103 protein-coding genes and 1 tRNA gene (2 of these 104 only partly in view) are annotated in these 115,343 nt (G+C 66.8%); 59 read left to right on the top strand and 45 right to left on the bottom strand.

From position 1 onward, the window contains the following. Nucleotides 1–975, bottom strand: the 5' portion of a protein-coding gene (locus tag ACRCUN_RS02510; protein WP_462140068.1) for an ABC transporter substrate-binding protein. 666 nt of this gene lie to the left of the window's left edge; only the first 975 of its 1,641 coding nucleotides appear in the window; the start codon lies at nt 973–975; its stop codon lies beyond the left edge, outside the window. A 407-nt stretch (nt 976–1,382) separates the two neighbouring features. On the opposite strand from ACRCUN_RS02510, the gene ACRCUN_RS02505 reads away from it, so the two are divergent. After that, nucleotides 1,383–2,246 carry a glycoside hydrolase family 16 protein gene (locus ACRCUN_RS02505; RefSeq protein WP_462140121.1) on the top strand — a complete coding sequence of 288 codons (864 nt, stop codon included), beginning with the start codon at nt 1,383–1,385 and terminating at the stop codon, nt 2,244–2,246. Between the two features lie 92 nt (nt 2,247–2,338). Then, nucleotides 2,339–3,535, top strand: coding sequence for a hypothetical protein (locus tag ACRCUN_RS02500; RefSeq protein ID WP_462140067.1), 1,197 nt, complete (start codon nt 2,339–2,341; stop codon nt 3,533–3,535). A gap of 141 nt (nt 3,536–3,676) precedes the next feature. On the opposite strand, the gene ACRCUN_RS02495 is transcribed toward ACRCUN_RS02500, so the two are convergent. The 4 genes from ACRCUN_RS02495 to ACRCUN_RS02480 are packed head-to-tail and all read right to left on the bottom strand — an operon-like array spanning nt 3,677 to nt 8,055. After that, on the bottom strand, nt 3,677–4,699 hold the full coding sequence (locus tag ACRCUN_RS02495; RefSeq protein WP_462140066.1) for a zinc-binding dehydrogenase: 1,023 nt from the start codon (nt 4,697–4,699) through the stop codon (nt 3,677–3,679). Beyond that, on the bottom strand, nt 4,675–6,273 hold the full coding sequence (phnE, locus tag ACRCUN_RS02490) for a phosphonate ABC transporter, permease protein PhnE (protein WP_462140065.1): 1,599 nt from the start codon (nt 6,271–6,273) through the stop codon (nt 4,675–4,677). Before phnE ends, ACRCUN_RS02495 begins: the two co-directional genes overlap by 25 nt. After that, on the bottom strand, nt 6,270–7,082 hold the full coding sequence (gene phnC, locus ACRCUN_RS02485; RefSeq protein ID WP_462140064.1) for a phosphonate ABC transporter ATP-binding protein: 813 nt from the start codon (nt 7,080–7,082) through the stop codon (nt 6,270–6,272). The genes phnE and phnC overlap by 4 nt, the downstream gene beginning before the upstream one ends. Nucleotide 7,083: 1 nt before the next feature. Further along, the gene (locus ACRCUN_RS02480; protein WP_462140063.1) at nt 7,084–8,055 is read right to left on the bottom strand and encodes a phosphate/phosphite/phosphonate ABC transporter substrate-binding protein; all 972 of its coding nucleotides are present in this window, start codon (nt 8,053–8,055) and stop codon (nt 7,084–7,086) included. 156 nt (nt 8,056–8,211) lie between these two features. Here ACRCUN_RS02480 and ACRCUN_RS02475 point away from each other — a divergent pair, with 156 nt between their 5' ends. From ACRCUN_RS02475 to ACRCUN_RS02460, 4 genes are all read left to right on the top strand, one after another. Next, nucleotides 8,212–8,928 carry a GntR family transcriptional regulator gene (locus ACRCUN_RS02475; protein ID WP_462140062.1) on the top strand — a complete coding sequence of 239 codons (717 nt, stop codon included), beginning with the start codon at nt 8,212–8,214 and terminating at the stop codon, nt 8,926–8,928. Between the two features lie 138 nt (nt 8,929–9,066). After that, a complete protein-coding gene (locus ACRCUN_RS02470; RefSeq protein WP_462140061.1) occupies nt 9,067–9,729 on the top strand; it encodes a VldE C-terminal domain-containing protein in 663 nt (220 codons plus the stop codon). Between the two features lie 46 nt (nt 9,730–9,775). After that, the gene (locus tag ACRCUN_RS02465; RefSeq protein ID WP_462140060.1) at nt 9,776–10,657 is read left to right on the top strand and encodes a hypothetical protein; all 882 of its coding nucleotides are present in this window, start codon (nt 9,776–9,778) and stop codon (nt 10,655–10,657) included. Nucleotides 10,658–10,673: 16 nt separating this feature from the next. Continuing rightward, nucleotides 10,674–12,533 carry an ABC transporter ATP-binding protein gene (locus tag ACRCUN_RS02460; RefSeq protein ID WP_462140059.1) on the top strand — a complete coding sequence of 620 codons (1,860 nt, stop codon included), beginning with the start codon at nt 10,674–10,676 and terminating at the stop codon, nt 12,531–12,533. On the opposite strand, the gene ACRCUN_RS02455 is transcribed toward ACRCUN_RS02460, so the two are convergent. Then, nucleotides 12,530–13,138 (bottom strand): maleylpyruvate isomerase family mycothiol-dependent enzyme, encoded by a 609-nt coding sequence (locus tag ACRCUN_RS02455; protein WP_462140058.1) that lies wholly within the window; start codon nt 13,136–13,138, stop codon nt 12,530–12,532. The genes ACRCUN_RS02460 and ACRCUN_RS02455 overlap by 4 nt on opposite strands. Nucleotides 13,139–13,201: 63 nt before the next feature. Here ACRCUN_RS02455 and ACRCUN_RS02450 point away from each other — a divergent pair, with 63 nt between their 5' ends. From ACRCUN_RS02450 to ACRCUN_RS02440, 3 genes are all read left to right on the top strand, one after another. Further along, complete coding sequence (locus ACRCUN_RS02450) at nt 13,202–13,636, top strand: MarR family winged helix-turn-helix transcriptional regulator (RefSeq protein WP_462140057.1); 435 nt, start codon at nt 13,202–13,204, stop codon at nt 13,634–13,636. 90 nt (nt 13,637–13,726) lie between these two features. Beyond that, a complete protein-coding gene (locus ACRCUN_RS02445; RefSeq protein WP_462140056.1) occupies nt 13,727–15,256 on the top strand; it encodes a hypothetical protein in 1,530 nt (509 codons plus the stop codon). Nucleotides 15,257–15,266: 10 nt separating this feature from the next. Continuing rightward, on the top strand, nt 15,267–16,550 hold the full coding sequence (locus ACRCUN_RS02440; protein WP_462140055.1) for a hypothetical protein: 1,284 nt from the start codon (nt 15,267–15,269) through the stop codon (nt 16,548–16,550). A gap of 84 nt (nt 16,551–16,634) precedes the next feature. Here the strand turns inward: ACRCUN_RS02440 and ACRCUN_RS02435 are convergent, their stop codons facing one another. Then, nucleotides 16,635–18,155 (bottom strand): hypothetical protein, encoded by a 1,521-nt coding sequence (locus tag ACRCUN_RS02435; protein WP_462140054.1) that lies wholly within the window; start codon nt 18,153–18,155, stop codon nt 16,635–16,637. A gap of 420 nt (nt 18,156–18,575) precedes the next feature. On the opposite strand from ACRCUN_RS02435, the gene ACRCUN_RS02430 reads away from it, so the two are divergent. Then, nucleotides 18,576–19,124, top strand: a complete 549-nt coding sequence (locus ACRCUN_RS02430) for a hypothetical protein (RefSeq protein WP_462140053.1) — start codon at nt 18,576–18,578, stop codon at nt 19,122–19,124. A 26-nt stretch (nt 19,125–19,150) separates the two neighbouring features. Here ACRCUN_RS02430 and ACRCUN_RS02425 read toward each other — a convergent pair whose 3' ends face one another. Then, a complete protein-coding gene (locus ACRCUN_RS02425; RefSeq protein WP_462140052.1) occupies nt 19,151–19,447 on the bottom strand; it encodes a hypothetical protein in 297 nt (98 codons plus the stop codon). Nucleotides 19,448–19,468: 21 nt separating this feature from the next. Next, nucleotides 19,469–19,542 (bottom strand) — tRNA-Gly (locus tag ACRCUN_RS02420). 373 nt (nt 19,543–19,915) lie between these two features. On the opposite strand from ACRCUN_RS02420, the gene ACRCUN_RS02415 reads away from it, so the two are divergent. The 9 genes from ACRCUN_RS02415 (at nt 19,916) to rfbA (ending at nt 30,248) form a co-directional block, all read left to right on the top strand. Continuing rightward, complete coding sequence (locus ACRCUN_RS02415; RefSeq protein WP_462140051.1) at nt 19,916–21,478, top strand: DUF7159 family protein; 1,563 nt, start codon at nt 19,916–19,918, stop codon at nt 21,476–21,478. A gap of 31 nt (nt 21,479–21,509) precedes the next feature. After that, on the top strand, nt 21,510–22,079 hold the full coding sequence (gene dcd / locus ACRCUN_RS02410; protein WP_462140050.1) for a dCTP deaminase: 570 nt from the start codon (nt 21,510–21,512) through the stop codon (nt 22,077–22,079). 172 nt (nt 22,080–22,251) lie between these two features. After that, complete coding sequence (locus ACRCUN_RS02405) at nt 22,252–23,568, top strand: ammonium transporter (RefSeq protein ID WP_462140049.1); 1,317 nt, start codon at nt 22,252–22,254, stop codon at nt 23,566–23,568. Between the two features lie 219 nt (nt 23,569–23,787). Then, complete coding sequence (locus tag ACRCUN_RS02400; RefSeq protein WP_462140048.1) at nt 23,788–25,449, top strand: DUF7159 family protein; 1,662 nt, start codon at nt 23,788–23,790, stop codon at nt 25,447–25,449. An 80-nt stretch (nt 25,450–25,529) separates the two neighbouring features. Then, a complete protein-coding gene (locus tag ACRCUN_RS02395; RefSeq protein ID WP_462140047.1) occupies nt 25,530–26,861 on the top strand; it encodes a UDP-glucose dehydrogenase family protein in 1,332 nt (443 codons plus the stop codon). Between the two features lie 66 nt (nt 26,862–26,927). Then, a complete protein-coding gene (locus ACRCUN_RS02390) occupies nt 26,928–28,244 on the top strand; it encodes a cytochrome P450 (protein ID WP_462140046.1) in 1,317 nt (438 codons plus the stop codon). A 1-nt stretch (nt 28,245) separates the two neighbouring features. Next, complete coding sequence (locus ACRCUN_RS02385) at nt 28,246–28,998, top strand: maleylpyruvate isomerase family mycothiol-dependent enzyme (RefSeq protein ID WP_462140045.1); 753 nt, start codon at nt 28,246–28,248, stop codon at nt 28,996–28,998. An 18-nt stretch (nt 28,999–29,016) separates the two neighbouring features. After that, a complete protein-coding gene (locus ACRCUN_RS02380; RefSeq protein WP_462140044.1) occupies nt 29,017–29,385 on the top strand; it encodes a nuclear transport factor 2 family protein in 369 nt (122 codons plus the stop codon). Beyond that, entirely contained in the window at nt 29,385–30,248 is an 864-nt protein-coding gene (rfbA, locus tag ACRCUN_RS02375; protein ID WP_462140043.1) for a glucose-1-phosphate thymidylyltransferase RfbA, read from the top strand. The genes ACRCUN_RS02380 and rfbA overlap by 1 nt, the downstream gene beginning before the upstream one ends. Nucleotide 30,249: 1 nt before the next feature. On the opposite strand, the gene ACRCUN_RS02370 is transcribed toward rfbA, so the two are convergent. From ACRCUN_RS02370 to ACRCUN_RS02350, 5 genes are all read right to left on the bottom strand, one after another. Then, complete coding sequence (locus tag ACRCUN_RS02370) at nt 30,250–32,352, bottom strand: xanthine dehydrogenase family protein molybdopterin-binding subunit (RefSeq protein ID WP_462140042.1); 2,103 nt, start codon at nt 32,350–32,352, stop codon at nt 30,250–30,252. Next, nucleotides 32,349–33,341, bottom strand: coding sequence for an FAD binding domain-containing protein (locus ACRCUN_RS02365; protein ID WP_462140041.1), 993 nt, complete (start codon nt 33,339–33,341; stop codon nt 32,349–32,351). Before ACRCUN_RS02365 ends, ACRCUN_RS02370 begins: the two co-directional genes overlap by 4 nt. Further along, nucleotides 33,338–33,865 (bottom strand): 2Fe-2S iron-sulfur cluster-binding protein, encoded by a 528-nt coding sequence (locus tag ACRCUN_RS02360; protein ID WP_462140040.1) that lies wholly within the window; start codon nt 33,863–33,865, stop codon nt 33,338–33,340. The genes ACRCUN_RS02365 and ACRCUN_RS02360 overlap by 4 nt, the downstream gene beginning before the upstream one ends. 42 nt (nt 33,866–33,907) lie before the next feature. Further along, nucleotides 33,908–35,137 (bottom strand): YibE/F family protein, encoded by a 1,230-nt coding sequence (locus ACRCUN_RS02355; RefSeq protein ID WP_462140039.1) that lies wholly within the window; start codon nt 35,135–35,137, stop codon nt 33,908–33,910. A gap of 113 nt (nt 35,138–35,250) precedes the next feature. Further along, nucleotides 35,251–36,540: a pyridoxal phosphate-dependent aminotransferase gene (locus ACRCUN_RS02350; RefSeq protein WP_462140038.1), complete on the bottom strand. Its 1,290-nt coding sequence runs from the start codon at nt 36,538–36,540 to the stop codon at nt 35,251–35,253. 237 nt (nt 36,541–36,777) lie between these two features. On the opposite strand from ACRCUN_RS02350, the gene ACRCUN_RS02345 reads away from it, so the two are divergent. Further along, nucleotides 36,778–37,014: a hypothetical protein gene (locus tag ACRCUN_RS02345; protein WP_462140037.1), complete on the top strand. Its 237-nt coding sequence runs from the start codon at nt 36,778–36,780 to the stop codon at nt 37,012–37,014. 77 nt (nt 37,015–37,091) lie between these two features. Here ACRCUN_RS02345 and ACRCUN_RS02340 read toward each other — a convergent pair whose 3' ends face one another. The 3 genes from ACRCUN_RS02340 to ACRCUN_RS02330 all read right to left on the bottom strand — a co-directional run bounded on the left by ACRCUN_RS02340 (nt 37,092) and on the right by ACRCUN_RS02330 (nt 44,752). Beyond that, entirely contained in the window at nt 37,092–40,259 is a 3,168-nt protein-coding gene (locus ACRCUN_RS02340; protein WP_462140036.1) for a heterodisulfide reductase-related iron-sulfur binding cluster, read from the bottom strand. 203 nt (nt 40,260–40,462) lie between these two features. Further along, on the bottom strand, nt 40,463–42,952 hold the full coding sequence (iniR, locus tag ACRCUN_RS02335; RefSeq protein WP_462140035.1) for an isoniazid response ATPase/transcriptional regulator IniR: 2,490 nt from the start codon (nt 42,950–42,952) through the stop codon (nt 40,463–40,465). 6 nt (nt 42,953–42,958) lie between these two features. After that, a complete protein-coding gene (locus ACRCUN_RS02330; protein WP_462140034.1) occupies nt 42,959–44,752 on the bottom strand; it encodes an Hsp70 family protein in 1,794 nt (597 codons plus the stop codon). A gap of 218 nt (nt 44,753–44,970) precedes the next feature. Between ACRCUN_RS02330 and ACRCUN_RS02325 the strand changes: the two genes are divergently transcribed. The 5 genes from ACRCUN_RS02325 to ACRCUN_RS02305 all read left to right on the top strand — a co-directional run bounded on the left by ACRCUN_RS02325 (nt 44,971) and on the right by ACRCUN_RS02305 (nt 52,181). Continuing rightward, nucleotides 44,971–45,498: an Rv0340 family IniB-related protein gene (locus ACRCUN_RS02325; RefSeq protein ID WP_462140033.1), complete on the top strand. Its 528-nt coding sequence runs from the start codon at nt 44,971–44,973 to the stop codon at nt 45,496–45,498. A gap of 261 nt (nt 45,499–45,759) precedes the next feature. Next, a complete protein-coding gene (locus ACRCUN_RS02320; RefSeq protein WP_462140032.1) occupies nt 45,760–46,854 on the top strand; it encodes an IniB N-terminal domain-containing protein in 1,095 nt (364 codons plus the stop codon). Between the two features lie 101 nt (nt 46,855–46,955). Further along, nucleotides 46,956–48,800, top strand: coding sequence for an isoniazid-induced dynamin-like GTPase IniA (iniA, locus tag ACRCUN_RS02315; protein WP_462140031.1), 1,845 nt, complete (start codon nt 46,956–46,958; stop codon nt 48,798–48,800). A 30-nt stretch (nt 48,801–48,830) separates the two neighbouring features. Then, nucleotides 48,831–50,321, top strand: a complete 1,491-nt coding sequence (locus ACRCUN_RS02310) for a dynamin family protein (RefSeq protein WP_462140030.1) — start codon at nt 48,831–48,833, stop codon at nt 50,319–50,321. Between the two features lie 42 nt (nt 50,322–50,363). Beyond that, entirely contained in the window at nt 50,364–52,181 is a 1,818-nt protein-coding gene (locus ACRCUN_RS02305; protein WP_462140029.1) for an Hsp70 family protein, read from the top strand. Nucleotides 52,182–52,242: 61 nt separating this feature from the next. Here ACRCUN_RS02305 and ACRCUN_RS02300 read toward each other — a convergent pair whose 3' ends face one another. Next, nucleotides 52,243–52,698, bottom strand: a complete 456-nt coding sequence (locus ACRCUN_RS02300) for a hypothetical protein (protein WP_462140028.1) — start codon at nt 52,696–52,698, stop codon at nt 52,243–52,245. A 44-nt stretch (nt 52,699–52,742) separates the two neighbouring features. On the opposite strand from ACRCUN_RS02300, the gene ACRCUN_RS02295 reads away from it, so the two are divergent. Continuing rightward, nucleotides 52,743–53,135: a hypothetical protein gene (locus ACRCUN_RS02295; RefSeq protein WP_462140027.1), complete on the top strand. Its 393-nt coding sequence runs from the start codon at nt 52,743–52,745 to the stop codon at nt 53,133–53,135. Between the two features lie 90 nt (nt 53,136–53,225). Here the strand turns inward: ACRCUN_RS02295 and ACRCUN_RS02290 are convergent, their stop codons facing one another. From ACRCUN_RS02290 to ACRCUN_RS02275, 4 genes are read right to left on the bottom strand one after another with little or no spacing between them, the layout of a single operon-like run. Then, on the bottom strand, nt 53,226–54,155 hold the full coding sequence (locus ACRCUN_RS02290; protein WP_462140026.1) for an LLM class F420-dependent oxidoreductase: 930 nt from the start codon (nt 54,153–54,155) through the stop codon (nt 53,226–53,228). A gap of 17 nt (nt 54,156–54,172) precedes the next feature. Next, entirely contained in the window at nt 54,173–54,796 is a 624-nt protein-coding gene (locus ACRCUN_RS02285) for a TIGR03085 family metal-binding protein (protein ID WP_462140025.1), read from the bottom strand. An 11-nt stretch (nt 54,797–54,807) separates the two neighbouring features. Beyond that, the gene (locus ACRCUN_RS02280; RefSeq protein ID WP_462140024.1) at nt 54,808–55,353 is read right to left on the bottom strand and encodes a hypothetical protein; all 546 of its coding nucleotides are present in this window, start codon (nt 55,351–55,353) and stop codon (nt 54,808–54,810) included. A gap of 36 nt (nt 55,354–55,389) precedes the next feature. Next, nucleotides 55,390–55,638, bottom strand: coding sequence for a hypothetical protein (locus ACRCUN_RS02275; protein WP_462140023.1), 249 nt, complete (start codon nt 55,636–55,638; stop codon nt 55,390–55,392). Between the two features lie 52 nt (nt 55,639–55,690). Here ACRCUN_RS02275 and ACRCUN_RS02270 point away from each other — a divergent pair, with 52 nt between their 5' ends. The 4 genes from ACRCUN_RS02270 to ACRCUN_RS02255 all read left to right on the top strand — a co-directional run bounded on the left by ACRCUN_RS02270 (nt 55,691) and on the right by ACRCUN_RS02255 (nt 61,000). Further along, nucleotides 55,691–57,244, top strand: a complete 1,554-nt coding sequence (locus ACRCUN_RS02270) for an MFS transporter (RefSeq protein WP_462140022.1) — start codon at nt 55,691–55,693, stop codon at nt 57,242–57,244. Then, a complete protein-coding gene (locus ACRCUN_RS02265; RefSeq protein WP_462140021.1) occupies nt 57,241–58,476 on the top strand; it encodes a threonine/serine exporter family protein in 1,236 nt (411 codons plus the stop codon). The genes ACRCUN_RS02270 and ACRCUN_RS02265 overlap by 4 nt, the downstream gene beginning before the upstream one ends. 158 nt (nt 58,477–58,634) lie before the next feature. Continuing rightward, complete coding sequence (locus tag ACRCUN_RS02260) at nt 58,635–59,996, top strand: hemolysin family protein (RefSeq protein WP_462140020.1); 1,362 nt, start codon at nt 58,635–58,637, stop codon at nt 59,994–59,996. Beyond that, the gene (locus tag ACRCUN_RS02255) at nt 59,993–61,000 is read left to right on the top strand and encodes a CNNM domain-containing protein (protein ID WP_462140019.1); all 1,008 of its coding nucleotides are present in this window, start codon (nt 59,993–59,995) and stop codon (nt 60,998–61,000) included. The genes ACRCUN_RS02260 and ACRCUN_RS02255 overlap by 4 nt, the downstream gene beginning before the upstream one ends. Here ACRCUN_RS02255 and ACRCUN_RS02250 read toward each other — a convergent pair. Then, a complete protein-coding gene (locus ACRCUN_RS02250; RefSeq protein WP_462140018.1) occupies nt 60,997–63,444 on the bottom strand; it encodes a RyR domain-containing protein in 2,448 nt (815 codons plus the stop codon). The two genes, ACRCUN_RS02255 and ACRCUN_RS02250, sit on opposite strands and share 4 nt — an antisense overlap. Before the next feature lie 140 nt (nt 63,445–63,584). On the opposite strand from ACRCUN_RS02250, the gene ACRCUN_RS02245 reads away from it, so the two are divergent. From ACRCUN_RS02245 to ACRCUN_RS02220, 6 genes are all read left to right on the top strand, one after another. Next, entirely contained in the window at nt 63,585–67,745 is a 4,161-nt protein-coding gene (locus ACRCUN_RS02245) for an nSTAND1 domain-containing NTPase (RefSeq protein WP_462140017.1), read from the top strand. 126 nt (nt 67,746–67,871) lie between these two features. After that, nucleotides 67,872–69,206, top strand: coding sequence for an MFS transporter (locus ACRCUN_RS02240; protein WP_462140016.1), 1,335 nt, complete (start codon nt 67,872–67,874; stop codon nt 69,204–69,206). Nucleotides 69,207–69,550: 344 nt separating this feature from the next. Continuing rightward, entirely contained in the window at nt 69,551–71,413 is a 1,863-nt protein-coding gene (dnaK, locus tag ACRCUN_RS02235) for a molecular chaperone DnaK (RefSeq protein ID WP_462140015.1), read from the top strand. Then, entirely contained in the window at nt 71,410–72,027 is a 618-nt protein-coding gene (gene grpE, locus ACRCUN_RS02230) for a nucleotide exchange factor GrpE (RefSeq protein ID WP_462140014.1), read from the top strand. The genes dnaK and grpE overlap by 4 nt, the downstream gene beginning before the upstream one ends. A gap of 40 nt (nt 72,028–72,067) precedes the next feature. Continuing rightward, nucleotides 72,068–73,243: a molecular chaperone DnaJ gene (gene dnaJ / locus ACRCUN_RS02225; RefSeq protein ID WP_462140013.1), complete on the top strand. Its 1,176-nt coding sequence runs from the start codon at nt 72,068–72,070 to the stop codon at nt 73,241–73,243. Further along, nucleotides 73,225–73,629, top strand: a complete 405-nt coding sequence (locus ACRCUN_RS02220) for a heat shock protein transcriptional repressor HspR (RefSeq protein WP_462140012.1) — start codon at nt 73,225–73,227, stop codon at nt 73,627–73,629. Before dnaJ ends, ACRCUN_RS02220 begins: the two co-directional genes overlap by 19 nt. 11 nt (nt 73,630–73,640) lie before the next feature. Here ACRCUN_RS02220 and ACRCUN_RS02215 read toward each other — a convergent pair whose 3' ends face one another. From ACRCUN_RS02215 to ACRCUN_RS02205, 3 genes are read right to left on the bottom strand one after another with little or no spacing between them, the layout of a single operon-like run. Further along, a complete protein-coding gene (locus ACRCUN_RS02215; RefSeq protein ID WP_462140011.1) occupies nt 73,641–74,543 on the bottom strand; it encodes an aldose 1-epimerase in 903 nt (300 codons plus the stop codon). A gap of 28 nt (nt 74,544–74,571) precedes the next feature. Next, complete coding sequence (locus tag ACRCUN_RS02210) at nt 74,572–75,738, bottom strand: FAD-binding oxidoreductase (RefSeq protein WP_462140010.1); 1,167 nt, start codon at nt 75,736–75,738, stop codon at nt 74,572–74,574. A gap of 11 nt (nt 75,739–75,749) precedes the next feature. Beyond that, complete coding sequence (locus tag ACRCUN_RS02205; RefSeq protein WP_462140009.1) at nt 75,750–76,754, bottom strand: ABC transporter permease; 1,005 nt, start codon at nt 76,752–76,754, stop codon at nt 75,750–75,752. A gap of 98 nt (nt 76,755–76,852) precedes the next feature. Between ACRCUN_RS02205 and ACRCUN_RS02200 the strand changes: the two genes are divergently transcribed. Beyond that, nucleotides 76,853–77,482 carry a TetR/AcrR family transcriptional regulator gene (locus ACRCUN_RS02200; protein WP_462140008.1) on the top strand — a complete coding sequence of 210 codons (630 nt, stop codon included), beginning with the start codon at nt 76,853–76,855 and terminating at the stop codon, nt 77,480–77,482. A 97-nt stretch (nt 77,483–77,579) separates the two neighbouring features. Here the strand turns inward: ACRCUN_RS02200 and ACRCUN_RS02195 are convergent, their stop codons facing one another. The 3 genes from ACRCUN_RS02195 to ACRCUN_RS02185 form a co-directional block, all read right to left on the bottom strand. Next, entirely contained in the window at nt 77,580–78,248 is a 669-nt protein-coding gene (locus ACRCUN_RS02195; RefSeq protein ID WP_462140007.1) for a GAP family protein, read from the bottom strand. A 67-nt stretch (nt 78,249–78,315) separates the two neighbouring features. Next, nucleotides 78,316–78,939 (bottom strand): CYTH domain-containing protein, encoded by a 624-nt coding sequence (locus tag ACRCUN_RS02190; RefSeq protein WP_462140006.1) that lies wholly within the window; start codon nt 78,937–78,939, stop codon nt 78,316–78,318. Between the two features lie 70 nt (nt 78,940–79,009). After that, a complete protein-coding gene (locus ACRCUN_RS02185) occupies nt 79,010–80,194 on the bottom strand; it encodes a macrolide family glycosyltransferase (protein ID WP_462140005.1) in 1,185 nt (394 codons plus the stop codon). A gap of 10 nt (nt 80,195–80,204) precedes the next feature. Here ACRCUN_RS02185 and ACRCUN_RS02180 point away from each other — a divergent pair, with 10 nt between their 5' ends. Further along, a complete protein-coding gene (locus ACRCUN_RS02180; protein WP_462140004.1) occupies nt 80,205–81,140 on the top strand; it encodes a DUF2510 domain-containing protein in 936 nt (311 codons plus the stop codon). Here the strand turns inward: ACRCUN_RS02180 and ACRCUN_RS02175 are convergent. From ACRCUN_RS02175 to ACRCUN_RS02165, 3 genes are read right to left on the bottom strand one after another with little or no spacing between them, the layout of a single operon-like run. Then, entirely contained in the window at nt 81,137–81,709 is a 573-nt protein-coding gene (locus ACRCUN_RS02175; RefSeq protein ID WP_462140003.1) for a hypothetical protein, read from the bottom strand. The genes ACRCUN_RS02180 and ACRCUN_RS02175 overlap by 4 nt on opposite strands. Continuing rightward, nucleotides 81,706–82,041, bottom strand: coding sequence for a type VII secretion target (locus ACRCUN_RS02170; RefSeq protein WP_462140002.1), 336 nt, complete (start codon nt 82,039–82,041; stop codon nt 81,706–81,708). The genes ACRCUN_RS02175 and ACRCUN_RS02170 overlap by 4 nt, the downstream gene beginning before the upstream one ends. Before the next feature lie 11 nt (nt 82,042–82,052). After that, nucleotides 82,053–82,835, bottom strand: coding sequence for an EspA/EspE family type VII secretion system effector (locus tag ACRCUN_RS02165; protein ID WP_462140001.1), 783 nt, complete (start codon nt 82,833–82,835; stop codon nt 82,053–82,055). Between the two features lie 260 nt (nt 82,836–83,095). Between ACRCUN_RS02165 and clpB the strand changes: the two genes are divergently transcribed. The 6 genes from clpB to ACRCUN_RS02135 all read left to right on the top strand — a co-directional run bounded on the left by clpB (nt 83,096) and on the right by ACRCUN_RS02135 (nt 89,250). Then, on the top strand, nt 83,096–85,642 hold the full coding sequence (gene clpB, locus ACRCUN_RS02160; protein ID WP_462140000.1) for an ATP-dependent chaperone ClpB: 2,547 nt from the start codon (nt 83,096–83,098) through the stop codon (nt 85,640–85,642). A 264-nt stretch (nt 85,643–85,906) separates the two neighbouring features. After that, a complete protein-coding gene (locus ACRCUN_RS02155; protein WP_462139999.1) occupies nt 85,907–86,545 on the top strand; it encodes an HD domain-containing protein in 639 nt (212 codons plus the stop codon). A gap of 440 nt (nt 86,546–86,985) precedes the next feature. Further along, nucleotides 86,986–87,684, top strand: a complete 699-nt coding sequence (locus ACRCUN_RS02150; protein ID WP_462139998.1) for an alpha/beta hydrolase — start codon at nt 86,986–86,988, stop codon at nt 87,682–87,684. A gap of 27 nt (nt 87,685–87,711) precedes the next feature. After that, nucleotides 87,712–87,873 (top strand): hypothetical protein, encoded by a 162-nt coding sequence (locus ACRCUN_RS02145; RefSeq protein ID WP_462139997.1) that lies wholly within the window; start codon nt 87,712–87,714, stop codon nt 87,871–87,873. Between the two features lie 22 nt (nt 87,874–87,895). After that, a complete protein-coding gene (locus ACRCUN_RS02140) occupies nt 87,896–88,825 on the top strand; it encodes an NADP-dependent oxidoreductase (RefSeq protein WP_462139996.1) in 930 nt (309 codons plus the stop codon). Next, the gene (locus ACRCUN_RS02135; protein ID WP_462139995.1) at nt 88,822–89,250 is read left to right on the top strand and encodes a cupin domain-containing protein; all 429 of its coding nucleotides are present in this window, start codon (nt 88,822–88,824) and stop codon (nt 89,248–89,250) included. Before ACRCUN_RS02140 ends, ACRCUN_RS02135 begins: the two co-directional genes overlap by 4 nt. A 3-nt stretch (nt 89,251–89,253) precedes the next feature. On the opposite strand, the gene ACRCUN_RS02130 is transcribed toward ACRCUN_RS02135, so the two are convergent. Continuing rightward, the gene (locus ACRCUN_RS02130) at nt 89,254–90,249 is read right to left on the bottom strand and encodes a GlxA family transcriptional regulator (RefSeq protein WP_462139994.1); all 996 of its coding nucleotides are present in this window, start codon (nt 90,247–90,249) and stop codon (nt 89,254–89,256) included. A gap of 129 nt (nt 90,250–90,378) precedes the next feature. Here ACRCUN_RS02130 and ACRCUN_RS02125 point away from each other — a divergent pair, with 129 nt between their 5' ends. Then, entirely contained in the window at nt 90,379–91,308 is a 930-nt protein-coding gene (locus ACRCUN_RS02125; RefSeq protein ID WP_462139993.1) for a TIGR03620 family F420-dependent LLM class oxidoreductase, read from the top strand. A gap of 51 nt (nt 91,309–91,359) precedes the next feature. Here ACRCUN_RS02125 and ACRCUN_RS02120 read toward each other — a convergent pair whose 3' ends face one another. Both ACRCUN_RS02120 and ACRCUN_RS02115 read right to left on the bottom strand, forming a co-directional pair. After that, entirely contained in the window at nt 91,360–92,439 is a 1,080-nt protein-coding gene (locus ACRCUN_RS02120) for an NAD(P)H-dependent amine dehydrogenase family protein (protein WP_462139992.1), read from the bottom strand. Beyond that, the gene (locus ACRCUN_RS02115) at nt 92,436–93,467 is read right to left on the bottom strand and encodes a Rieske 2Fe-2S domain-containing protein (protein ID WP_462139991.1); all 1,032 of its coding nucleotides are present in this window, start codon (nt 93,465–93,467) and stop codon (nt 92,436–92,438) included. The genes ACRCUN_RS02120 and ACRCUN_RS02115 overlap by 4 nt, the downstream gene beginning before the upstream one ends. Nucleotides 93,468–93,536: 69 nt before the next feature. On the opposite strand from ACRCUN_RS02115, the gene ACRCUN_RS02110 reads away from it, so the two are divergent. The 8 genes from ACRCUN_RS02110 to ACRCUN_RS02075 are packed head-to-tail and all read left to right on the top strand — an operon-like array spanning nt 93,537 to nt 100,642. Continuing rightward, the gene (locus ACRCUN_RS02110; RefSeq protein WP_462139990.1) at nt 93,537–94,187 is read left to right on the top strand and encodes a TetR/AcrR family transcriptional regulator; all 651 of its coding nucleotides are present in this window, start codon (nt 93,537–93,539) and stop codon (nt 94,185–94,187) included. Nucleotides 94,188–94,235: 48 nt separating this feature from the next. Then, nucleotides 94,236–95,099: a trehalose monomycolate transport factor TtfA gene (gene ttfA, locus ACRCUN_RS02105; RefSeq protein WP_462139989.1), complete on the top strand. Its 864-nt coding sequence runs from the start codon at nt 94,236–94,238 to the stop codon at nt 95,097–95,099. 35 nt (nt 95,100–95,134) lie between these two features. Further along, on the top strand, nt 95,135–95,911 hold the full coding sequence (locus tag ACRCUN_RS02100; protein WP_462139988.1) for an SDR family NAD(P)-dependent oxidoreductase: 777 nt from the start codon (nt 95,135–95,137) through the stop codon (nt 95,909–95,911). Nucleotides 95,912–95,929: 18 nt separating this feature from the next. Beyond that, entirely contained in the window at nt 95,930–96,832 is a 903-nt protein-coding gene (locus ACRCUN_RS02095; protein ID WP_462139987.1) for a hypothetical protein, read from the top strand. Continuing rightward, on the top strand, nt 96,825–97,469 hold the full coding sequence (locus ACRCUN_RS02090; RefSeq protein ID WP_462139986.1) for a TrmH family RNA methyltransferase: 645 nt from the start codon (nt 96,825–96,827) through the stop codon (nt 97,467–97,469). Before ACRCUN_RS02095 ends, ACRCUN_RS02090 begins: the two co-directional genes overlap by 8 nt. 15 nt (nt 97,470–97,484) lie before the next feature. Then, on the top strand, nt 97,485–98,582 hold the full coding sequence (locus ACRCUN_RS02085; RefSeq protein ID WP_462139985.1) for a glycoside hydrolase family 76 protein: 1,098 nt from the start codon (nt 97,485–97,487) through the stop codon (nt 98,580–98,582). 9 nt (nt 98,583–98,591) lie between these two features. Then, a complete protein-coding gene (locus tag ACRCUN_RS02080; protein ID WP_462139984.1) occupies nt 98,592–99,743 on the top strand; it encodes an XdhC family protein in 1,152 nt (383 codons plus the stop codon). Then, nucleotides 99,740–100,642, top strand: a complete 903-nt coding sequence (locus ACRCUN_RS02075) for an LLM class F420-dependent oxidoreductase (protein ID WP_462139983.1) — start codon at nt 99,740–99,742, stop codon at nt 100,640–100,642. The genes ACRCUN_RS02080 and ACRCUN_RS02075 overlap by 4 nt, the downstream gene beginning before the upstream one ends. Here the strand turns inward: ACRCUN_RS02075 and ACRCUN_RS02070 are convergent. After that, nucleotides 100,639–101,352: a DedA family protein gene (locus ACRCUN_RS02070; protein WP_462139982.1), complete on the bottom strand. Its 714-nt coding sequence runs from the start codon at nt 101,350–101,352 to the stop codon at nt 100,639–100,641. The two genes, ACRCUN_RS02075 and ACRCUN_RS02070, sit on opposite strands and share 4 nt — an antisense overlap. A 71-nt stretch (nt 101,353–101,423) precedes the next feature. Here ACRCUN_RS02070 and fbaA point away from each other — a divergent pair, with 71 nt between their 5' ends. Further along, nucleotides 101,424–102,461: a class II fructose-bisphosphate aldolase gene (gene fbaA, locus ACRCUN_RS02065; protein WP_085145451.1), complete on the top strand. Its 1,038-nt coding sequence runs from the start codon at nt 101,424–101,426 to the stop codon at nt 102,459–102,461. A 565-nt stretch (nt 102,462–103,026) separates the two neighbouring features. On the opposite strand, the gene ACRCUN_RS02060 is transcribed toward fbaA, so the two are convergent. Both ACRCUN_RS02060 and ACRCUN_RS02055 read right to left on the bottom strand, forming a co-directional pair. Next, a complete protein-coding gene (locus tag ACRCUN_RS02060; RefSeq protein ID WP_462139981.1) occupies nt 103,027–103,599 on the bottom strand; it encodes a CHAP domain-containing protein in 573 nt (190 codons plus the stop codon). Nucleotides 103,600–103,608: 9 nt separating this feature from the next. Then, nucleotides 103,609–104,436 carry an Rv0361 family membrane protein gene (locus ACRCUN_RS02055; RefSeq protein ID WP_462139980.1) on the bottom strand — a complete coding sequence of 276 codons (828 nt, stop codon included), beginning with the start codon at nt 104,434–104,436 and terminating at the stop codon, nt 103,609–103,611. Between the two features lie 79 nt (nt 104,437–104,515). Here ACRCUN_RS02055 and ACRCUN_RS02050 point away from each other — a divergent pair, with 79 nt between their 5' ends. Continuing rightward, a complete protein-coding gene (locus ACRCUN_RS02050) occupies nt 104,516–104,932 on the top strand; it encodes a DUF3151 domain-containing protein (protein ID WP_462139979.1) in 417 nt (138 codons plus the stop codon). Between the two features lie 2 nt (nt 104,933–104,934). Here ACRCUN_RS02050 and ACRCUN_RS02045 read toward each other — a convergent pair whose 3' ends face one another. After that, complete coding sequence (locus tag ACRCUN_RS02045) at nt 104,935–105,831, bottom strand: cation diffusion facilitator family transporter (protein WP_462139978.1); 897 nt, start codon at nt 105,829–105,831, stop codon at nt 104,935–104,937. Nucleotides 105,832–105,921: 90 nt separating this feature from the next. Here ACRCUN_RS02045 and ACRCUN_RS02040 point away from each other — a divergent pair, with 90 nt between their 5' ends. Then, entirely contained in the window at nt 105,922–106,425 is a 504-nt protein-coding gene (locus ACRCUN_RS02040) for a hypothetical protein (RefSeq protein WP_462139977.1), read from the top strand. On the opposite strand, the gene ACRCUN_RS02035 is transcribed toward ACRCUN_RS02040, so the two are convergent. After that, nucleotides 106,422–107,201: a site-2 protease family protein gene (locus ACRCUN_RS02035; protein WP_462139976.1), complete on the bottom strand. Its 780-nt coding sequence runs from the start codon at nt 107,199–107,201 to the stop codon at nt 106,422–106,424. The genes ACRCUN_RS02040 and ACRCUN_RS02035 overlap by 4 nt on opposite strands. Before the next feature lie 29 nt (nt 107,202–107,230). Then, entirely contained in the window at nt 107,231–107,815 is a 585-nt protein-coding gene (locus tag ACRCUN_RS02030; protein WP_462140120.1) for a hypothetical protein, read from the bottom strand. Between the two features lie 79 nt (nt 107,816–107,894). Between ACRCUN_RS02030 and ACRCUN_RS02025 the strand changes: the two genes are divergently transcribed. Genes ACRCUN_RS02025 through ACRCUN_RS02015 form a run of 3 tightly spaced genes read left to right on the top strand, consistent with a single transcriptional unit; the run spans nt 107,895 to nt 110,522 of the window. Beyond that, entirely contained in the window at nt 107,895–109,190 is a 1,296-nt protein-coding gene (locus tag ACRCUN_RS02025) for an adenylosuccinate synthase (protein ID WP_067853351.1), read from the top strand. After that, nucleotides 109,187–109,813: a PaaI family thioesterase gene (locus ACRCUN_RS02020; RefSeq protein WP_462139975.1), complete on the top strand. Its 627-nt coding sequence runs from the start codon at nt 109,187–109,189 to the stop codon at nt 109,811–109,813. Before ACRCUN_RS02025 ends, ACRCUN_RS02020 begins: the two co-directional genes overlap by 4 nt. A gap of 19 nt (nt 109,814–109,832) precedes the next feature. Beyond that, nucleotides 109,833–110,522 (top strand): hypothetical protein, encoded by a 690-nt coding sequence (locus tag ACRCUN_RS02015; RefSeq protein ID WP_462139974.1) that lies wholly within the window; start codon nt 109,833–109,835, stop codon nt 110,520–110,522. Here ACRCUN_RS02015 and ACRCUN_RS02010 read toward each other — a convergent pair. The 4 genes in view from ACRCUN_RS02010 to ACRCUN_RS01995 are tightly spaced (at most 44 nt apart) and all read right to left on the bottom strand, a layout consistent with a single transcriptional unit that may run on beyond the window. After that, a complete protein-coding gene (locus ACRCUN_RS02010; RefSeq protein ID WP_462139973.1) occupies nt 110,499–110,690 on the bottom strand; it encodes a ferredoxin in 192 nt (63 codons plus the stop codon). The two genes, ACRCUN_RS02015 and ACRCUN_RS02010, sit on opposite strands and share 24 nt — an antisense overlap. Nucleotides 110,691–110,695: 5 nt before the next feature. Then, nucleotides 110,696–111,901: a cytochrome P450 gene (locus tag ACRCUN_RS02005; protein ID WP_462139972.1), complete on the bottom strand. Its 1,206-nt coding sequence runs from the start codon at nt 111,899–111,901 to the stop codon at nt 110,696–110,698. Nucleotides 111,902–111,945: 44 nt separating this feature from the next. After that, nucleotides 111,946–113,952 carry an MMPL family transporter gene (locus ACRCUN_RS02000; RefSeq protein WP_462139971.1) on the bottom strand — a complete coding sequence of 669 codons (2,007 nt, stop codon included), beginning with the start codon at nt 113,950–113,952 and terminating at the stop codon, nt 111,946–111,948. Next, nucleotides 113,945–115,343: the 3' portion of a Na+/H+ antiporter gene (locus ACRCUN_RS01995; protein ID WP_462139970.1), read on the bottom strand. 194 nt of this gene lie beyond the right edge of the window; 1,399 of the gene's 1,593 nt are visible here — the last part of the coding sequence; the start codon falls outside the window, past its right edge — the gene reads right to left on this strand; its stop codon occupies nt 113,945–113,947. Before ACRCUN_RS01995 ends, ACRCUN_RS02000 begins: the two co-directional genes overlap by 8 nt.

The raw sequence follows: 115,343 nt of genomic DNA, 5'->3' as shown, positions 1-115,343 counted from the left end.
GTTGATGGCCTGGCGCACCCGCAGGTCGTTGAACGGAGCCTGCTGGGTGTTCATCCAGAAGTAGTACGTGTTGATCGAATCCTCGAGCCGGAAGCGGTCGCTGTAACGCGCCTTCACCTCGGGCAGCCGGTCGGCGTCGGGCGGATCGACCATGAAGTCGATGGTGTTCTGCTGTACGCCGGTGACCTGGGCGCTGTTGCTCTTGTTCTGGGTGACGATGATCTTGTCGACGTGCGCATCGGCCACCTCGTCGGCGCCGGCATCTTTGACGGTCTGGAACTGGGGATTGCGTTCCATCGTGAGGGTGTGCGGCGCATCGACTTTGGTGATGGTGAAGGGTCCGCTGCTCGGCGGCGGGTTGTTGGTCGCGTCCTTGTCGAGCGGGGTGCTCGGCGGCACCGGCGCGGCGAACGGCAATCCGAGAATGTGGTCGAATGTGCCGTTCGGCTCCGTCAACGTGATGGTGATGTCGCCGGTCGCATCGTCGGTCTTGATGCCGCTGATCGTGTCGGCCTTGCCCTCGGCGTAGTCGTCGGCGCCCGCGATGACGCCGTAGAACACCGAGCCGCCGGAGTCGGCCTTGAACAGGCGCTGGATGGCATAGGTGAAATCCGATGCTTTGATGGGGGTTCCGTCCGAGTACTTCATGTTGGGCCGCAACGTGAGCTTGTAGGTCTTGCCATCGGGGGAGACCTCGGGCAGCGACTTGGCCAGCCCGGGCACCACCTGAGTGCCCTCCTCACCCTTGGCGTGCTTGTAGGTCAGCAGCGGGGTGTAGGTGTTGTAGAGCACCTCCCACCCCTCGAGCGTGTACGACAGCTGCGGGTCGATGTAATCGGGGAACGACGTCATGCTGACGTTGATCTCACCGCCCTCTTTCGCGGTGGAGCTCTCGCCTCCACCGCACGCGGCTACCCCGAACACCGCAAGCGCGGCGACGCTGGCAATGGTCAAAACTCTGCGCGGCGACTTCATCTATTCCCCTTGATTTCCAACCCGGACGATTGCCCGCTACAGCTGTACGCCATTTGTTGGGCCGTTGAGCATCTTTCGGGAAAATTCACGGTCTGCAACTCAAACGGCCGAAGTTTCTACTGTGTAACGCGAACCTGTGTGTCAAGACGTGCAGTTTTCAGGTGGCAGTCGACAGCATGCTGGGACTATGACGAGTTTGTGACGTCGGACCGTGCCGACGCGGGCGCCGACGTCACTCCACGACGCTTCGGCGGAACTCGCCGCGGGTGCGCCGCCGCCGCCATCATGTGTTCGTAGCTGCGCTTATGCGTTCCGAACGGCAGGGTGCGCGACGACGGCGCAACCGATCACCGCACCGAAATACGCCGTATCCGTTGCCGCCCATCTATTGTGTGGCTGTGCCTGAGATGGATCGTCGCCGCGTGATGTTCATGATGGGTCTGGGGGTGGCGGCCGCAGCACTGCCCGCCGGAACTGCCGGCGCGGAGCCGAACATCGGGGACAACCCGCCGCCCGGACCGGGGCCGGCTGCTGCCGATCCGGCACCCACATTCCTCTTCCAGGACGAGTTCGACGGCCCGGCCGGCTCACCTCCGGATCCGGCATGGTGGCACCTCGTGCCGGCGCGCGAGACCATCAAGAACCCGGTGGAGTGGGACAAGCCGTTCAACATGGGTCGGTATGTGACCGACCAGGAGCACGCGTTCCAGGACGGCAAAGGCAACCTGGTCATCCGTGCGACCCGCGGGCCAGGCACCACGATCCAGGAAAAGTACGCCAGTGCCAAGGTTGTCGGACTGTGGCGGGGCGGCATCGGCACCACCTGGGAGGCTCGCGTCAAGCTCAACTGCCTGACCGACGGAGCCTGGCCGGCGTTCTGGGTTCTCAACGACGATCCCGTCCGCGGTGGCGAGGTCGACCTGGTGGAGTGGTACGGCAACCGCGACTGGCCATCGGGCACCACGGTGCACGCCCGGCTGGACGGCACGTCGTTCGCCACCAACCCACATCCGATCGACAGTGACTGGCACACCTGGCGCATGTCGTGGACGCCGACGGGCATGTACTTCTGGAAGGACTATGCCCCGGGCATGGAGCCGTTCTTCGAGGTTCCCGCGAATTCGTTGCAGGACTGGCCGTTCAACGATCCTGGCTACACGATGGTGCCGGTGTTCAACATCGCGGTCGGCGGATCGGGTGGCCGCGAACCGGCGGGCGGTAACTATCCGGCTGAAATGCTGGTCGACTGGATCAGGGTGTTCCAGGGCTGATCGTCGCGGGGACGTAGCCCCCATTTACAGCAACTTCTCAGCTAACGTTTGCGTTGTCAATCGTCCAAGGCAGCGCAGGAGTTTTAAACGTTATGGCGGACAAGGGTTTTCGGCGATCGCTCACGGCAGGGGTGGCGCTGGCGGGTGCTGGTGTCATTTCCTTGGGGTCGGTCGCGGCGCTGCCCGACACCAACGTTGAAATCGCCGCGGTCGCACCGCGGGTCGTATCGGCCGAGGTTCAGCACGTCAACTTCGCCGAGTACGCCCAGATTCTGGCGGCGGGCGCCACGGCGGCTCTCGAGCAGAGTGGCGATGCGCTGTTCCGCAAGGTGCCCGAGTTGTGGCAGACCGTTCAGGGCACCTGGCCCGATGCCGACCTGACGCACTGGAATTACGCGCTGGTGGCTGACATGGTGTTCGCGCCCATCGCGCCGCTCGTGATCGGCCCGTTCAACGACGCAGTCGCAGAGGTGCTGGCGCGTCAGTTCCCGGCGCTGGAAACCGAGATCAGGCAGCTGCCCGAGCTCGTCGAGTACACGGCCGTGCGTTTGGTCGGCCCGCTGCTCAGTGCGATCGGCGGAGCCGGCATGGCCCACTCCGAGATCTTCTATTCCATGACCACCGGCGAGCTTCAGCCGTTCTTCGAAGCCGTTGTCCGAGCGCCCTTCCATGTGGTCGACGGGCTGCTCAACGGCGGGTACGGCGATTTGGGCCCGCTGCTGCCCGGCCGAGAAGGCGACTACATTCCCGCACCCGGCATCCTCACGCCGTGGGGTGAGGAGCCGGCGCCGCGTGACATCAAAACACCCGAGGACCTCGAGACCGCTGAAGTAAGCGCCGCGGTCGAAGAAGTCGAAGAAGTGGTCGAGGCGGACGCGACCGAAGACGCGACCGTCAGCCCGCTGCAGGCCGTCGTGGACAAGCTCACGAAGCCGGTGGTCGAGGAAGTCACCGTTTCGACAGAGGCCGAGCCGGAGACTCCTGCCGTGACTCAGGCCGAGGCCGAGAGTGAAACCGTAACCGACACTACGGAGACTTCGGACACTTCGGCAGAATCCGAGGTCACGAAGCCGTCGCGCAAGGGTGTGGCGAAGTCCGACGATCGAAGCGGTATCCGGCAGAGCGTCAAGGACTTCCGGTCCAATGTGCGCGACAGCGTCAAGAAGCTCACCGGCAACGCGAAGTCGACGACGCGCCCCGACACGGACGATAAGAAGTCGTCGCCTTCATCGGCTGCCGGCTCCAGCGACAGCAGCAGTGACAGCAGCGGCAGCGACAGCAGCGAATAAACCTGGTTCGCGGTCGTCAGCACGCCAGGTGAGGTTTTGCCTTTTTCGTTGTGGCGCACTGTGACGAACGTGCAGGCTTTTGTGCCCGAAAGCCGAGAACGCCACAACAAGTTGCACGTTCGTCACAGGAACCGAGAAGGATCAGGGCCGAGGAGCCACTGCCGTCCGTAACTTCCCGGCCGGTGGTGCGCAGAACGCCGATGCGATCTCCTCGAGCGGCACGGGTGCGCCCACCAGGGAGTGCCACGGATAGTGGTCCCTGGTCCGTTCGAGTAACTCGACGGCGCGGTGCAGGTGGCGGGGCTCGTAGTTGTGTACACCGGTGATCGTGAGCCATTGCCGGACAACCGCTTCGGGGTCGACGTCCAACGGCGCGCCGGGCATCACCGAGCCGGCGAGCACGAGCACGCCGCCGGTGTCGAGCCGGCCGAGTGCCTGCGCGACCGCATCGGTGGACCCGGTGTAGTCGATCGCCACATCGACCGGCCCGCCGTCAGCCGCACGGCCACCGAATTCCGTTGCCAGTTCCAGGCGTCCGGGATCGATGTCGACGACCTGCACGTCGGCGCCGGCCTCGGCACATGCCGCCACCGCGGTGAGGCCGAGCATGCCGGCCCCGCCGATCAGTACGCGTCGGCCCACGACATCGCCTGCCGCCTCGAGCGTCGCCATCACGGTCGCCGTCGCGCAGGCCGCAGGGGCCGCCACCATATCGGGAAGGGTCTCGGGCACCACGGCGATCGTCGTGCCCTTTGGCAGCACCACGTGCTCGGAGTACGAGCCCGACAGTGGCCAGTCACCGTCGAACGGCTCATGCCCGACCTTGCGCACCGATGTGCATTTCGCGGTCAAACCCGAACGGCAGCGCGCACATTCACCACACGTGACCGTCACCGACCAGATCACTCGTTGTCCCACCTGGACCGGCGCACGCGGACCGGCGGCGACGACATCACCGACCGCCTCATGGCCGAGGATCGACGGGCACGCGGCGGCGCGGCGGCCGGTGACGGTGTGCAGATCGCTACCACACACCGTGGCCAGCCGGACGCGCACCAGGACATCTCCGTCGCCGAGTTCGGGGATCTCGACTTTCTGCAGTTCGACCTCAGAACCGCCGGTCCAGACCGCGGCCAGCGTCACACGAGGCGTGAGCGTATCCACCCGGACAACCTTTCGATGGCATAGACGATGACGAAGATGACGATCACGATGGCGCCGGCCACGTCGAAGTTCAGCGTGCGGATCGACTCGAACAGCAGGTAGCCGATACCGCCCGCCCCGACGATGCCGAGGATGGTCGACGTACGTACGTTGACGTCGAACAGATACAGGCTCGATCCCACCATCGCAGGCATCGACTGCGGAATCACCGCCGCGAACAACGTCTTCCACCAACCGCCGCCGACGGATCTGACGGCTTCCATGGGGCCCGGATCGATCTCTTCCACCGCGTCGGCGACCAACTTCGCCAGGAAGCCCACCGATCCGATGGCCAGCGCACAGGTACCGGCGATCGGCCCGAGACCCAGCGCCGCGACGAACACCACGGCCAGGATGAGCTCGGGAACCGCCCGCACCAACAGGATCCAGCCTCGGGCGAACCAGTACGCAACCGCGTTCGGTGTGACATTGCGGGCCGCGAGGATGCCGACGGGAATCGACAACACCACGCCGATCGCCGTCGAGACCACGCCGATGGCGACCGTTTGTGCTGCGGCGACGAACAATTCGCTGCCGAGTGCATCGAAGTTCGGTGGGATCATCCGGGTGAACACCTCGATCGAGGGAACTACCCAGGTGAACAGCGATACCGGATTGATCTTCAACACGACGAAGGCCGAAAGAACCGTGCCGACCAGCAGGCCTGAAAAGATGAACCGGGTGGCGCGATCACGTGCCGGGTTCGTCTGCTCGGGGGTGAGCAGCACCCTGCGAATGAGGATCGCGAGTAATTCCATGGCGACGATGATCGCCAGGATCACACACACGATGCCGAGCGCACGAGGATAGATCAAGCCGCGCAATGCATCCTGAAGCGCGAAGCCGATGCCTCCGGCGCCGACGAATCCGAGCACGACCGACATACGCAGGTTGATGTCGATGCGGTAGATGAACGTCCCGATCCACGACGGCATCGCCTGCGGGACGACGGCGTTGAGCATCTCGCGGAAGTATCCGACGCCGGTGCTGCGCACAGCCTCGCGGGGTCCAGGATCGGTCTGCTCGATGGCGTCGGCGAAGAGTTTGCCGAGCATGCCGATGGAATGCAGGGCGAGCGCGAGAATGCCTGGCAGGACGCCAATTCCGAGCGCACGCACGAACAGCACCGCGAAGAGCAGGTCCGGCATGGCCCGGCAGAACGTGATGATGGCCCGGGCCACCGCGTACACGGCCGGATGGGGTGTGGTGTTGCGGGCCGCCATGAATGCCAGCGGCACCGATGCGATGGCGGCGAGAACCGTGCCGAGCACGGCCATCAACAGTGTCTCGACGGCCAGTCCGGCGATCCGGCCGGGGTCGTCCAGCCGCGGCGGGATCATGCGCTCGAGTAGCGCGACGACCTCGTCGAAGCCGTCGATCAGTGCGGTCGGCGCGAATTCGATCGACCACGCCGACAGGATCGTGGCGAGGACCGCGGCGATCGCGACAAGCTGCAGCAGGCCGGGTAAGGGCGGCTTGCGATTTGGCGCCGACGGCTCGGAGGCCGCGGGCCGCTCGGCGACTTCGGTTGTCATGACGGCCGGGTGGTCGGGGTGACCGAGGGGTCGACCCGCTGGTAGATCGCCATGACGTCGTCGCGGGTCATGCCGACGGCGGGCCGGTCGAGAACCTTCTGCCCGTTGCGCAGGCCGACGAGGCGGTGCGCCCAGCCGAGCGCGAGGTCGACCTGGTGCAGTGTGCACACCACGGTCAATTTCTCCTCGATGCACACCCGGAACAGCAGATCCATGACCACGCCGGCGTTTTCGGGATCGAGCGAGGCGACGGGTTCGTCGGCCAGTAGGAGTGCGGGCCGTTGCATCAGCGTGCGGGCGATGGCCACACGCTGCTGCTGGCCGCCCGACAGGGTGTCGGCGCGACGCTCCGCGAAATCGGCCAACCCGACGCGGTCGAGGTGCGCCAACGCCGCGGCGCGCATGTTCTTGGGGTAGGTGAGGGCGCCATAGCGTGGGAAGCGCAATTGTCCGAGCCCGCCGATGAGAACGTTCTCCAGACAGCTGAGCCGGCCGACCAGGTTGAAGTGCTGGAATACGAAGCCGACCCGTCGGCGCAGCGCGCGCAGCTGAGCACTCGAGGCCTGATCGACCCTGACGCTGCCGACGTCGACGGCGCCGGACGTGACCGGGTGCAGCCCGTTGAGGCAGCGCAGCAGCGTGGATTTGCCCGACCCGGACAGTCCGAGCAGGACGAGCAGCTCGCTGCGGCGCACGTCGAGTGACACGTCGTCCAGCGCGAGGGTGTCACCGAATTTCTTGGTGACGTTGCGGGCGACGACGACGAGGTCGTCGCCCGCAACGGGATGGTCGGTTCCGACAGCGGTCACGTCAGCCCTTGCACTTCTCGGAGCCGGTCACATCGCAGACGTGGCGCACGCCGTCGTAATCGGAATCTTGCGCCGGCACAACGCCCCACGCACGCTCGTCGGTGATCCGGCACGCGTCGCCCTCGCAAAAGCCTTCTGCCTCAAAGTTCCTCACGTTGGCCTTATCGGCGAACAGCTTCTTGAGCTTGTCGATGGCCTCGGTGCCCAGCGAGTCGTTGGCGGCGAATACCGAGCCCGCGATCATCTCCGACTTCCACACCGTCTTGAGCTGGCCGGGCTTGAGGTCGCCCTTCTCGATCATGGTCTTGTCGACCATGGTGTCGAACGCGAACCCGGCGTCGCAGTCGCCGTTGGCGATCGCGAGGGCCGACGAGTCGTGGCCACCGGCGTAGATCGGCGTCACCGCCGCGGAGATGTCGGCCTCCGAACCGGACTTGATGACGCCTTCCTCGATCAGCCCGGCCGACGGGTACAAAAAGCCCGACGTCGAACCCGGGTCGACGAAGCACACCTTCTTGCCGGCGAAGTCCTTGAGGCCGTTGATGTTTGCCTCTTCGGATCGGGCCAGGCCGTAGGACTGGTAGCCCGGCTTTTCGCCCTCGTCCTTGATGACGGCGCCGATCGGGGTGATCTTGGCACCGTTGATGCCGGCCACCACGTAGGCGAAGGGGCCGAAGAACGCGAGGTCGACGTTGTCGGCGATCATGCCCTCGACCACGCCGGCGTAGTCCGACGCCTGGACGAATTCGACCTTCGACCCGGTTTCCTTCTCCAGCAGCTTGATGAGCGGTTCATAGCTGGCCTTCATGTCGGCGGAGTTCTCGGCAGGTACGGCCGCCAGGGTGATGGTCTCGGGGAAGCCCTGCTCGGTGGTGGCCTCGGAGCTTTCCGAGCCCGAACAACCGGACATGACCAGGGCGATGCTGGCAGCTGCTGCGGCGGCCGCGATCGGGCGGCGGGTGCGAATCTTCATGGGCGCGGAAACCTTTCGAGGGGGCGGGGTTGATCCGCCACACACCCTGTGCGTTGGTCTATACCAACAGGTTCAGTGAAGGCGAACGAAAGGTTAACAACGCGAGACTTCTTGGTCTATACCATGGTCTATACCAGGAATTGGTACGGTGGTCTCGTGACTGCGAGCGCAGAACATCGAGTTCTCAAGCATCAGGTGGTTCGCGCGCAGCTGGATCGGATGCTCGACGGCATGGAGGTCGGCGACCCTTTTCCGGCGGAACGCGAGATTGCCGAACAGTTCGATGTCGCTCGTGAGACCGTCCGGCAGGCGTTGCGCGAACTGCTGCTCGACGGCCGTGTCGAGCGGCGGGGCCGGTCGACGGTCGTCGCCAAGCCCAAGGTTCAGCTTCCACTTGCCATGGGCTCCTACACCGAGGCCGCCAAGGACAAGGGCTTGGGCGCCGGGCGCATTCTGGTCGGCTGGACCGATCTGATCGCCGACGAGACGCTTGCGGGCCAACTCGCTATCGATCCGGGTGCACCGATCATTCAGTTGGAGCGCGTGCTGACCACCGACGGTGTGCGCGTCGGGTTGGAGACGACGAAGCTGCCTGCCGTCCGCTATCCCCGGCTGCGTGAGACGTTCGACTACAAGGCGTCGCTGTACGCAGAGATCCGGAGCCGCGGGATCACGTTCGAGCGGACGGTCGACACCATCGACACCGCGCTGCCCGACGCTCGAGAGTCGGCCCTACTGACGGTCGACAGCCGCACGCCCATGTTTCTGCTCAACCGGGTGTCCTACGACCAGAACGGCGTTCCGATCGAGCAACGACGGTCGTTGTACCGCGGCGATCGGATGACTTTTACCGCTGTGATGCATGCCTCATAACGCAACCGTTTCGTGACAATTTTGTGACCTTTGACCTGCGGAAACGCGGTCTGAGGATCCTTGACGGAATTTTAAGGGAACTCTCAGAGACCGCACTCGGTTGCTGCAATCGCTCTGACCTGCCCGTATGGTGCCCGTGTGGGCCGACATGCATTAGCCAGCCCCCGCCGGCGTAACCCGTCGGCTGTAGCGGCTGCGATCATCGCCCCGGCTGCTGTGTTCTTCGCGGTCGGCGGTGATGTCCAGAAATTACCCGCCAAGCAAGTGGCCAAACCCGCCGCCGAGGAAGCGCCGCCCTGCTGCATGGAGATCGTCTCGGCGCCTGCCGCGTCGTCGGCGCCTCCCGTCGTTCAGCCAGAAGGCGTGAACTTCGTGTCCGCGGCTACCGCGTCGCGCTGGCGCGTCATCGACATCCCCGAGGCGCTGCCGGTCGGGGATGCGCCCGAGAGCGGCTTGCAGGTCAAGACGATCCTCGCCTCACGCAGCATCAGCGCGGACTTTCCCGAAATTCAGCAGATCGGCGGTGTCCGGCCCGACGCGCTGCGCTGGCACCCAGACGGTCTGGCTCTCGACGTCATGATTCCGAACCCGAGCAGCGCGGCAGGCATCGCTCTCGGCAACGAGATCGTCGCCTACGCGCTCAAGAACGCCGAGAGATTCGGCCTGCAGGACTGCATCTGGCGCGGCACGTATTACACGCCTGGCGGTTCGCGCAGCGGTGGGTACGGGCACTACGACCACGTCCACATCACCACGACCGGAGGCGGTTACCCCTCCAAGGGGCAGGTCTACCTCCGCTAAAGCGTGTCGCGGCCAGTCGACGTCCGCCGACCTTTAGATTCGCGGTGTGGCGCTGTCGTTTCGCCGGGCCCGATCGGTCATGAGTGCCGAGGTCGCCGCGATACGCCGCCGCGATCCCGACCTCGATGCGGGCGACATCGCCGGCTTCACCCTTCCGATTCTCGTTCGGGTGATCGGCGTCATCGCCATCGGCGTGGTCCCGCTGCTCGTCGTGCGCAACGGCGAGAGCGAGAACTCGCAGCTCGTCGCGATCATCGGGTCGTTCGCGCTCGTGGTGATCTGTGCGGCCGTCGTGGCGTGGCTGACCTCGATCGTCATCTCCGGGCTCGTCGTGATGATCCTGTACCGGACGCGGCCGACCGCGTCGTCGCGCCTCGTGATGCGCATCCTCACCGACTCCTTCATGCGCATCGACGACTCGACGTCGGCACTGGCCCTGCTGGCGCTGTTGGCCGGCCTGTTGTCACTGGCGTTCGGGCTGCCGACCCGAACGGCCGACGAGCTGGCCAACTCGGTGCTCGACGACCTCCTGGCCGCACAAGTCGGAGTCCTGCTGGTCGCGTTGGCCTTCGCGTTCGTCGCCGAGTCGATCCGCTCGGCCGCCGACATCGTCGACGACCAGTCGCTCATGCTGGCGTGGCCGTGGGCGCTGATCATCGCGTCGCTGAGCTGGGTGCTGGCCACCATCGCCGGGCCGTTCGAGGCGACCCGCATGCTGACCATCCTGTTGCACGAATGGCTCCCCGCCGTCGTCGACGGCGTGCCGAGCACCGAGGTGATCGCCGAACTCGTCCCACCAAGCGCGCGGTGGTGGGTAGCGTTCGGGCCGGTGCCGATCATCGCCGTGATCTGGGCGTACCAGGCGGCGCGGCACGGCGGCTTCGCCGCGATACGGGAGTTCTTCGAGGACGACGCACCGGCGGATTGACCGAGGCGAGCGCCAGATGAACGGAGACCCGGCCTTGGCCGAATCTGATGTGCCCCAGTCATCCTCGCGGCGCCTGGTGTTGCGAAGTCTCGGCATGCTGCGGACCGTGCGGAGCCGGCTCGTCGTTCTGCTCGTCCTCGGAGTCCTCGCGTCGGCCCTGCCCTACGTCACGATCGCCGCGTTCGGGCCGATGATGCAGGTGGTCGCCGAGGCCGGCGGCACAGGCAACCTCGCCGGGGTGTGGGACCTTCGCGGCCCGCTCGTGGCCCGGGAAGACGGCGTGCTGCGGTCGTTGGCTGGCCCGGTGCCGTTCGCGGTACTGCTGATCGTTTGGGCTTCATCGCTTCTGCTGACTCAGCTGATGTACTTCGTCAACGCGTGGGTGGGAGCGAAAGTCGAGCAGGTCCTCGCGGTGGACATCAGGCAACGGGTCCACGATCATCTCCAGACGCTGTCGCTGGACTTCTTCGCCGGGTCGCGCAGCGGTGAGTTGATCCAGCGCGTCGCCACTGAATCCCTCGGTGTGCAACGGCTTTTGACAGACTGCCTGCTGCCGCCTCTGATCGACGCCGTCGTTCTCGTCCTGGTCATCAGCTACCTCATGGCCATTTCATGGCAGATGACGGTCGCGGCCCTGATCCTCACTCCGCTGGCCCTGCTCACGTTGCGATATGCGGGCCGCCATGTCCAAGCCGTCATGAGGCGGGGGATGAATGCCGACCGTGCGATGGCTTCCGAGGTCGAGCAGACGATGAGTGGAATCGCCGAAATTCAGATGTTCAACGCGCAACCGGCACGCAGCAAGCGGTTTCACGACGTTTCGGAGTCCTCGGCGAGGAGCGTGGCGTCCGCAGTGGTCTGGACGCAGGCCACCGTGAACGGGTCGCAGATTTTCGTCGCGCTCAGCACTGTCGTGGTGTTGCTGGTCGGTATCGCATACAGCGCGCACTTCGGGCTGACGTTCGCCGCGCTGTTGGTGTTCGCCGGTGTCGTGCCGACGATGTTCGGTGCGGCGCAACGGGTTCTGGGCGCTTACACCACGTACCAGTCGGTGGTGCCGAGTGTGGTTTCGACCTACGAACTGCTCGACACCCGCCCGTCGATTCAGGAGTCCCCGAACGCCGCTCGGCTCGGTGATGTGCACGGCAACCTGGTGTTCGAGGGCGTCACGTTCGGCTATACGCCGTCGCAGCCGGTCCTCGACGGATTGTCCTTTTCGGTCGCCGAAGGTGAGACCGTCGCCGTGGTCGGTGGCATCGGTTCGGGCAAGTCGACCATATTCAACCTCGCGCTGCGATTCCTCGACCCGCAGCAGGGCCGCATCATGCTGGACGGCCACGACATCTCGGGCGTCACCATCGCCTCGCTGCGCGAGCAGGTGTCCAAACTCGCCCAGTTCCCGTTCTTCACCAAGGCCACGATCCGGGACAACATCCGACTGGCGCGGCCGGATGCCCGCGATGCGGAGATCGAGGAAGCGTGCAGGCAGGCGCACATCCACGAGATCATCACGACGAAGATGCCCGACGGCTACGACACGATCGTCGACGTGCAAGTGCCGTCCGGTGGGCAGAAGCGACTCATCGCGCTGGCGCGATGCCTGTTGCGCCGACCGCAGGTGCTGTTGCTCGACGAGCCGACGGAGAATCTCGATGCCGATCAGCGGGCCAGGCTGATCGGCGTGATCCGGGGTTATGCCCGCGATCGCACGTGCCTTGTGATCAGTCATGACATGGACTTCGTCGCTGCCGTCGCCGACCGAATTCTGGTGCTGGAGAACGGTCGGATCGGCCAGGAGGGTGACCACCGCGCGCTGATGGCGCGAGACGGGCTCTACAAGCGCCTGTTCGAGGCGCAGAGCGCAGACATGGGCTAATCCTCGGGTGGCTCAGGCGCTTCGGGTGCGTCCTGTCGTCTCGCCAGGATCATCACGATGTCGCGCATGGGGACTTCCCGGAGGCCGCCCCATTCGGGTCCCACGGCGAAGTCCGCATCGGTGGCGACGAACCGATACCCCGGTAGGTCGCGTTGCGGATTGAGCGGAAACTTCATGTGCCACAAGCGCTGCGCGACCGCGACTGCCGCGTCGATGGGCATCGGCCGATCGACGCCGAGTGGCACGCAGATGTCCTGGGTGTGCACCAGGATGTCCATCAGCGGGTCGACTTCCTTGGTCATCGGCGGGCGCCTGCGCGAACCGGCCATGGCGCGCAATCGCGCGGTGATTTCTTGCGGGGTCGCCTTGTCCGCCAGGGCCATTCGCCGGATCATGGCGTCGAAGCGGAAGCCGGATCTGAGCGCAGCCAGTGCGGCGTCCTTGCGGCTCACCTGCGATTGCGTCAGGTGGACCGCGACGTCGCGCACGGTCCACGCCGTGCACAGCGACGGCGTCGACCACTGGTGCGGTTCGAAGGTGTCGAGCAGGTCGGCGAGCTGTCCACGCTGTTCGTCGATGGTCCGCCAGATCGCGTCGGATTCCATGTCCGCTCCTATGGTCAGGATTCCTGACTAAAATTAGTCAGGAAAGCGTACTAAAGTCAAGGTGTGGATGAGGCGCCGAACTCAGCGGTGATGATGTTCATCGCGTACCGGGCTGCCGAGAACCGGATACTCGATATCGTGCACGAGGCCGGTTTCACCGACCTGACCCTGGCGCAGTGCCGGATCGCGCAGCGGCTGAACCCGCAAGGCATCCGGCTCACCGATCTGGCCGAGCAGGCGCAGGTGACCAAGCAGACCGCGGGCGCCCTGGTCGACGAGCTCGAGCGGGCCGGGTATGTCGTGCGCCGACCCGACCCCACCGACGCTCGTGCCCGGTTGGTGATGCTCTCCGAGCGTGGTGCGGCGGTGTGTCAGGTGGCCGCGGCCGAAGTCGAGGCAATCGAGACCGAATGGTTAGAACACCTGGGCGCCAAGGCTTATCGCGATCTACGCCGGGCGCTGCTCGCACTGCGCGAGATCACCGACCCGTACCAGTAGGCCGATCACCGGTATTTCGGCTCCTTCCGGACCGCATCGCTGCCACACTGAGCGCACAGCGAGCACGTCGGAGTCGGGGAAAGGTGCGCTATGCCAGGTGAGTTCGGGACATTGCCCAACGAGGACGGCGTGGTTGCCACAACCGCGTCGCGCGATGCGAACGGGATGGTCGGCACCAACACCGACACACAGCCGGTGGCGGCCGGCGGTAACGGCGGCGCCGGTGTGCGCGGAACCACGCTTGTGCCCGACGGCGCCGGCGTGGCGGGGGAGAACGAGGCGCCCACCGGGGCGGGCGTGTACGGCCGTGGCCCGTCGGCCGGTGTGCAGGGAACCTCCGAGGCGGGCGCGGGCTTGCACGGGTTGTCGGATTCCGGCGCTGCCGCACAAGTCGAATCGCGGATCGGCACCGGTCTGCTTGCCTTCGCCCACAACGCGGACATGAACACGGTGCACGCGATCAACGACGCCACCACGCCGCGCACCCGCATGGACGCCGAGCCGCGCGGCGCTGGCGTGCTCGGGCAGTCGACCACCCCGGGGGCTGCCGGCGTGCACGGACTCCACAGCGGTACCGACGGTGCCGGCGTGCGAGGGCGCGGCCCCGACGCCGGCGTCGACGGGCACTGTGTCGAGGACGCCGGGGTGCTTGCGTCGAGTGTGCGCGGCAATGGTGTCGAGGCGGTCGCCGAGGGTACGTCGCCGTTCACGAGCTACCTTCGCGATCCGGTCGTCGACGAAGCGTTTCGCCGCGATCTGGCGAACCGGGCGCGCGAGGCCGCCAGCCGTCTCCAAACTTCGCGTGCAACTAATCTGGCGAAAACCCGTCACGACTCACTCACCGATCGCGTCGCGGGCGGCAGAGTCGGCGTCCCCGGATGGGTACGCGAAGTGCCTGACCGTCTGACCGACCGACTCGGCGTCCCCGTGGTACCGATCGGAATCGGCCGCCTCGACGATGCGCTCCGCGACCGGCCCAGAGGGAACGGGGTGTGGGGACACACCAAGGTCGCCGGGGGAAGTGGCGTGCTCGGCACCGTCGAGCCCGGCACTCGCGATGTCGCCGGGGTGACGGGCGTCGGAGATACGGCGGGCCGCTTCTACGGTGCGGTCGAGATCGTCGGAAGCGGCTCTGTCACCGGCACTCTCGAGGTCGGCGGGAACGTCGACGTGCGCGGCAGTATCGACGTGCTCGGTGATGTCCGGCTGGTCGGCGCCGATTTCGCCGAGGGCTTCGACGCGTTGTCAGGAGACATCGCGCCGGGGAGCGTGATGGTGATGGACGACAACGGAGGCTTGACGGTGTCAAGCTCCGAGTACGACACGAGAGTCGCCGGCGTCGTCTCCGGGGCGGGCGACCTCCGCCCGGGCATTCTGCTGGACCAAGCGGGAGATCAGGCCGGGCGCGTGCCGATTGCACTCGTCGGCAAGGTCTACGTGTGGGTCGATGCGGAGTTCGGGGAAGTGCGCGTGGGTGACCTTCTCACCACTTCACCGGTGCAAGGGCACGCCATGAAAGCATCCGACCCTTCGCGTGCCTTCGGTGCCGTTCTCGGGAAGGCCATGCAGCCCCTCGCCGACGGTCGCGGTCTGGTCCGCGTTCTTGTGTCGTTGCAGTGAGGGCAGGCAGATGCCATCGCTACGTAAGGAATTGAACGCGTCATGGGCGCGGGACTTCCGTTCCGCCCGTGACCTTGCCGCGGCGATCCCGGTGCCGAGCCCGACGACGGTGCGCACGCTCATCGACGCGCTGCGCACCGTCGAATCCGTACATCACGAGCGCGCGATGCACACGTCCGATGACGCGCCGATCAACGGCCGAGTCGCGTTCGATCTACACAGCGACGGCACGTGGACGTTTTCAGGGCACGTGCGCGCCACCGGATTCCCGTCATACACATACGGCGTCCAGGCGTGGCTGCAGACGCCGGACGGTACCGTCATCGCCGCGGCCACGAGCGGCAAGGTGTTCGGAACGGATACGCCGGGGGATCGTCAACGGAACTTCAGCGTGTCCGGCACCAACCTGGCGATCGCCGATCAGTGGGGGTCGCTGCGCGGCGGCGCTGGTTCGGTGGGCTATCGCCTGCACGCGGAAATATCGGGGGTGCTCGGCACGGCGCTCGACGTGGTCGAATTCCTTGCGCAAGGCGTGATCGCGAATCTTGTTCTCGGGCCGGCCGGTTGGGCGATCGTCCTGGGCAACGAGCTCGCCGAACTGGGCGTGCAGATCGGCACACCCGACATCGTCTCTGCCCTAATCGTGTCCGGTGGTGTGCTGTGCATCCTCGGACCGGGCGGCATCGTCCCTGCGATCCTTGCCGGTTGGGCGGCGGCCGAGATCGCGAACGTCAACCATCGCGAGATGAGTGACAAGGAAATCGAGTTCGCCAAACGGGTTTTCGGTGACCACATCGACTATGACCGAGTGCGCCTGACCGATCTCAGTCAGCCGAACGACCGCAAGTTCGTCATGCCGTCGGTCGACGGCTCGATCGTCGTAAATCTCGGGTCGGCATACTCGGACCCGCTCGGCTACACCTCCACAAACGGCGGGTACATTCAACCCGGCTCGCTCTTCGTCCACGAGCTCGTGCACGCCTGGCAGATCACGCAGCGCACACTGCCATCCGTCGCGAGCGACATGAGTTCGAATTACGACTACCACTCCGGTCCCGATCCGACCGGGCGACTGACCGAACTCGCTTGGACCACGCGAACCTGGGACTCGTTCAACATCGAGCAACAGGCCCACATCGTCAACGACTGGTACGGCGCGTATGTCCAGAAGACGGCAGCCGGTGACTGGGCGTTCGTCGACGGTGTGCCCGTAACGGATCTCGACTCGCAGGCCGCGCTGACCGACCCTGCCTACCGGTTCATCCGCGACCACATCCGACTGGGTGCGCCCTAGAGGGATTAACGGCGACGGGTACGAATCCGACTGCTGCGCAGCCGAATCCGTACCCGCCGTTAATGCTCGACGCTGGGTAGCGTCTTAGGTGCTGCTGCCGGAGGGCCCGTCGCTGCCGTCGTTGCCCTGGTTTCCGTTGCCGCCACCGCCCTGGCCGCCGGCGCCGCCGTTGCCGCCGGTGCCGGTCTTACCTGCGCCAGGGGTGGCGTTGCCGCCGCTGCCGCCGTTGCCGCCCACACCGGTGCTGGTGCCGTCGTTCGTCGGGACGGAGCTGCCGCCCTTGCCGCCGGTGCCGCCGTTGCCACCGCGGGCGTTGCCACCCGTCGCGGCGCCGCCGTTCATGCCCGCACCGCCGTTGCCACCGATGGCACCGCCGTTGCCGCCATTGCCGCCGCGACCGCCGGTGGTGTTGCCGCCCTCGGTCGAGGTCGCGCTACCACCGCGCCCGCCCCGGCCGCCGAGGCCCGAGACGATGCTGGTGCCGCCGGAACCGGCCGCACCGCCGGTGGCGTTGCCGCCCTCGGTGTTCGCGGAACCGCCGCTGCCGCCGTTGGCCGAACGCGAGATGACGCGGCTACCGCCGTCGCCGCCCGCACCGCCGACCGCGTTGCCGCTCTGGTGTCCAGTGGCGTTGCCGCCGCGGCCACCGTTGCCGGTCAGGTCAGGCGTGTTGCCGCCGGACACGAGGCCGAAGCCGCCTGCACCGCCCTGACCGCCGGTCGCGGTCTGGCTAGAGGTTCCGCCGGTTCCGTCGGCGTTGCCGACCGTGGCCGAGCCGCCGGTGCCGCCTGCACCCGGGCCGTAGTTCTCGTCGGGAACCTCATTGGGCAACGGCAATCCGAAGTTCGTGCCGCCGCCCTGGCCACCGGCACCGCCCAGGGCGTTGCCGAACAGTGACGTGGCGTTGCCACCGGCACCGCCGTTACCGCCCCGGCCCGGTGCATAGCTCGCGCCGTAACCGCCGTCGCCGCCCTTGCCGCCGGTGGCGTTCGCGCCTTCACCGGCGGCACTCGAGTTGTAGTCGTTGCCGCCTGCGCCGCCGTCACCGCCGTCGCCAGAGAAGAAGCCGGCGTTGCCGCCGATGCCGCCATCCGTGGCAGCCGAGACGAGGTTGCCGTTGGCGTCGTACACCGCATCGCGACCGGCGCCACCCTGGCCGCCGTTGCCACCGAACAGGCCCGCATGGCCGCCGTTGCCGCCGTTGGCGCCGGCGCCGCCGTTGCCGTACAGCAAGCCGCCCGCGCCGCCGTTGCAGGCGTCGCCGGTGCAGTCGGCAGCGGCGTCGAGGCCGTTGCCGATCAGCCAGCCGCCGTCACCGACGATCGGCCGAATTGCCGCGGTGCTCACCGCGTTCGGGCTCAGCGCAGCCGCGCTGATGAGCTGGTTGTCATTGCCGCCCGGGGTTCCGAACAGCAGCAGCGAGTCTTCGCTGTTGACCAGTTTCACCTGGGCTTTGTGGGCGGTGGTTGTCGACGGCTCCTCGGCGATGGCGGCCGCGGCCGTCAGCACACCGAGACCGACCAACGCCGCACCCGCGACTCCCGTCGCCGCGTACTTGGGTGCGGATCGCGCTACCGCGCGATGCCGTCCGGGTTTCACGTACATGCAGGTCCCTTCATGTAAGCGCCAGCTAAAACTGATCGTTGGCTTAATGTTTGCTGTGAGAAAGCAAGCCGAATTCTCAGGTTCGCTTACCGGGCCGTCAATGCCTACGTTTTGGGTTCTCGGCGGTCGTTGCCATCGGCTCGGTGTTCTCGCGCGTCGCGCGCGTGCGGTTCTGGCGTACTTTCGCTACCTGGGTTGAACAGGTCAAATGTGCTGGGCAGCAAATAATCTCAGATGGTTGCCGAGTGCGACGCAACGGCTTGAAAGTCCCAGCGAAAAAAGATTCGCCGGAACGCGTTGCGGCGGAACGGCTCTCAGCTTCTGGGCATCAAGATCAAAAATCGAGCTAGACATTATGGTGTGCGGCGGCGCATTTGTGTGGCCCACCTATCGAGCGGCGCCGCCGATACGATCCCCGCCGTGGCAGAGCAAACCATCGAGCAATCTCTCGACGACCAGAGCGACGAACGCCCTTCGTCGGAGAAACCGCAGACTCAGGCCCCGAGCCGGATTGCGCCCGCCGCATTGGTGGTTGCGCTCGCGGCGGTCGGCCTTGCGGTGTTCGCATTGCTGCGCCCCTCGGCTGGCCCGGCCGAGCCCGCCGCGGCAGCGGTCGATGCCTCGGCAGAGCAGGGTTCCAAGGCTGACGTCTGCGGTGCGTTCCAGACCGTCAGGTCCGCCGTGTCAATTCAGACCCACGCCACCAGCGAAGGGCCCGCCGGCGCACAAGCCGTCGCTGCGAACGCACGGCTGTCGATGCTCGGCGGTGGGGCTTATCTGCTTGAACGGACCGGCCCGGCGACGCCACCGGAACTTGCCGATGCGATTCAGAAATTCGCCGGCGGTCTCCAAGACATCGCCATGCACTCACTCACCGGCATCGGCAACGACGACCCACAGCAAGCCGAACGGTTGCGCAATGCCGACGCGGCGAACAAGTCGATCACTGATATCTGCGCTGCGCCGTAGTCTGCACAACTTAGTTTGGCGCCGGCTCACGGCAGGTCCCGGTGCGCGACGGCTTCGAGAAGCCCGATCAAGTGTTTGAGGTCGTGCCACGGCACGAGTTCGTCATCAGGCCGCGCCGCCATCGCGGTCAACTCGGCGACGTCATCTGAGAGTTGCCCGGCATTGGGCGCAGGCACGCTCTCACGGCTGAACATGTCGGCCGTCTCCAGAAGCCAGTAGAAATCGGCGTTAAACTCAACGGTCGAGCCGTGACGCTGTTCTAGGAGCGATAGCACTCGGTCGAGTTGACGTCGCAAAACGGACAGGTCGATCGTCGTTGTCACCGGTTCATGGTGACGCTCTCGTGGAGCCGATGACGGGAATCGAACCCGCGTATTCAGCTTGGGAAGCTGATGTTCTGCCATTGAACTACATCGGCATGGTTGCCGACGAAGGATAGCAAGTCGGCGGACGGCGAGGGAACGCGGTATGGCCTTCGAGCGTCGTGATTCTAAGAATTTGCCGGACCTTGCCATTGGCCGATGGCATTGTAGCTGGCGAACCTGTACCACGCTACCGGGGACCGCTTGCGGTGGGCCGTCTTGGTGCGACGTTTACCGCGGCGAAACCTAGGGTAGCGGAACGGGATTGGCGGGCCGCGGCGAGCACCTGTGAACTCTGAGAGTTCCGTAAAGCGCGGCGCAAGGGCTCTCAAAGACAGCCGTTAGCGTTTTGACCGAGTTCTTCTCCATCCGGCGCGGGGTGGAGGCCGGGGGGATTCATCAGGACTTACCAGTCGAGGGAGTTCAACTATGGACGTTGTGCTTGGCGTTGCCATGACATCGGTCGACGCCCGACTCGTTCTGGTGGAGGGCAGCCGCGGTGACGGCGCGATGCTCGACCACGATTCGTTCGACGCGTACGCCGGTGTCGGCGTCGGCGTGCCCGGGTTCAGCGAGCACGTCGTGAGCGCAATCCTTGGCACGTATGCGACAGTCGCGGCGTGTGGCCACACTGTGCGGAGGGTGGTGCTGACCTGGACAGATGTGGTCGCGACCGAGGCGGAGTTGGTGCTCGATGCACTCGACCAGCGCGGCATCACCGACATCGCGACGGTCACCGCACCCGACGCCGTCGAGGCCGCCGCCGAGCATCTGGTGCGGTACGGCGGTCATGGTTCGGTGGCCCTGTGCATCGTCGAGCCCGACGCGACGATGCTGACGGTGCTCCACGGCGACGCGACGGGCATACGCCAGATGCGCAGCCGCTGCCTCGGCGTGATCGACCAAGTGGCGGCCGTACAAGCACTGCGCCGGGCCTGTGACACGTTCTCCGAACCCATCAAGTCGGTCGTCCTCGGGGGTGCCGCCGCCGACCTGGGAAGCCTTGCCGCGGAAGTCAATTCGCAGACCTCGCTGCCCGTCACGCTCTCCGACAACGCCGCACTGGTCCTGGTCCGCGGAGCGCTGCTGTCGAGTGCGGACACCGCGCTTCGTGAGCTCACCGAGAGCGCGGCGGTGGTGGCCGACGCCGAGGATGCGGACGCCGAGGAAGCCGAGACGCCGACGCTGTCGGTGTTCGTGCCCCGCTCCGCCAAGGTGGCGGCCGTGCCAGGCGTGGTCGACGACGCGGAGGACGAAAACTCTTCCCCCAGAAGCGCTTTGCTGGTCCGCACGCTGAGTGTCGTGCTCGTCGCGGGCGTGCTGGCTCTGACGGCGTCGGTGTTCTTCGCCATCAGGCAGCACTTCTCGTCCGATGACGTCGAGCCGACGGTATCGGCACGCGCCGAGCCGGCCGACCCGCTGCCGCCCGCCCCACCGGCTGATCAGAAACCGCCGGAGCTGATGGCACTCCCGGCACCTGCCCCGAATGCCATGCCGGCCGGCTTCCCACCGCCACCCATGGCACCTCCGCCGCAGATGCCTCAGCTGGCGCAGCTCGTGGCGGCCGCCGCTGCCCAGGTTCCGCAGTCTCCCGTCGTCGCGCAGTTGTCGCCCGACGCAATTGTCAAGGCGCTCAACGATCCGAAGGTGAGTGCAGCCGCCCTGCAAGTCGCGCAACGAGTGCTGCCGCCGGCCATGGAGGCCTACCAGCGGCCGATCACGGTGCCCAACACCGGCATCACCGCGCCCGCGCCGGCCGATCTGATCGCCCCGTATCGCGAGGGTTACGGCCACACCGGGCCGCATATCCCAGTGCCCGACTCGCCGCAGTACATCCCGCCGGGCCCGCCCCCGATACCGCCGCCGGGCTCGCCGCCGCCGGTCTTGCCGATACCGCCGGGAATCCTGGCACCCCCGCCGCCCGGGGCGCCGCCGCCACCGCCGGTCCCCGGATTGCCGCCTTTACCGACGCCACCCCCGCCGGCAGTCTGATTGCGGGGCGGTGGACGGATAGTCTCGTCGGGTGCTGCTCTCCGATCGCGATATCCGGGCCGAGATCGCCGCGAAGCGCCTGGCCCTCGAGCCGTTCGACGACACCATGGTCCAACCGTCGAGCATCGACGTCCGACTCGACAGCCTGTTCCGGGTGTTCAACAACACCCGGTACACCCACATCGACCCGTCGATCCAACAGGACGAGCTGACGAGCCTGGTCGAACCCGCCGAGGGCGAACCCTTCGTGCTGCATCCGGGAGAGTTCGTGCTGGGCTCGACGCTGGAGCTGTGCACGCTGCCCGACGATCTCGCGGGCCGGCTCGAAGGGAAGTCGTCGCTGGGCCGTCTCGGTTTGTTGACACACTCCACGGCCGGGTTCATCGATCCCGGGTTCTCCGGCCACATCACGCTCGAGCTGTCGAACGTCGCGAACCTGCCCATCACACTGTGGCCGGGCATGAAGATCGGTCAGCTGTGCCTGCTGCGCCTCACGAGCCCGGCCGAGCATCCCTACGGCAGCGACAAGGTCGGCTCGAAATACCAGGGCCAGCGGGGGCCGACGCCGTCGCGTTCACATCTGAACTTCCTGAAGTCGTGAGCGTGCGCGGACTGCTGTCGAATAACGGCGTGTCGGGCAGCAGACGCGCACGGTCGCGAGTGTGAACTTTCGGTAATCCACACGCAACACGAAACATTTCGGAAACACCTTTGCCGCGCGGTTGAAACGCGGGGCCGACATTCTCGTCGGGACCTCGTCAAAGGAGACCGAGTTGCAAGAGATCGATCCGGCCGCCACCGCCTGGCTGCTCGCAAGCACCGCGCTGGTTTTGCTGATGACCCCCGGCCTCGCCATCTTCTACGGCGGCATGGTCCGCACCACCGGCGTGCTGAACATGATCATGATGAGCTTCATCTCGATACCGCTCGTCACGGTGGCGTGGCTGCTCGTCGGTTACACGCTCGCGTTCTCCGAGGATGCCGGGGGCGGCCTGATCGGCGGCCTTCAACACTTCGGCATGCTCGGCATCGATCCGACGACTGCACGCGGCTCGGTCCCCGAACTGCTGTTCGCGACGTTCCAGTTGTCCTTTGCGATCATCACCGCGGCGCTGATCAGCGGCGCGATCGCCGACCGCGCGAGGTTTGCCGCGTGGATGGTGTTCGTCCCGGTGTGGGCGGTCGCGGTGTATGCCGTCGTCGCGCACTGGGTGTGGGGTCCCGGCGGCTGGCTGTTCGAACTGGGCGTGCTCGATTACGCGGGTGGCCTGGTCGTCGAGATCGTGTCCGGCGCGTCCGCGCTCGCACTGGCGCTCGTTCTCGGCCCGCGAATCGGCTTCAAGAAGGACGCGATGCGCCCGCACAACCTGCCGTTCGTGTTGCTCGGCGTGGGCTTGCTGTGGTTCGGCTGGTTCGGGTTCAACGCCGGCTCGGCGCTGGCCGCCAACGGCACCGCCGCGGCCATCTTCCTCAACACACTCGTCGCAGGCTGCCTGGGCATGCTGGGCTGGCTCACCGTCGAGCAGGTCCGCGACGGCAAGCCGACGACATTCGGCGCCGCGTCGGGCGTGGTGGCCGGCCTCGTCGCGATCACGCCGTCGTGCGGCACCGTCAACACCCTTGGCGCGGTCGTCGTCGGCCTGGCGGCCGGGATCGTGTGCTCGTTCGCGATCGGCCTGAAGTTCCGGTTCGGCTATGACGACTCGCTCGACGTGGTCGGCGTGCACTTCGTCGGCGGCGTGGTCGGCGTGCTGCTGATCGGGTTCCTCGCGACCGAGGTGATGACCGCGGGCCCCGAAGGCCTGCTCTATGGCGGCGGGCTCGCCCAGTTGGGTAAGCAGCTGCTGGCCGCGATCGTCGTCGCCGTCTACGCCTTCACGATGTCCTACGCGGTGGCCAAGGTGATCGACCGGTTCATGGGATTCCGGGTCAGCGCCGAGGACGAAACCACGGGCGTCGACTTCACCCAGCACGCCGAAACGGCCTACGCCGAGGGCGTGCACGGGCACTCGCCGCTGCGCCGCCCCGGCCTGTTCGACGGCCCGCTCGGAGAACGGCCGAAGTCACTGGAGGACGACCAGGCGGGATGAACCGGCCGACGCCTTTTGTCGTATTGCCGAGTAGGGTCTAACTACCGGCGTCGGCGGGCACCGTGCCGTCGCGGTCCGACCAGAACTGCGCGCATCAGCTAACGCGTTCGGCTGTAACGATCGAGCTGGTTGCGACGATGAAGGTTCTAGTTGTCGGCTCGTGCGACTTGCGTGCCCAATGGCGGCTTAGGCAGTGTAGCAAACGTTTTGGAGGGCTTGGTGGACATCGTATTGGGTGTGTCGATGGCACCTACGACGGTCCGCATGGTGCTGGTCGAGGGGGAGAAAGCCGACGGCGTCACGGTCGATCACGACGCTTTCGACGTCACCGCCGGCGATGGTTCGGCAACTTCGAGCGCGGCCGAGCAGGTGGTTGCTGCCGTACTCGGAACCCAAGAGAGCGCCGCCGCGGGCGGGCATCATCTGAAGTCGATCGGTGTCACGTGGAGTGACCATTCGGACGCGTCCGCACTGCGCGACGCACTGACGACCCATGGCATCGAAAACGTCATGCTGGTGTCGGAAGGCCATGCCGCCGCCGCGCTCGCGCAGGCGGTCGGTCGTGCGGTCGGATACGACACCACCGCGTTGATGTTCATCGACCGTGACACGGCGACGCTGTCGGTCGTCAAGACCGACGACGGCTCGGTCGTCAAGGTGTTCGACCGCAGCCTGCACAGCTCCGACGCGATGGCCGTGCTGACCGAGATGGTCGCCGCGGTCGACGAGCAGGATGCGGCCCCGCAGGCCATGTTCGTCGTGGGTTCGGGTGTCGACGTCAGCTCGGTCAAGGCTCACCTCGAAAACCTGGTGTCGATGCCCGTGAGCGCGCCGGACGAGCCCGAGCTCGCCCTGGCCCGCGGCGCGGCGCTGGCGTCGGCCAACGCGCCGGCGTTCGAGGCGTCCACCGTCGGGCTCGCGTACTCGCAGGATCCCGACGGCACCACGGCGGGCAGCGCATATGCGGGGTTGGCCGGCCTCGACACCCAGCTCGCGCCGCTCGGCGACTCCGCGGTCGACGACCTCGACCCCGCCGCGTTCGACGCGGTTCCGGCCGACGAGGGCCGCAAGCCGTTCCTGTTGGTCGGCAGCGCGCTGACGTCGGTGTTCGTCGTCGGCGTTGTCGCACTGGTCATCTCGCTGGCGGTGAGCATCCGCCCGACGGTCGACCAGCGGCCCGCGCCTGCGCAGGGCGCGGTGATCCCGAGTGCCCCTGCGCAAGCTCCGGCACCCGCGCCGGTTCCCGAGGCCAAGCCGGTGCAGCAGGCCCCGCCGCCCGCGCCGCCACCGGAGACCATCAAGGCCCCGGTGCCCGTGGTGCAGGAGGCGCCGCAGGCTCCGCCGCGCACGGTCTATGTCGAGGCACCGCAGGCGCCTGCTCCGGCCCCCGCGCCGGCAGCACCCGCCCCGGCTCCCGCTCCGGTGGCTCCGCCGCCTGCCCCGGCTCCGGTGGCGCCCGCCCCGGTGTTGCCCGCGCCGGCACCGATCTATCAACCGCCGGGCTACCGACCGCCGGTTGTGGTCGTGCCACGGATCCCGTCGATCTTCCGTCCGCCGTGGGAACCGCAGCGTCCGCCGTATCAGGAGCCCGAGACCCCGCCGTGGCAGCCTCCCTCACATGAGGAGCCGCAGAGCCCGCAGTGGCCGTACCCCGGTTCGGGCGGCGGCTCGCACGATGACGATTGGGGTCCCGGTTCCGGATCGGGCTCCGGCAACGGCGGCTGGAATCCCGGATCTGACTCGGGCCGTGACTCGGGTTCCTGGGATCCCGGTGACTCCGGCGGCTGGAACCCGGGCGGCAGCTCGGGAGGCGGCCGCGGTTCGTCGGGCGGTGACGGTGGCGGCATGTGGCCGTTCCCGTTCGGCGGTGGCAGGCATTAGCTTCCAACCGTCACCTGGCGTTGGTCTGTCGCTCAGTGTCGCGTAGCGGCTAGCTCATCGGGGCTGCCTATAGAGGCAGTATGCGATGCACCGTCTTCGGCACCGGTTATCTGGGCGCGACACATGCGGCAGGCATGGCCGAACTCGGCCATGAGGTGATCGGGGTCGACATCGACCCCGGCAAGGTCGCCAAGCTGGCCGCGGGCGATATCCCGTTCTACGAACCCGGCCTGCGGAAAGTGTTGAACGACAACCTCGCCGCCGGCCGGCTGCGGTTCACCACCGACTATGCCGAGGCGGCCGATTTCGCCGACGTGCATTTCCTGGGTGTGGGTACCCCGCAGAAGAAGGGCGAGTACGGCGCTGACCTGCGCCACGTGCACGCCGTCGTCGACGCCCTCGTGCCCGCCCTGCGCCGATCGGCCGTGATCGTGGGCAAGTCGACGGTGCCGGTCGGTACGGCCGCTGAACTTGCCGAGCGGGCCCGGCGGCTGGCCCCGACCGGCGTCGACGTCGAGGTGGCCTGGAATCCGGAGTTCCTGCGCGAAGGTTTCGCGGTGCACGACACGCTGCACCCGGACCGCATCGTCGTTGGCGTGCAGAAAGACTCGACGTGTGCGGAGGCGGCGGTGCGCGAGCTGTACGCGCCGCTGCTCGACGAAGGCGTGCCGTTCCTGGTCACCGATCTGCAGACCGCCGAGCTCGTCAAGGTCTCGGCGAATGCGTTTCTGGCCACCAAGATCTCGTTCATCAACGCGATCTCCGAGGTGTGCGAAGCAGCCGACGCGGATGTCACGCTGCTGGCCGACGCGCTCGGCTACGACCCGCGCATCGGCCGTCGCTTCCTCAACGCGGGCCTGGGTTTCGGCGGCGGATGCCTGCCCAAGGACATCCGCGCGTTCATGGCCCGGGCCGGCGAGCTCGGCGCAAACCATGCGCTGACGTTCCTGCGCGAGGTCGACAGCATCAACATGCGCCGGCGGACCGCGATGGTCGAGTTGACCACGCGGGTCTGCGGCGGATCGCTGCTGGGCTCCAACATCGCCGTTCTCGGTGCGGCGTTCAAACCGGAATCCGACGACGTGCGTGACTCGCCCGCACTCAACGTCGCGGGCATGCTCCAACTCAACGGAGCCGCGGTCAACGTCTACGACCCCAAGGCGATGGAGAACTCACAGCGCGTGTTCCCGACGCTGAATTACTCCACGTCGGTCGTCGAGGCGTGCGACCGCGCCGACGCGGTCCTCGTACTCACCGAGTGGGCCGAGTTCGTCGACCTCGATCCCGCCGTGCTGGCAGACACGGTCCGCGCGAAAGTCATTGTGGACGGCCGTAACTGCCTCGACACGAAGCGCTGGGAGGACGCGGGCTGGCGCGTATATGCGCTAGGCCGCGGCGAGCCGCGCAGCTAACCCCGCGCGGCCAACAGCGCTGTTTGACACTTGTAGAACAGCTGGGCCGGTCGTAGGCTCGGCCACATGCGAGAACGGATCCGTTGGCTCGCCCTGCACGGAGTTGTTCGCGGCTTGTCCGCGGTCGGGATGCGGCGCGGGGATCCGCAAGCCCGCCTCATCGCCGACCCGGTGGTGCGCGCCGACCCGGCCACGTTCGCCGATGAGCTGCGCAGTCGCGGTCCGGTGATCCGGTGCCGTGCCGTGCTGCTGACGTTCGACCACGGCGTCGCCAACGATCTGCTGCGCTCCGAGGAATTCCGGGTCAGCTCGCTCGGGTCGAACCTGCCCAAACCGCTGCGTTGGGTCGTCGACAAGACGAGCACCGGAATGCTGCATCCGATCGAGCCGCCGTCGCTGCTGTCGATCGAACCCCCTGAGCACACCCGGATGCGCAAGCTGGTCTCCTCGGTGTTCACCACGCGGGCCGTCAAGCGGCTGCGGGATCGTGTGGAGGAGACCGCGGCCGAACTGCTCGACGGCCTCGGCAGCGATCCCGGCGCTGTCGACATCGTCGACCGGTACTGCTCGAAACTGCCGGTCGTGGTGATCGGCGACATCCTCGGTGTGCCCGAGGCCGACCGGCCACGCATCCTGCACTTCGGCGAGCTCGGCGCGCCCAGCCTCGACATCGGCCTGTCCTGGACGCAGTATCAGCAGGTCAACGAGGGCATTTCCGGATTCGACAGTTGGCTCGGCGGGCATCTGCGCGAACTGCGCCGCAACCCGGGCGAGGACCTGATGAGCCAGATCATCACGGCCTCCGACGAGGGCGCGGCCGGAGAACCGCTCACCGAACGGGAAATGAAGGCACTCGCCGGGCTGGTGTTGGCCGCGGGGTTCGAAACCACGGTGAACCTGCTGGGCAACGGCATCCGCATGCTGCTCGACCACCCCGAGCACCTCGACACGCTGGCTGCCCGCCCGGAACTGTGGCCCAACGCCGTCGAAGAGATCCTGCGGCTCGACTCGCCCGTGCAATTGAGTGCCCGGATCGCGACCCGTGACACCGACGTCGCCGGAACCGCGGTGCAACGCGGCGAGCTGATCGTCATCCATCTGGCCGGGGCCAACCGGGATCCGAAGGTGTTCGCCGACCCCCACCGCTTCGACATCGAACGCGACAACGCCGGCAGGCACCTGTCGTTCTCCGGCGGCAGGCACTTCTGCCTCGGTGCGGCACTGGCACGGGCCGAAGGTGAAGTCGGGCTACGGGCGTTTTTCGAGCGGTATCCCGATGCGCGCCTGGCCGGTGACGCGGTCCGTCGCGATACGCGGGTGCTGCGCGGCTGGTCGACTCTGCCGATCGCGCTCGGGAAGGCGCGCGCGGCGGTAGGTTCGTGATGTGGATTTCCGAGCCGCGCTGCTCGACCAGACCCGTGCCTTCGGAGAGCTGATCGCCTCCGGCGATCCCGCAACGCCCGTCCCGACTTGCCCGGACTGGACGTTGAAACAGCTCTTCCGTCATGTGGGACGCGGAAACCGTTGGGCTGCACAGATCATCGCCGACCGCCGCAACACTGAACTGGATCCCCGCGACGTACGCGACGGTAAGCCACCCGATGATCTCGATGGCGCCATCGAATGGCTGAACTCGGGTGCCGCATTGGTGGCCAAGGCCGTCGATCAAGTCGGCTCCGACGCGCGGGTGTGGACCTTTCTGGGGCCGCGGCCCGCGGGCTGGTGGATCCGGCGACGTTTGCACGAGGCAACCGTGCACCGGGCCGACGCCGCAATGGCGTTGGGTGTCGATTACGACCTGGACCCGGAACTCGCCGCCGACGCGATCAGCGAATGGCTCGAACGCGTATGCATCGAGGCCAAGAAGTACCACCGCATCCCGCTGGAGTTGGGGCAGAGCGTGCACCTGCACGCCACGGACGACGTACTCGGGCCCACGGGGGAGTGGACCGTCGTCAACGACGAGGACGGCGTGTGGTGGTCGCACGACCACGGCAAGGGCAGCGCTGCGGTGCGTGGATCGGCCAAAGACCTGCTGATGGTGACCACCCGGCGTCGCACGGCGGCCGATCTCAACCTCGAAGTGTTCGGCGACACCGCCGTATGGGACGCATGGCTTGAGCGCACGCCGTTCTGAGTGGCGTACGTTTCGTTCATGACCACATCGGAGATCGCAACGGTTCTCGCCTGGCACGACGCGCTCAACGAGAAGGACTTCGACACCCTGATCGCGCTGTCCAGCGACGATATCGAGGTGGGCGACGACGCCGGGGCCGCTCAGGGCCACGCGGCCCTGCGGGACTGGGCCGAATCCGTGGGTGTCAGCGCGGTGCCAGGACGGATGTATGTGCACGACGGGATCGTCGTCGTCGAACAGACCATCACGACCGCCGACGGCCAGACGATCACGTGCGCGTCGGCGTTCCGGGTCGTGCGCGACCACGTCACCTCGGTGTTCCGCCACGACACGCTGGCTTCCGCGCTCGCCGCGACCGATTTGACCGAGCAGGACCTCACCGGCTGATGCGTGGCCTCATTCTGGCCGGCGGGTCAGGGACGCGGCTGTACCCGATCACCATGGGCGCCAGCAAGCAGTTGCTGCCGGTGTACGACAAGCCGATGATCTACTACCCGCTGTCCACGCTCATGATGGCGGGAATTCGCGACATCCAGGTGATCACCACGGCCGAAGACGTCCCGGCATTCCGCCGGTTGCTCGGCGACGGTTCGGATTTCGGCATCAACCTCAGCTATGCCGTGCAGGACCGCCCGGACGGTTTGGCGCAGGCGTTCGTGATCGGCGCCGACCATATCGGTGCCGACAAGGTCGCGCTTGTGCTGGGCGACAACATCTTCTACGGGCCGGGCCTCGGCACAAGCCTGCGCCGTTTCCAGAATGTCAGCGGCGGAGCGATCTTCGCGTACTGGGTGGCCGACCCGACGGCCTACGGCGTGGTCGAGTTCAGCGCCGACGGCACGGCGCTCTCCCTGGAGGAGAAACCCGCGACGCCCAAATCCCACTACGCCGTACCCGGGCTGTACTTCTACGACAACGACGTCATAGAGATAGCGCGATCGCTGCGTCCCTCGGCGCGCGGGGAGTACGAGATCACCGAGATCAACCAGGCCTACCTCAACCAGGGCCGGCTCACCGTCGAGGTGATGGCCCGCGGCACCGCGTGGCTGGACACCGGCACGTTCGACTCACTGCTCGACGCGAGCGATTACGTGCGCACGATCGAGCGTAGGCAGGGCCTCAAGATCAGCGTGCCCGAGGAGGTCGCGTGGCGCGTCGGGTTCATCGACGACGATCAGTTGGCTGCCCGCGCCCACACTCTGCTCAAGTCCGGTTACGGCGTATACCTTTTGGAGTTGCTCGAACGCTGAGTCAGGGCAGCCCGGCGAGGACCTTGTCGAGCGTCACCGGCAAGTCGCGGACCCGCACCCCGGTGGCGTGGTAGACGGCATTGACCACGGCCGCGGCCGCGCCCACGATGCCGATTTCGCCGGCGCCTCGCGAGCCCATCGGGTTGAAGTGCTCTTCTGCCTCGTCGAGCCAGATGGCGTCGATATCGGCCACATCGGCGTGGGCGCTGATGTGATACGTCGCGAGATCCTGCGTGACGACATGACCGAAGCGCGCGTCACGGACGCTTTCCTCGTGTAGCGCCATGGACAGGCCCATGGTCATCCCGCCGATCAGCTGCGAGCGCAGCGTGCGGGGATTGATCGCGCGGCCCACCGAGAACACGCCGAGCATGCGGGGTATGCGGATCTCGCCGGTGTCGGCGTTGACGTGCGCCTCGACGAAATGCGCGCCGAAGGACTGCACGGTGAACTTGTCGGCGTCGGGGTTCTCCGGGGCCTGCGCCACGGTGGTCGCGCCGACGGCAGGCGGGTCGCCATGATCGGCACGAAACTGCTTGGCGGCGGCCACGATCGCCGATCCCCACGACGTGATCCCTGACGAGCCGCCCGCGACCGAAGCCTCCGGCAGGGTGGTGTCACCGATCTGCAGATCCACCGCGCCGAGGTCGCACCCCAACGCGTCGGCGGCGATCTGACTGAGCGTCGTCCACGTGCCGGTGCCGATGTCGGCCGCCCCGATCTGCACTGTGTAGCGGCCTTCCGGGCCATAGCTGATCCGTGCCGAGTTACCGGGCATCGCCATGCCCGGATAGGTCGCGGCGGCCACGCCTGTCCCGGTGAACCATTGGCCGACACGCCTTTTCGCGGGCCGCGGATCGCGGCCGGCCCAGCCGAACCGTTCGGCGCCGGTGTTCAGGCACTCGACGAGATGACGGGCCGACCACGGCTTGCCGGACTCCGGATCGACGTCGGGTTCGTTGCGGATCCGCAGTTGGATCGGATCGACATCGCACGCCACCGCGAGTTCGTCCATCGCGACCTCGGCGGCATAGGTGCCCGGGCATTCGCCAGGGGCGCGCATCCAGAACGGCACCGGTACGTCCAACTCGGCCAGCCGGTGCGTGGTCCGCCGGTTCGCCGACGCGTACATCTTGCGCGTGGTCACCGCGGTCTGCTCGGCGAATTCCTTGACCGCCGAGGTTTGTTCGACCACGTCATGCACGATCGCGGTGAGCCGGCCGCTGCTGTCGGCACCCAACCGCAGTCGCTGGATGGTGGGGGTGCGATAGCCGACCAGCGCGAACATCTGCTGACGCGTGAGCGCGAGCTTCACGGGACGGCCGCCGCTGCGTTGTGCGGCCATGAGGACCAGCACATCGTGTGCGTGCGGTGCACCCTTGGAGCCGAACCCGCCGCCCACATGTGGGGCGATCACGCGCATCTGCTCGGGCTCGAGGCCGAAGATCGGCGCGAGCGTCTTGCGCACCACGTGAACACCCTGTGTCGAGTCGTACAGCGTCACGGCGGGCCGGCCGTCGGCCGCCGTCCACCGCGCGACGCATGCGTGCGGTTCCATCGGATTGTTGTGCTCGATGGGGGTTGTGTAGGTCTCGTCGACGGTCACCTCGGCAGTGGCCAGTGCGGCCTCCACATCGCCGTCGTCGGTGTCGGGCGGGTAGGACGGGTTGACCGATTCTGGTGTGTACAGGTGCGGGTGGTCGGCGGCCAGCTCGACGTCGTGGGGTTCCTGCGCGTACTCGACGGTGACGAGAGAAGCGGCGTCCCTGGCGATTTCGGCGGTCTCGGCGACGACACCGCCGATGAGCTGCCCGCGGAAATGCACCTCGGCATCTTGCAGGATGGCCAGCTCACCGTCGGAGGAGTCGGCCAGCGCAGGGGCGTCGAACACCGTCAGCACATCGAGCACGCCGTCGAGCTCGCGGGCCGCGGCGGTGTCCATGGTGAGTACGCGGCCACGGGCGATGGTGGCCTGGATCGGATGCAGGTACGCCGCGTGATCGACCTGCTGCTCGAATGCGTACGGCGCGGTGCCCGTGACTTTGGCGCGACCGTCCTTGCGGCCCACCGGGTTTCCGATCACCTGCGGTTCCAGCAAGGTCATGGCCGCCTCCGTGCGGTCAGCATGCGCAACTGGGCGATCAACGTGCGGCGGGCAAGGTCCACCTTGAACTCGTTGCCCGGATGTGGCTCGGCCTGAGCGAGTTCCGCATCGGCCGCGGCGGCGAAGACCTCGTCGGACGGCTGGTCGCCGATCAGCACCGCTTCGGCCTTACGCGCACGCCACGGCTTGTGCGCCACGCCGCCCAACGCGATCCTGGCCGAACCGATCTGGAACGTGCTGGTGAAGGACAGCTCGGCGGCCACCGAAACGAGGGCGAATGCATACGACGCCCGGTCGCGTACCTTGCGATAGTCCGCGACCCCGTCCGGCGGCGGAGCAGGCAACTCGACGGCGGTGATGAGCTCCCCATGCTGCAGGACCGTGTCGCGATGTGGTTCGTCACCGGGGAGCCGATAGAACTCGTCGAGCGGAATTCGCCGCTCGCCCTCGGTGTTTCGCACCACGACCTGCGCGTCCAACGCGGACATCGCGACCGCCATGTCCGACGGATGCACGGCGATGCACTGCGGGGACGCGCCGAGGATCGCGTGGTATCGGACATAGCCGCCGAGTGCCGAGCAGCCGCTGCCCGGCTGGCGTTTGTTGCAGGGGGTGGTGACGTCCTGGAAGTACACGCATCTCGTGCGCTGCAGCAGATTACCCGCCGTGGTCGCGGAGTTCCGTAACTGGCCGGATGCGCCGGACAGCAACGCGCGGGCCAGCATCGGGTAGTGCGAGCGGATCACCGGGTCGGCGGCCAGATCGCTGTTGCGCACGTTGGCGCCGATGCGCACGCCACTGTCGGTGAGGACGGTCTCGGCGAGATCGAGGTGGCTGACGTCGACCAGCAGATCCGGTTCGGCGACACCGAGTTTCATGTGATCGACGAGGTTGGTGCCGCCCGCGAGAAACGCCGCGCCCGGATGCTCCGCCAGGGTCGCTACCGCATCGGCGGGGCTGGTCGCCAGGTGATAGTCGAACGGTTTCACTGCGTGGCCGCCCGTTCGATCGCGGTGACGATGTTCGGGTACGCCGCACACCGGCAGAGGTTGCCGCTCATCCGCTCGCGGATCTCGTCGTCGGTGAGCACGGGCGTCACCTCAAGGTCGTCGGTCACATAGCTCGGTGCGCCCGACTTGGCCTCGTCGAGCATCCCGACGGCCGAGCAGATCTGGCCGGGTGTGCAGTAACCGCACTGGAACGCGTCTTCGTCATAAAACGCCTGGGCCATGGGATGCAGTTCGTCGCCGTGTCCGAGACCGGCGGCTGTGGTGATGTGCGCGCCGTCGGCGGCGACCGCGAACGTCAGGCAGGTGGTGACGCGGCGGCCATCGACCAATACGGTGCACGATCCGCACTGGCCGTGGTCGCAGCCCTTCTTGGGGGCTGTCGCGCCGAGTCTCTCGCGTAGGGCGTCCAGCAGCGTGACGCGGTTGTCGACGGTCAGGCGATGGCTCGTGCCGTCGACCTCAAGGGTCACTTCAGTGCTGTGCGCGTGAAGGGGCTGGCTCACGGTCGCCGGGTACCCGTGGGCCCGATGACCAAACGTCGCGACTCAGCGGGCGGTGTGCTGCGGTGTGGCCAGCACGGCCGCGATCCCCGTCGTCAACGGCACCGACAGGGCCAGCGCGATACCGCCCACCGCGGACCTGGCGATCTCGATCGCCACGCTCTCACTGGTCAACACATCGCCCAGCGACCGGTTGGCCACGCTGAACAACAACAACAGCGGCAGCGCGCTGCCGGCATAGGCGAGCACGAGGGTGTAGACCGTGCTGGCGATGTGGTCGCTGCCCACCCGCATGGCTCCGGCGAAGACAGACCGGCGGGTGCCGCCGTGCTCGGCGAGCTCGAACACGGCAGAGGCCTGGGTGATCGTGACGTCGTTGAGCACACCGAGTGAGCCGATGATGAACCCGGCCAACAGCAAGCCGGTGATCGACACGTTGCCCAGGTAGGTTGCGACGGCGTTGTTCTCCTCCTGCGACAGGCCGGTCAGATGAGCCAATTCGATTGCTGCCCAAGAAAGTAACGCAGCGAGCAACAGTGAGGTGAGCGTGCCGAGCAGGGCGGCGCTGGTGCGCAGGCTCACGCCGTGCGCGAGATAGATCACCGCATACAGGATGACCGCCGACGCGACGAGCGACACCGGAACCGCCGAGGCGCCGTCGCGCAGGGCGGGCAGCAGGAACACCACAAGAACAACGAAGGCCACCACGATGCCGATCAGCGCGCGCAGCCCACGCCAGCGCGCCACCGCGACCACCACGATCGCGAAGGTCGCTGCGAGTCCGATGAGCGACCAGCTCCGCTCGTAGTCGTAGAAGGAGTACGTTGTCGCGCCGGTCGGGTCGACCTGGCGCGTGATCCTTATGTGTTCACCCACCAGGAGGTTGGGCTGGCCCGGCCCGCCGCTGAACTCCAGCACTGTGTTGGCGCCGCCGTTGGGGCCGGAATCGATCGCGATGATCGACTGGACGCAGCTGACGTTGTCGCCCTCGGCGGGCGGCGGTACGGAGGTCATCACCGTGCCGACCGATTGGTCACCGCAGCTCGCAGCCCGAGTGGCCACCACATGCCCGGCTTCGGTGGTCACGGCGCCGCCCTCGGCGTTCTGGAACGGCAGCGGGATGTCGACCTTCTGCTGGCTCGGCCACAGCAGCGCCGCTCCGCCGATCACGGCGACACCGATGGCGACCAGCAGGCCGACCACGATCTTGGCGGCCAGCGGGCCGAGTGGAGACGGGCCGCTCAGCGAGTGCGAGTGGGAATGCGAATGCGCCACCCGGACAGGGTAGAGGGCGCGGCTGCGACCGCCTGACCCGCCGAGACCACGGTTTCTGACAGATCTATGCCCATTCCTGTCAGAAAGCGTGTTCTCGGCGCGCCGGTCGAACGCTACTGCCGGTAGCCGGCCAGGAAGTTGCCGAGCCGCTCGATCGCGCTGGACAGGTCACGTGCCCACGGCAGCGTGACGATGCGCAGGTGATCCGGTGTGGGCCAGTTGAACCCGGTGCCCTGGGTCAACAGGATCTTCTCCTGCAACAGCAGGTCGAGCACCAACTGCTCGTCGTCGTGGATGTCATGCACCTCGGGATCCAGCCGCGGGAACGCATACAGCGCGCCGGCGGGCTTGACGCAGGACACGCCAGGGATCTCGTTGAGCTTCTCCCACGCCACGTCGCGCTGCTCGAGCAGCCTGCCACCCGGCAGCACGAGGTCGTCGATGCTCTGATGCCCGCCGAGCGCGACCTGGATGGCGTGCTGTGCGGGCACATTCGGGCACAGCCGCATGTTGGCCAGCAGGCTGATGCCCTCGATGAAGCTGCTCGCGTGTTCCTTCGGGCCGGTGATGACGAGCCAGCCGGACCGGTAACCGGCCACGCGGTAGGCCTTGGACAGCCCGTTGAAGGTGAGGGTCAGCACGTCGGGTGCGACCGAGGCCAGCGCGATATGCTTGGCGTCGTCGTAGAGGATCTTGTCGTAGATCTCGTCGGCGAGCAGCATCAGCTGATGCTTGCGGGCCAGATCGGCGATCTGCTCCAGCGTCTCGCGGCTGTACACCGCGCCCGTCGGATTGTTCGGGTTGATCACGACGATCGCCTTGGTGCGTTCGGTGATCTTCGACTCCAGGTCGGCGACGTCGGGATTCCAGCCCTGCGTCTCGTCGCACAGGTAATGCACCGGGGTGCCGCCGGCCAGCGAGGTCGACGCCGTCCACAGCGGATAGTCCGGCGCGGGGATGAGCACCTGGTCGCCGTTGTCCAGCAGCGCCTGCAGGGTCATCGTGATGAGCTCGGACACGCCGTTGCCGAGATAGACGTCGTCGACGTCGAACTTCGGGAAGCCGTCCACGAGCTCGTAGCGCGTGAACACCGCGCGGCGGGCGCTGGGAATTCCCTTGGAGTCGGAGTAGCCCTGCGCGTACGGCAGGGCCTGGATCATGTCCCGCATGATCACGTCGGGTGCCTCGAAGCCGAACGGCGCGGGGTTGCCGATGTTCAGCTTGAGGATGCGATGCCCTTCAGCTTCCAGCCGCGAGGCGTGCTCGTGGACCGGCCCACGGATCTCGTACAGGACGTCCTGCAGCTTCGTGGACTGGGCAAACGTACGCGGCTTCGGGTGGTGCCCGGTGTGCCACGGCAACTGATGGGTAGTCACGTCCACCATGGTCTCATCACCGTCCAATTAATTTGAATTTGCCGAATGCCGAAGGGTCCACGGCCACATTCACCAGGGCACGCTCAAAATGGCATACGAATTGACTCTGCGATTTGCGTGCGAACCGGCTGTGGATTGGCTTGAACGGCCATCCGGTCTGTTCGACGGTACGCGACGATGGCTGCCAGTCAGCAGATGGCCGACGATTTCCCCAGGCCAGGGGATCGAAGGGCATCGACCCGAGAAACAGATTGGTATTTGCACATGGCGAAATTCGCAGGACTTCGCATCAACACACTCGCGGCGATTTTCGGCGGCAGCGCCGTCGTCGCGATGGGGGTCATCGCCGCGGCGGTCGGTGGCGCACAAGCCGGCCCGCCCATGGTGGCTTCCGGCAGTGCGATGACGATCGGTGAGACCACCACGGTCACCTACACCGGCACGCTCGCTCCCGCGATGGCCAAGCCCGCCGTGAAGGCTCCGCCCTACGGCGGCGGCTAAAGCGTCGGCCCGGCATGCAATCGGGCGGCCACCTCCGATCCGGAAGTGGCCGCCCGATTGCATGCGGTGCGGTGGTTTCAGCGCTTGCCGGGACGCTTCGCCCCCGGTTTGATGCCCAGCCCCACCACGGGCGGCTCGGGCTTGGCCGGTTCGGCTTCCGGTTCCGGCGCCTGCTCAGCGGTCGGCGCGGGTTCGGCAGCGGGTGCCTGCGCGGCCGGTGCGGCAGGAGCCGCCGGCTTGGCCTTTTTGGCGCCGGGGCGGCGGGCACCGGTTGCGATGCCAAGACCGACCACGGGAGGTTCGGGCTTGGCGGGTTCGGCCGGTGCCTCTGCGGCGGGCGTCTCGGCAGGTGCCTCGGCTGCGGGTGCTGCGGGCGCGGCCGCAGCGGCGGTCTTCTTGGCGCCCGGGCGACGTGCGCCAGCCGCCAAGCCCAGACCCTTGACCGGGGCCGCGGGAGCCGCCGGTGCTTCTGCTGCGGGTGCCTCGGCCGGTGCCTCCGCTGCTGGCGCGGCCGATGCGGCAGGAGCGGCCTTCTTCGCGCCTGGGCGCTTGGCCCCACCCGCGATGCCAAGACCCTTGACCGGGGCCACCGGTGCGGCGGGAGCCTCGGTCGCAGGAGCTTCGGCCGCGGGTGCGGCTGCGGTCTTCTTCGCACCGGGGCGCTTGGCGCCGCCGGCCATGCCAAGGCCCTTGACCGGGGCCGCGGCCGGTGCGGCCGATGCCTCGGCGGCCGGCGCCGCCTTCTTGGCGCCGGGGCGCTTGGCGGCGCCCGCCATGCCCAGGCCCTTGACCGGCTTGGCTTCCGCGGCGGAAGCCGCAGATCCGGCTTGCGCGGCGGCGGCCGCCGGTGCCTCTTGCGGTGCGGCTTCTTCCTCGACCACGGGTGCCGCAGCAGCCGCGGCGGCCTCTGCGTTCGCCTCGGCTTCGGCGCGGGCCTCGGCTCGCTTCTCGGATTCCTTTGCCGCCGTACCCTTTTCGGGCAGCGTGATGGTGCTCTTGTCGAGTGAGTTCAGCAGCAGCTGGGCCACGTCGAGCACTTCGGCCTTCTCGACGTTGCGGGCCGCGGCGACGTCGTCGACACCGTCGGTGATCATCACGCGGCAGAACGGGCAGCCGGTCGCGATGGTCGAGGCGGTGTCCATCGCCTCTTCGGTGCGCTCGACGTTGACGCGCTTGCCGATGTGCTCTTCCATCCACATCCGCGCGCCGCCCGCGCCGCAGCACAGGCCGCGGTCGGCGTGGCGAGGCATTTCCTTGAGCGTCACGCCGGAAGCCTCGACCAGCTCACGCGGTGCCTCGTAGACCTTGTTGTGCCGGCCGAGGAAGCACGGGTCGTGGTAGGTGACCGGAGCGCCGTTCTGCTCACTGACGGACTTGACCGGCACCAGCTTCTTGTCCCGCACCAGCCGGTTGAGCAGCTGCGTGTGGTGCACCACGGTGTAGTTGGCGCCGAGCTGCGGGTACTCGCGGCCGATCGTGTTGAAGCAGTGCGGGCAGGTCACCACGATCTTGCGGTCGACCGTCTCGACACCTTCGAACAGCTCATTGATGGTCTCGACGTTCTGCGCGGCGAGCTGCTGGAACAGGAACTCGTTACCCGACCGTCGGGCCGAATCGCCCGTGCAGGTCTCGCCGGTGCCGAGCACCAGGAACTTCACATCGGCGGACGCGAGGAGTTCGGCGACAGCCTTGGTGGTCTTCTTGGCCCGGTCCTCGTAGGCGCCGGCGCAGCCAACCCAGAACAGGTACTCGAAGCCGTCGAACGAATCCACGTCCTCGCCGTAGACCGGGACGTCGAAGTCGACCTCGTCGATCCAGTTGGTGCGGTCCTTGGCGTTCTGGCCCCACGGGTTGCCCTTGGTTTCCAGGTTCTTGAACAGCACGCCGAGCTCACCGGGGAACTCCGATTCGACCATGACCTGGTAGCGGCGCATGTCGACGATGTGGTCGATGTGCTCGATGTCGACGGGGCACTGCTCGACGCACGCGCCGCAGTTGGTGCAGGACCACAGGACGTCGGGATCGATGACGCCGCCCTGCTCCAGGGTGCCGACGAGCGGGCGCAGCGCCTGCTCGGGACCCGAGCCCATGATGCGTTCGAAGCCGGACTCGGGAACGTGGGCGTGTGCGTGCTCTTCGTCGTGCTTCTCGCCGCCCACCTTTTCGCCGAGCCCGCCCTCGGGCGTGCTCTCCAGCGGCGACGGCTTCTCACCGAGGATGTAGGGCGCCTTGGCGAACATGTGGTCGCGCAGGTTCATGATCACGAGCTTGGGCGACAGCGGCTTGCCGGTGTTCCACGCCGGGCACTGCGACTGGCAGCGGCCACATTCGGTACATGTCGTGAAGTCGAGGTAGCCCTTCCAGGTGAAGTCCTCGATCTTGCCGCGGCCGAACACCGCGTCCTCGGCGGGATCTTCGAAGTCGATCTTCTCGCCCTTGTGCTCCATCGGCAGCAGCGGGCCGAGGCCGTCGGGCAGGCGCTTGAAGGTGACGTTGATCGGGGCCAGGCCGATGTGCAGGTGCTTGGAGTGCAGCACGATCAGCAGGAAGGCCAGCATGACGCCGAGGTGGGCCAGCAGCGCGATGGTCTCCAGCCACACGTTGGCGGTGTGTCCGAGCGGCGCCAGCAGTGCGGCCATGCCGTCGGAGAAGAACGCGCCGGACTGGTACGGGAAGTCCTCACCCAGCACGTTGACGGCCGCGCCGCGGAACACCGCGTAGGTCGCGATGACCAGGAAGATCATGAACAGGATCAGCCAGGCGCCACCGGTGTGCGAACCGTAGAACCTGGACTCGCGACCGAGCTGTTCAGGGTTTTTGCGGATACGGATGATCGAGAACACGATGATGCCCGCGAGCACGGCGACAGCGAAGAAGTCCTGCAGGAAGCCCAGCACCGGCCAGCGGCCGACCAGCGGGATGTGGAACTCGGGGTCGAACAGCACGCCGTACGCCTCGAGGTACACCGTCGCGAGGACGAAGAAGCCCCACATGGTGAAGAAGTGCGCGATGCCGGGGATCGACCATTTGAGGAGCTTCGACTGAGCGAAGACTTCCTTGTTCTGGTTCAAGAAGCGCTGGACGAGGTGGTCCTTGCGTCCGCGCTCGTCGCCGACCGTTTGCCCGGAGTTGATCAGCTTGGTGAGCCACAGGATGCGCTTGGCGGCGAACACCAGCACGACGAGCGTGGCGAGCACACCGAGAATCAGCCGCGACAGAACGAGCGTGTGTTCGAGACTCTCCACCGAAACGCCTCCATTTCGCGTGTTACCGGTCGGTAACTTAAGCATGGTTACCCGTCGGTAACTTAGCTTCCTTCAGCTCATAGTGACATTTGAGAGTTTCCTCCCGCTACCGAGGCTTACCTAACTTGGAGGTCACTGTGGGATAGCTCTCACCTCGCCGACGACGGCCAACGGCCGCCCGGGACGGCGCTGGCAAACAGTCGCTAGGACTTCGGCGCCAGCATCGCGCGCAGCATCGACAGCATCTCGGAACGCGATTCCGCGCCCAACCGTCGGCGGATCCGCGCGACGTGATGCTCGACGGTCTTCGCCGAGATGAACAACTGACTGCCGATATCGCGGTAGGGCATGCCCAGCAGTAACAGCTCGGCGACCTCGCGCTCCCGATCGGACAGCCGGGCCGGGGCGCTGGGGGCGTGAGTGGTCTGCGCGCCGGCGGCCGCCGGAACCGGTGCCTCGTCGACCGCGCTGGCCTGCTTGAGGTCGCGCGCGAGCTGCAGCATCGCCTGCGACACCCGCGCGGCCGGGGTCTGCAGCGCAGCCTGGCTCGCGAGCCGCGTCCCGTCCCAGGTCAAGCCGAACTGTGCGAGCCCGCGCGCCGCGGCGGTGACCTCGTCGATATCGACATGGTTGGCCAGCACTCGCAACCAGATCCGCCCGGCGTTGGCCAATGCCCGGGCGAACGCACTCTGGCCGGCCGCCGCCGTCAATGCCTGGCCGTGCGGCGCGACCGCCGCGGGAGAATTCGTCAAGATCCCGGCATGCACGCCGGCCCAGTGCAACGGCACCGACCACAAGACCGGCTTGCCCAACGCATCCAACAGACCGAACGCCTCGGTCAGGGTGTGCTGCAGCCGATCGATCTGGCGCATCCGGGCGCCGGCCACCCACAGCTCGCCGAGCGGGAGCAGTGAATAGAGGTCGATCGAGTATTCGGCAAGCACCTCCATGGCGGCGTACCAGTGCTTCTGCACGGCACCGCTGTCCCCGCTGCGCCGGGCAATCGCCGTGCGTAGCGCGGCCGCCCACAATGCGTCGCGGCGGTGCAGTGCCGGACCTGCCTCGACGGCGGCCACGTCGGCGCCGGCCGCGGCCAACTGGCCGTCCTGCATTTTGACCCAGCCGAGCAGGAGCCGGTGCCGCGATGCGGTGAACGCCGCCGCACCGTCCTCACCGGCGCGCACGGCCCGGCCGATCACGCTGCGGGCCCGAACCGGATCGCCGCCGTGCAACGCCGCGAGGGTGACGAGCGCAGCCGGGGTGTCGGGTGCGACGCCCGAGGTTTGGTGCTCCGTTGTGACGGCCTGCCCCAGCCGTGCGACGGTCACCGCGAACGGCTGGTCGAGGGACATCAGCAGTCCGTCGGCCAGATTCCGGGCGGCCCGCGCGGTCGACGTCGGCGGCCCTTCGAGTTCGGCACTGAGTGCGGTTCGCGCGGCAACGGCATCGCCGACCGCGAGCTGCACGATCGCCCCGGCCGAACTGATCGCGGCATCGGGGAACGGCCCAAGCCACCGGAACAGATCGGCGGCCTGTGCCGCACTGCCGTCGTGCACCGCGATACTGGCCGCGATGCGGACCGCGGCGGCGCGCTCTGCCGGATCGTCGGAACTGAGAAGTTCATCGGCCATGCGCCCGGCGGTGCCGCAATCGCCGGCCAGCGCGAGCGCATCGGCCAATGGCGTGGTCTGCGCGGTCGACCCGGCTTGCACCGCGGCCCGGTACAGGCGCGCGGCACGGGCCGGTTGGCCCTGCGCCTGGGCCGCGAAACCGGAGAGCAGCTGCGCAAGGCGATCGTCGCGCAGCCCATGCTCGGCCATGCGCACCGCAAGTTCGGCCGACAGCGTGGACAACTCGAGCTGCGAACCCAACAGCGCCATCTCGATCTCGTGATGCCTTGCGGCCCCGGCGATCTGGGCGATGCACTCGTGGACCGACCGCAGGAACCTGCGGTCGTGCGAAGGCTCGACAAGTCCGCCGGCACGGGCCCGGTCCACCAGCGCCAGCGCCTCAGCGCTGTTGAGTCGCAGGGCCGCGGCGACGTCATCGGGCCCCAGTTCCAGGCTCAGCGACGTGATCAGCAGGGTGTCGCGGGTCTGCTCGTCAACTCGGCGCAGTCGTTCGATCAACGCGAACCGGGCGGCCGCCTCCGGGCTTTCGGCCGTGCCTGCCGCGGCCCGGACCAGAAACGGCAGGCCCGCGGTCGCGTTCAGTACCGATTGCACCGTCTCGGGCGGTGCCTGCGCCCCGAGCGTTGCCGTGACCATCCGGTTCACCTCGGCGGCGGGCAACGCGCCCAACGCCACCACCGGGTTCTCCCGTTCCAACGCGGTCAGGAGCGCTCGTAGCGCCGGCCGGTGTGCGAGCGGTTCGGTCGCCACCACCACTGTTGTTTCCGGAACGGCGACTTGCTCGGTGAGACAGTCGATTTCAACATCGTCGAGCAGGTGCGCATCGTCGACGACGAACGCGGCATCGGGCGCGTCAGCGGTGCGTACCGGCCGGGTGAGGACGGTGCGCCCGGCATCGCGCAGCGCAGAGCGGATGGCTGCGAGCGCGGTGCTCTTGCCCGTCCCGATTCCTCCGGACACCAACAACTTCGCCGGTTCGGTCGGCGCGTCGAGCAGTCGGCCGGCGGCTTCGCGGACGGCCGGCGGCAGATCCGTGAGGCGTTCCGGCGCCGGGTTCGACATGTCGGCCTAGGCGCCATCCTCGACTGGGACGTCAGGAATTTCGACGGTCGTCGTGGTCGGTGCCTGTGTCGTGGTCGGCGGTTGCGTTGTCGTGGGCGGTGTGGTGGTCGGTTGCGTCGTGGTGGTGCGGGTGGTTGTCGTCGTCGGCGTCGTGGTGGTTGTCGTCGTGGTCGTAGTAGTCGTGGTGGTTGGGCTCGTCGTGGTCGGAGCCGTCGTCGTGGTCGTCGGCGGAGGCGGCGGTGGCACGACGACGGTGCTCGTCGCCTGTCCGTCGGGGCCCACGGTGACGGTGGTGATCGGCTCGGGCGGCGGGCCTTCCGGCGATGGGCCCATCGAGTACGTCGTGCTGGTCTCGGTGACCGGGGTCGAATCCCCAGAGGTGCCCGTCAGCGTCACGGCTAGACCGCCCCCGGCGAGTAGCACGGCCGCCGCGGCCGCACCGAAGAGGATCGGCGGGCGTTTGTACCACGGGAGCGGCGCCGGTTCGGCGTCGTACATCTCCTCCTCGTGGCTGAACTCCACGGGCGGGCGCGCGGCGGTGGCCCCGGGCTCCGTCTCATAGCTGTAATCACCGCCGGCGTAGGGCACGGGCTCGTTCGGCGGAGCGTCGTCCTGCGACCACGCCAGCGCCCGGAAGGTCGCCGACTCGGGGCCGTCGGCGGCAGCCGCGGCACCCGCCGCGCCGGCAACGCCCGCTGCTCCTGCCGCCCATGCGGCGGTGGGACCGAGTCCGGTCGGAGCGTCGGCCGCGGCGACCTCGGGAGCCATGCCGGTCGGTGCACCGGCCTCGGCGACATGTTCGGCGACCAAGGCCGCCCCGGCCGCGACGACGAGCTGCGGCTGGGGTGTGGTGACCACCGGCGCGCGCAACCGTTGCGACAGCTGTTGTGTCACAAGGGGGATCGCGGCGCCGCCACCGACGGTCGCAACGGCCGCCACGCTCGACAACGCAATGTTGTTGCGCTGCAGCGTGTCTTCGACGTTGCTGACGAACGCGGCCAGCGGCTCGGCGATGAGCTGCTCGAGCTCTGGGCGGGTCACCCTGACATCGGAGTTGAACCCCGGCAGGTCTGCGGAAATCACCGCTGCGGTTTCTGCCGACAGTTTTTCCTTGGCCTGGCGGCACTCGGCGCGCAGGCGAGCGAGTGAACCCACGGCGGCGGTGCCCGCGGGGTCGGCGTCGTTGGCCGCCGCGATGCCGCTGAGGACATGGTTGAGCAGTGCCTGGTCGATTTGATCGCCCGAGAAGTCTTGGTAGCGCACGGTTTGGCCGACGGGTGCGAAATCGGCGCCCGCGTCGGCCAGCGTCACGCTCGTGCCGCTGCCGCCGAAATCGCACAGCACCACCACGCCTTCGGCGGGCAGTCCGGGATTTGCGCGCAACGCCGCGAGCGCGGCAAGGGCATCGGGCACAAGTGCGGGTGGCGCACCGTCCGGCGCGAGGGCCGGCTTACCCCGCAACGCGCCCCGTAGCGCCCCGACGGTGCCGGGCCCCCAGTAGGCGGGCACCGCGATCGTGACGGGCGCGCCACCGCCGGCCGCCCGGGCCATCACGTCGAGCGCCTCGGCCAACACCAGCTCGCCACGGTGATGGGATCCGTCCGCGGCGACGATCGGCACCGGATCGCCAATGCGCTCGACGAATCCGGTCAGGGCCAAACCGTCGCCGCTGAACTCACCGACTTCGGGTGCGCGATCGTTGAAAAGGGTAAGGATCGATCGGCGAACCACCGGTGTGCGGCCTTCGCGGGCTGCCACCAGGTTGGTCACCCCGATCGACAACCCCAGTGAGTCGGTCATCAGGCGTCACTCCTGTTGTCTGGGCCGTCCCTCACCATAGCGGCTCGATCCCCCACAGCCCGTGATTGTTCCCCTAGTGGCGTCGATCCCCTAATGGTGGGTCCCCTAATGAAGCGCCAACAGGGGTGGGTTCGGCACCGATCCCGGCGGGGGTCCTGCTGGATAGCATCGAGCCGTGGCCGACATGGGCCCGATGACGACCGGGAAGGAGGTGTGCCATGGCAAACACGTTGCTCGACTTTGTCATGTCGCTGGTGCGTGATCCCGACGCAGCCGCCCGCTACGCGGCCGATCCGGCCCAAGCCATCGCCGACGCACATCTGACCGATGTGACCAGTGCAGACGTCAACAACCTGATTCCGGTGGTGTCTGAATCGCTGTCGATGGCGGCACCGACCGGCGGGCTCGACGCCTTCGGGACGGAGTCGGCGGGCAATGTCTGGGCAAGTGGCGCCGCCACCGCCGCGTTCGACGCGTTCGGCGATCATGTGCCGGTCGACAGCGGGCATGAAGTGGCGAGCCAGGTTATCGAGCAACCCACCGAGTCCGTGGCGTCCGGACTGGACGCCCTGGCCGACGCGGGTGTCGTCTCCGACCCATTCGATGAAGCATCTCTGCAGTTCAGCGAGCCGGTCCTCGACGATGCGGTCACCACGGATCCGGTGATCGCAGACGATTGGGCACAGCCCGTCGTCGACGACCAGCACCACACCGACGGGGTGGGCGGTTTCGACATCTTCGACTGATCACGTCCGCACGCCGCACAGCGCACGACCGTATGGTCGTGCGCTTTGTGCTTTTAACCTGCATGAATCCAGACCCCCTATGGACCCCCTAACCCCCTATCGGGGTGGTTGTGGCCACCCCGGGCGGGCCCCGGGTGGGGAGGGGAACCGGCCCCGTTTCCGGGGGGTTCGCGAGTCCATAACGTTGTCTCCAGATCGCCGGAGAGCCCGGCGGGGGACTTCGAAAATGACTTCCCAACAACAACCGAAAGGGTTGGAGCAATGGCAATCTCTCTGATCGACTTCATCCTCGACCTGTTCCGCAGCCCGGCCTCTGCCGCGTCGTTCATCGCCGACCCGGACGGGAGCCTGCGTGACGCCGGCCTGCCGAACGTCACGGCGGCGCAGCTGCATGCCGTCGCGGCGACCGCCGCTCCGGCCGGTGTCCTGCTCGGCGGTGGCAACCCGGTGCTGGGTCTGCAGCGCGCGGTCGCCGACCACCACAACATCCCGGCACAGTTCGCGGCGCCGATCGCCTCGCCGTTCTCGCCGCAGACGCAGTTCGCCCCGGATGTGGCCAGCCACAACAACACCGACTTCGCGAGCCACAACGATGTTCCGATCATGAGCCCCAACCAGGACGCCGGCGCCAACGCTCAGCAGGGCGCGTTCAACCTGGGCTTCGGCGACATCACCCTCGGCGACAAGACCACCAACACGGCCACCAACGGCGGCGTGGTGGTCGACGGGGACAACGACGGTGACATCGTCAGCGGTGACGGCGCGGTGCTCGGTGACGGCAACACCATGAACAACGGTGACATCCTCGCCGGATCCGGATCCAACGTCGTGGTGGGCAAGGACAACGAGGTCGAGGACAACTCGCAGACCGCGGGCGGCGACCTGATCTCCGACAACGAGGGCCCGGTCATCAGCGACGTCGACATGAGCGGTGGCCACGGTGGCGGCGCCAGCGGCGGCGACAGCCTGATCGGCATCGGCAGCGGCAACGCGTCCGGTGGCGACGGCGGCAACGCCGGCTCGATCATCATCGCCGACAACGACACCAACGCGGTGGGTGGCAACCAGACCTCGGTCGATGGCGACTACGGCAGCGACAACACCCAGGACAACTCGGTGAACACCGCGGTCGAGACCAACACGTCCACCAGCTGGGAGGACAACTCGTCGTCCTACGAGTCGAACATCGGATCGGGCAACGACACCGCGTTCGCCTCGGGCAACGACATCGCTTCGGGCAACGAGACGGCGTTCGCATCGGGCAACGAGACCAACACGGCTCTCGCGTCGGGCAACAGCTACGACACCGACACCGACATCGCCTCCAACAACAACACCGGATTCGACGCGTTCTGATCCGCACAACCGCATAACGCAACGGGCGGGGACCATCGCATACGCGGGTGGTCCCCGCCCCGTTCGCGCGCCTACCGTTGAGCCCGGCAGGAGGGAAACCCATGACGCAACCCAACGACCCTCGCAAAGTAAAGGTGATCGTCGAGCTGATCGACCACGCCAGCAAGATCGCGGCCGCGAAGGACCGCAACGACCTTGTCGAGCGGCTGCGGGTGGCGAAGGTCCGCATCAACGACCCGCAGATCCGTGTGGTGATCGCCGGCCAGCTCAAGCAGGGCAAGAGCCAGCTGCTCAACTCGTTGCTCAACATTCCGGTGGCCAGGGTCGGAGACGACGAGAGCACCGTGCTGGCGACGGTCGTGTCCTACGGCGAGCAGGCATCGGCGCGGCTCGTGGTGGCCCGGCCGGACGGCGCCGAGCCCGAGCTGATCGAGATACCGCCGTCCGAGGTCACCAACGACCTGCGCCGTGCCCCGCAGGCAGGCGGGCGTGAGGTGCTGCGCGTCGAGGTGACCGCCCCCAGCCCGCTGCTCAAGGGCGGGCTCGCGTTCGTCGACACCCCCGGCGTGGGCGGGCACGGCCAGCCGCATCTGTCGGCGACATTGGGCCTGCTGCCCGACGCCGACGCCATGCTCATGGTCAGCGACACCAGCCAGGAGTTCACCGAGCCGGAGATGACGTTCATCCGTCAAGCCCTCGAAATCTGCCCGCTCGCAACCATTGTCGCGACAAAGACGGACCTCTACCCGTACTGGCGCCAGATCGTCGACGCCAACACCGCGCACCTGCAGCGGGCCGGTCTCGACGTCCCGATCACCCCCGTGTCGTCGGCCTTGCGCAGCCACGCCATCCAGCTCAACGACAAGGAACTCAACGAGGAATCGAACTTCCCGGCGATCGTCAAGTTCCTCTCCGACCGAGTGCTGTCGCGGGAAGGCGATCGCATCCGCGACCATGTGGTGGCCGAAATCCACTCGGCGGCCGAGCATTTATTGCTTGCGGTGAACTCAGAACTGTCCTCGTTCACCGACCCCGGCGCCCGCGAGCGCCTCACCGCCGATCTGGAGCGCCGCAAGCAGGAGGCCCAGGATGCCTTGCAGCACACCGCGTTATGGCAGCAGGTGCTCAGCGACGGTATCGCCGACCTGACGGCCGACGTCGACCACGACCTTCGCCACCGGTTCCGCAACATCTCAGCCCACACCGAAAAGGTGATCGACAGCTGCGATCCCACGCTGCACTGGGCCGAGATCGGAGCCGAACTGGAGGATGCGGTCGCCACCGCGGTCGGTGACAACTTCGTCTGGGCCTACCAGCGAGCCGAAGCGCTGGCCGCCGAGGTCGCAAGGACCTTCACCGAGGCGGGCCTGGACGCGGTGCAGATGCCGCAGATCGACGCGCGCGACATGGGCGCCGGGTTCGGCGAGTTCAAATCGCTGGCGCGCCTGGAGGCCAAGCCGATCAAAGCCGGCCACAAGGTCGTCACCGGCATGCGCGGATCGTATGGCGGCGTGCTGATGTTCGGCATGCTCACGTCGTTCGCGGGTCTTGGCATGTTTAACCCGCTGTCGCTTGGCGCGGGCCTCGTGCTGGGCCGTAAGGCTTACAAGGAAGACATGGAGAACCGCATGCTGCGGGTGCGCAACGAGGCCAAGACCAATGTGCGCAAGTTCGTCGACGACGTCGCATTCGTCGTCGGCAAGGAATCGCGGGACCGGCTGAAGGGCATTCAGCGTCAGCTCCGCGACCACTACCGCGAGATCGCCAACCAGACGACGCGTTCGCTCAACGAATCACTGCAGGCCACGCTGGCCGCGGCCAAGGTCGAGGAGAACGAGCGCAACGCTCGGGTCAAGGAATTGGAACGCCAGCAGAACATCCTCAAACAGGTCGTCGACCACGCGCAGAACCTGGCGAACCAACCGCAACTAAGCTCGAGGAGTTAACCGCCGGTCGAAAGGGTTGGACTCCGCAGCGTGAGCACGGGCGATCAGGTGCGCGCGATTCTCGGCGGCACCATCAAGGCGTACCGGGGCGACCCGGCATACCGCAATCGCCCCGACGTGCACAACGAACTCGACCGCATCGGCCGCAGGCTCAACCAGCCGATCCGCATCGCACTGGCAGGCACACTCAAAGCCGGCAAGTCCACGCTGGTCAACGCGCTCGTCGGGGAGGACATCGCACCGACCGACGCGACCGAGGCGACGCGCATCGTGACGTGGTTTCGCCACGGCCCGACGCCGAAGGTGACGGCCAACCATCGTGGCGGCCGGCGCTCCAATGTCCCAATTGCGCGCGATCCGCACGATCGCGGCCTCACGTTCAGCTTCGCCGGCCTCGACCCGGTCGACGTGGTCGACCTGGACGTCGAATGGCCCGCCGCCGAGCTAATCGACACCACGATCATCGACACCCCCGGCACGTCATCGTTGTCGCGCGACGTGTCCGAACGCACGCACCGGCTGCTGGTGCCCGAGGACGGCGTGCCTCGCGTCGATGCGGTGGTGTTCCTGCTGCGCACCCTCAATGCCGCTGACATCGCGTTGCTCAAGCAGATCGGCGAGCTCGTCGGCGGCTCGGCCGGGGCGCTCGGCGTGATCGGGGTGGCGTCGCGGGCCGACGAGATCGGTGCCGGCCGCATCGACGCGATGATGTCGGCCAAAGACGTCGCCAAGCGGTTCACCGCGGAGATGGACAAGACCGGGATCTGCCAAGCCGTCGTACCGGTGTCCGGGTTGCTCGCGCTGACCGCGCGCACGTTGCGGCAGAGCGAGTTCGTCGCGTTGGAGAAACTCGCCGGGGTCGACGCGGGCGAACTCGCCAAGGCCATGCTCTCGGTGGACCGCTTCGTGCGGGAGGACAGCTCGCTGCCGGTGGACGCGTCGACCCGCGCCGCGCTGCTGGACCGGTTCGGCATGTTCGGCATCAGGATCTCGATCGCGGTGCTGCGTGCGGGAGTCTCGGACTCGGTGGCACTGGCCGACGAACTCCTGGACCGCAGCGGCCTGATCGCGCTGCGCGACGTGATCGATCAACAGTTCGCGCAGCGGTCGGAGTTGCTCAAAGCGCACACCGCGCTGCTGTCGCTGCGGCAGTTCGTGCAGCACAACCCGATCTATGCGACGCCGTACATCCTCGCCGACATCGATCCGCTGCTGGCCGACACCCACGCGTTCGAGGAACTGCGGCTGCTGAGCCAGCTGCGGTCGCGGCCGACGACCCTGAACGAGGACGAGATGGCCTCGCTGCGGCGCATCATCGGCGGGTCGGGCACCGACGCCGCGAGCCGGCTGGGGCTGCAGCCCGATACGCCCTACGACGGGCCGCGGGCCGCGTTCGCCGCCGCGCAGCGCTGGCGCAGGCGCGCCGAGCACCCGCTCAATGACCCCTTCACCACCCGTGCGTGCCGGGCCGCGGTCCGCAGCGCCGAGGCGTTGGTTGCTGAATACTCGGCGCGCTATTAACGAATCGGGGCCGAGCGCCGACATATAGGTATGCGTGATTGCTTGGGGTTGTCTGTTGGGACGACCAACCTGGTGGCGATCACCGACCAAGCGCCGATTCTGCGGCGCACGGTCCTCACGCTGTTCGGGCATCGCAGGCCCGAGGTCGGTGTGCCGGGCGAAAACCCGCAGCTCACCGAACCCGGCCTGGTGATCACCGACTTCGTGGAGCGGGTCGGTGATCCGGTGCCGCTCGTGGCGTCGGACGGTTCGGCGCACCGCGGGGTGGATCTGCTGGCCGAGGCCGTCGAGGCGATGACCCGTGCCGCGAGCCCGGTCCGCCGGCCCGATACCTCGGTGTTGGCGGTGCCCACCCATTGGCGCCAGGCGGCGCTCGACGCGGTGCGCGCCGCGCTACCCGGCGTGCGCGTGGTGCCCGATTCCGTTGCGGCGCTGACGGCGATCCAGGCGCACCCGGGCCTGCCTGCCCGCGGTGTCGTCGCCTTGTTGGACTTCGGTGCCACCGGAACCAGCCTGACGTTGGCCGACGCCGACGCGGGATTCGCCACCATCGGACAGACCGTGCGGTTCGACGACTTCTCGGGCGATCTGATCGACCAGGAGATCCTCCGTCAGGTGCTCGCCGATTTGGACGCCGAACCGTCGGGTACCGCGGCCGTCGCGACGTTGGCCAGGCTGCGTGAGCAATGCCGAATTGCCAAGGAGCGCTTGAGCTATCAAAGCGCGACCGGTCTGATCGGGCCCGAGCCCGGCCGGACGATCAGGCTGACCCGCGCCGAGCTGCAGGTCGTGGTGGCCGAGCCGCTCGACCGCGTGATCGATGCGCTGCTGGACGTGCTGCGGCGCAACGGTGTGCACCCGGCCCAGTTGGCGGCCCTGGTCACCGTCGGCGGGGGAGCGCGGATACCGTTTGTGACCCAACGACTTTCCGAAGCGCTCCAGATGCCGGTGACCACGGTTCCGCAAGCGCAGGTGATCGGCGCGGTTGGGGCGGGTCTGCTCGCGCGCCGTGGTCAGGACGAGACGGCGACACGCCAAGCCGCGGTGGCGCCCGCATCGTCGACCGGAACCGTGGCGGCGTCGGTGCTGGCCTGGTCGGCGGTCGACGATGTGCCCGAGATCGCCGCCTTCGTGCCGGAAGCAGTGTCCGAAGAGGCGGCCCGGCCCGCGTTCGTGTTCGCCGAGACGACGGCGCCCGAACCCGCCCCGGAATGCGGTGCGCCGTGGTTCCGGCGCGGCGGTGTGGTGCTCTACGCCGCGACATTCTTGGCGCTGGTCGGCACGGTTGGCTGGCTCCTGTCCGCGCGGGCCGACCGGATGGACGCCGCTGCCGCGAGCACCGCATCGTTGGCGCCGCAGACCGTGCCCGCGGAGTCACCGCTCGCGCAGTCGATGCCCGCCCCGCCGACGCGGACCGTGGTGGTGCGAGATCCGGCTGGTTCCGCACCCGCGCAGGCGGCTCCCCGCCCGGCCGCCGCACCCCGGTTGGTCCAGAGCGGGCAGGCCGCACCTGCTCCTCGCGTCGCGCCGCGTCCGGCGCCGCAAGCAGCGCCCCGCCCCGCCCCACGACCGGCCGCGCCGCCGCCCGCGCCCGTCCCTCAGTTCCCGGTGCCCCAGTTACCGGTGCCGCAGTTGCCCATACCGCAGCTGCCGATCCCGACCTTCGTGCCGCCGACGTCGACACCTGCTCCGGAACCCACGCAAGCGCCGGAACCCACTCAGGCGCCGGAACCCACGCAAGCGCCCGAGCCCACTCAGGCGCCGGAGCCTGAACCGGAGCCGACACAACCGCCTGCCCCCGAGCCCACGCCGGAGCCCACGCCGGAGCCAACGGCGACGTCCACTCCGCCATCGCCCTGAGTGGCCACTTATGTCACGCCGAGCACAGGTTCACGTGACATAACTGGCCACTGGCCAACCCTTATGCGCCCTCCTCGGGCGTCGTCGTATCGGTGGTCGCCGTTGTCGTGGTGGTCGTCGTAGTCGTCGTGGTGGTGGTCGTTGTCGTGGTCGTCGGCGCCGTCGTGGTCGTTGTGGTCGTGGTCGGCTCGGTCGTCGTTGTCGTTTGCGGAGCCGTCTCGGTCACGGTCTGCGTCGGCGGCGGAGCGACCGGCGGCTGGGCCGACGTGGTGGTCGGCGTGGTCGACGTCGTAGTCGTCGTCGATGGCGTATCCGAGGAAAACAGCTGCACAAGGGCATAGATGACCAGCGCTGCGATCACGGCGCCGAGCGCGCCGAACCCGATCAACGCAGCCGGTTTGCGGTACCACGGCACCGGCTCGGGAGCGGGCGGTTCGGCAGGCGGCGGGTATCCCTCGTAATCGCCGTAGCTCTGCGCGTACTGGGTGGGCTCGTCGTCGGAGTAGTAGTTCGACACGCGCAGATCGTAGGCGGCGTCAGTTTCCTGGCACGGGATACAACGTGCGTGTCACGTTGGTGCGTGGGCGGCTGCGGCTCGTCGGCGACTCGTCAGCGTCGTCAGTCTCCGACCGCGTACGCGGCGGCACCGACGGGCCTGACGACTCCGGAGTCGAGGACCCCGACGTATCCGACGGCGAGGTGCCCGTCGTCCCGGACACATCGGTCGGCAGCCCGAACTCGGTGGTGACGGGCGGGCTCGTGCTGGTGATCGTCGGCGTCGTCGTGGTCGCCGAGGTCCTCGATGACGTGGACGCGAACGTCGGGTCGACGAACTCGATCGGCGCGTCCTGTGGCTTGTCGGCACTGCTCGTCAACGCGATGACACCCCAAACGAGCAGCGCGATCACGGTCAGTGCGGCCACGCTGGCCCCGAGCACCGCCGGTGTCGAATGATGCCAGGGCGGCTCGGTTGTTTGCCCAGGGTCATTCTGGTCACCGGTCACGGGCACCGATACTAACGCCGGGCGATCGGCCCGGCTCGGGTCAGCTCAGCTGGCGGACGACCTCGCTCGCGACGAGGTCGAGATGGTCGAGATCGGTCATGTCCAACAGCTGCAGGTAGACCCGCTGCACGCCGGCCTCGGTGAACGGCGCCAGCTTGTCGACGATCTCCGCGGGCGTCCCGACAAACGGCGAATTGCTGCGCAGCTCGTCGACATCACGGTTGATGGCGGCCGCGCGTTTGGCGATCTCGGCGTCGTCGCGTCCCGCGCACACCACGAACGCCGCCGAGTACGTCATCGAGTCGGGGGAGCGGCCTGCGCCTGCCACCGCGGCGGCGACCCGCTCGAACTGCGTCTTGATGGCGTCGAGCGGCACGAACGGAATGTTGAATTCAGCGGCGAACTCGGCGGCCAGCGCCGGGGTGCGCTTGGCTCCCTGCCCGCCGATGATGATCGGCAACGGCGTCTGCGTGGGCTTGGGCAGTGCGGGGGAATCGACCACGGAGTAGTGCGTGCCCGAGAAGTCGAACGTCTCGCCGACGGGCGTGTTCCACATCCCGGTCAGGATGCGCAGTTGCTCGGTCAGCCGGTCGAACCGTTCGCCCAGCGGAGGGAACGGGATGGCGTACGCCTGGTGTTCCGCTTCGAACCAGCCCGCACCCAAACCCAATTCGACACGGCCACCGCTCATTTCGTCGACCTGGGCCACCGAGATGGCCAACGGTCCTGGATAGCGGAAGGTCGCGGAGGTGACCATGGTGCCGAGCCGGATGGTCGACGTCTCGCGGGCGATCCCGGCCAGCGTGACCCAGGAATCGGTGGGACCGGGCAGGCCGTCACCGCTCATCGCCAGGTAGTGGTCCGACCTGAAGAACGCCGAGTAGCCGAGCGCCTCGGCGGCTCGGGCCACGGCGAGCTGATCGGAGTAGGTAGCACCTTGCTGGGGTTCGACGAAGACACGGAAATCCACGTAACCCACCCTAAGAGCTACAGCCCCCGGTGCGCAGAGCGGAGGGCTGCGACGGCGTCATCGCCACCGCTGAACGTCACCTGCGCCTGCTCGCGTCCGGCCGCGAACATCAGCAGTTCCCCTGGCGCGCCCGTCACGGTCACCGCGGGGCCGCTGCCCACGGTGGCGAGGGTTTTGCCTTCGGGCGTTCGCAGACTGACCCGCGCCGGTGATTTCGCCATCGACATGCGGGCCATCGTGGCGACCTGACGCGACAGCGCGTTCACCGTGGCGTCGTCGAGAACCCTCGGCTCCCAATCGGGTTGAGCGCGACGCACGTCCTCGTTGTGGATGAACATCTCGGCGACGTTCACCAACGGATCGAGCACTTTGAACGGTGAGAACAGCGGAGGGCCAGACGCGATCTGGTCCACGAGCGTGGCCCAGTCGGTGGAATCGGTCACCTGCTGCTGAACCTTGGCGGTGTATCCGGCGAGCTTGGGCACGAGGATCCCGGGGGCGGCATCCAATCGCCGTTCCCGGACCACCAGGTGGGCAGCCAGATCGCGGGCGTTCCAGCCCTCGCACAGCGTGGGGGCGTCGGGGCCTGCGGCCCGCATGGACTCGACGAGTGCGGCACGTTCGCGCTGCGCGATACTCATGCGTCCCGAGTCTAAAAGCTCTTCACGCCCTCCACCGCCACAACCATCCCGTGCCCGCTGGCGTCGTTGGTGAACCGGGTGCCGTCGCTGCTGGCCTCGATCGTCCAGCCGAGCGCGCTGTAGGTCCGGTAGTCCAGCGTGACCGCCGGGATCGCACCGAGATTGCCGAGTACCCAACGCATCTTGCCGTCGGCGCTGAGTTCCACACCGTTCGCCGGTAGCCCGTCGATGTCGGGTGCGTTGCTGAAATCCGACTCGCAGCCGATGTCCTGGGTGGACAGCTGGCAGCGGGTCTTGCCCGATTTGGTCTCGATGAAGACGTAGCCGTCCTGCGGCTCGAGCGGGGTGGCCCCGGCGGGCGGTACGGCGCTCGGCGGCGCTGCCACCGTGGAACTCGGCGGCGGGGCTGGGCTGGACCGGGTCGGCCGCGCCGTCGGGAAGCTCGGCTCGGTGGGGGACTGCGGGCTGGTGACGGGCGAGCCCTCGATGTCGGACTGGCAGCCGGCGAGCACCGCGCTCGCCGCCAGTAGGCATCCCAGTACCAGCTGCCCTTTCATCGAATCAAGGCTACGCACGGGTGGGTGCGCGACGGGTTATGACGCGCCGAGCATCCCCGCGTAACCGTCGGCAAGTGCGCGTAGCTGTGCCGAGCCGTCGCCGTGGTAGGACGCACCGTGCATGATCGCCAGAGTTGTCGGGTGCAGTTCGGCGAGCTGAGCCAGCGTCGGCGCGAGGTTCGTCGTCAGCCCGGTTGCGTGGAACGACCCCTCGGCGTGTCCATGGGCCCATCGTTCGCCGCACGCACGCTCGGCGGGCCGGGTTGGCAAATCCCGCGGGGACACGTCCCGCAAAACATGACGAGCGCGGGAGCTGGGCTGGCAGGATTTAGCCGCGATGGCCAACATCGAGATCACCGATCGCCCCAACTGGGTGTCCGGTACGGCCGCAACCATGACGATTCTCGCGACCGGCTTGGCCTCCAGCATCACGGCGGCCGATCCGGTGATCCTGTCGGCGAACATATCCTCGGTGCGGGCAGGGCTGAACCTGACTGCGGGCACCGCAAGCTTCGTCGCCAGCATCGCGACGCTCACGCTCGCCGCAGCGGTCCTGGGAGCGGGCGCCCTCGGTGACAAATTCGGGATGAAGCGGATGTACACGCTCGGCCTGCTCGGGACGGTGGTCTTCGGCGTCCTTGCCGCCGCGGCGCCCAACGCGCCCGTGCTGATCGTGTGCCGTGCTGCTGAAGGTGTCGCGTTCGCGCTCCTGTTGGGTTTGTCGCTGGCGATCGTCAATGTGGTTTTCCCGCCAGATCGGCGGGCCAGTGCCATCTCACTTCACCTGGGTGCCGGCTTCGTCGCCGCGGTGCCGATGCCCGCCCTCGGAAGTCTGCTTGCGCAGCATGTCGGTTGGCGCTCATCGTTTCTCGTCGCACCCGCGGTGGCGCTCATCGCCTTGGCGCTGGTGCTGCGGTACGTGCCGGAAACCCCGCGCAATGCCCGTCGGCTCGATGTGCCTGGTCTGCTACTGATCGCCACCGCCCTGCTGGCCATGGTGTACGGCCTGTCACGACTGCAGACCGGAGTGCATGCCGCGGCAGTCGTCCCGATACTCGTCGGAATGATGGCGGGGGCCGCATTCGTCGTCTACGAGTTACGCACTCCCGACCCCGTCCTGGATCTGCGGATCTTCCGGTCCGGCCCGTTCAACGCCGCGGTGTTCGCCGGGGTCGCCTTCAACTTCCTTTCCGGTGGCTCGACGATTCTGTGTGCGTTCTATCTGGTCACGATCCGCGGCGAGTCGCCCACCCTGTTGGGATTGCTCATGGCTCCCGCCGCGCTCTTGTCGGCGTTCGCCGCGGCGGCCGCCGGGCGTGCGGCGGCACGGCTCGGTGAACGCGCGGCGCTCGTCGGAGGGCTTCTTCTGCTGCTCGGTGCGTTGTTGGTCCTCACGGTGCTCGGCGAGGACGGCCCGATGTGGATCCTGTTCGCGGTTGTCGGCCTCAACGCGGTCGGCGCCGCGGTCACCGAAACCATCGAGGCCACCGTCATGCTGAGAACGGCACCCGTCGAATTGAGCGGTGCGGTGACGGCAGTGAAAAGTGCTGTCGGGCAAGCGGCCTACTCGCTCGGTCCGGCGGTGTTCGCGTTGCTCGGCGCCACGCTGTTCGTTCACTCCAGCCGGGACCGGCTCGCCGGCGCAGGGGTCACCGACGATGAGGCGCGTGAGGCGTTGCGGGTGGCCCACGGCGGTGCCGGTTCGTCGGCAGGCAGCAACGTGCTTGACCCCGAACGGGCGAAGGAAGTCGTCGAAGGGGCCACCGCGGGCATGCTCGGCGCGATCCACACCATGGGCTGGATCCTGACCGCGGTCCCGGTGGCCGCGATCGTCGGCGTGCTGATCCTGATGCGAGGCGCGACGGGGGCACCGGAAGGCGGCAGCCGGTGAAGCCGGAGATGGCCGAACCGCTCGACGAGCGCTCGGCGGGCGTCCGCTTCATCGCCAGGCTCGGGTCGGCGATGCTCGGCGCTGACTATCCGGTTCCCATCGTCCGGCGCACGCTGGACACGATCGCGCGCCAGTACCGAATCGACTGCCCGCTGCTCGTCCTGCCGAACTTCATCCAAGCCGGGGATCGTGACCAGACCACGGTCCTGCGCAGTGAGGGTCCATTGCGCTACGACCAGACGTTCCCGCTGGGTGAACTCATCCGCCGCGCCACGTCGGGGCAGGTCACGCCCCAACAGGGCTGGGCAGAACTCGACCGCATCCATGCGCTGTCGCGCCGGTTCCCGGCATGGGTGAGTGTCGTGGGTTATGCCGTGCAAAGTGCGGCATACGCGCTGATGCTGCAGCCGACGTTGGTCGCACTGGTGGCGGCAAGCGGCTTCGGGCTGCTCGTCGGTCTTCTGGAGTACGCGACCCGTCACAACTCGGGCATTCGGCAATTGCTGCCGGTGCTCAGCGCGTTCCTGGTCACCTACGTCGCGTTCACCCTCGGTCGATTGCTTCACATGGGGCACGACAGCCTTCGCGTGCTGATCCCGCCGCTGACGCTGTTCCTTCCCGGCGTTGCGATCACGTTGTCGGTGATCGAATCGTCCACCGGGGACATGGTGTCGGGATCAGCGCGCCTGATGGCGGGGTTCCTCCGGCTGGCTCAGCTGGCCCTCGGCATCGTGATCGCCATCCAACTGCTCGGCCTCTCCTCGCCGGAGCTGACCGATGCATCGGTGAACACCTTGGGGCCGTGGGCCCCTTGGCTGGGCGTCGCGGTATATGCGGTCGGCATCGTGCTTCACCTCGGACCGCCGCGCGGATTCGCGAAATGGCTTGTGCTGGTTCTTTTCATCACCTATGGCGCCCAGCTTGCCACCGCTGCGGCATTCGGCGGCTACACAAGCGGATTCGGGGGCGGCCTGGTGCTGATGCTGTGTGCGCTGGCACTCGGCCGGCTCCCGATGACGCCGGCCGCGCAGGTCATCCTGGCGCCGGGGTTCTGGCTGTTGGTGCCAAGCTCGGTGGGGCTCGTCGGTATCGCCGAGCTCGCAGGCGGCCAGGGCAGCAACGCGATCATCGTGATGCTGGTATCGATGATGTCGATTGCGCTGGGATTCGCGACGGGCCTGGCCCTGTGGTCGGCGATCGTGCGGCGCGGCGACGCCAACCTGGACTACTGACGCCACCGTGCCGCGTTCTCACGGGAACTTCTCAGACTTCGTATTCGTCTAACACTGTGACGCCAGTTGACCCCCAGCACAGAGAGACGTATGCGACGCGCCAAGCGCAAACCCCGAAGACCTAGTTCCATTCTCGTCACCGGCTGCGGGGTGCGGTCATGCTGACCGTTCTCGGCATCGCTCTCGGCTTCGCAGTGGTGCTGCTGATCACGGCTGCGACCGGGTATTTCGTCGCGCAGGAGTTCGCGTTCATGGCGGTCGATCGCTCCCGCCTCAAAGCGCGCGCCGCGGCCGGTGATTCCGCGGCAGGCCGGGCCTTGGCGGTCACGCGCCGCACGTCGTTCATGCTCTCGGGCGCCCAGCTCGGGATCACCGTGACCGGCCTGCTCGTCGGATACGTCGCCGAACCGCTGATCGGCGAGGGGCTCGGCGAACTGCTCGGCGGTGTGGGCATACCCACCGCCGTGGGTATCGCGATCGGCACGGTGCTGGCGGTGGTGTTCTCGACCGTGGTGCAGATGGTCTTCGGCGAACTGTTCCCGAAGAACCTCGCCATTGCCCGGCCCGAGCCGGTCGCTACCCGTCTCGCGCTGTCCACCACGATCTACCTGTCGGTGTTCGGTTGGCTGATCAAGCTTTTCGACGCGTCGTCGAATGCGCTGTTGCGTGCGTTGCGCATCGAACCGGTTCACGACGTCGAGCATTCGGCCACCCCTCGCGACCTCGAGCACATCGTCGCCGAGTCGAGAGAAGCAGGCGAACTGCCGCAAGATCTGTCGACGCTGCTCGATCGGATACTCGAGTTCCCCACCCGCAGCACCGAGCACGCCATGATCCCGCGCAGTCGCGTCGACGTGGTCGGGGCGAACGATTCCGCCGCGCAGGTGCTGGCGAAGATGGCAACCGGCCACACCCGTTACCCGGTGGTCGGTGACTCCGCCGATGACCTCGTCGGAGTGGTGCACCTGCACGACGTTCTCGCTGCCGACACCGTCGGCTCCGCCGGGTCGTTGTGCCGCGCAGCGGTTATCGTCCCGACCACGCTCCCGCTTCCGGATGCCCTCGCAAAACTCACCGAGGCCGGCGAGGAGATGGCGCTCGTGATCGACGAGTACGGCAGCTTCGCGGGAGTGCTGACGATCGAGGACATGGCAGAGGAATTGGTGGGCGAGATCGCCGACGAACACGATTCCGAAGCCGAGGAGATGGTCCGCCTCGACGACGGCTGGCTGGTCCGCGGCGATGTGCCGCTCGACGAAGTGGGACGCATGATCGGCCACGACCTGCCAGAAGGTGACTATGAAACCCTCGCCGGGCTGGTCATCGCCGCGTTCGGCGGTCTGCCGGCGGTCGGCGACGGCGTCGATATCGAGCTCGCACTCGACCCGGCGGCTTTGGCGATGACCGACGAACCGACCGCGCAGATGCTGCACGCCGAGGTCAGGTCGGTCGACAAGCGCGTCCCCGCAACGGTTTTCGTATCTCTTCGCCCCATCGATACCGAGGAGGCGGCCCGATGAGCAACCCGTTGACCGTGCTTCTCGTAACCGTGGTGCTGATCGGCGCAAGCGCCTTCTTCGTCGCCGTGGAGTTCGCCCTCATCGCTGCCCGCAGACATCGTCTGGAAGATGCCGCGCCGCAGAGCCGATCCGCTCGCGCCGCCCTGCGTTCGGCCTCGGAGCTGTCGGTTCTGCTGGCCGGATCGCAGCTCGGTATCACGGTGTGCACCCTCGCGCTGGGCGCGGTGACCAAACCGGCCGTGCATCATTGGCTCACACCGCTTTTCGAGGGATGGGGCGCACCGGTTTGGTTGGCCGACATCGTCGGGTTCGTGCTCGCGCTCATCATCGTGACCTTCCTGCACCTGGTGGTCGGTGAGATGGCGCCGAAGTCGTGGGCGATCGCGCACCCAGAGAAGTCGGCGACGATGCTCGCCATCCCGATGCGCGCATTCATGTGGTTGGTCCGCCCGCTCATCGTGGCCCTGAACCGCTTGGCCAACTGGTGCCTGCGCAAGGTCGGCGTGCAGCCGGTCGATCAGGTCAACAGTGGGCAGGACCCCGATGCGCTGCGGCATCTGGTCGAACATTCGGCCACCGTGGGCACGCTCGACGAGCGCTACCACGGCCACCTCATCGGCGCCCTCGAGTTGGAGGCGCTGACGGTCGGCGACATGGTGCACCTCGAGGTTCGGCCGAGCGGCGTCGCCGCCGACGCGACTCCCGAGGACATCCAACGCGAATCCCGACGCACCGGGCACTTACGCCTACTCGTCGGAAGCGGCGGTGTGGACGGGGTCGTGCATGTGCGCGACACCGTGGATGCCGCACCGACAGCCACTGCGCGTGACCTCATGCGGCCGGTGCTGGTACTCGACGCCACGACGCCGGTGTACTCGGCGCTTCAGACGATGCGAGACAACCGAAGCCACCTGGCGGTGGTTCGCCGCAACGGTGAGAGTGACGCGTTGGTCACCCTGACCGATGTCCTGCAACGTCTCATGCCGTCCGGAAACCCCTCCTAGGACGGCGACTTCGGCCTGCGGTGGCTGTCCGCCGTGGTAATCGGGCCGCGGTAGTTCTTCGCGAAATCGTCCGGTGGCACGGGCCACTGCTCGCCACGCTCGCCCTTCACGACCCAGTCACCGGACTTGGCGCGCTCGGGCCCCTCGAGCGTCTCGATGATCTCGCCGTCGACCGCCAAACGGGCCAGGACATTTCCGGTTCGTCGCCATTCACCGTTCTCGCCGACGCGTGCGTAGGTGGCGGCGAATCGTTCATTGTTCACCGACCACGTCGTACCGTTGTCGTCGGATACCTCCCAATCGCCCGCTTCGGCATACATGGTGTCGCCGGTATGCGAGATCCACGTCCACGGCTCGTCACGCTGTCTGGCCGTGACCGTCCCGGTGCGGTCGAACCGCTGCCACTCCGGCCGTGACCGGTAACCGAGTTGACGAAGTGCGACAAGCGTGTTCGCCAAGCTTCGCAAGGTTGCCTCATGGACGGCGTCTTTGGCTCTCGTATCGTCCCACGGCATCAATCGAGGATGAATCTTGCGGTTGTCATCGCGAACTTCTCCTGGCCGCCAACCGGCCTTGAAGTAGTAATCGCACCAGCTGGTGTGCTCTTTCTCGGCCATCGCCATCGCCGCTTGCTCGGTGAACCCCAGCGCCCCAAGCTGTTTCATCGGCGCCATGTCAGCGAATCCGGAAGGCGTAGCGGACTCCGTAGCGCTACCCCAGGTGTCCCAGGTGTGCCCGCCGTGAGTCCTGACGATCCACAGTGCGTTGAGCACCAGGCGACGGTTCGAGCCCTGGTAAAACGGGTCAAGCTCGTGCCACGGAACCGTCGCAGGGCTGGGTGTGGACACCGTCGCGGCGTAGCGGCTGTGGATGAGGCGTGCCGCACGCTCCCACGCATCTTGCGCCTGGCCTGTCGGCAAGTCCATCGACAACCCGAATGTGCGCAGCCGGCCCACCAGGAAAGGTTCGTCGTCTCCCGTCTGGTCCGCGGTGGAGTGGCCACCTGCTCCCCAGTCATGGGACTTCGGGTCCCAGGCGTAGATGGGAACGGTGGGAAGCTGGGCGGCCAGCCGCGTGCCGGTCGAGGAATCGATCGACGAGCCACCGATGGGGTCGCTGTCGACCAGTATGACCGCCGTCGTCGTATGCACCGCACCACGGTGGTCCGTGAGAATCGATTTCAGCACCGGAACAGTCGGTGCTTGTGAGATGGCCTCCACAACAAGGCTTTCGGGTTGCAGACCGAGTTGCTTGCGGTGGTAGTCGTGGTCGTGTTTGTATTCCTCCGCATTCTCGCCCACGAGGGTGAGTGCCGGGGGCACGGCTTCACCCGGGTAGTAGTCGTACTCGAGACGTCGCTGCGCCATGTCCGCGCACAACGCGAGTGTCAACTGTGACGTCCCGCAGACGACGACGCGGGAGACCTTGTCTTTCTCGATGATTCGGTCGAGCAGTCGACCCGCCGTCACCTCGTACTTGCCGACCGCATCAGGAGCCCAGCTGTCGTCGGTACCCATCTGTTGGGCGCGCCACGCCTCGGCCTGCCAGGGATCGTCGATGCGGACGATCAGCGGGACATGGCGGCCACGCCGGTCGCCGGACGGTCCCGCGAGATCGACACGGCGCTTGATCAGCTCGAGGCGCATGAGATTCATCGACGCGTCCGGTGAAAGCAGGTAGAGCCGGTTCACCTTGCGCCACATCGACATCGACGTCCAGCTCTCCGGGAGGTCGAAGGCCACCGTGACAACTCGTGCGCCTTTGCTGCGTGGCTCCTGCACACAGGGGCGGTCGGGATTCTCGGTGACGATCACCACCGTGCCGAAACCGCGCTTGTCGCTGGTGAGCGCCCGCACCATCGACGAAGCGTCGTCGTCGATGCCGACCACCACGGTCACCGATCGGGCAAGCACGATCCGCAGCCGGTCGAGCCGGTCGCGGAACAGCGCGGCCACCACGCCCAAAACGGTGATGAACAGCACGCCGAGGGCCGTCAGCCGTGCGACGTCCAGTGCGACGGGTGCCGGGTCCGGGCAACGTGCGCCACCGACGGACGGATCACCGATGTTGCCCTTGATCAGCGACGCCGTCCACATCAACGCGGTGAAGAAGAACGGGTTTTCGCGTTCGTCGTGGCAGCGCCAATAGGACGCCATGCCGAGAACCACGCTCACCACTGCGAGTCCGGCAACGATCGCGACCGGCGCCCCGGTGCGTCGCACCTGCTGAGCGCGTAGGAACAGCACGCACACGATAACCATCGCCGCTGTGACGAACAGGACGGATATCGCCGAACCGGGTCTGCCGAACCAGTCAGGCCAGCCGGGCACCTTCGTCGCGACAGAGGGACTGTGTGCCCGCACCGCGAGTGCGGCGACCAGCACCACGACCAGCGCTGACGAAACCATGAGCGCTGTCCGAAGCGGCGAAACTTTGACGGGCACTCGCGCCCCCCTTCAGGCGTGCACCGAGGCCGACTCAGAGGCCGCCGAGACATTAACATAGCCGAGGTCCGTGGTATCCCAGCCCTTTCGCCGATGAGCCTCGGCTCGAAGTGGGCTGGTACGCACAGAGAGTGGGGGCTGTGTCGCGCATTTTCCTGAGCCATTCGAGTGTCGATCTACGTCAGACGCTGGCGTTGAAGCAATGGCTCGTCAATCAGGAGCCCGCCCTGGCCAACGAGATCTTCCTGGACGTCGATCCAGAGGTCGGGTTGCAGCCCGGGCAGCGGTGGAAGGACGCCCTACAGCGGGCAACTGCCCGATGTGAGGCGGTCATCTGCCTGTTGTCCAGCAGTTGGGAGGCGTCACACGAATGCAGGGTGGAGTACCGCGTCGCCGAGAGCCTGAACAAACAGATCCTGTGCGCGCGGCTGGAACCCTCGGCCGGCGACGACCTCACGTCAGAATGGCAACGTTGCGATCTGTTCGGCGGCCCGACAACGAAAATTCACCTGGACGACGGCCCGCCCGTGGAGTTCTCCACCGCGGGTCTGTATCGATTGCGCGACGCGATACGTGGGGCCGGCATCAGCGCGATGTCCTTTGTCTGGCCACCGCCAGGCGATCCGGGCCGCGCACCCTACCGGGGGTGGGAACCGTTTGAGCAAGTCGATGCCGCAGTGTTTTTCGGTCGTGACGCTGCGATCGTGCGGGCGCTCGACGAGATCCGCGGGATGCGATTGACCGGCGTCAGATCGCTTTTCGTGGTGCTGGGCCCGTCAGGCGCGGGCAAGTCCTCGTTTCTCCGCGCCGGTCTGCTCCCCAGGCTCGCCCGCGAAGATCGCCGCTTCGTGTTGTTGGGGACGGTGCGCCCGGGGCGAAATGCGCTCACCGGTGACACCGGCTTGGCCGCGGCCATTCGCAGTACCAGAGAAAAGCTCGGCCTGATGCAGCCGAGCCTCGGCGAGATCAAGGCGGCATGCCTGAGCGATGCCGATCGCGTAGGCGAACTTCTGACCGAGATTCAGCACGCCGCGGCCGACCGGTTGCCGGTAACCGACCCGGACAACGAAAAGTCCGACCCGCCAACGTTGATACTGCCGCTGGATCAGGCCGAGGAGTTGTTCTCGGCAGACGCCGGACTGCAAGGAGCGCAGTTGCTGGCTCTGATCAACGCGCTGTCGGGCAAACAGAATGACAGCGCCCTGGGCTTGATAACGGCGGCGACCATCCGTACTGATCGTTACGAAGCGATGCAGACCCACCCAGCGTTGGCAGGCATCGAGACCCGCGTCTATGACAGTCTCAAACCGATGCCGCCGAACCAATTCAAGGAGGTCATCACCGGCCCGGCTCTACGGGCGACCCAAGGCGAACAACGCCTCGACATCGAGCCTGATCTGGTGCAGCGATTGTTGGTCGACGCGTCCGAGGGCGCCGACACGTTGCCGATGTTGTCATTGACCCTGGCCCGGCTCTACGCCGACTACGGGTCCACCGGCGAGCTGACCACCCAGCAGTACGAATCGATGGGCGGCATGCACCGAGTGGTGCAGACGGAGATCGAAGAGGTCCTGTCTCCTGACCCCGATGAACGCCGACGGCAACTCGACTGTCTGCGTGCGGCATTCATACCATGGCTCGCGACCGTCAATCCCGACAACGATCAGCCGATGCGGCGCGTGGCGAAATGGGACGACCTGCCCGAACAGAGCCGTCCGTTGATCGATGCCCTCGTTGCCAAACGCCTCATGGTCAAAGACCACCGCGACGGGCACGTGGTGGTCGAGGTCGCGTTGGAAAGCCTGTTGCGGCAATGGGACGAACTGGCCGGCTGGCTGCGCGACGAGCGTCATAACCTCAAAGTGGCTGACGACCTCGAACGCGCCGCAGGCTCGTGGCGGGCCAATCAGCGGAACCCGGCATGGCTCCTCACGGGCAGCCGCCTCGCCGACGCTGAAAGCTTGCTGTCCATGGAGTCTTTCGCACAACGTCTCAACCCGGTTCGCGAGTATCTCGGTGAGTCGCGCAAAGCCGAGAACGAACGGATTCGTGCCGAGGAGGAGTACCGTCAGGCCGAGCTGCGAAATGCGCACGAACGACACGCCACCGCAGAGGCCCACAACGCAGCGCTACGCAAACGCGCGGTTGTCACGGCGGTCATCGCGGCGTTCGCGGTGGTGGTGGCCGTCGTGGCGATGGTCGCGTTCGTGCAGGCCCGGGATTCCCGCGCGAGAGCGCAGAGCCGATTCTTGGAGGCCACCAGCGCTCGACTTGTCTCCGAGTCGCAGGCGGCATTTGCCGGTGCCCGTCCCGGCGGGGACGTATCGGGGTTCCAACGTCTGCTGGCCGCCAACGCGGTCGCGGCGGAGCCCGCATACGACGCGCTCTACAGCGCTGTCGTCAGGAATCGCAACCTAGACAAGGTGATACAAGCTTCGGCAGCGGTGATCGGCGTGGCGCCCGATGGCCGGCGGCTGGCCACCGTGACCCCCGAGGGGCCTGTGGAAGTGTGGGACGGCACACCCGGTGAAGAGCCTCTCGCGAGGCTCGACACGACTGGGGTGTTGCGGGCGGCGTTCAGCCCGGACGGTGCCCGGATCGTGACCGCGGCAGGCGACCGGACGGCGCAGGTGTGGGACGCGAATACCGGTGAGCCGCTTGGTTCTCCGCTCGTGGGCCACGCGAGCGCGGTGTGGAGTATGGCGTTCAGCCCCGATGGCGCGCGGGTCGTGACGGGTAGTACTGACCAGACGGCGCGGGTATGGGACGCGCACACCGGTCAGCCGGTGGGTGGTCCTTTCGTCGGCCACGCGAGCGCAGTGACGAGTGTGGCATTCAGCCACGACGGCGGGCGCATCGCGACGGGTAGCACTGACCAGACGGTGCGGGTGTGGGACGCGCACACCGGGCTGCCCATCGGCGGGCCGCTCGCCGGGCACACCGGTGATGTCGAAAGTGTGGCTTTGAGCCCGGACGGCATGCGGGTTGCGTCGGGCGGTGCGGACCAGACGGTGCGGGTGTGGGACGCAGGTACCGGCCAGCCGGTGGGTGCGCCGCTCACCGGGCACACCGACTGGGTGGAAAGTGTGGCGTTCAGCGCGGACGGCGCGCGCATCGCATCGGGTGGCCGCGATGGGACAGTCCGCTTGTGGAACGTGAATTCTGCCGATTCGGTGGGTGATCCGTTCACCGGTCACGCAGGCTGGGTGGAGCATGTGTCGTTCAGCTCAGATGACACGAAGGTCGTGTCGGGAAGCGTCGACGCGACGGTACGCGTGTGGAATGCCGATGACGCTCGTCCGGTCCATACCGACACGGTGGAGAGCGTGGCGTTCAGCCCGGACGGTACGCGGGTCGTGTCGGGAAGCTACGACAAGACACTTCGGCTGTGGGACGCCAACACCGGCGAGCCGTTGGGCGATCCCCTTACTGGGCACACCGGCTGGGTGGAAAGTGTGGCGTTCAGCCCGGACGGCACACGTGTCGTATCGGGCGGAAACGACGGCACGCTGCGGGTGTGGGACGCCGCCACCGGTCAACAGGTGGGCGATATGCTCGCGGGCCGTCGGGTGCTGAGCGTGGCGTTCAGCCCGGACGGCACGCGGATCGTGTCCGGCGGTGCCGACGACACCGTGCGGGTGTGGGATGCGGATTCGGGTGAGCCGGTGGGTGATCCGTTTGCGGGCCATACCGACGATGTGGAGGGTGTGGCGTTCAGCCCGGACGGTACGCGGATTGTGTCGGGCAGTGCCGATCAGACGCTGCGGGTGTGGGATGCGGATTCGGGTGAGCCGGTGGGTGATCCGTTTGCGGGCCATACCGACGGCGTGGAGGGTGTGGCGTTCAGCCCGGACGGTACGCGGATTGTGTCGGGCAGTGCCGATCAGACGCTGCGGGTGTGGGATGCGGATTCGGGTGAGCCAGCAAGCGGCCCGCTCACCGGACACACCGGCCGGGTGACGAGTGTGGCATTCAGCCCGGACGGCACCCGGATCGTGTCGGGCAGTGCCGATCAGACGGTGCAAGTATGGGACGTCAACTCCGGTCAGCCGGTGGGCGATCCGCTCACCGCGAGCACCATCGAGGTGAAAAGCGTGGCGTTCAGCCCGGACGGTTCGCGCATCGCATCCGGAAACCTGGACCACACTGTGCGGTTGTGGCCGGGTGCTGCGACACCTGCCGACCTGTGCGCCAAACTGACGGCCAACATCAGCCGCAAACAGTGGAACGATTGGGTGTCACCCGACATCGGCTACGTTCAACCCTGCCCGGACCTTCCCGTACCGCCTGACAACGTATGAGCACCCGATTGTGCTGACGACCTCGAGCCGTCGCTGCGGGCGGGGGATACGTGCGGATGTTGACCGCGCTCGTGGTTCAGCTCCTGTTCGGCTGGGTACGCATGCCCCACCAGGAGGTCGCGATCGATGTCCGAGTTGTCCAATAGCCAGCCCGCCGGCCGGCACTCGTCGATTCGCAAGGTCATCGTCGCGAGCCTGATCGGCACGTCGCTGGAGTGGTACGACTTCTTCATCTACGGAACGGCCGCCGCCCTGGTTTTCAACAAACTGTTCTTCCCGAGTTTCGATCCGTTGGTCGGCACGCTGCTGGCCTTCGCGACGTATGCCGTCGGGTTCGTCGCCCGGCCGCTCGGGGGCGTCGTCTTCGGGCACTACGGGGACAAGATCGGGCGCAAGAACGTCCTGGTGGCGACCCTGTTGCTGATGGGCATCGCGACGATGCTGGTCGGATTGCTGCCGACGCACGCAACCATCGGAGTCTGGGCGCCCATCTTGTTGGTGCTCCTGCGCTTCCTGCAGGGCCTCGGTCTCGGCGGCGAGTGGGGCGGCGCGGTACTGATGACACTGGAGTCCGGAGACCGCAGGCGGCGAGGACTCAATGCCAGCTGGCCGCAGGTCGGTGTGCCGATCGGCCTTCTGCTCGCCAACGGTGTGCTGTCGCTGATGGGCGCGCTCACCTCGGACGACGCCTTCTTGTCATGGGGTTGGCGCGTGCCGTTCCTGCTCAGCGGACTGCTCGTGGTCGTCGGCTTGTGGATCCGGTTGACCATCTCGGAGAGCCCGTTGTTCACCGAGGTCGAAGAAACCGGCGCCAAGTCGAGCGCCCCCATCGTCGAAGTGCTGCGCCGCTACCCGAAGCACATCCTGCTGGCCATCGGCGCGCGCGTGGGAGTCGATGTGGCCTTCTACACGTTCGTGCTGTTCGTCACGACGTACGTCGCCACCTATCTTGAATTGCCCGAGCAGTACGCACTCAATGCCGTACTCATCGCCGCGGCTCTGCAGGTGGTCGCGATCCCGTTCTTCGGTCATCTGTCCGACCGATTCGGCCGACGGCCCGTGATGCTGATCGGTGCGATCGGCGCCGCGGTATGGGTTTTCGCGTTCTTCGCCTTGCTCGATACCGGCCAATTCGGATTGATTGTGCTTGCAGTCATCGTCGCACTCATCCTGCACGCGTCGTTGTACGGGCCGCAGGCGTCGTTCATCGCCGAGATGTTTCCCACCAAGGTGCGCTATACGGGTGCTTCGATGGGCTACCAGCTCGCAGGCATTCTCGGCGGCGCCCTGGCACCGATCATCTCGGTTGCCCTGCTCGACCGGTTCGGCACGTCGATAGTCGTGTCGATTTACGCCGTGGCGATGCTGCTGATCACGATCGTCTGTGTCTTCGTCGCGCCCGAGACATCGAAGATCGATCTGCATGCCGAAGACGTCCCGTTGAGTCACGCCAGGCAGTAGCCGCCTTGGGGTTGATGTGGTGTGCCGATCCCTGTGACGAGCGTGCGACTTGTCGGGGCGTTCTTGGCTTTCTGGCACAAAAGCCTGCACGTTCGTCACAGTGCGCCACAAGGGGAAGCCCGAACCTGGCCTGGGTGCGTGCGGGATGCCGAGTCTCGTCGGTAGATATCGCGTGAATACGCAATGTGGGCACGCGGGAACAAAACGTGAGCGGCACCCGTTGAGCAGATCGACAACAACTTGAGTGACATCGACTCAAGTCTGGGTTGACAACCGACGGTTGGCAGGAGCAGGCTTGAGCGCAGTCCGCTCAGACCCCTATATGTCTATCAGGAGGCAAAACCATGGCTCGTGCGGTCGGTATCGACCTCGGGACCACCAACTCCGTCGTGGCGGTTCTGGAAGGCGGCGACCCCGTCGTCGTCGCGAACTCCGAGGGCTCCCGGACCACCCCATCGGTCGTCGCGTTCGCGCGCAACGGTGAGGTGCTGGTCGGCCAGCCCGCCAAGAACCAGGCTGTGACCAACGTCGACCGGACCATCCGTTCGGTCAAGCGGCACATGGGCAGCGACTGGTCCGTGGAGATCGACGGCAAGAAGTACACCGCGCAGGAGATCAGCGCGCGCGTGTTGATGAAGCTCAAGCGTGACGCTGAGGCCTACCTCGGTGAGGACATCACCGACGCGGTCATCACCGTGCCCGCCTACTTCAACGACGCCCAGCGCCAGGCCACCAAGGAAGCCGGCCAGATCGCCGGCCTCAACGTGCTGCGCATCGTCAACGAACCGACCGCGGCCGCCCTGGCGTATGGCCTGGACAAGGGCGAGAAGGAACAGACCATCCTGGTGTTCGACCTCGGTGGCGGCACCTTCGACGTCTCGCTGCTGGAGATCGGCGACGGCGTCGTCGAGGTCCGCGCCACGTCCGGTGACAACCACCTCGGTGGCGACGACTGGGACGACCGGATCGTCGAATGGCTCGTCGACAAGTTCAAGGGCACGTCGGGCATCGACCTGACCAAGGACAAGATGGCCATGCAGCGGCTGCGTGAAGCCGCGGAGAAGGCCAAGATCGAACTGTCGAGCTCACAGAGCACGTCGATCAACCTGCCCTACATCACGGTCGACGCGGACAAGAACCCGCTGTTCCTCGACGAGCAGCTGACCCGGGCCGAGTTCCAGAAGATCACTCAGGACCTGCTGGACCGCACCCGTCAGCCATTCCAGTCGGTGATCAAGGACGCCGGCATCTCGGTGTCGGAGATCGACCATGTGGTGCTCGTGGGTGGTTCCACCCGTATGCCCGCCGTCACCGATCTGGTCAAGGAACTGACCGGCGGCAAGGAGCCCAACAAGGGCGTCAACCCGGACGAAGTGGTTGCCGTCGGCGCGGCCCTGCAGGCCGGTGTGCTCAAGGGTGAGGTGAAAGACGTTCTGCTGCTTGACGTCACCCCGCTGTCGCTCGGTATCGAAACCAAGGGCGGCGTGATGACCAAGCTCATCGAGCGCAACACCACGATCCCCACCAAGCGGTCGGAGACCTTCACCACCGCCGACGACAACCAGCCGTCGGTGCAGATCCAGGTGTTCCAGGGTGAGCGCGAGATCGCCTCGCACAACAAGCTGCTCGGCAGCTTCGAGCTGACCGGCATCCCGCCGGCCCCGCGTGGCGTGCCGCAGATCGAGGTCACCTTCGACATCGACGCCAACGGCATCGTGCACGTGACCGCGAAGGACAAGGGCACCGGCAAGGAAAACACGATCAAGATCCAGGAAGGCTCCGGCCTGTCCAAGGAAGAGATCGACCGGATGATCAAGGACGCCGAGGCGCACGCCGAGGAGGACCGCAAGCGTCGCGAAGAGGCCGACGTCCGCAACCAGGCCGAGTCGTTGGTCTACCAGACGGAGAAGTTCGTCAAGGAGCAGCGTGAGGCCGAAGGTGGGTCGAAGGTTCCCGAGGACACGCTGACCAAGGTGGATGCCGCGATCTCCGACGCCAAGAAGGCGCTCGAAGGCAGCGACATCTCCGCGATCAAGTCCGCGATGGAGAAGCTGGGCGTCGAGAGCCAGGCCCTTGGCCAGGCGATCTACGAGGCCACGCAGGCCGAGCAGGCTACCGGTGGTGCCGGTGGCGCAGGTGGATCCGCCAGCTCGGACGACGACGTGGTTGACGCCGAGGTTGTTGACGATGACCGGGAGAACAAGTGAGTCAAGACGATTCGCACGAGCCGGTGACCATCACCGACAAACGGCGCATCGATCCCGAAACCGGCGAGGTGCGTGAGCCGGAGTCGGCCCCTGGTGGGCCGGCCCCGGCCGCGGCCGGCGCCGCGGAATCGGCAGGCGATAGCGACGAGGTCGCCGAGCTGAAGGCCACACTGCAACGCGTCAAGGCCGAATACGACAATTACCGCAAGCGGGCGCTGCGCGATCAGCAGCTCACCGCGGACCGCACCAAGGCCACCGTCGTCACCCAGTTGCTGGGTGTCCTCGACGACCTGGACCGGGCCCGCAGCCATGGTGACCTGGAATCGGGTCCGCTCAAGTCGGTGGCCGACAAGCTTGTCAATGCCCTTGAAGGGCTCGGTCTTTCCGGGTTCGGCGAAGAGGGTGACGAGTTCGACCCGTCGTTGCACGAGGCCGTGCAGCACGAGGGCGAGGGGACCCATCCCATTGTCGGGACCGTCATGCGCCGTGGATATCGAGTCGGCGACCAGGTGGTCAGGCACGCCCTCGTCGGCGTGGTGGACACCGTGCCGGACGCCGAAGGCGCGGATAACCGTGACGCCGCCGGCGCACAGGCCGCAGAATCAGACAATTAGGCAGACCAACTAGAGAGATGAGGTAAGGAGGTGGCGCAGCATGGCCCAACGCGAGTGGGTCGAAAAGGATTTCTACAAAGAACTCGGCGTCTCCTCTGACGCCAGCGCCGACGAGATCAAGAAGGCCTACCGGAAACTGGCCTCCGAACTGCACCCCGACCGGAACTCCGACCCTGGAGCCGCTGAGCGGTTCAAGGCGGTGTCCGAGGCGAACAGTGTTCTGTCGGACCCCGCGAAGCGCAAGGAGTATGACGAAACCCGGCGGCTGTTCGCCGGAGGCGGCTTCGGTCGCCGATTCAACACCGGTGGGAACTTCGGTGGTGGTGGATTCGGTTCCGACGGAGGCGAATTCAACCTCGGAGATCTGTTCGACGCCGCCGGTCAGGCCGGCGGCGCGAACATCGGCGATCTGTTCGGTGGGTTGTTCGGTCGCGGTGCGCAAGCCCGGCCCAGCCGGCCGCGCCGCGGCAACGACCTGGAAACCGAAACCGAACTGTCGTTCCTGGAGGCCACCAAGGGTGTGGCCATGCCACTGCGGCTGACAAGCCCGGCCCCGTGCACCAACTGCCATGGCAGCGGTGCACGGCCGGGTACCAGCCCGAAGGTATGCCCGAACTGCAACGGCTCCGGTGTGATCAACCGCAATCAGGGGGCGTTCGGGTTCTCCGAGCCTTGTACCGAATGCCGGGGTAGCGGCTCGATCATCGAGCATCCCTGCGCGGAGTGCCAAGGCACCGGCGTCACGACCCGCACCCGCACCATCAACGTGCGGATTCCCCCCGGCGTCGAGGATGGTCAGCGGATTCGCCTGGCCGGTCAGGGCGAGGCCGGTCTGCGCGGCGCGCCGTCCGGTGACCTGTACGTGACCGTACATGTGCGGCCGGACAAGGTGTTCGGACGCGACGGTGACGATCTCACGGTCGCGGTTCCGGTCAGCTTCCACGAATTGGCGCTCGGAACAACGCTTTCCGTGCCGACACTGGACGGCAAGGTCGGTGTGCGGGTGCCCAAGGGCACGTCCGACGGCCGCATCCTGCGGGTGCGCGGACGTGGTGTGCCCAAGCGATCGGGAGGCCATGGGGACCTGCTGGTTACCGTGAAGGTCGCTGTGCCGCCGAACCTGGAAGGCGAAGCGGCCGAGGCGTTGGAGGCCTACGCAAAAGCCGAGCGGGCCAGCGGTTTTGACCCGCGTGCTGGATGGGCAGGCAACCTGTGAGTAAGCGCAAAGAGGAAGCCCGGACGTTTCTGATCTCGGTGGCCGCCGAGCTGGCCGGTATGCATGCGCAGACCCTGCGCACCTACGACCGACTCGGCCTGGTCAGCCCGCAGCGCAGTTCCGGTGGCGGGCGGCGTTATTCGGAGCGTGACGTCGATCTGCTGCGTGAGGTGCAGCGGCTGTCGCAAGACGAGGGCGTCAACCTGGCCGGCATCAAGCGCATCATCGAACTGACCAATCAGGTCGACGCGTTGCGGGCCCGGGTGTCAGAGCTGACTCAGCAGGTCGAGCAGCTCACCGCCGCCAACCAACACCGCGATGTGTCGGTGTCGTCGAAGGCGGTCGTCCTGTGGCAGCCCGCCGCTCGGCGGCGCCATTCGCAGTAGCGGGTCAGTCGCTACGTGACCTTGATCGAGAAGGTGGCGGTCTCCGGTGTGCCGGGGACCGCCATCGGGTAATTGCCCCGACACAGCGCGTCGGTGGGTGCGGCCATCGGCTCGATGCACAGAACGTCGTCACTGCCCGGCGCGAAGAGCTGTGCCGCGCCGTAGCCTTCGTCGAACGTGACCTCGACGCGGCGACCGCCGCCGGACAGCGCGAATCGCGCGCCGTTGTTCACCTGATCGAACCCGTGATCGAGCTCGGTGGTGCCCAATCGCTCTGTGCCCCCGGCCCATTCCGAGGTTTCACCGGTCGGGATGCCGCGGCTGTCCACCGCCAGGTGTCGCATTCTCGGCGTCTCCAGCTGCCACTCGCCGCGGGGGATGCCCGGCAACTGGAAGTACGGGTGATATCCGAAGCACAACGGCACCGAGGCCGCGGTGGACGCGATCACGGTGGTATCGACCGTCAGGGTGCGATCGGCCAGTGTCACCGTCATGGACAGCGTGTGCGGAAACGGGAACGTCGTCAGTACTTCTCGCGTGCCGCCCCAGTCGAATGACGCGATCAACGTGTTTTCGGATTGCTCGGTCACCACCCAATCCGGGCTGGCGGCGAGCACACCGTGGATCGGTGAGCCGTGCTCGTCCGCGCGGACGCCTGCGACACCGGGCGTCAAGCTCACCACGGTGCCGCTGACGTTGTACTCGTTGGCGCCCAACCGATTTGCCCACGGATAGAGGATCGGGATGCCCATCGTCTTGCCGTTGGTGATGTAGGCCCGCAATCCGCGGCGCTGACCGAGAAACTCCACACCGTCGTCGGCAAGGGACGTGCAGATCATGCCGGCGGTTGGCACATACGTCGCCGACAGCGACGACGACGGATCCTGCAAGGTGACGGGTTGGTAGTCAGCCATTGCGCAAGTCTGTCACGGCGCCGCGTCGTCAGTGTGTGAGCGGGTCGTGCTGGATCCGCTCGGGCGGTGCGCCCCTGGCGATGAGCGCTGCCTTCGTGGCCTCGACCATGTGGGGCCCACCGCAGATGAGGATCTGGCGATCACCCCAGTTGCCGTATCGGGTCACCACTTCTGGCAATTTGCCGGTCTGGCGGACGTGCAGCCCGCGGGGCGGCTGGACGTCGGGATAGTCCCGCGCCCACGGCGGATCGCTGCTGTACTCCGACACCGGCGTCACCGACAACCAGGGATTGGTCGAGGCGATCTGCCACAGCGTTTTGAGGTCGTAGAGGTCGCATGGATATCGCCCGCCGAAGAACAAATGCACGCGTGGATTCACGCCCTGCAATGTCATGTCCATGATCAGCGTGCGCAGCGGGGCCAGCCCCGTGCTGCCCGCAACCATCAGCACGTCTTCGCCGTTGCGATCGACCTGCATCGCGCCGTGGGGACTGGACATTCGCCAGCGGTCACCGGGACAGGTTTCCCCGACGATCGCGGTGCTGACCATTCCGCCGGTGACCGACCGGACGTGGAACTCGATGGCGCCCGACCGGTCGGCGGGGATGGCGGGGCTCAGGTAACGCCAGCGGCGTGGCCACTGCGGCACCTGAACGGTGACGTACTGGCCCGGGTGATAGAAGAGCGGTTGATCGAGTTGCAGCCGGATGACCGATACGTCGCGCGTGACGCGATGGTGTTCGACGACGGTTCCGTCACAGTAAGCCGGTGATTGCTCGGCGTCGGCCGCTCCGCGCATCACCCCGATCGCCAGGGCGACCGCGTCTCGAGCCGCCTCGGCCAGCCGGTCGCTCCAGGCGGCGGTCAGATGTTTGTGCAGCGTGGTGTAGAGCGCGTCCTGCATCGTGTCGTAGTGACTCTGCAGTACGCCGTACTTGCGATGATCCCGGCCCAGCTGAGCCAGGAACGCCACCGGCTCCTCGGCCCGCTGGGCGATCAGCTCGCCGAACAGCCAGGCCAGCGCGCTGGCGAACACTTTGCGCTGGATGTCCATGTCCGGCGGGAACAGATCACGGGCCGAGAGGTCGGTGGCGAACCAATGGGTATAGAAGTCGCGGATCAGGGTGTCGGACCCGTTTTCCGGGTCGACCGCATCGCGCAGTACCTGCAGCGCGTCACGGTCATCGAGTCCCACGCCGCTGAATTTTATGCGTGCCCGCGCCGCTGCTGCCGCAGAGCCGCGATGACCACCATCGATGCTCCGGCGAGGGCCCAGCACGTCAGCACGATGACCGCGGTCGTCGCACCGGCGCCGGCGAAGTATGCCGTCGACCGCAGCAGCGTGGCGTTGGCTCCCTGGGGTAACAGCTGGCCGAGCGCGCCCCAGCCGCTCGGCAGCATCTCCGGCGCGGACGTCAGGCCCGACAACGGGTTGCCCAGCAGCAGTGCCAACAGCGCACCCACGGCCAGCCCGGCCTTGCCGAACAGCGACCCGAGGCCCAGCATGAACAGGCCCGCCGCGGCCACGCCGAGAGTCAGACCGGCGGCCACACCCCAGAAGTTGGTCTCGATGGATCCGAGGACGTAGTAGAGCAGTGCGGCGATGGTGATGCCGGCGACGCCGGAGAACACGATGCCTGCGGTCAGGCGAGTCCATACCTCACGCCGAAGGGCGATGACCAGCGCGACCGCCGGGAGGATGCCGGCGAGGGTGATCGGCAGTGCCGACGCGGCGATCCCGGCGCCCCGCGGATCGTCCTTCGCGGGCGGGGCCAGGTCTTCTGTCCGCAGCGTCACTCCGGAATGGGCAGCGATACCCGACCCGACTTGATTGAGGAGTTGGGCGACGGCCGGGCTTGCGCCGGTCGCGGTGAGCAGAACCGGACCGCCCGGCGTGAAGGCTATGCCGCCGTAGACGTTTCGGTTGAGTATCGCCTCGCGCAGGGCCGCCTCGCCGGGGTAATAAGTCACCGCGAACGCGCCGGGTGCCTGCTGCTCGAGGCGTTGTGCGACCTGGCTGCTCGCGGCCTGTGGTCCGGCCGCGCCGATGGGAACGTCGTTGGGCTTGGAACGCGCGGCGGGTAGTGCGAACGCGATCGCGACAAGCGCGATCGCAACCGTCAGCACGGCGATGATGCCGGTGGCCCGCAGTGCGGCAGGCGGCTCGTGTACGGGTGCGGCGTGGTGGGTGGGGAGCGTGTTCGTGGCCATGCTCGTCGCCTTTTCATCCGATGTTGAATTACGAATGTGCTGAGCGTAGCGCCGTATGCGCCATATTTCAACGATCATTGAAATGATACTGTCGGAGTATGGCTCCACCAGCGCAAACAGCGAGGAAGCGCGGGCGCAGACAGGGTGAACCCGTGTCGAGGGACGCCGTGCTGGCCGCTGCCAAGGAACGGTTCGCCACGGATGGCTACGAGAAGACGACGCTGCGCGCGATCGCGGCGGACGCCCACGTCGACCCCTCGATGGTGCTGTACCTGTTCGGGTCGAAAGCCGATCTGTTTCGGGAATCGCTGCAGTTGATCCTGGATCCGGTCCTGTTGGTCGAGGCTTTGGAAGGCCCCGCCGACGATGTGGGCACGCGAATGGTCCGCCGCTATCTCCACATCTGGGAATCACCCGAGACCGCGGCCAGCATGCGCGCGATGCTGCAGTCGGCCACCTCGAACTCCGATGCCCACGACGCGTTCCGGTCGTTCATACAGGACTACGTCCTCACGGCGGTGTCGGGCGTGCTCGGCGGCGGTGAACAGGCCCGGCTGCGCGCGATGTTGGCGGCCTCGAGCCTTGTCGGCACCGCGTTGCTGCGTTATGTGATGGCGGTACCGCCGCTGGCGACGCTGACCGGTGACGAGGTGATGCGCTTGATCGCGCCGACGGTCACGCGCTATCTGACGGCAGACGCCGAAGAGTTGGGGCTGCCCGCGTTGTAGGCCGCCTCATCGCCGAGTGTGCATCCAGGGCGTGGAAGTGGCAGTTTGGCCGCTCTGTGCGCACACTCGCTGCCGCAGGCGCACACTCGTCGATCGCCTACAGCGCGTGAATCCCCTTGTACAGCACCAGAAGGCCGATCACGACGAGGATCACGGCGACAAGAGTGGCGTGATTGCGCTCCATCCAATCCTTGAGCCTGGCCAGTGCGGGGTCCAGGCGCTCGCCCGACACCGCGTAGGCCAGGATGGGCAGCGCCACCGTGGATCCCGCGAACACGACGAAATAGAGGCCGGCTGCCCATACGCCGGGCTGGCCGAGACCGGCTGACCCGATCGCCAAACCCGCTGCGACACAGATGAACAACACTTTCGGGTTGACCACGGTCAATACCGTGCCCGCGGCGGCAGCCCGTGGGGGAGTCAGCTTGCTCAAGCTCTGCATCCACTTCGGGCTGTGCTCGGACTTCGCACGGTTCAGCCATTGGTAGATCCCGAACACGATCAACGCGGCACCGACCACGATGCGCAGCCACGACGCCCACGTCGGTGGTTCGTCGAGCGCGCCGAACAGGTTTGAGACTTCGACGAAGATGGCCGTGAGCGCTGCCAGGCCGACGAGCCAGCCCGCCAGGAATGCCAGGCCGGTGGGCCGCGGCTGCGGCGAATGCAGCACGAGCACCGCGGGGATGATCGACAACGGCGAGAGTGCGACCACCAGTGCCAACGGAAGAAGCTCCGTCAGCACGGGACCCAAGATGCCAGACATGCCCGGACCCTTCCGTTCGTATCGGTCGATCAGAACCTAGCAAGCAGAATCCCGGCGCGCGGCGTCGTCAGCTGCCCTCGAACTGGTTTTGGCCGAGGGTGTCGACGAAAGTGGGGCCGAGCCGGTCGAGTTCGGCCCGGTAGGACTCGGCCCATGTGCCGAACGGTTGATGTGCCAAGAACTCATTGCGGAATCGGTCGTCCTCGGACACCTCGGTCGCACAGAATGCGGGGATCGCGAGATCGACCACCGGTCCGCCCCGTTCGACTTCGGCGAGCACCAGAGGGGCGTTGCCGCCGAGAAACCGGTCGATGATCCAGCCGTCCTCGCCCAGCCACATCGCATACCGGATCTTGGCGACCACGTGATCGGCCCGTCGCACGATCTGCGCCGCGACCAACGGGTCGAGATCACGCTCGGCCTCGTAGCGGGTACCTCCGACGGCGGGGCCTTTGGCCGTCATCGTGCCGATCGACTCGTCGCCCAGGAGTTCCAGGAGCCGGCCGGGCTCGGTGTCCCATTCGCCTGGAGCGGTGCCCTGGACGCGAACACGGACTGCGTATCCGTCGGCGGCGAATAGATAGGCCTGCACGATCAGTACGGGCGACGGATCCGACGCTGCCACGGCAGGCATTTCCCGGACGAAGAACTTCCGCTCGAATTCGAAATCACCGGCGCCGGAGTCGGACATGGGTAGACGTTAGCCCGGCAGATGTCGGACGTCAGCGTCTGACGCGGGTTTCGGCAGCTGAAATCCCTCGTCACCAGCGCCCGGCGGCCACATCCTCCACCGCATCGGCGGCGTGAACCGGCCCGCCGCTTTCGTGAATCTCGTCGCGGATGGCGTTGAGGCGCAGCCTGATCTGCTCGTCGGTCGTGACGGCAAGCGCGGCATCGCGGATCTCGCCGACAGCCGGCAGGTGGGCCTGCAGGTGTCGGCCGACACCGACGGCTTCCAGTCGCGCAGCGTTGGCCGGCTGATCGACGGCTTGCGGCATGGCGACCATCGGTACGCCGTACCACAGGCCTTCGGTGCACGAGCCCATGCCGGCGTGGGTGAAAAAGCAGTCGGCGAGCCGTAACACCGCAGGCTGCGGGACGGTCTGGCACAGCTGGACCCATGGCGGCACCGCTCCGAGTTCGTCGGCCCCCGCCCGGCCAGTGGCCAACGTCAGCCGCCAGTCCAGCCCGTCGAGCGCGTCAATGACGTTGCGGTATATGTCGGCTCGCTGGGTGTAGGCCGTGCCGAACGCCAGCAGTGCCAGCGGGCCATCGCCCGGCGGTGCAGTCCAGTCGCGCGGATCCTCGCGACGTGGGTCGATACACGGCCCCACGAAGCGATAGCGGTGGCCGACCCGGTCGGCATGGCGTTGCATCACCCTCGGTATCAACGCCAGACAACGGCGCGGTACACCGGTCACCTCGTCGAACGTCAAACCCGTTCGGGACACCGCGAGCCAATCCTCGAACGCGTGCCGGTACGCAATGCCCGTCGGGCTGTTCAGGATCGGGTCCAGGATCTCAGCCATGTCCTCGTGGTACGTGTCCCACGCCACCTCACTCGGGGACAATTGCACCGCAGGCACACCCCACTGAGCGGCCGCGACCGGGCCTGCCATACCGCCGATGTCGTAGAGGACGATGTCGGGGCGGTCCCCGTCAAGGTGGGCGTGCAGTTGGGGCAGCACGTGAATCGCCTCGTCGAGAAACAGGCGCATCCCGGTCACCGGGTCGTTCTCGTCGCCCCAGTTCTCGGGTGCGCCCGGCGCGCCCGGCAACACCGAGCCGCATTCGACGATGTCCGCGCCCGTGGGGCGGGCGAGCCATGCCACATGGCTGCTGACCAGGTAGCTGACCCGATGACCTCGGTCGACGAGTTCGCGGATCACCGCGAGGTGCGGGTACATGTGGCTGGGTGCAGAGGCGGGAACGACTGCGATATGCACCTAGCCGATTGTGCCTGTGGGCCCGCAAGCCCAGACAGCGTGTGCGGCAATCAAAACTGCAAACCGTGTCTACCGCGACTCGTTAGCATTGACGAGACGAGGGGGGTATGCGATCAACAACGCCGAGACGCCGAGCGTGCAGCCCGGTTGGTACACCGATCCATGGAATCTCCAGCAGCTCCGGTATTTCGACGGTCATCAATGGACCGGAAACGTTGTATCTGGAGGGTCGTGTCAGTCCCCGCCTGTGAACGAGTTGAGTAGACAGCAACCCGGGTATCCGCTTGGCGAGCGACTCCTCTACCTCAGCCCCGTCATCGACGCTCGTGATGGCGACATGTCATGCACCGTCCAGACTTCTGACGGCAACCGACTCGGATTTGTTCAGCCGCACACACGGATACCCTCAATTTTTGGCCGTAATAGCCGTACTCTCAACTTTGGGCTGATGTTGAACAACGGAGTGCCGATTTTCGGGATCACTCGATTCGGAGGATTTGGTAATCAGCGAGTCCGGGTCCACGACGCCCAAGGCAATTTCCTCGGGCAGTTACGTCAGACGACTTCCTACGTAACTGAATTTCGCACAGCCCGCTTGGCGATGCAGCTGGAGGTTGGTGAGCATTGCTTTGCCCGGACAGAGTTCTATGTCAATCCGAGCGATTCGTATGCCGACCCTCAGCAACATGTTTACGACTCAGTGGGGAGTGTGATCGCGACGATTAGTCGCCGGCGGCGTGCGACTACGCCCGCTACTAGCATCTTCGACTACGGCCTGGAGACCTGGTCCGTAAGAGCGGATCCTCTGCCATCGCTGCTATTCGCTACCGTCTTTACGGCTTACCTGCTTGACCGCCTCGCGCATCGCGGGTTGATTGACACAGTCGGGTATTGGATATCGCGCCCCACTTGGCATCGCGAAGATGACAACCCGACCCGTCTTTAGTGTGCGTCGCGCAAATATCGAGAATTCAGATCTGCCGCGGCGCGTCGCGCTTCTTCAGGCGTGGACAACCGCATCCTATCTTCGAGTAACTCGCGAACTATGGTGCGCTCCTGTCGCTGTATCCGAAAAAGCTCAGAAACGAGAATGTACTCACCGGCTTGCGCCTTCTTGGTCGCAACTACCGATACAGCCATGATTTCGCCGGCGAGTTCGGCTTCGGACATATTCACCACGTGATACGACAAATCGATTCGTCGTACCGCACCGCCCAGGAAAGCCGTGACAGTGGCGGCGCCTGACGGACTTGTCACGGAGAATTGCAGATGGTCAGGCTGCTCTTGATCGTCTTGATGTCGATGACTGGCTTCACCGTAGGCGCGTGTATCGCGAACCGATTCTGGGACATCGTCAAATCCGTTGAACGGATCGAGACAAAAATCCTCCGTATCGGCGGGACTCGCAGGTTCGTAGTAACCGAGTGCGTCTAGATCCGACTCGCCTCTGGAGTGGGTGAGATCGAACGAATCGTCGCCAGAAGGCTCATCCCACGTTTTCCACTGGTCCGTCATCGACGTCGCTGTTGGATCTCGCCCTCGATGGCATCACTGCTATCCGAGTCCGCGGTCGCGTACCGAGAAGCTGCGGCGTTCAAGTTGGCCTCATACGCACGAGAGGTCGACTCGAGGGCTGCGCAAGCCCTGCGTCGGGCTTCTGCGGCTCTGGCTGCGGCCTGCGCAGCAGACACACATATCGCGCCGTGGCTGTCATGAACGGAATCGGCCGTTCCATCCGCTAGTGGTGTGGCCTGCGAGATTCGATTTGCGGCCTCACTGTGCATGGCCGCCAATTCACGCAATCGAGCAGGCGTGACGCGCAGCGGGCCCGTGGAAGGCGAGGTCATTCAGTGACTCCTTACATCCAGGTCGGATATCCGTCGTTGGCGATGTCTTGGTAGAGGCGGGCGGCGTTCTCAATAGTGTCCGCAAACCCGGCGGAGGCTTCACCCAGCTGTTTAACGTGGTAGACGCAGCCGGTCAAACATGATGCCGTGACCGATGATTCCAGGGTGTAGGAGGCCCAGCGCCCGTACTTGCCGAACGCCCGCAATGCCAGTGCGGGGAGTATGGCGTTACCCATGACCGTGGCTGATTCGTTCAAGATGCGCCGCGTGGCGGCCACCGCGTTTGCCTGCGCGTCGATTGCGATTTTCATGTCGAGGTCGACGTCGGGCATCGTCCTGGCGCGCGTCATCTGGCGAGTATTCGCGTCTTCATACGCATCTGCGGCTGGTCCGCTCCAGCTGTACTTCGGAACCGCCTTTTGGAGATCATCGGCGATGAGGTTGAACTGTTCCGCACTGTCGCCATAACTGTCGCCACGTTCGAGAGGATGGGTCCAGCCGCATTGCGCTTGCAAGCCGATGAGTGTTTGCAGGCCGCCGGCGATGATGAGAGTTTGTTTCGCCATAGGCAGCATCGACTGAGCCACGCATGCTATTTCAGAAGTGTCGCTGGCGACATCCATCGGTGCGCGAAAGCCATTCGCTCGAATACTCTCAACGGCGCCAGCGAGACTCTCCAGCGAACCCCCAGCCTCGGCGAGCATGCTCCCTTGCGGACCCAAGTACGGCCCGATTGTCTCGAGGGCGCCGCCAACTTTCCCCATGAAGTCGCTATAGGCATCGAACAGGCTCATCGTTTCTGCTCCCCCTTCATTCGTTAACCTATCAGCCGAAATTGCCGGTTAAGTGCGGCTTTCTGGCGAGGGGTGAGGCTCCCACAGCAAACGTGGCGAGCGTCCGGCCTCGGCCGGAGTCCGGCGCCGTAGTAGTGGCGGATGAGTCGGGACGCCCGGTGTGCCCGCCCAAAAATTCTCAAACTTGAGCGGAACAGACTCAACCTTGACTGCGTTGAACATCACGACAAGCATTTTCTCTACACGGAAAGGGAGGTGTCGTGGACTCGTTCAACCCGACCACGAAGACCCAGGCGGCGCTGACCTCGGCGTTGCAGGCGGCCACTGCCGCAGGCAACCCACAGATCACCCCCGCTCATCTATTGATGGCGTTGCTGACGCAGAACGATGGCATCGCCGCGCCACTGCTGGAAGCGGTCGGAGTCGAGCCCGCGACCATCCGCACCGAGGCGGAACGGCTTATCGGCCGCCTGCCCAGTGCCTCCGGTTCGAGTTCGCAACCGCAGCTGTCGCCGGAGGCGATCACCGCGATCACCACGGCACAGCACCTGGCCACCGAGATGGACGACGAGTACGTCTCCACCGAGCACCTCATGGTGGGGTTGGCCACGGGAAGTTCCGACGTGGCGAAGCTGCTGACGAACAACGGTGCGTCGCCGCAGGCTTTGCGTGAGGCGTTCACCAAGGTGCGCGGCAGCGCGCGGGTCACCAGCCCCGACCCCGAAGGCAGCTATCAGGCGCTGGAGAAGTACTCCACCGATCTGACCGCGCGCGCTCGTGAGGGCAAGCTCGACCCGGTCATCGGGCGCGACAACGAGATTCGTCGGGTCGTGCAGGTGCTGAGCCGCCGCACCAAGAACAACCCCGTCCTGATCGGCGAGCCCGGTGTAGGCAAGACCGCGATCGTCGAGGGCCTGGCCCAGCGCATCGTGGCCGGCGACGTGCCGGAGAGCCTGCGGGACAAGACCGTCATCTCGCTCGACCTCGGGTCGATGGTGGCCGGTGCGAAGTACCGCGGTGAGTTCGAGGAGCGGCTCAAGGCCGTGCTCGACGACATCAAGAACTCGGCCGGGCAGGTCATCACGTTCATCGACGAGTTGCACACCATCGTGGGTGCCGGCGCCACCGGCGAATCCGCGATGGATGCGGGCAACATGATCAAGCCCATGCTGGCCCGCGGTGAGCTGCGGCTGGTCGGTGCGACCACACTCGACGAGTACCGCAAGTACATCGAGAAGGACGCCGCGTTGGAGCGCCGGTTCCAGCAGGTGCTGGTCGGTGAACCGTCGGTGGAGGACACCGTCGGCATCCTGCGTGGTCTCAAGGACCGTTACGAGGTACACCACGGTGTGCGGATCACGGACTCCGCATTGGTTGCGGCGGCCACCCTGTCCGACCGCTACATCACCGCACGGTTCCTGCCGGACAAGGCCATCGACTTGGTCGACGAGGCCGCATCCCGGTTGCGCATGGAGATCGACTCCCGCCCCGTCGAGATCGACGAGGTCGAGCGGCTCGTCCGCCGGTTGGAGATCGAGGAGATGGCGTTGGAGAAGGAGTCCGACGATGCCTCCAAGGACCGGCTGGAGAAGTTGCGTGCCGAGTTGGCCGACCACAAGGAGAAGCTGGCAGAGCTCACCACTCGTTGGCAGAACGAGAAGGGCGCCATCGACGTGGTCCGCGAGCTCAAGGAGCAACTGGACACGCTGCGCGGCGAGGCCGACCGTGCCGAGCGCGACGGTGATCTCGCCAAGGCCGCGGAGCTGCGCTACGGGCGCATCCCCGAGGTCGAGAAGAAGCTCGACGCCGCGCTGCCGGTGGCCGAGGCCCGCGAAAACGTCATGCTCAAGGAAGAAGTCGGGCCTGACGACATCGCCGAGGTTGTCGAGGCGTGGACCGGTATCCCGGCCGGCCGGATGCTCGAAGGCGAGACCGCCAAGCTGCTGCGCATGGAGGAGGAGCTCGGGAAACGCGTTGTCGGACAGAAGAAGGCGGTCGTCGCAGTTTCTGATGCGGTGCGCCGCAGCCGCGCAGGCGTCGCCGACCCCAACCGGCCGACGGGCTCGTTCATGTTCCTCGGCCCGACCGGTGTCGGTAAGACCGAGCTGGCAAAAGCCTTGGCGGAGTTCCTGTTCGACGACGAGCGCGCGATGGTTCGCATCGACATGAGCGAGTACGGCGAGAAGCACTCGGTGGCTCGACTGGTCGGTGCACCTCCTGGCTACATCGGTTATGACCAGGGCGGTCAGCTGACCGAGGCCGTGCGCCGGCGCCCGTACACGGTGGTGCTGTTCGACGAGATCGAAAAGGCTCACCCGGACGTGTTCGACGTCCTGCTGCAGGTGCTCGACGAGGGCAGGTTGACCGACGGCCAAGGTCGCACGGTCGACTTCCGCAACACGATCCTCATCCTGACGTCCAACCTGGGCGCCGGTGGCACCGAGGAACACGTGATGGCGGCAGTGCGGGCGGCGTTCAAGCCCGAGTTCATCAACCGGCTCGACGACGTCATCATCTTCGACGGGCTGAACCCCGAAGAACTCGTGTCGATCGTCGACATCCAGCTGGGACAGCTGGCCAAGCGGCTGGCGCAACGCCGGCTCACCCTCGAGGTGTCGTTGCCGGCCAAGAAGTGGTTGGCCGAGCGCGGTTTCGACCCGCTGTACGGTGCCCGGCCGCTGCGCCGCCTGGTACAGCAGGCCATCGGCGACCAGTTGGCGAAGATGCTGCTGGCCGGCGAGGTCCATGACGGCGACATCGTGCCCGTCAACCTCAGCCCCGACGGCGAAAGCCTGGTTCTGGGCTGAGCCGGTAGCGGAAAGGCCCCGCCACACTGCGGTGTGGCGGGGCTTTTTCGTGCCTGCGTCAGGCGAGTGTGCACGCACGGCGGTGAGTGTGCGTGAGGGGTGGCCGCAGAGCCGATTGACCGCCCTGAGCGCACACTCGGCACCCGGCGCGGCTTCGGCGTCCACTTTTGAGGGATTCGTGGCCAAACGAAGGCGGCGCAGCACACATCGTGGCGAGAAGCATGGAGGTCAGACACAGTCCGACAACCAGAAAGCCCAGAAGCCATGTCAGAAACCATTGCCGGTATCGAGATACCGGATACGGCGGCAGTCGCTGAAGCGACACGTCTCGTCCAGCAGACCATCACGCCGCTCATCTACCACCACTCGTGCCGGGTGTTCTACTTCGGCCAGATTCATGCCCAGCGGCTCGGCGTGAAACCGGACCCCGAACTGCTCTACCTGGCTGCCATGTTTCACGACACGGGTCTTGTGACGCCGTTCTCCGACACCGAACAGCGCTTCGAGGTCGATGGCGCCGATCACGGGCGCAAGTTCCTGCTCGAGCGCGGATTCTCCGCGGCGGCCGCCGACACGGTGTGGACGGCCATCGCACTGCACACGACGCCGGGCATCCCGGGCCGGATGGGCCCAGAGATCGCCGCGACTCACCTCGGGGTGCTGACCGACGTGGTCGGTTTCGGTCTGGATGATCTGCACCCGGACCAGATCAGCGAAATCCTCGCGGTCCATCCGCGCGGCGACTTCAAGAACGAATTCTTGAGCGCATATTTCGACGGGTTCAAGAACCGCCCGGAGACAACCCTCGGGACGGTGAACTCCGATGTCCTGGAGCACTTCATTCCCGGCTTCCGACGCGTCACCACCGTCGAGCGCATTCTCGGCTCGCCCTGGCCGAGCTGACCGGTTCAACTCTGGGAGACCGCGATGAACGGTGCACGTCGCTTCAGAGCACGACGACTGTCGTTCGCCGTGTTCTCCTGCGCAATTGTCATGATGACCGTGCTCGGGCTGGTGGCCATGTCCATGGTGTTCGTCGCTCCCGCGTCGGCCTCGAAGCTCCACGACACTGGCCGTCGCGCCCACCATTCGTCGAGAACGCTGAGGCATGACAGCGCAGACGACGAGGCGAGAGCCAGGATCGATACCTCTCGGAGCGAGCCCGCGACGTGGCGACCCGGCCACGATAAGTGCAAACGGCCCAAAGGGAATCGGCCGCTCCTGCCGTGGTGCACTGACCCCGCCGCCGGTTGGACCGGAAGTACGACGCTTCGCGCAGAAAGCGCTACCGCCCCCTTCGCCCGCAGTGGAGGGACCACCAACAAGTCTTCAGGAGACCTTTCATGACTCGTCCTACGGTGCTCATCGTCCACGGCGCCTGGCACAAGCCCGAACACTTTCGCCTACTCGTCGACGAACTCTCGGATTTCGATGTCCACACCCTACGGCTGACGAGCAGCGGAGACGATCCCGCCGTGTTGGGCGATATGTACGCCGACGCCGAGGTGATCGCACAAGCCGTCGCAGCCGTTGACGGGCCAGTTGTCGTGGTGGCCCATTCTTACGGCGGCATACCTACCACTCAGGGATTGGCGGATGCGCAGAATGTTCGAAAGATCGTTTACCTCGCCGCATTTCAACTGGAGGCCGGCGAATCGCTGCTCTCGCAGAACCCAGCGGGTGTGCTGTGGCCGTGGGCCGAGTGCCGCCACCGGGATGGCATCGGCGACTTCGTCGAAGTCATGACGCCTCAGGAGGTGTTCTACAACGACCTCGACGACGCCACCGCAGAGGTTGCGGTGAGCGAAATGGGTTACCAGTCTTACTCTTCGATGCAGCAGCCACTGACCGAGACGGCGTGGAAGACGATCCCGAGCGCCTACATCGTCTGTGAAGCCGACAATTCGATCCCTGTCACCGCGCAGGAGCGGATGGCCGAGCACGCCGACGAGGCCTATCGGATGAACACGTCACATTCCCCGTTTCTCTCGCAACCCGCAGCACTCGCCCAGCTCCTACGTCGTCTGTTCGCCGACGCATAACCAGGACACCTACATCGGAGGATTCACATGAAGCTCGGGCTTCGTATACCCCAGAGATTGGGCGTCGACCTACAGCAGGCCGGTGCAGATGAGCTCATCGTGGATCTGAATTTGCAGGACTGGTTCACCAGCACTCGGCAGATGCTTGAGACTGCGGTGGAGATCCGCGAACGGTACGTGGCCTCGTAAAACACGTCTAGGAGGAAAAGGCATGCAAGCCATCAGCATTCACGATCGTGACGCCGGGATCGGTGGACTCACCCTGACCGAGCTACCCTATCCACACGCCGCCGAGAACGACGTCGTCGTCCGCGTACACGCCGCGGGATTCACGCCCGGCGAGCTCGACTGGCCCGCCACCTGGACCGATCGGGCGGGCCGTGACCGAACGCCCAGCGTTCCGGGCCACGAACTATCGGGTGCCGTGGTCGAATTGGGTTACGGAACCACCGGACTGACCGTCGGACAGCGGGTGTTCGGACTCACGGACTGGGCGCGCGACGGCTCGCTGGCGGAATACACCGCCGTCGAGGCTCGTAACCTGGCCCCGCTACCCGCGGATATCGACTACACCGTTGCTGCGGCGCTGCCGATTTCAGGGTTGACGGCGTGGCAAGGGCTCTTCGTCCATGCCGGCCTGACCGCCGGGCAGACCGTCGTGGTGCACGGCGCTGCCGGGGGAGTGGGTTCGATCGCCGTTCAGCTGGCTCGCGAGGTCGGCGCGCAGGTGATCGGCACCGGGCGTTCTGATGATCGCGACGTCGTGATCGGCCTGGGGGCACAGGATTTCGTGGATACCGACGCCGACCGCTTGGAAGACATCGGCGAAGTGGATCTCGTCTTCGACGTCATCGGAGGCGAAATCCTCACGCGTTCAAACGCACTGGTACGTGCTGGTGGGACTGTCGTAACCATCGCCGAGCCGCCAACGGTACAGCCGAAGAATGGGCGGGCCGTCTTCTTCGTCGTCGAACCCGATCGTGCGCAGCTCACCCACCTGGCCGAGCGGGTGCGGGACGGGCGGCTCAAGCCCATCATCGGTGCCGTACGACCCCTGGCCGAGACGGCCGACGCGTTCGCGCGGCGCCGGCGCAGTCCCGGCAAGACGATCATCGAGGTACCCGAAGGAGCCCGTAAATGATGGCCAAAGGCGTGGTGGCTGCCGCCGTCGCGGCCATGGTCGTCGGCTGCGGTGCTCCGGTCGCGAAGTCAGACCCCGCTCCGGCCGATTCGGAAACCTTGTCGCCGCTGCTGCAACAAGCGCTGCCGAACGTCGCGGGCAAGTCCTTCACCTCGGCGATCGTCTTATTCCCGCCGGGCGCACATGCGGCGCCCCACCGCCACGGCGACGCGTTCGTCTACGCCTATGTGCTCGAAGGCTCGGTGAGCAGCCAGCTCGAAGGCGAGCCCGCGCACGTGTATCGGCAAGGTGAGAACTGGTCCGAGCAGCCGGGTGCTCACCACGTCGCCACCGAGAACATCAGCTCGACCGATCCGGCGAAGCTGCTTGTGGTCTTCATCGCCAGCACCGGCGAACCACTCAAGGTCGATGACCCACACGGATAGCCGTCAGCCCGAGTTGGCGCGACGAGCTGTACTGAACTGGCGTTGGTAGGCCGCTGGGCTGATCGACAGTTTTCTCGCGAACACCCGTCGCATGCTCTCGTAACTGGGGAAGCCGGCGCGAGCCGCTGCCTGCGTCGCGGTGTGCCCTCGATCGAGCAGTGCCCTGGCCATGTCGAAACGGATGGTCTCGACGTATCGGGCCGGTGTCGTGGACAGTTCATCGTGGAAGAGCCGCGTGAGGTGCCGCGTGCTCACGTTGAGGTGCTTCGCGAGTTCGGCGAGCGAATGGTCGCCTTGCGGGTCCGCCGTCACCAAGTCGATGACCTGCCGTAGGGCTGGAGAGCGCGGCGGCGGGCCTTGCAGCGGAGCGGAGAACTGTGACTGGCCGCCGGAACGCTGCATGTACACCACCAGAGCGCGGGCGACGTCGCGGGTGAGGTCCGGCCCGTGGTCTTCTTCGACGAGTGCGAGCGCCAGGTCGATCCCGGCGGTCACGCCCGCCGACGTGTACGTGTTGCCGTCACGGACATAGATCGCGTCGGGTTCGACCTGGCATGTCGGGCACCGAGCCGCGAGTTCGCGTGCGACGTTCCAGTGCGTGGTCGCACGCTTACCGTCGAGGAGTCCGGCAGCGGCGAGGATGAACGCGCCGGTGCAGATCGACGCGACGCGGCGGGCTCTCGTTGCCGGAACCCCTGCGGCTTCGGCCAGAGTCGACGGCACCGGAGTCCGCGGATAATTGTCGGAGCCGGGCACGAGGTACGTGTCTGCTGCCGGCTCAGCGTATACGTCCTGATCGACTGCGATCCCGAAACCCAGGTTGGACGTGACGTCCTCGCCCGTCGGCGACAGCAGCACGATCTGGTAATCGGCACCGAACCGGTTCGCCGTCTTGAACACCTCCGCCGGACCCGCGACGTCCAACAGGGTCACACCGTCGTAGACGAGGATCGCGACGCGGCGCGGGCCCGGCTTCGCGGCAGCGGTCGACGCAGGCATAACCACGAGTGTGCACCCTTGGTGCCGACGGTGCGTCAGGGTCGGCCGCAGAGCCGAATTCCCGCCCTGAGTGCACACTCGACGCCCAGCCGGGATTTGGACTTGCTGGTCCAAAAATATAGCGCCACGATGGTCGTGGCGACAAAAAAGACATGGAGGCGCGCAGTGGAGCTCGGAAAGTACGGCGTGTGGCAGCCGGCGCATGCGACCACACCGGACATGGCCAAACATATAGAGAGTCTTGGGTTTACGGCGCTGTGGTTGGGTGGACCGGAAGCCGATCTGGCAGGAATCGACGATCTCCTCGCCGCGACGGACAACCTGGTCGTCGGCACCAGCATCTACAACATCTACCGCGGTGACGCGGCGACCTTGGCGGAGGCCTACCGCCGTATCGAGAACAAGTTTCCCGAACGGCTGCTACTCGGCATCGGCGTGGGCCATCCGGAACAGACGAAAGGCTATGGCACGCCTATGGCCACGCTGAAGGCGTTCCTCGATGACCTCGACACCGGGGGATTACCCGTTGAGCGACGCGCGCTTGCCGCACTGGGCCCCAAGATGCTGGACCTGGCGCGCGAGCGCGCGGGCGGATCTGTGCCCTATCTCGTCACTCCCGAGCACACCCGCCGATCCAGGGCGGCGCTCGGTCCGGAGAAGTTCCTGGCTCCCGAACAGAAAGTGGTGCTCGAGCCGGATGCCGCTCATGCCCGCGCGCTGGCCCGGCCGCGAATCAAGCACCCCTACTTGGGCCTGGTCAACTACCGAAACAACCTGCGCCGTTTGGGATTCACCGACGACGATCTCGCCGATGACGGCAGTGACCGCCTGATCGATGCCCTTGCCGTTCACGGCGAGCCCTCCGACATCGCCCGGGGATTGCGCGCGCATCTCGATGCCGGAGCCGATCACGTTCAAATCCAGCTGGTGAGCGCGAATTCGGCACCGCACCCCGTGATACCTGACGTGCTGCTGCAGGTATATGACGACGCTGCCATGCGCCTGTACGAATCGGTTGCCGACGCATTGGGCATCACGCCGGGCCAGTCTCTTGGCTGAGTGGCTCTCGGGTCCTTCGGAGATCGAGTGTGCACACTCGACGCCCACGGATCAGAGCGCGAACCGCCCGGCGAAGCCGCGCAGCGGAACGTCGGCACTCGTCAGCAACCCGGGCGGTGCCTTGACCACCGACGCGATCGCGTTGAGCGCGGGCAGTCCCGTCACGGTCATGCCGATCGAGGCGAAGGAATCTGGGTCCGAAAGGTCGACACCGGGCTTGGGGAAGATCATGTGCTTGTTGTAGACGCACGGATCGCCCTTGATCTGAGTGATGTAGCAGCCCTTGATATCCCAGCTCGGATCGGTGTGCGGGGTCATCTGCCATTCGAGGTGGGTCTCGACCCGAGGCACGCCATCGATCATGCCCTGGTACTTGATGTAGTTACCGCCCAGCGATCCTTTCGGCAGCTGGTACCAGCCCAGGTCGACGTCCTTGGTGCACGCTCCGAGCTCGTAGCCGAACTTCACCTCGTCGAGCGTCAGGCCGAAGCAGTCGGCCATCATCAGAACGCTGTCGGCGAACACCCGCGTGTACTTCTCGAGCTTTCCGGGGATCGACGGATCGTCGACGGGCAGGCCGTAGCCGACCTCGATCCAGGTGTCCTTGCTGTGATGGCATGACACGTCGACGGATTCGATCGTGGTGACGTTCTCGATCTCGGCGACGTCGGCCGAGCACACCACGCCGAGAATCTGGTTGAGCCCGGGATTCATGCCCGTTCCGTAGAACGTAGAACCGCCCTTTTGACAGGCCTCGGCCAGCAGCTGCGAGACGGCCTTACCCGACGGGTGTGGATGGTTGGTGTCGCGGTGCCAGCCGGTGATCCAGTCCGCGGTGGTGACGATATTGATGCCGGCCTCAAGGACTTTGACGTAGAGATCCTCGTCCGGGAACACACCGTGGAACGTCAGCACGTCGGGGCGCGCCGCGATGATCTCGTCGATCGAGCCGGTGGCTGTGACCCCGATGGGTCCAATCCCGGCGATCTCACCGGCGTCACGGCCGACCTTTTCGGGTGTGTAGCAATGTAATCCGATGAGTTCGAGGTCGGGGCGCTTGCCGATGCGCTTGATCATCTCGGTGCCGACGTTGCCCGTCGCCACCTGGAACACGCGGATCTTCGAGGTCATAAAGTGTCCACTTTCCTCACTCTTGCGAGGTCTGCGGCGGATCCGCCCAGACCGTCCGGATAAAATTGCATGGCCCACTTGCGGATTGCGGTGAAGCCTTCGTATTCGGCGGTCGCCAGCGCGGGCGGATCGGAGTAGCGCTGGTGTGACCAGATGTGGATGTCCTGGGTGAACTGCCGGATCACTTCCTCGCCGAACTCGGCTGCCTTGCTGGCCGCGCGCGGGGTGTCCTTGCCAGGTGTGCGCCCGATATAGACCATGAACCGAACGTCGGACGTGGACTCGTCGACGGGCGTGACCGCCGAGATGGTGCGGTTGTCGATCATGCCCCAGCTCTTGGTGACCGCGATGCCAAGACCGCCGTTGACGGCCTCGACGCCGCTGCGCACGTCGTCGATGGTCTGGTTTTCGTCGCCCTCGAACGTGATCGTGAAGTCGACGTAGGACACCGGATCGGCGAAGTCGTGCCGCGTGAACACCGGCACGATCGGCGTCTGGTGCACGAACTTGAAGTGCGCGAAGTCGACGCCGTTCTCCAGTACGTACTGGGGGTGCAGTTCGAGCGCTTCGCGGTACAGCCGCTGCTGCGGGTAGTAGTCGGCGGCGCTGCTGCCGTCGTTGAAGGACGCGAACACGTCCGGTGCATCGAAGAACGGCTCACGGCCTTCGACGTCGTGCCAGATGTAGATCGCTTCGTTGCGCTCGACGACGGGGTAGGTCTTCATGCGCCTGCCGCGGTTGGGCCGGTCTTGATACGGGATGCAGACGTTGCGGCCTTCGGCGTTCCACTGCCAGCCGTGGAACGGGCACTGGATGACCTCACCCACGACGTGACCGCCGAACCCCAGGTGCGCGCCGAGGTGCTCGCAATAGGCGTTCATCACCGTGACCTGCCCGGATTCCGAGCGCCAGGCCACCATTTCCTCGCCGAAGTACTTCATCGCGTGGACCTCACCGACGCCGACCTCGTCGGACCACGCGACCTGGAACCATCCCGTCGGTTTCATCGACAGCGGTGGCTTGGCCATGACCTGAATCGTAGGAGCATCTGTGAAACTTTGGAAGAGGGTTCTATGAAACTGGGGTAGTCTGCGGAGATGACCGAGGTCACCGCGCGTCGCACCAATCGACGCGGCCTCGCCACCCGCGAGAACATGCTGGAGGCCGCGCTCAAGGCACTGGCCACCGGCGACCCGGGAGCGGTGTCGGCCAACCGCATCGCCAAGGAGATCGGCGCGACATGGGGTGCGGTGAAGTACCAGTTCGGCGATATCGACGGCTTCTGGGCCGCGGTGCTGCACCGCACCGCCGAACGTCGCGCGGGTGTGCTTGGTCGCCACGACAGCGGTGCGCCACTGCGGCAACGTGTCGCCGGAATCATCGACATGCTCTACGACGGCCTCACCGCGAGCGACTCACGTGCGATCGAGAACCTGCGGGCAGCGCTGCCGCGCGAACGGGCCGAACTCGAGCGGCTGTATCCCAAGACGGCCGCCGAATTGCAGTCCTGGGGCCAGGGCTGGCTTGAGACCTGCCAGCAAGCTTTCGCCGATCTTGATGTGGACCCCGAACGCGTGCGGGAGGTCGCCTCGCTCATTCCCGGTGCGATGCGCGGCATCACGTCGGAGCGGCAACTCGGCACCTATTCCGACCTGGACCTGGCGCGGCGAGGCCTCGCGAACGCGATTGTGATGTACCTCGAGGACTCGGGGTCGGGGCGATCTGAGCAACCAGTAACCGGGTTGTGACCTCACAGAGTTAAGGCATTTGCGCTACCAACACGTAGGCTAGGCCCGATGGTCCCGCTCTGGTTCACGCTGTCCGCACTCTGTTTCGTGGGTGCGGCCGTGTTGCTGTACGTCGACATCGATCGTCGACGCGGTCTGGGGCGTCGCCGTAAGTCGTGGGCGAAGTCGCATGGCTTCGACTACGAGCACGAGTCGGACGAGATCCTCAAGCGCTGGAAGCGCGGGGTGATGTCGACCGTCGGCGATGTCACGGCCAAGAACGTCGTGCTCGGCCAGATCCGTGGCGAGGCGGTGTTCATCTTCGACATCGAAGAGGTCGCCACCGTGATCGCGCTGCACCGCAAGGTCGGCACCAACGTCGTGGTCGACCTGCGGCTCAAAGGAATCAAGGAGCCGCGCGAGAACGACATCTGGCTGCTCGGTGCGATCGGCCCCCGAATGGTGTACTCCACCAACCTCGACGCTGCCCGCCGCGCGTGCGATCGCCGGATGGTGACATTCGCCCACACCGCGCCGGACTGCGCCGAGATCATGTGGAACGAGCAGCACTGGACGCTCGTCAGCATGCCGGTCACGAGCACCCGCGCCCAGTGGGACGAGGGTCTGCGCACGGTGCGGCAGTTCAACGATCTGCTGCGGGTGTTGCCGCCGGTTCCGCAGAACGGCGCGGCGCCGGCCGGCCAGCCCACCCAGCCGCCGCTCGCACGGCGTTCCGGCTCGCCCAGCCGCCCGCTCGCGCCGACACCGGCGGGCCGGCGTGAGCTGCCGCCGGCACGTGCCGACATGCCGCCGAGCCGTGGTGACGTGGGCCGATACACCCAGCAGCGCCCCGACGTCGGCCGGTCGGATTCGATCCGCAGGCCTCCGCCGCCGGCCCGCAACATGCGTCAGGCGCCGCACTACCAGCGCTAGCCGGGCCGCATCGGGGGTTCAGTACCCTCTAGGGCATGTCCCGCCCCGTCGCGCTGATCACCGGACCGACATCGGGGCTCGGCGCGGGTTTCGCCCGGCGATATGCGCTCGAAGGCTATGACCTGGTGCTGGTAGCGCGAGACGCGGAGCGGCTTGAACTACTCGCGGGCGAACTGCGGCATGAGGCCGGTGCGACGGTCGAGGTGTTGCCTGTCGATCTGGCGGTCGCCGCCGACCGCGCGAAGGTCGCCGACCGGCTGCGGGCCGGGGTGCGCGTCCTGGTGAACAACGCGGGTTTCGGGACAGCCGGTGAGTTCTGGACCGCCCCGTTGGCGCAGTTGCAGGCTCAGCTCGACGTGAACGTGACCGCGGTGATGGAACTGACGCATGCCGCGTTGCCGTCGATGCTCGAGGCGCGGTCCGGCACCGTCATCAATGTCGCTAGCGTCGCCGGTCTGCTGCCGGGCCGGGGGTCGACGTACTCGGCGTCCAAGGCGTGGGTGGTCGCGTTCACCGAAGGGCTGGCCAATGGGCTGGGCGGCACCGGGGTCGGCGTGCACGCGCTCTGCCCGGGTTTCGTGCACACCGAGTTCCATGCCCGGGCCGGCATCGACATGGCGGGGACGCCGTCGTTTCTGTGGCTTGAGGTCGATGACGTCGTCCGTGACTGCCTGGCAGGTGTCGCCGGAGGCAAGGTCGTCATCGTGCCAGGACTGCAATACAAAGCGCTGACCACCGGCGGCCGGATGATGCCGCGAAACCTGGTCCGCGCGATAACGAAGGTGGTGGGCAAGGGCCGTGAGAGAACCTGAGGCACAACCCCTTAACCGGTGCGGGCGCTGATCGGTGCGGTGACGGCGATGATTCTCGTCGTCACCGCGACGGTCACCGGCTGCTCGTCGGATGACTCACCCGCGAGCACGTACGAGGCGCAGACCGTGCCGGTCGGGGAATCGCTGAACCTGCTTGGTTGGACGATCACGACGTCTAACCTGCGTTTCGACGCCGAGCACGTGCTGGTCGATGTCGAGGCCTCGGCGTCCGGCGGCGAGCACGCCAAACCCGAGGACATCCGGTTCGGGCTGTATGGCGCGCTGGCGCATCCGATCGAGGCCAACGCGATCGGCGGCTGCACCGGCGTGACCAGCCTGGCGCTTCGGCCGCTGTCGGCTCCTTCGCCCGACAAGCTCAGCGGCACAGTGTGTTTGGGTCCGCTACGGGATCAAAGCCAGGTGCGCGGTGTCTATGCGTATTCACCGCGGGAACGGATCGCAGGCACCACCGTGGCCTACGCCGCGGCATTTCCGGTGGGCGTCCTGCCGACCAACGTCAATGACACGGGCTTGACCATCAAGACGTCGAGCGTCGATGGGTTCAGCGCCGACGGTGCGCAGTTGGCGCCGACGGCAATCGGTGAACCCGACGCGTTCACCGGCAACGGGTACATGCTGCTCGGACTCGAAATCGATGGCCTGGCACCACGTTACCGTGATGATTCGGCACGGCGCGGGGGACCGCTCATGGTGGTCGCGGCCCCGACTCTGCCGCCGCCGGGTCTCAGCCATGCCTGCTCGGTGTACGGCGCATCGGTGCTCGTGTTGCCCGATGCCTCGCGTGACGCGGTGAACCTGCGGGCATCGCTGGGCACGCAAGGCGAGATCAACGCCGCGCTGCTGTACGCGACGGTGTCGGTGATCGGCACTCAAGCCGCACTGTGGACCACCGGTGACTGACCCCGTGGGCCCCACCGAGTGGGGAGAGAGTCCCGGCGTCGGGCCGTGGGTCGGCCCGCTTCCCGATGATCCGCGCTACGACCCCGAACTGCTCCGATCCGGCGACACCCGCAATGTCGTTGATGCATACCGGTATTGGAAGCGCGAGGCGATCATCGCCGATATCGATCAGCGTCGGCACCGGTTACACATCGCGATCGAGAACTTCGGCAACGACGCCAACATCGGCGCGGTGGTCCGCACCGCGAACGCGTTCGCCGTCGACACCGTCCACATCGTCGGACGGCGGCGCTGGAACCGGCGTGGTGCCATGGTCACCGACCGCTATCAGCGGTTGCGCCACCATGACACCACAGCCGAACTGCTCGAGTTCGCCGCGGGCGCCGGGCTGACGGTCGTCGCGGTCGACAACGTCCCTGGCGCGGTGCGGCTCGAAGAGACTGAGCTGCCGCGGGACTGCCTGCTCGTATTCGGTCAGGAGGGCCCCGGCATCACACCTGACGCGCAGGCAGGTGCGGCGCTGACGGTGTCGATCGCGCAGTTCGGGTCCACCCGCAGCATCAACGCCGGCGTCGCGGCCGGGATCGCGATGCACGCCTGGATCACTCGACATGCTGACATTTCGGAGGCCTGGTAGGGCAGGATCGTCGATATGGATCAGCTATGGGCTAACCGTGCGGCCAGCGCAGAAGCTGCGATCACCCAACGACATCTGAAGAAACTCTGGGGCCTTCCTGGCACACAACTGGGTGTGGTGGCCTGGCCATCGACCAAGAAGTACCGCAATTTCGGTACCTGGCATTACTGGTGGCAGGCGCATCTGCTGGACTGCCTGATCGACGCACAGGTGCGGGATCCGCAGCCGGAGCGGAAGGTCCGAATCGAGCGGCAGATTCGGGCGCACTGGCTGCGCAACACCGGATGGACCAACGACTACTACGACGACATGGCCTGGCTGGCACTGGCCGTCGAACGGGCCGGGCGGCTCGCCGGTGTCGAGAAGCCCCGCGCACTCAAGACACTGTGCGAGCAGTTGGTCAACGCCTGGGTGCCCGAAGACGGCGGCGGCATCCCGTGGCGCAAACAGGACCAGTTCTTCAACGCCCCCGCCAACGGGCCTGCCGGGATCTTCCTGGCCCGCTACGACGATCGGTTGCGCCGGGCCCAGCAGATGGCGGACTGGATCGACGAGACGCTGATCGATCCCGACACCCATCTGGTGTTCGACGGCATCAAGGCCGGCTCGATGGTGCGTGCGCAGTACACGTACTGCCAGGGCGTGGTGCTCGGACTGGAGGTCGAACTCGCGGCCAGGACCAACGACAGCAGGCATGCCGAGCGGGTCCGCCGACTGGTCGCCGCGGTCGAGAAGGAAATGACGACCGACGGCGTCATCAAGGGTGCGGGCGGTGGCGACGGCGGCCTGTTCAACGCGATCACGGCCCGTTATCTCGCGTTGGTGGCCACCACGCTGCCCGGGGACGCACCCGAGGACGTCGCGGCTCGCGATACCGCGCGCTCGATCGTGCTGAAGTCCGCCGAGTCGGCGTGGGACAACCGCCAGACCGTCGACGGCCTGCCGCTTTTCGGCGCGTTCTGGGATCGCACCGCCGAATTGCCCAGCGCGGCCGGCAAAGAGGCCGAGTTCGTCGAAGGCGCGGTCAATGCGTCGGCGATACCCGAACGCGACATGTCGGTGCAGGTGTCCGGCTGGATGCTGATGGAGGCCGCGCACACCCTGGCGGGTTAGGTTGTCACCGTGCGCGACGTGCTGAGCGAGCTGTTGGCAGTCTGGCGTGCCGGCGACACGGCGGGCTTGGCGACGGTGGTGCGGACGTTCCGCTCGGCGCCGCGCCCTGCGGGCGCCGCGATGGTCGTCGCACCCGACGGAACGGTCAGCGGCTCGGTGTCGGGCGGATGCGTCGAAGGCGCGGTGTACGAGCTCGCCGGCGAGGTGGTCGCCGACGGCGCGCCGGTACTGCAGCGCTACGGCGTCAGCGACGACGACGCGTTCGCGGTCGGGTTGACCTGCGGCGGTGTGCTCGACGTGTTCGTCGAGGCGGTCTCGCGACGGACCTTTCCCGAACTGGAATCGCTGGTCGACGACATCGAGGCGCACCGGCCTGCGGCGACGGCAACCGTCGTCGCCCATCCCGACCCCGCGTGGGTGGGCCGTCGACTGGTCATCCGCACCGACGAGGTCACCGGCACGCTCGGATCGGCGCGGGCCGACGCCGCCGTCACCGACGATGCACGCGGCCTGCTCGACACCGGCCGCAGCGGCGTGCTGACGTTCGGTCCGGACGGTGAGCGGCGCGGCGAGGGCATGGACGTATTCGTCGCCAGCTTCGCCCCGCGCCCGCGCATGCTGGTGTTCGGCGCCATCGACTTCGCCGCGGCGGTCGCGCGGCAGGGATCCCTGCTCGGCTATCGCGTCACGGTGTGCGATGCGCGCCCGGTCTTCGCGACCAAGGCCCGGTTCCCGACCGCCGACGAAGTGGTCGTCGAATGGCCCAACCGCTACCTGGCCGCTCAGGAGGCCGCAGGCGACATCGACAGCCGCACGGTGATCTGCGTGCTCACGCACGACCCGAAGTTCGACGTGCCGCTCCTCGAGGTGGCGCTGCGCCTACCCGAGGTCGGCTACATCGGTGCGATGGGCTCGCGGCGCACGCATGAGGACCGGCTGGCCCGGCTGCGCGAGGCCGGCCTGAACGACGACGAACTCGCGCGGCTGTCGAGCCCCATCGGCTTGGATCTCGGTGCGAGAACACCCGAGGAGACGGCGGTCTCGATCGCCGCAGAGATCATCGCCCAGCGCTGGGGCGGCACCGGCCGGCCACTCGCCGACACCGGTGGCCGTATTCATCACGAACACAACGAGTCAAACGAATTGAGGAGTGGTCAGTGACCGAACGCGCCCGTATCGATTTTCCCGCCCGCATCGGGGTGTGGTGGGCCAGTGACACCTGGTCGATGCCCGAAGCGCAGCAGGTCGCGCGGGACATCGAGGCACTCGGCTACGGGTCGTTGTTCCTGCCCGAGGTCGTGGGCAAGGAAGCCTTGACGCAGTCGGCAGCCTTCCTCGCCGCAACGGACCGGCTGGTGATCGGTACGGGGATTGCCAACATCCACGTCCGGGTGCCGTCGGCCGCCGAGTCCGGCGCACGCACCCTGACGGCGCTCTATCCGGGCCGGTTCGTGCTCGGCCTCGGCGTCAGCCACGGCCCGCTGGTCGAACACGGGCTGGGCGGGACTTATGCCAAGCCGCTGGCCACCATGCGCACCTACCTCGATCGGATGGCCGCGGTGCCCGAACAGATCGAGCCGGGCGTCGGCCGCCCGCCGCGACTGCTGGCCGCGCTCGGGCCGAAGATGATCGAGCTCTCCGGCACCCACGCCGATGGCGCGCATCCGTATCTCGTCACGCCCGCACACACCGCGACCACCCGGGAGATGCTCGGCCAGGACCGTTGGGTGGTTTCCGAGCAGGCCGTCGCCATCGGCGGTGACGAGGCCGACCAGCTCGCCCGCGCGCACACCCACCTCGAGGTCTACAGCGGGCTGCCGAACTACCGGAACTCGTGGCTCCGTCAGGGCTTCGACGAGTCGGATCTGGTGCGGGGCGGGTCAGACCGGCTGGCCCGCGGGCTTGTCGGGATGGGCTCGACCGAACAGGCCGCCGCGGCGATCACCGCCCACCTCGATGCGGGCGCCGATCACGTCGTCGTGCAGGCGCTCGGCGAGAATCCGACCGCCGATCCGCGCCCGGCGTTGCGGGAACTCGCGGGGGCGCTCGGCCTCGGCTAGGACGCCTCGGCCGCGGTGGCCTCGGTCGCCGCGGCCCGCTTGGCGGCGCGCCGCCGCTTGTACCACTCGATGAACATCGGGGCCACCGATGCCACCACGATGAGGATGAAGATCGGTTCCAGCAGCTTCTGGATGATCTCGAAACTGCCAAGCCAGTAGCCGAGCAGGGTCAGGCCGACGCCCCAGATGACCGCGCCGAGGACGTTGAAGAAGGTGAACACCGGGTAGCGCATCTTTGCGGCGCCCGCGGTGATCGGCGCGAGGGTTCGCACAATCGGGACGAAGCGTGCGATGATGATCGCGAACGGGCCGCGTTGTTCGAAGAAGACGTGGGCCTCGTCGAGGTACTTCTGTTTGAGCACCCTGGCGTTCGGTTTGAACATCGAGGTGCCGATCGTGCGACCGATGAAGTACCCGACCTGGCCGCCCAGGACTGCCGCGATCGGAATGCCCACCAGCAGGTGCCACAGCTCGAAGTTGGCTTGCATGGCCTCGCCCTGGGCCGCCGTACCTGCGGCGAGCATGCCCGCCACGAACAGCAGCGAGTCGCCGGGCAGGATCGGGAACAGCACACCGGACTCGACGAAGACGACGACAAGGATGCCCACCAGGGCCCATGTCCCGAAGTAACCGATGAGGTTGATCGGGTCCATGAAATCGGGCATGAGCGCCAGATTGGTCGTAACCTCTGGGAGGGCGGTGTCGATCACGACTCCCAAGGGTACCTGGGGCGTGCCACCGGCCAATTTCTGCAATAAAAGACCTCGGAAGGAAATTTCACATGCCTATCGCCACGCCTGAGGTCTATGCCGAGATGCTGGGCCGGGCCAAAGAGCATTCGTTCGCGTTCCCGGCGATCAACTGTGTGGGTTCCGAGAGCATCAACGCCGCCATCAAGGGTTTCGCCGACGCGGGCAGCGACGGCATCATCCAGTTCTCCACCGGAGGCGCCGAGTTCGGCTCCGGCCTCGGCGTCAAGGACATGGTGACCGGCGCGGTCGCGCTGGCCGAGTTCGCGCACGTGATCGCCGAGAAGTACCCGATCACCGTGGCCCTGCACACCGACCACTGCCCGAAGGACAAGCTCGACACCTACGTGCGCCCGCTGCTGGCGATCTCCGCCGAGCGCGTCGCGGCCGGACGCAACCCGCTGTTCCAATCGCACATGTGGGACGGTTCGGCCGTCCCGATCGACGAGAACCTCTCGATCGCGCAAGAACTGCTCAAGCAGGCCGCGGCCGCCAAGATCATTCTCGAGGTCGAGATCGGCGTCGTCGGCGGCGAGGAGGACGGCGTTGAGGCCGAGATCAACGAGAAGCTCTACACGTCGTCGGAGGACTTCGAGAAGACCATCGACGCGTTGGGCGCCGGTGAGCACGGCAAGTATCTGCTGGCGGCGACGTTCGGCAACGTGCACGGCGTGTACAAGCCCGGCAACGTGGTGCTCAAGCCCGAGGTGCTCGCCGAGGGACAGCGCGTTGCCGCGGCCAAGCTCGGATTGGGCGACGGCGCAAAGCCTTTCGACTTCGTGTTCCACGGCGGCTCGGGTTCGCTGAAGTCCGAGATCGAGGATTCCCTCAAATACGGCGTGGTCAAGATGAACGTCGACACCGACACCCAGTACGCGTTCACCCGGCCGGTCGCCGCGCACATGTTCACCAATTACGACGGCGTGCTCAAGGTCGACGGCGAGGTGGGCAACAAGAAGACCTACGATCCGCGCAGCTACCTGAAGAAGGCCGAGGCCTCGATGTCCGAGCGTGTCGTGGAGGCGTGCAATGACCTGCACAGCGCCGGCCGCAGCGTGACCGGCGGCTAGTTCTCGTCCTGCCCGCCTTTGAGCGACAAAGTCGCGGAAACCGCCTCGCCAGTCGCGTGGGTCACTTGGGCACCGCAGGCCGGACCTCGTCCGTCACGTATGTCGCAAGAGCCTCTTGCGCAACGGTTTTCGGCCTGCCCGCCTGTCAGCGACATTGTCGCTCGCCGGCGGACAACGGATGACCTTGGTCGTCGGCGATATTCGGCGTCTACGCCGAGGACTGCTGCCACATGGTGGCTGTTGATCCTCGGCCTAGTGGCAGATCGCTGCGCCAGTAACGCTGTGGCGGCCGCAGGCCCGAATCTCCGCCGTAGCGTTACTCGCGTGAACTTCTCGAATACCGGTGGTTTCGAGGGGCATTGAATGACCACCTGGTCAGCGACACTGTCGCTGTAAGGCGGGCAGCGAAAAACGCGTTACTCAAGTGGCCTTCGAGGAGAGTGTGGCAGGTGATGTCTCCGATGTGGGGTGGCTGCGAATGGTGTTACGCAAGAGACGTTTTCCGCGACATTGTCGCTATTACGCGGGCGCATCGACTATGTGCCCGCAGCGCGGTGGCGACGCTTCAGGCCAATCGCCCGTAGCCGAGGAGCCAGGGCCCGGGGTCGATCGTGCGCACCTTGATGTCGCCCTCTTCATTGCCGCCGACCGTGGTGATCCCGTTATCGTCCACGGCGAGAACGAAATTGGTGTGCAGGCCGAGCGGGCTGCCGTCGGCGTAGAGTGCCACGTCGCCGGTCTGCGGACGATACCCATCGGGTGCCTCGAAGCGCCCCGCCGCTTGGTAGTACTCCTGCAGCGTGTACACGCCGGGGATGCGCCAATGGCCCGAATGCGGGTTCGACAGCGGCCGACCCGCTTCATTGAGCACCCAGCTGACGAAGTCGGCGCACCACGGCTCGTCGACGCCCTCGGAGTACGTCGTACCGGCCGGCTGTGCGTCGTACTGAGCCTGCAAGAGGTCGACGATGCGTTGCTGAACCGGGCTCAGGGCGGCGCGGTCGAGAGCGGGGAAGTCCGGTCGCAGACTAGGCGCGCTGATGCGCGAATCGCGGAACAGAACCGCCGCCACCCCAACCGCAGCGACCGCCAACACCGCGCACAGCGCGAGCCAGAGCCGAGATCCCCCCTTGGTCACCGCCTCAGGTTAGCCAATGGGTGCCTGGCAGATCTTCCACTGATCGTCCTGGAACTGCAGGTCGAAGCTGCGGGTCGAGCGGGTTTGCGGCGCGAAGGCCATGAAGGTCGTGACGTTGGCCTCGGCATGGTCACCGTTCACCACCACCTGGTCGATGCTGGCCACCACGGGGTACTGCTTGGCCGCGGCCACGCGGGCGTGGGTCTCGTCCCAAGCGCGCTGGTCGTAGTTGACGTAGTTCTCGCGCGTACTGCCGCACGTGATCGAGCGCAGCTTGGCCAGATCCCCGTTCTGGATCGCGACGTCGAAGTCCTGGATGGTCTCGCGGACCTTGTCCTCCTGTGAGGACAGGGGCGAGGAGTTCCGGGTGAGCAGAACCGTGCCGAGCACCGCGATCGCGACCAGGGCCGCGATGACCAGCACAACGGCCACCACCCAGCCCCAGCTGCGCCGGGCGGTCGGCGGCGGTGGCGGCTTGGGTGCGTCGTCTCGCGGTGGAATGACTTGCGGCGCGGCATTTTTCGGTGTCTCGGGGACGGTCGGGGCGTCCGAAGGCGGCGCGAACACCTCGGTTTCGGGATCCGGTGGGGTGTCGATCTTCTGCGTGGAGCCGTCGAAACCGGACGGCGCGGTGTAGCGACGCTCATCGGCCTGCTGCACCGCCTCGGTCACCGCCGTCGGCGAGCCGATGATCTCGGTGGCCGGCTCGTGCTCGGCGTCCACCACGAAGTGTTCGGTCGGCGCATCGGCCTGTTCGGCGGTGGGTTTGGTCGGCTCCGTCGGCTCGTCTGCTCCTTCCGGCGTGTTGTCCTCGTCCGGTCCCGATGGATTCGACATCCCTGCTGCGGTCCTCCCGTAAGTCGCTATCGGTGGAGCTTATCGGTCGGCGTGCGATGGGCCCGTGCAGAATGGGGACATGACACGCATGGGTGATCTGTTAGGACCGGAGCCGGTGTACCTCCCGGGCGACCCTGCTGCCGAGGAGGAACTGGCTGCCGGGGAGAAGGCGGCCGTCGTTGCCGCCGCGCACCCATCGGCGTCGATCGCGTGGGCCGTGCTGGCCGAGTCCGCGCTCGCCGACGACAAGGCCGTCACCGCCTATGCGTACGCGCGCACCGGCTACCACCGCGGGCTCGACCAACTGCGTCGCAACGGATGGAAGGGCTTCGGCCCGGTGCCGTTCAGTCACGAACCGAATCAGGGTTTCCTGCGCTGTGTGGCCGCGCTGGCCAAGGCCGCCGACGACATCGGCGAGACCGACGAGTTCCAGCGCTGCCTCGACCTGCTCGACGACTGCGATCCGGCCGCGCGCGCGGAACTCGGGCTGGCCTAGCTTCAGAACTTCGCTTCGCACTTGCAGTCGCCCGCGGAATCAGGCGGCTCAACCTGCACAGTGGCGTGTTCGAGACCGTGTGCGGTCAACACCGCGCGCGCATCATCGAGCACCCGCGCGGCGTCGCCGCTGCTCGTCAGGTGTGCCGTGACCATGTCCTTGCCGGGCACAAGCGTCCACACGTGCAGGTCGTGCACGCCCGTCACGCCGTCGACCTCGCGCAGCGCCGTGCGGAGTTCTTCGACGTCGATATGGCTTGGCGAGGACTCAGACAGGATGCGCAGGGCCGCGCGGGCCAGCGCGATCGCGCGCGGCAGTACCCACAGCGCCACGAGTACGGCGACCACGACGTCGGCGTAGGGCCATTGCGTGGTCACGGTGACGATGCCGGCGATCAGGACGCCGATGCTGCCGACGGTGTCGGCCACCACCTCCATGTAAGCGCCCTTGACGGCGAGGCTGTCCTTGGAGTGCGAGCGCAGCATCATGACGACGACGGCGTTGGCCACGAGCCCGGCAAGCGCCACGACGATCATCGGTACGCCGGGAACTTCTGGGGCGTTGCCGAACCGTTCGAATGCCTCGTAGAGGATGAAGCCGGCCACGCCGAGCAGTAGTGCGGCGTTGGCGACCGCGGTGAAGACCTCGGCACGATGCCAGCCGTATGTGCGAGCGGGCGAGTTGCTGCCGCGGCGGGCCAGCAGCACCGCGGTCAGGCCCATGAACATCGCGACCAGGTCGGTGAGCATGTGGCCCGCATCGGCCAGCAGCGCGATCGAATTGATCCACAGTGCGGTGACCAATTCGATGACGAAGAACGCCGACAGGATCGCGGCGGCGATGACCATCCGGCTGACGCGCGTATCGGTGTGATGACTGTGATCATGGCCGGCGCCCATGTCCGCAATATATGCGGAAGTTCGCATATGTCGCAAGTGTCGCCCGGCGCGTGGAATGGCGTGCCGACGCGGCTCGTTGCCCACAGTGGCATGACACACGACGGAATGACACACGACGGCGGCCCCGCACTTCCGCAGCCCGCCTGGCCGGCCGATGACGCCGCGCCCGCCGGACTTCGCGAACCCGGTACCCCACTGACCAGACTGGCCGCGCGCATCGCGCCATGGCGGTACGACCGCAAGCTGCTGACCGGCGTCGCACCCGAACCGGGCAGCGCGCTCGCGGTGCATGTGGCTCGCTCGACCTCAGATGGCCAGCGCCGTCAGATCGCGTTGACCCTGCGGGTCGTGCTGCGTGAACTGCACCGGGATCCGACGTTGTATTCGGCGCGCGTCCCGCTCGACGACGACACCGTCGGATCGGCCGTAACGCTCGTCGACGAGATCAGGGAACGCCTGGAAGCGCCGTGTCCGGTGCGCGCACACGGCATGGCTCGGCTGCGGATGCTGCTGTCGAACGGCGCAGGCCCGTTCTGCCGCGAGGGCGCAGGCGATCTGCGTGCGGAACTGCGTGCGGTGCTGGCCGAGCTCTAGAGCCAGGCCGACCAGAACCGGGTGAGCTGCCCGCCCACCGACACCAGATAGCTCGACACACCCGAGAAGTCGAAGAACCAGTAGACGATGCCGAAGAACCAGCGGTTGAGCGCAGGCGCGATCAGCAGGATCAGCAGGATGAAGAAACCCCACTGCTTGACCGGCTCGAGCGCACGCTGGGTTTCGGGCTTCAGATGCGGTTCGAGCGCGCCGTAGCCGTCGAGACCCGGGATCGGCAACAGGTTGAGCACCAAGGCCGTCACCTGCAGAAAACCCAGGAACGCCAGGCCGGACCAGAACACCCCGTGCGCCGGGTCGTAGAACGCGCGGGTGACCCCGAGCAGGATCACCGCCAGCACGAGGTTCGCCGCCGGTCCGGCGAGGCTCACCAAGGTCTTCTGGCGCGCCGTCATCCACGATGTGCGCAGGTACACCGCCCCGCCGGGAAACCCGATACCGCCGAGCGCGATGAACAGCACCGGCAAACCCAGCGACAGCATCGGGTGCGTGTACTTGAACGGGTTGAGCGTCAGGTAACCGCGAAGCTCCACGTCATGGTCGCCGAACCGCCACGCGGTATAGGCGTGGCCGAACTCATGCAGACACAACGACACGAGCCAGCCGGCGACGACCAGGATGAACACCCCGACGTAGGACAGCGGGCGCACGGCGTCGGCGGCCATCCAGGCCAGCACTCCGCCGCCGATGGTGATTGCGACGACGGCCAGAAAGATCGGGCTCGGCCGTACCGATTGATGCAGCGGGCGGATGTTCACGATTCGACGCTACCGGCAGGTGGCAAGGGCTATCCGACGCGCAGCCAGCCCTCGGTGTGCCGGTAGAACGTCGAGCGCCGCGTCTGCCGGGCCGCGGGCACTCCGTCACGGATCACCTGGGCGCCGGTCGTGCCCAGTTGGGCGGCGCGTCCGCTCACCCAGCCGCGGGGGCGCCCGCGCGCAGACAGCACCGCGGCGCGCAGGCCGGGCTGGCTCGACGTCGGCTCGACGCGCACGCCGGGCGCGTCGCCGTCGAACAGGACGGCGTCGTCCACGACCGCCTCGCCGTGCAGGGGCGCACCGTCCAGGCCACGCCATTCCGCGGCGGACACGATCACGGTCCCGGTCTCGTCGCGGATCAACGGAACGCGTTGCGCCGCGCCGCTCAGCGCACGGCGCGCCGACCAGCCCGACCGTGCGTGCGCGACCTCGATGTCGAGGCGATCGGCCTTCAGCAACCTGGTCAGCACCGCGGCCAGATCAGCGCTCGGTCCGGTCACGATCACACGGCGATGGGCTTCGATCTCGTCGATCGCGACCGTCGGAAGGTCTCGCAGCGAGCGGGGCACCGGGCCCGAACCGACCACCACGACGCCACCTGAGGTGGACAAAATGTGCTCCTCGCGTGTGCTGGGATAAGGTGACCTACCGGCTGCACCACTTTAGGCGCGGAGATAGGCGGGAGATTACGCCATGCCGGCAATCGTGCTCATCGGTGCCCAATGGGGCGATGAGGGCAAAGGTAAAGCCACCGATCTACTCGGTGGACGTGTGCAGTGGGTAGTTCGCTACCAGGGAGGCAACAACGCCGGGCATACCGTCGTGTTGCCGACCGGGGAGAACTTCGCACTGCACCTCATACCCTCGGGCATCCTCACGCCCGGGGTCACCAACGTCATCGGCAACGGTGTGGTGGTCGACCCTGGCGTGTTGCTGACTGAGCTCAAGGGGTTGGAGGAGCGCGGGGTCGACACGTCGGGTCTGCTGATCTCCGCCGACGCGCATCTGCTGATGCCGTACCACGTTGCCATCGACAAGGTGGTCGAGCGCTGGGCGGGCAGCAAGAAGATCGGCACAACGGGTCGCGGTATCGGCCCGTGCTACCAGGACAAGATCGCCCGTATCGGGATCCGCGTCGCCGACGTGCTCGACGAGACGCTGTTGGCGGAAAAGATCGAGGCCGCATTGGAATTCAAGAACCAGGTGCTGGTCAAGATCTACAACCGCAAGGCGCTCGAGCCGGCCGAGGTGGTCGAGAACCTGCTGACGCAGGCCGAGGGCTTCAAGCACCGCATCGCCGACGCCCGCCTGCTGCTCAACCAGGCGCTCGAGAACGGCGAGACCGTGCTGCTGGAAGGCTCGCAGGGCACCCTGCTCGATGTCGACCACGGCACATATCCATTCGTGACGTCGTCCAACCCGACCGCCGGTGGGGCAGCGGTGGGATCGGGAATCGGGCCGACCCGCATCACCACCGTGCTGGGCATCCTCAAGGCCTACACCACGCGCGTCGGCTCGGGTCCGTTCCCGACCGAGCTGTTCGACGAGCACGGTGCCTACCTGGCCAAGACCGGCGGCGAGGTCGGCGTGACCACCGGCCGCGCGCGCCGGTGCGGCTGGTTCGACGCCGTCATCGCGCGCTACGCGACCCGGGTCAACGGCATCACCGACTACTTCCTGACCAAGCTGGACGTGCTGTCAAGCCTGGAGACGGTGCCGGTGTGCGTGGGCTACAAGGTCGATGGCAAGCGCACCGACGAGATGCCGATGACGCAGTCCGACATCCACCGGGCCGAGCCGATCTACGAAGAGCTGCCCGGCTGGTGGGAGGACATCTCGGGGGCACGTGAGTTCGACGATCTGCCCGCCAAGGCCCGCGACTACGTGCTGCGGCTGGAAGAACTTGCCGGAGCGCATGTTTCGTGCATCGGCGTTGGTCCGGGTCGCGAGCAGACGATCGTGCGCCGCGACATCCTGGCGGCGAAGTGACCGAATCGAGCGATCCCGACTACGACCACCACGGCGGCTTCCCGGTTTTCGAGGCCGCGCAACCGGGCCCCGGATTCGGGCGGTTCGTCACGGCGATGCGCCGAGTTCAGGACCTCGCGGTTTCGGCCAACCCCGACAGCGACACGTGGGACGACGCCGCCGACCGCGCCGAGGAACTCGTCAAGCTGCTCGACCCGTACGAGGCGGGCGAAGGCGTCGGCCCGGCGAACCGGGTGCCGTCGTTGCCCGGTGCGGGCAGCCTGCTCATGCCGCCGTGGACGATGTCGAAATTCGAGCCCGACGGCGTCGAATTGCACGTGCAGTTCAGCCGTTTCCATGTCGGCGGCAACTACGCCGTACACGGCGGCGTGCTGCCGCTGTTGTTCGACTCGGTGTTCGGCATGGTCATCCACGCTGCAGGCAGGCCGATCAGCCGGACCGCATTTCTCCACGTCGATTACCGCAAGGTGACGCCGATCGACACGGTGCTGACCGCACGCGGATGGGTGCGGGAAGCCGAGGGACGCAAGGCGTTCGTCAACGCCGAATTGCGTGACGCCGACGAGAATCTGCTCGCCGAGGCAAACGGCCTGATGATCAGATTGCTGCCCGGCCAGCCCTGACCCGTGCGAACATTGCGCAGTGGTTGAACGCCATCTGCACCGCTTGTCGACACCGCGCGCGGCCGCCTTCGCGGGTGTGCTGTTCGCGCTGCTGTTCGGCGCGGCACTGATTCTCATTCGCACGGCCCTGCCCGAAGGCGCCCAACCCGGTGCGCAGTGGGCCGAAGGCGCGGGTGACCGGCTTCGCCTGGCGTCGGTGTTGATGCCGTTCGCAGGTATCGCGTTCCTGTGGTTCATCGGGGTGGTGCGCGACGGGTTCGGGCGCTACGAGGACCGGTTTTTCGCGTCGGTGTTCCTGGGCAGCGGAATCCTGTTCCTGGCGATGATGTTCGCGTCCAGTGCGGTCGGCGCCGGTTTGATCGCGAGCCGGGCCGGGATGGTCGACGCCGTCGCGCAAGCCGAGGTGGCAGCGTTCGGGCAGATGCTGCTTATGGCGTTGAGCAAGACCTACGGGGTCCGGATGGCGGCCGTGTTCATGATCTCGCTGGCGACCATCTGGTTGAAGACCGGTCTGATGCCGCGCCCGCTGGTCTACAGCACCTACATTGCCGCACTGGCACTTCTGATCGCCGGCGATGTCAGCATGTGGCTCGTGCTGGTGTTCCCCTGCTGGGTACTGGTCGTCAGCATCTGGCTATTGGCGCGGGCAGGAGTGATCGACCTGCCGGGTGGTGGCGAGCACGAGTCAGTCGGCAAGCTTGAGCGCTGACGCCGGGCACAGTTTGACGGCCTCGCGCGCGTGTTCGACCTCATCGTCGGGGAGGTCGTCGACGAGAACGACGACGACGCCGTCCTCATCTTGATCGAATACCGCGTCCGACACCATCACGCAGTTACCCGAAGCGATGCAGGCGTCGCGATCTGCTTCTACTTTCATGGCGTCTACCACGCTACCGCCAGAGACTTGAGGCCGTAGATGAAGTGGAAACTCCGCCATTGCACATCCTCGAACGGCTCGGCGAGTGTCAAGGCGGGGAAGCGGCGCAGCAATGCGGGAAACGCGATGCGCATCTCCATGCGGGCCAGTGGGGCGCCGAGACAGTGGTGCACGCCGTGGCCGAACGCGAGGTGTCCGGGTGCGCCGCGCCGGATGTCGAGCACGTCGGGAGCCTCGATGAAACCGGGGTCGCGGTTGCCCGCGGGCAGCGACGCGAACACCAACTGCCCGGCGGGTATCGGCACGCCGGCGAGTTCGACGTCGGTGGTCGTGATGCGTGGGATCGCGGTCTGCACGATGGACAGCCAGCGCAGCAGTTCTTCGATCGCGGGACCCACGGCGTCCGGGTCGTCCCGAACCGCCGCAAGCTGATCGGGATGGCGCAGCAGCGCCAGTACGCCGAGACCGAGCATGTTCGACGTGGTTTCGTGCCCCGCGAGCAGCAGAAGGCCGGCCACGCCGACGAGTTCGTCGTCGCTCAGCTCGTCACCGTGCTCGCGGATCAGCATGCCCAGTATGTCGTCGCCCGGCTCGCGGCGGGCCCGCGCGACGAGCCCGCGCATGTAATCGCGGCCCTGCCGTTGCAGCTCAAGCCGTTCCGGCACGGGCGCCGAAAGATCGAGCTGGCGTGCCGACCGCTGCTGGAAGTCGTCGCGGTCCTGGTAGGGCACCCCGAGCAGCTCGCAGATCACGAGGGACGGGATGGGCAACGCGAAGTCGGCCACCAGATCCGATGGCGGACCGGCGGATTGCATCGCGTCCAGATGTGTGTCGACGATCTCGACGATGCGCGGCTCGAGGCGTTTCATGCGACGGATCGTGAATTCCGGGGTGAGCATGCGACGCAGCCGTTGGTGTTCCGGCGGATCGAGGCCCAGCAAGTTACCGGCACGTGCGCTGGCCTGGTCTTCCGCGGATATCTGCGGCGCTCCGGGCAGGACGAAACCCGGTGGCCTGCTGTTGGAGAAGTGCTCATGGTCCGACAGCACGGTCTTGACGTCGTCGTGGCGGGTGACGAGGTACACGTCCGTGCCGAAGGCGCTGACGACGGTCTGGACGCCGGCGGTTTCGCGGATATCGCCGAGTTCCGGGATCGGGTCGAACGTGTTGCGCCGCATGTGCAGTGGCGGCAGCGTGGCCTGCCCAGTCATGTCTCGACGCTACCTGTGCTCGATATAAACGCTGATCAGCCCGCCTACGGGTCGGCCCGTAGGCTCGGCCACCAGATCCGCGGCCCGATCAGTGTGAACAGCGCCGGGATGATCACGGTCCGGACGACGAAGGTGTCCAGCAGGATGCCGAGTCCGACGATGATGCCGAGCTGGGTCAGCACGATCAGCGGCAACACGCCAAGCACGCAGAACACCGCCGCCAGCACCACGCCCGCACTGGTGATGACGGCACCGGTGGCCGACACCGCACGCACGATGCCCTGCCGGTTGCCGTACTGCGGTGTCTCCTCGCGGGCGCGGGTCACCAGGAAGATCGTGTAGTCCACGCCGAGCGCGACGAGAAACAGGAACGCGAACAACGGCGTGCTGTTGTCGAGCGCGGGGAATCCGAAGAGATGCACGCTCGCCCACCCGCCGAGCCCGAGGGCGGCCAGGGCGCTGAGCACCGTCACGGCGACGAGCAGCAGCGGTGCGAGTGCCGAACGCAGCAAGATGTAGAGCACCGCGAGCACCACCGCGAGGATGGCGGGAATCACCACGAGCCGGTCACGCTGAGCGGCCGCGGCGGCATCCCTGGCTTGCGCGTCGGAGCCGCCCACCAAGGCGTCCGGGTCGGCGGAATGCACTGAATCGCGCAGGGCGTCAATCGTTTCGAATGCGCCGTCGGATGCCGGTTCGGCTTCCAGGATCACCGACCACTGGGTGAGCCCGGTCGGGGAATTGCCTGCCGGGTTGGTTGTCACGACGCCTTCGGTGTCGGTGATCGCCCGTTGCACGGCGCCGGCCTTGTCGGTGGCGGCGATGACGCGCGTCGGATCGGTCAGGCCGCTCGGGAAGTGGGCGGCCAGCGTCTCGTAGCCGGTCACCGATTCAGCCTGCACGCGGAACTGCTCGGTCTGCGTCAGTCCGATGGGCGTCGTGAACAACGCGGTGCACAGGACAGCCAGGCCCGCCAGTGACACCACCACGACGCGCCCGGGCCTGCGGGCAACCGAGTCGGCGATGCGGTGCCAGATGCCGCTGTCGGTAAGGGCTTTCGCGCCGACCTGCGGGATGAACGGCCAGAACAGCCGCTTGCCGCACAGTGCCAGCAGTGGCGGCAACACCACGAGGACGAACACCGCGGCCACGACCAGACCCGATGCCGCCTGCACACCGAGGCTGCGGTTGCTCGGGGCCGACGCGAACACGAGGGTGAGCAGGGCAAGCACCACCGTGGCGTTGCTTGCCACGATCGCGGGAGCCGCGGCCCGTACCGCCGTGACGAGGGCGGCCCGATGGTCGGCTTCCCTTGCGAGTTCTTCGCGGTACCGCGAAATCAGAAGGAGCGCATAGTTGGTGCCCGCCCCGAACACCAGCACGCTCGTGATGCCCGACGTCGAACCGTCGGGGTTCAGGCCAAGGCCCGACGCGACGGCGGTGCCGACGACGGAACCGACGCGGTCGGCGAATCCGATCACCAGCAGCGGCACGAGCCACAACACCGGTGATCGGTACGTGACGATGAGCAGCAGCGCGACCACCGTCGCGGTGACCGCCAGCAGGGTGATGTTCGCTCCGGCAAAGGAATTGGCGATGTCGGCGCCGAAGGCCGGCCCGCCAGTCACCGCGGCCGTCAAACCGTCCGGCAGTCCATCGGTGGCGTTCGTGCGGAGTTCGCGCACCGCGTCGTTCAGCGCGAATCCCGACAGGTTGCCGTCGAGGGACACGATCGCCAGGGCGGCCTTGTTGTCGTCGGAGACCTGAACCGGTGGGCCGGGTTCGGCGCTCATGCGCTGGCGGGCTTGGGCGGCGGCGTCGAGATCAGCCGGTGTCAGGTCGGCGCCGTCGGCCCGGGTCACGACGAGGATCGCCGGAACCCGGTCCCCGCCTGGGAAATCGGCCCGCAGCGCGTCGGCTCGCGCGGATTCTGCGCTCGCCGGAACCGCCACCGGCGACTGCGACGCGGCGTCCCCGCCACTCAGAAAGCCCAGCAGGCCACCCGAAACCACCACGACAAGTACGGCAAGCCAGCCCAGGCGTCTAATCACGGTTCAGCGTCGCCTCTTCCAAGTCGAGTCCGTGCAGCACCGTCCGCAGCACCTCGTCGTCGATATGCCCGGCGTCGCGCTCGGCGATGAATGTCTCGCGTTCAGCGGCAAGCATTTCCAGGCGTAATCGGCGGAAGGCCGAGGTGGGGCTCTCGCCGATGTCCTCGTCGTCGCGGCCCAACCGTTCCCACGCGGCGTTGCGGCGGCGCGTATTCCACGCGCGCAGCACATCGGCCGCGCGTTCGGGCACGTCCGCACCGGCGGGCTGGGCGGCGAGCAGCTCGTCGAGCCGTTCGGCTGCGGCCCTGGCCGCCTTGTCCTGAGCGGCCGCGGTGGCGATCGCGTCACTGTGCGCTTCGTTGCCCTGCGCACCCAACACCCGGATGAACCACGGCAAAGTCAACCCGTGCAGCAGCAAGGTGCCGACCACCACCACGAACGTGAGGAACACCAGCTGGGGCCGGCCGGGGAAGGCGTCGCCGGACAGCGTCGTAAGCGGAACCCCGAACGCGGCCGCCAACGACACAACCCCCCTCATACCCGCCCACGCCACAACGAACACCTGGGCGCGCGGCGGCTCCGGCTCGTGCTTGCGGATCTCTTTGAACAGCAGCCGCGGCAGGTAGGTCGAGACGTACACCCAGACGATGCGCACGCCGATCACCGTGATGAGCACCGCGGCCGAGGAGATCGCGAGCGTGGCCGCCGAGATGCCGCGCAGTTCGCTGATAACCTTCGGCAGCTGCAGGCCGATCAACAGGAACGCGAACGACTCGAGCACCAGCTGCAGGGCCTTCCACACGGCCTTGTCCTGGAGCCGGGTGGCGTAGCTGGCCTGCGTCTCGCGTTGGCCGAGCAGCAACGCCGCCACGACCACTGCGATCACGCCCGAGCCGTGGACCTCTTCGGCCACGAGATATATGAAGAACGGCGCCACCAGGCCGATGGCGCTCTCGACCAGCGGGTCGTCGAGCCGCGAGCGAATGAGGTGGACGACCATGCCGAGTGCGCCGCCCACCACCACACCGCCGACCGCGGCCAGGGCGAACGTGCCGAGGGCCGTGCCCCAGCCCGCGCCGACTCCGATCGCGGCGGCCAAGGCCACCTTGTAGGCCGTCAGCGCGGTGGCGTCGTTGAGCAGGCTTTCCCCGCCGAGCAGGGTCATGGTGCGGCGCGGGAGGCCCAGCCGGCGGCCGACCGCGGTGGCCGAGACCGCGTCGGGCGGTGCCACGATCGCGCCCAGGGTCAGTGCAGCGGCGATCGTCAGCTCGGGAACCGTGTGGAAGGCCACCACCCCGACCACGAATGTCGTCGCGAGCGGTAATCCCACCGCGAGCAACCCGATCGGGCGGAAGTTGCGGCGCAGCGCCACATAGCTGCTCTCGAGCCCG

It is taken from the genome of Mycobacterium venezuelense, from assembly GCF_054919535.1.
Note: the sequence above shows the minus strand (reverse complement) of the source record. Positions and strands in the feature narration are given on the sequence as shown.

Coding starts and splice junctions, on each gene's coding strand:
- dnaJ (WP_462140013.1), top strand. CDS start 72,068: ATGGCCCAACGCGAGTGGGTCGAAAAGGATTTCTACAAAGAACTCGGC.
- ACRCUN_RS02455 (WP_462140058.1), bottom strand. CDS start 13,138: ATGGAATCCGACGCGATCTGGCGGACCATCGACGAACAGCGTGGACAG.
- ACRCUN_RS02435 (WP_462140054.1), bottom strand. CDS start 18,155: ATGTACGTGAAACCCGGACGGCATCGCGCGGTAGCGCGATCCGCACCC.
- ACRCUN_RS02330 (WP_462140034.1), bottom strand. CDS start 44,752: ATGACCGACTCACTGGGGTTGTCGATCGGGGTGACCAACCTGGTGGCA.
- ACRCUN_RS02370 (WP_462140042.1), bottom strand. CDS start 32,352: ATGACCTTGCTGGAACCGCAGGTGATCGGAAACCCGGTGGGCCGCAAG.
- ACRCUN_RS02085 (WP_462139985.1), top strand. CDS start 97,485: ATGGATCAGCTATGGGCTAACCGTGCGGCCAGCGCAGAAGCTGCGATC.
- rfbA (WP_462140043.1), top strand. CDS start 29,385: ATGCGTGGCCTCATTCTGGCCGGCGGGTCAGGGACGCGGCTGTACCCG.
- ACRCUN_RS02125 (WP_462139993.1), top strand. CDS start 90,379: ATGGTCGTGGCGACAAAAAAGACATGGAGGCGCGCAGTGGAGCTCGGA.
- ACRCUN_RS02320 (WP_462140032.1), top strand. CDS start 45,760: ATGGCAATCTCTCTGATCGACTTCATCCTCGACCTGTTCCGCAGCCCG.
- ACRCUN_RS02145 (WP_462139997.1), top strand. CDS start 87,712: ATGAAGCTCGGGCTTCGTATACCCCAGAGATTGGGCGTCGACCTACAG.
- ACRCUN_RS02100 (WP_462139988.1), top strand. CDS start 95,135: ATGTCCCGCCCCGTCGCGCTGATCACCGGACCGACATCGGGGCTCGGC.
- ACRCUN_RS02345 (WP_462140037.1), top strand. CDS start 36,778: ATGGCGAAATTCGCAGGACTTCGCATCAACACACTCGCGGCGATTTTC.
- ACRCUN_RS02045 (WP_462139978.1), bottom strand. CDS start 105,831: ATGGGCGCCGGCCATGATCACAGTCATCACACCGATACGCGCGTCAGC.
- ACRCUN_RS02200 (WP_462140008.1), top strand. CDS start 76,853: ATGGCTCCACCAGCGCAAACAGCGAGGAAGCGCGGGCGCAGACAGGGT.
- ACRCUN_RS02135 (WP_462139995.1), top strand. CDS start 88,822: ATGATGGCCAAAGGCGTGGTGGCTGCCGCCGTCGCGGCCATGGTCGTC.
- ACRCUN_RS02380 (WP_462140044.1), top strand. CDS start 29,017: ATGACCACATCGGAGATCGCAACGGTTCTCGCCTGGCACGACGCGCTC.
- ACRCUN_RS02150 (WP_462139998.1), top strand. CDS start 86,986: ATGACTCGTCCTACGGTGCTCATCGTCCACGGCGCCTGGCACAAGCCC.
- ACRCUN_RS02415 (WP_462140051.1), top strand. CDS start 19,916: ATGGACGTTGTGCTTGGCGTTGCCATGACATCGGTCGACGCCCGACTC.
- ACRCUN_RS02440 (WP_462140055.1), top strand. CDS start 15,267: ATGCCATCGCTACGTAAGGAATTGAACGCGTCATGGGCGCGGGACTTC.
- ACRCUN_RS02110 (WP_462139990.1), top strand. CDS start 93,537: ATGACCGAGGTCACCGCGCGTCGCACCAATCGACGCGGCCTCGCCACC.
- ACRCUN_RS02255 (WP_462140019.1), top strand. CDS start 59,993: ATGAGCAACCCGTTGACCGTGCTTCTCGTAACCGTGGTGCTGATCGGC.
- ACRCUN_RS02165 (WP_462140001.1), bottom strand. CDS start 82,835: ATGAGCCTGTTCGATGCCTATAGCGACTTCATGGGGAAAGTTGGCGGC.
- ACRCUN_RS02445 (WP_462140056.1), top strand. CDS start 13,727: ATGCCAGGTGAGTTCGGGACATTGCCCAACGAGGACGGCGTGGTTGCC.
- ACRCUN_RS02040 (WP_462139977.1), top strand. CDS start 105,922: ATGACACACGACGGAATGACACACGACGGCGGCCCCGCACTTCCGCAG.
- ACRCUN_RS02205 (WP_462140009.1), bottom strand. CDS start 76,754: ATGGCCACGAACACGCTCCCCACCCACCACGCCGCACCCGTACACGAG.
- ACRCUN_RS02395 (WP_462140047.1), top strand. CDS start 25,530: ATGCGATGCACCGTCTTCGGCACCGGTTATCTGGGCGCGACACATGCG.
- ACRCUN_RS02505 (WP_462140121.1), top strand. CDS start 1,383: ATGGATCGTCGCCGCGTGATGTTCATGATGGGTCTGGGGGTGGCGGCC.
- ACRCUN_RS02280 (WP_462140024.1), bottom strand. CDS start 55,353: ATGAAAGGGCAGCTGGTACTGGGATGCCTACTGGCGGCGAGCGCGGTG.
- ACRCUN_RS02260 (WP_462140020.1), top strand. CDS start 58,635: ATGCTGACCGTTCTCGGCATCGCTCTCGGCTTCGCAGTGGTGCTGCTG.
- ACRCUN_RS02050 (WP_462139979.1), top strand. CDS start 104,516: ATGACACGCATGGGTGATCTGTTAGGACCGGAGCCGGTGTACCTCCCG.
- iniA (WP_462140031.1), top strand. CDS start 46,956: ATGACGCAACCCAACGACCCTCGCAAAGTAAAGGTGATCGTCGAGCTG.
- ACRCUN_RS02010 (WP_462139973.1), bottom strand. CDS start 110,690: ATGAAAGTAGAAGCAGATCGCGACGCCTGCATCGCTTCGGGTAACTGC.
- ttfA (WP_462139989.1), top strand. CDS start 94,236: ATGGTCCCGCTCTGGTTCACGCTGTCCGCACTCTGTTTCGTGGGTGCG.
- ACRCUN_RS02270 (WP_462140022.1), top strand. CDS start 55,691: ATGGCCAACATCGAGATCACCGATCGCCCCAACTGGGTGTCCGGTACG.
- ACRCUN_RS02325 (WP_462140033.1), top strand. CDS start 44,971: ATGGCAAACACGTTGCTCGACTTTGTCATGTCGCTGGTGCGTGATCCC.
- ACRCUN_RS02285 (WP_462140025.1), bottom strand. CDS start 54,796: ATGAGTATCGCGCAGCGCGAACGTGCCGCACTCGTCGAGTCCATGCGG.
- ACRCUN_RS02215 (WP_462140011.1), bottom strand. CDS start 74,543: ATGGCTGACTACCAACCCGTCACCTTGCAGGATCCGTCGTCGTCGCTG.
- ACRCUN_RS02130 (WP_462139994.1), bottom strand. CDS start 90,249: ATGCCTGCGTCGACCGCTGCCGCGAAGCCGGGCCCGCGCCGCGTCGCG.
- ACRCUN_RS02480 (WP_462140063.1), bottom strand. CDS start 8,055: ATGAAGATTCGCACCCGCCGCCCGATCGCGGCCGCCGCAGCAGCTGCC.
- ACRCUN_RS02240 (WP_462140016.1), top strand. CDS start 67,872: ATGTCCGAGTTGTCCAATAGCCAGCCCGCCGGCCGGCACTCGTCGATT.
- ACRCUN_RS02500 (WP_462140067.1), top strand. CDS start 2,339: ATGGCGGACAAGGGTTTTCGGCGATCGCTCACGGCAGGGGTGGCGCTG.
- ACRCUN_RS02120 (WP_462139992.1), bottom strand. CDS start 92,439: ATGACCTCGAAGATCCGCGTGTTCCAGGTGGCGACGGGCAACGTCGGC.
- fbaA (WP_085145451.1), top strand. CDS start 101,424: ATGCCTATCGCCACGCCTGAGGTCTATGCCGAGATGCTGGGCCGGGCC.
- ACRCUN_RS02460 (WP_462140059.1), top strand. CDS start 10,674: ATGAACGGAGACCCGGCCTTGGCCGAATCTGATGTGCCCCAGTCATCC.
- ACRCUN_RS02190 (WP_462140006.1), bottom strand. CDS start 78,939: ATGTCCGACTCCGGCGCCGGTGATTTCGAATTCGAGCGGAAGTTCTTC.
- iniR (WP_462140035.1), bottom strand. CDS start 42,952: ATGTCGAACCCGGCGCCGGAACGCCTCACGGATCTGCCGCCGGCCGTC.
- ACRCUN_RS02220 (WP_462140012.1), top strand. CDS start 73,225: ATGGGCAGGCAACCTGTGAGTAAGCGCAAAGAGGAAGCCCGGACGTTT.
- ACRCUN_RS02140 (WP_462139996.1), top strand. CDS start 87,896: ATGCAAGCCATCAGCATTCACGATCGTGACGCCGGGATCGGTGGACTC.
- ACRCUN_RS02170 (WP_462140002.1), bottom strand. CDS start 82,041: ATGACCTCGCCTTCCACGGGCCCGCTGCGCGTCACGCCTGCTCGATTG.
- ACRCUN_RS02115 (WP_462139991.1), bottom strand. CDS start 93,467: ATGGCCAAGCCACCGCTGTCGATGAAACCGACGGGATGGTTCCAGGTC.
- ACRCUN_RS02055 (WP_462139980.1), bottom strand. CDS start 104,436: ATGTCGAATCCATCGGGACCGGACGAGGACAACACGCCGGAAGGAGCA.
- dnaK (WP_462140015.1), top strand. CDS start 69,551: ATGGCTCGTGCGGTCGGTATCGACCTCGGGACCACCAACTCCGTCGTG.
- ACRCUN_RS02175 (WP_462140003.1), bottom strand. CDS start 81,709: ATGACGGACCAGTGGAAAACGTGGGATGAGCCTTCTGGCGACGATTCG.
- ACRCUN_RS02005 (WP_462139972.1), bottom strand. CDS start 111,901: ATGACTGGGCAGGCCACGCTGCCGCCACTGCACATGCGGCGCAACACG.
- ACRCUN_RS02195 (WP_462140007.1), bottom strand. CDS start 78,248: ATGTCTGGCATCTTGGGTCCCGTGCTGACGGAGCTTCTTCCGTTGGCA.
- phnE (WP_462140065.1), bottom strand. CDS start 6,273: ATGACAACCGAAGTCGCCGAGCGGCCCGCGGCCTCCGAGCCGTCGGCG.
- ACRCUN_RS02155 (WP_462139999.1), top strand. CDS start 85,907: ATGTCAGAAACCATTGCCGGTATCGAGATACCGGATACGGCGGCAGTC.
- ACRCUN_RS02025 (WP_067853351.1), top strand. CDS start 107,895: ATGCCGGCAATCGTGCTCATCGGTGCCCAATGGGGCGATGAGGGCAAA.
- ACRCUN_RS02390 (WP_462140046.1), top strand. CDS start 26,928: ATGCGAGAACGGATCCGTTGGCTCGCCCTGCACGGAGTTGTTCGCGGC.